The sequence below is a fragment of the Aliiroseovarius salicola genome, from assembly GCF_027891095.1.
Taxonomy (GTDB): Bacteria; Pseudomonadota; Alphaproteobacteria; order Rhodobacterales; family Rhodobacteraceae; genus Aliiroseovarius; species Aliiroseovarius salicola.
On record NZ_JAQIIO010000003.1, the window covers coordinates 227647 to 340498 of the forward strand.

Consider the following 112852-nt stretch of genomic DNA (forward strand, 5'->3'; position numbering starts at 1 on the left):
TTTGGCAACAGTCTCGAGCGCGTTGCGATAGTAGAGATCAAAATACTTGTTGGCGAATGGGCGATATAATGCGCCGATCGAAAACCCATTTTGCACCATGGCGAGGCGCATCACATCGTAATTTCCGAAATGTCCTGAAACGCCGATGATCGGGCGACCGGCCTCACGCGCCTCGATCAGCGCGTCCACCCCGGGACCCGTCAGCTCCAACTTGCCCAGATGGCGCACAAAATCGTCTGAAGAAAACAGCTCTGCCAGAACCCGGCCCGCGTTGTTGGGAACAGCACGCTCCAGTCGCTTGATTTCCGCGGGATCCATATCCGGAAAGATCAGGCGCAGATTGTTGCGTACACGCTTGCGATACCCCGCCAAAGGGGCAACCAGAGTGGAGGTCAGCCAGCCGATGGCTTTGATCCGGGCGCGATAAGGAAGAAGCTTTGGCAAACCAAGAACAGCGCGCAGGGCCAGATAGGCCAGATACGCCTTTGGTTCAAAATCCGATTTTGCCATGAGTTCCCTTTGGCTTGCCTGCAGATCCCGCACCTGCGGGCCATGGTCGTGGCTCAGGTATAAATCTGCGTGGGGTGATCCGCAAGCCGATCAGGGAGCGGGACAATCTCCGATTGTTGACTAGTCTTCGCCTTCGGCAATCAACAGGATTTCGCCAGCCCCCTCCATTTCCCGGATACGTGCAATAATCGAATTCATTGCGGCTTCTCCGTCCGAAGTCTTTACCTTGCCCAAGGTCTGCATTTCTTCACGGATCTGTTCCGCCATACGTTTGGAAATGGCGTTCAGGAAGAACTCGGCGACAGGCTCCAGCTCTCCTGTTGCGGCGGCCAGTGCGGTGATCAGGACAGCCTGATCGATGTCTTTGGTGACTTTTGGCACATCGTGCGGGTCCACCCGGTCTGGAATATTGGCAAAGGTGAAAATCGCCTTTCGTACCTCATACGCAAATGTCTCATCCTCTTCTGTCAATCCGCTCAAAACGTCATCGCGCGTGGCGGCAGGTGAAAAATTCAGGATGGCGCCAACGCGTTCCACTGGTCCTTCGTCAAACGCGCTGACCGGTTGAGCCTCAAATTGTTCTGCCAGAGAGCGCCCGATTTTATCGACCACATCCGGGTCGATATTTTCTGTCAACGACACCGCATAAGCGACCTTGCGGGCCCGTGGGCCGGGCATTTTCCCCAGCAGCTCTGCCGCCACGGATACTTTGAGTTTGGACAGCAAAACCGCCGCAACCTCAGCGCTTTCACGTTCGAGAACAGGCAATAGCCTCTGTGGATCCAACCCAGTGATGGTGTCCCAAGGATTACCTACGACCTTTACACCGGCATTTTTCCGCACCCGCGAGATCATGGCCGGATCAAGCGAGCCATCCAGCAATTGCAACGCCCCTTCCAGCCCGCCTGAAAAGGCCAGGCCAACATCCTGCAATTCGCTCAGAAATTCTTCGATGACCGATGTCACGGTGGTTTTGTCGACCAGCCGCAAATCCGTCATATGTTCGATTAGGTCGCTCTGCGTCTTTTCTGGCATGTCCGCCAACGGCAAATGCGCGCCTTCAGACAGCAAGAGCCGCACGATGATTGCGGCTTTCTTCTTTTTGGATAGATGGCGTGTTGGTGGGATTTGCGCTGGATGGTGCCCCCCCATGACGTGAGGGTCCGGTAATTCACCGGGCAACATCACGTCGCTATCCTTCGGCGTAAGCGCGTTGTTCAAGGCTGCACTCCAATTGCCCGTCTTTCAGGCAATGTGCCAGACCCGCGTTAACAGCAGCTTACTTTGTCTCGGAAACTCAATGTGATGAGATCGGTTTGATCACCCGGTTACTTCGGGCACACAGGTTTTCGCATCATCGCTCCAGACATATCCGGTCAGGCAGCTTTGCGCCTGCTTTTGATGCTGCTCACAGGCGTGTGCCGGGGTGAGGATTGAAGCGGCGACCAGTACGAGGCTGGCCAAAAGTGTACGAATGAACATGGGGCCCTCCATCTAGAAGAGCCCCATGGTAGCATAGATCTTGAAAATCCCAAAATCGGGCAGGTGTTTATTCGCCAAACACGCGTTTGAAGATCGTGTCGACATGTTTGGTGTGATACCCCATGTCGAATTTTTCGTTGATCGCCTCTTCACCAAGAGCTGCAACCACGGCTTCGTCCGCCAAAAGAAGCTCGCGGAAATCGAGGCGTTCTTCCCAGACCTTAAGGGCGTTGCGCTGCACCATGGAATAGGCGTCTTCGCGGCTGACACCAGCTTGGGTCAACGCCAGCAACACGCGCTGCGACATCACCAGACCGGGGAATTTGTTCATGTTGTCCAGCATGTTGTCGGGGAAGATCAGCATCTTGTCCACGACACCGGCCAGACGGTGCAGGGCAAAGTCCAGCGTCACGGTGGCATCGGGGCCAATCGCGCGCTCGACCGACGAGTGCGAGATGTCACGCTCGTGCCACAGCGCCACGTTTTCCATGGCCGGCACAACGGCCATACGTACCAGACGGGCCAGGCCGGTCAGGTTTTCGGTCAGAACCGGGTTCTTCTTGTGCGGCATCGCGGATGAACCTTTTTGGCCCATCGAGAAGAACTCGGCGCCTTCCAGAACCTCGGTGCGCTGCATGTGGCGGATTTCCACGGCGATATTTTCGATCGACGATGCAATCACACCCAGTGTGGCAAAGAACATGGCGTGGCGGTCGCGCGGGATAACCTGTGTGCTGATTGGCTCCGGACGCAGGCCCAGCTTCTCGCAGACATGTTCTTCAACGGCCGGGTCAATATTGGCAAAGGTGCCAACCGCGCCGGAAATTGCGCCGGTGGCAATCTCATAGCGGGCCTTTTCCAGACGGTTCTTGTTGCGGTCCATTTCCGCATAGAAACGCGCAAAGGTCAGACCCATGGTGGTGGGTTCAGCGTGGATGCCGTGGCTGCGGCCTACACGCACGGTGTCTTTATGCTCCAACGCGCGCTTCTTCAGGGCGGCAAGCACCTTGTCCATCCCTTCCAGCAGGATATCAGCGGCGCGCACAAGCTGCACGTTCAGGCAGGTGTCCAGAACGTCTGACGAGGTCATGCCCTGATGCACAAACCGCGCTTCATCCGAACCTACATGTTCGGCGAGATGGGTCAGGAAGGCGATGACGTCATGTTTTGTTACGGCTTCGATTTCATCGATGCGCGCCACGTCAAATTCCACATCCTTGGCTTTCCAGACGGCGTCTGCGTTTTCGCGCGGGATCACGCCAAGATCGGCCATGGCGTCGCAGGCGTGGGCCTCGATTTCATACCAGATTTTGAACTTGGATTCAGGCGACCAGATGGCGACCATTTCGGGGCGGGAATAGCGTGGGATCATGTCACGGCCTTTTCAGTTGTGGCTCCGGTTGGCGGTGTCATAGACTGCTGCGGTGCGGCAAATCAAGAGAAGGGCGCGCAGATGAGGCGGATTGCGATGCTGTTAGCGACATTCTTTCCAGGATTTGCCGAAATGGCACTGGCTGAAGGCACATTTCACCCTGTGAGTGGAAAAGAGATTCGCACTCTTTTGACCGATGCGCAGGTGGACTATATCGGAAAGGACGAAAGTGCTTGGCAGTTCTTTCACGCGGATGGGCGCACGCTTTATGGGGTCGGTAGCAGTGAAAGCTGGGGGCGCTGGAGTGTCCGCGAGGATCAATATTGTTCGACATGGCCGCCATCGTCACATGAAAGCTGTTACGAGATGACCCGGCAAGGAAACACCGTGCGGTTCATTGGCCCGCGGGGCGACGTCTATGAAGGAGAGGTGAAATGACCCGGCACTTTATCGATTTCGAAGGCCGATGGCTGATCTCCCGGCGGATTGAGGACGCCAAGGCAGGCAGCAGCGGTAGCTTTGATGGTGTGGCAAGTTTTTCCCCGGATGGGGAAGGGGGCTTTTGCTACGAGGAAGTGGGCGAATTGCGCCTTCCCGCCGGACCCAACGGACCGACCGCCATGCAGGCCACCCGCCGCTATCTCTGGAAAGCCGACCCAGACGGCGTGCGTGTGCTCTTTGAGGATGGTCGGGATTTCCATCGCATCAACCTTGCGCAAGACACGGCCACCGGGTTTCACCACTGCCCACCCGATGACTATGAGGTGAGCTACAATTTCTCTCGCTGGCCGAATTGGCGCGCCACTTGGCAGGTGCGCGGCCCGCGCAAAGATTACATGATGATCACCGATTACCGGCGTTGATCAGCCAGCATTGCCCATCTGTCAGAAACACTGCCTTTTTTCTTGCTTCAAATACCTCCGCCGGAGGCATCTGACCTTTGACCAGACGCGAACCTGGATATTAATCCGATCTGGCGGCAGTATTGAATGACCGAAAAGGAAAAGGCCCCCTCGTTGGGGGGCCTTGCTCGATAGGGGCCGACCGTGAGTGGTGTGCCCTCCGTATGGTCCTGCGGATCAGAACTCCTGATCCGCCCCCTGCTGCCATTGCTTGACCAAATTTCCGAAACGGGTAAAGCGCGCCTCGAAGCTGAGTTCGACGGTGCCGATCGGACCGTGGCGCTGCTTGCCAAGGATCACCTCGGCTTTCCCATGCAGACGTGACATTTCTTCCTGCCACGCTGCGATCTTGTCCAACTCGTGATCCCCCGGTTTTTCGCGTTCCTTGTAGTATTCCTCGCGATACACGAACATCACCACGTCGGCATCCTGCTCGATCGAGCCCGATTCACGCAGGTCCGAGAGCTGAGGCCGTTTGTCGTCGCGGTTTTCCACCTGACGCGAAAGCTGGGAAAGCGCAATCACCGGAATATTCAACTCTTTCGCAATCGCCTTCATCCCCATGGAAATCTCGGCAATCTCGTTCACGCGGTTCTCGGCGGTGCCCCTGCACAGTTGCAAATAATCGATGATCAGAACATCCAGACCATGTGTCCGCTTCAAACGACGCGCCCGCGCGGCCAACTGCGAAATGGGCAGGGCGGGGGTGTCATCGATATAAAGCGGACAGCTTTCCAGATCCTTGGCGGCCTGCACAAAACGGCGGAACTCGCTTTCATCCATGTCGCCCTGACGGATCTTGTGCGAGGAAATCTCGGACGCTTCCGCGAGGATCCGGCCGGCAAGCTGTTCGGCGGACATCTCAAGTGAGAAGAATCCAACCACGCCGCCATCCACGGCGCCTTCGCTACCGTCCGGCTTCAGCCCCTTCTTATAGGCTTTCGCGACGTTGAATGCGATGTTGGTGGCGAGCGAGGTTTTCCCCATCGAGGGGCGTCCGGCGAGGATGATAAGGTCAGACGGGTGAAGCCCGCCCATCTTGGTGTCCAGATCCATGAGACCGGTCGAGACACCCGCCATGCCACCTTCGCGTTGATAGGCAGCGTTGGCGACTTGCACCGCTTCAGTCACTGCCTTGAGGAAGGATTGAAACCCGCTGTCGGCCTGACCCGCTTCGCCCAGCTTATAAAGCTGCTGTTCCGCCTCGATGATCTGTTCTTTGGGTTCGGACGAGATGTCGACTTTCGCAGCCTTGGCGGAAATATCCTCTCCCAGACGGATCAGCTCGCGCCGGATCGCCAGATCATAGATCATCTGCGCGTAGTCCCGCGCGGCAAAGGATGAGATCGCAGCCCCGGCGAGACGGGCGAGGTAAGCCGGACCGCCCAGCTCTTTCAGCCCCTCGTCATCCTCCATGAAGGCCTTGAGCGTGACCGGCGAGGCCAGTGCGTTCTTGGCAATCCGGCTGGCGGCAATTTCATAGATGCGCTGATGGACCGGCTCATAAAAATGGCCCGAATTGATGATCGACGCGACCCGGTCGTAAACATCGTTGTTTGTCAGGATTGCACCCAGAAGCTGCTGTTCGGCTTCGATGTGGTGCGGCAGCACGCCCTGCATCTCTTCGGATGCATCAGGTGCGGCGGGCAGATTGCCCGGAATGGTGCTGATCTCGTTCATGCCAGTAGTTTGCCTCTGTCCCTTGGGGGCATGTTTTACCCTCAGATCCCGGTTCAACGCAAAATGTATGTTTCTGTGAACATCTTGTGGATAAATCGGAATGCAAGCGGGATCCTACCAGATTTGGTGGGATCCCGCAAAAGGGTGCCTAGTTGTGGTGGGTGAAGTCAGTCTTTCATCCGTGCGGCTTGCCAGGCACGTGGGTCTTTCAAGAACCGTTCGACCTCATCCAAAGTCTCGGTCGAAAACGCGCCTTGGGCCTTGGCTTCCGCCAAAACATCCCACCATGTGCAGAGGTGGATAAGCTGAACGCCATGATCCGACAGGGTTTTCTCCGTCTCCGGGAAAATGTCGTAATAGAACACAACCGCGGTGGCCCCGCAGGTCGCCCCGGTTTCGCGAATCGCATCCACAAAAGACAGTTTCGAACCGCCATCGGTGGTCAGATCCTCGACCAGCAGGACACGTTGCCCTTCCGACATCGCACCCTCGATCCGGGCATTCTTGCCGTAGCCTTTGGGCTTCTTGCGCACATAGGTCATCGGCAGGGCCAGACGTTCGGCAACCCAGGCCGAGAAAGGAATGCCAGCAGTTTCACCACCCGCGATATTGTCAAACGCTTCAAACCCTGCTTCACGCATGATGGTCGCTGCCATGAAATCCATCAGGGTGGAGCGGATACGCGGGTAGGAGATCAGCTTGCGGCAGTCGATATAGCTGGGGCTGGGCAGGCCCGAGGCCAGGGTGAAAGGCTCGTCTGTGTTGAAATTCACCGCGCCGATTTCCAACAGCATCCGGGCGGTGAGGCGGGCGATTTCTTCTTTGGCAGGAAAGGTCGAAGGGATCATGTGGCAGCGTCCTGTTCGTGTGTCTCAAACTCCCCCGATCTTTGCTCCCGACCCGAGGGTGGGGCGATTTCGCACCCGCCCTGGGGGGCGGGTCGGGTGCGAAGCGGATCAGAGACCCGCAGATTTATACTTCCACCGACCAATGCAGTGGGAAGCCGGGATCAAAGACGGTGATGGGGCCGTCCGTCGTGTCGATTTTGGCAGGATAGCTCACCGGATCACCTTTGGTCAGAGTGATGGTCGCCTCATTAGCTGGCAGGCCGTAGAAGGCCGGTCCGTTGAGCGAAGCAAAGCCTTCGAGCTTGTCGAGCGCATTCTCTTCTTCGAACACTTCCGCCAGGCAGGACATGGTGTTCGTCGCAGTGAAGCACCCCGCACAGCCACAGGCGCTTTCCTTGTTTGGATCGGTGTGCGGTGCGCTGTCAGTGCCAACGAAGAAGGTGGCATCGCCGGATGTGGCGGCCTCACGCAGCGCCAGACGATGCTCTTCGCGTTTGGCCACCGGCAGGCAGTAGTAATGCGGTTTTATTCCGCCCACGAGGATGTGGTTGCGGTTGATGATCAAATGGTGCGTGGTGATTGTGGCACCAAGGTTGTCGCCACCGGAGCGCGCGTAGTCCACACCGTTTTTGGTGGTGATATGTTCCATCACCACGCGCAGTTCAGGATGCGCGCGGCGGATCGGGTCCAGAACGCGGTCGATGAACACGGCTTCGCGGTCGAAGATGTCGACCTCATTGTCCGTCACTTCGCCATGTACGCAAAGCGGCAGGCCGATCTCGGCCATTTTTTCAAAGATGGCTGCGACTTTGGTGAAATCCTGTACACCTGAAGCCGAATTAGTGGTGGCGCCAGCAGGGTAAAGCTTTACCGCTTTCACGAGGCCAGATGCATGTGCGCGTGCGACATCTTCGGGTTCCGTGTCTTCGGTCAGATACAGCACCATCAGCGGATCAAATGACATGCCCTCGGGCAGGGCCTCCATGATCCGGCCATGATAGGCCTGCGCGTCCTCATGGGTCACGACAGGCGGCACAAGGTTGGGCATGATGATCCCGCGGCCAAAATGGCGTGCGGTTTCGGGCAGAACGGCTTTCAACACCTCGCCATCGCGCAGGTGCAGGTGCCAGTCATCCGGGCGGCGGATTGTCAGTGTCTGGGTCATCGAACCCGTGCTTAGACCAAGCCTGACAAACAGAAAAGGGCTTTATTGCTTCATGTCTCACGCAAGGCGGTAGAAAAAGGTTCCAAAAGCTCGATCTCGTCCGGATCCGGGCTGTGACAGATGCCCATTCCAGTAAACACCCCTTGCCTGCGGGCAGGGCGATCCAGTGGCAAAATGCAAACCCGTATCTGTTCCTGAGAGCGGAAAAACCGAGGGTCGGACTGGATCACAGACGGCAAAAGAGCCTTGTCAAACATTTTGCGCCTTGTGGTCTTAATCACCACACGGTGATCAGGACCATCCAGAGCGCTCGGGTCATTGCAGGTGATGAATGCTTCGCGCAATTCGGTCTCGCGTTTGCGCAGGCGCGCGATCTGACGACGAAGGTCGGCCAGCTCTTCAGCCGGATGCAGGGGCGGCAGCCGATCACACTGACTGATCGGCTGCCGCGTAATTTATGGCGAATCTGTTGCATGAGACAAGATTGCAGCAGATCTGGTTAATCCTTGGTGAATCTCCGCGCGAGCTTCATGCGTTTTCGAGTTCAATATCCCTTTCCGCCTGAGCCAGCGCCTTGCTGAATCGCGGTGCCTTTCCCGGTAGAGAGGCAACATGGCGTGACAAAGCGGCAACCAGACGCATCCGCCCTTCGGATTCCAACTGGTTCAGTAGCTGGCTCAGATAGGGCAGGTGCTCACGCCGTTTGCGCAGTTTCTGCAATGCTGAAAGTGGGGTCAGATCCCCGCTGGCGGCATCATGTATCAAATCGGGCAGAACCCCCATCGACCAGAGTTCTCCGGATAGCCAGCTGCCCATGTGGCGACAGCGCAGCGGATGGATGTTGTCTCCCTGAAACAGGCTTGCATGCATTGCGTCTTCGGTTGCGGCGGGATCAAACAGCAAAAAGACAGCTTCTGCCCCTTCGACCATGTCAGGGGCATACCCGTAGCGCGATGTAAAATCGGTGCGGCGGAGTTTCGGGAACCGGCGGTCCCAACCTGCGCGCGATGCGTCCAGCGTGGACTGCGGGGCAATCGCAATCACCGTAGCCCCGGGCGCCACCACCGAATAGGCGCAGGCGGCATAACCACAGGCGCCGGCGCCAAAAAACACAACCTGATCAAAATCTTCAAAAAATCCATCATCCACCAGTCGGTCGAAATACCCGTAGACGGAACTGTCCCGAAACCAGCTTTCCTCGTGGGCAAGGATGCAAAGGTTGGACCAGCCGGTGCCTTTGACCAGATCCCATCCTTTGGGGGTGTGATCTTCGCTTTGGCGCACTGTGTCCACGGTCTCAAATGTGACAACCAGGGTGGGGCCTTCGTCGGTTAGAATTGCAGAATGGCGTGCGCCAACCGGCTCGAAATAGCCGCGTTTTTCGCCCATTTCGTCAATTGCGTCCAACCACTCTGTGAAATCCGCCTCTGTCAGATCAAACGCATCTGTCCGGGTCGGTTCATCATCCAGCATATTAATACTTTCTACTATCGGACACCCCTCAAGGAGATCACTAGAATTCAATCCGGGCGCGATTGGGTGTGCATTGGGGCAAAATAGTGAAAACCCAAGCCCAATTTCATGACTGTCGCCTGGACATGATCAATCCTAGCTGCGATCAGGGCTTTGTGCATGTGCAAAAAGAGATTTTGCGAATTTCGGCGGGATTGCGCGGGCAGGTGGGCTCATCAGCAGGCGCCCCATCAGGGCGCGATTTGGCTCGTCTTTCATCAGCACATTAAACTGCTGTTTGCGCCAATCGACTGATTTTCGATGCAAATTCATCAGCGTATCATCCGCGTGAAAACGTGCCAGCTGCGAATTCCGAAGGGGATCGCAAGCCCGGATGGATTGATCTTCCACATTGGACCAATTCCTTTCGGTCCAGTAATCCAGCCCCAACAAGTCGCCTTCATGCACCGCTCGGCCCCGGGCGCGTTTCAGGATATAGCTTTCCATCGCGCCCAACGCGTAATGGTTGAGCTGCGCCAGCCCGTAATTGGGTCGCCCGAATGGGGAAAAGATCTGTTTTTTCTGAAACCGCTTCTCCATCTCACGGCCCTGACCGTCAAACCAGCGCGTGGTTTCGACCTTGCCGTCAACGGGTGCGCGGGGGCGGTGCACGCCAAGTTTTCGATAGGCGCCATTGTTGCGATAAAGCGTCTTGAACATAAAGGCGCGCCACGGCCAATACATCACCTCGGGTGCTGCACGGGTGAAGACCTCGGTTACCGGGTGATCCTGAAAGTTGACCTTCCCGGCATTTCCAAACAGCCGCCAAGTGATCGGGATGGCATCGGCATCTGGCAGGGCGTCCAGCAGCGCGCTGAGCGTGTGATCCCCCACATGAATGTTCACAAACTCGTCTATGTCCAGCGTCATCAACCAGTCAGCGTTCTGAACCAAAGGGTGTTTGTCGGCGCGCTTGTAGCCGGTCCACTGAATACCGCCCTTGTCATAGGGGCCGCCATTCCGAATATGGGTGACCTCGCCCATCTCGTCCAACCGGTCCAGCATCAGGTCGGTCCCGTCCGTGCAGTCATTCGACAGGATCAGGAAATCAGTGAAGCCAATACCCTTATGATGCGCCAGCCATTCCAGCAGAAACGCGCCTTCGTTTTTGACGCAGAGAATGGCGGTGGCGCGCATGCTCAGCTCTCCATATCCAGCGCGAGCGCGTAGGCCACGCGCTCCATCTCGGTCAGCTTGGTTTCCAGTGCCTGGTCATAGAGGTCGGAAAACTCGGGGTTCTGGCGCAGTTCCACCGCCTTGGCCCTGTGCCAGTCGACCCCTGACTGATGCAGGTCTGCCAGTTTCTTGTCTTGCATCAGCCAGCCCAGTTCCGCCACCGTGCGCGGGATGTTGCATTTGATGGTCACATCCTTATTGGCACTCCAATCCATCCGCACCCAATAGTTGATCCCAATCGAGCGATCCACATGCAGCGCGCGGCCCCGTTGTCGCTTGATCAGATAGCTCTCAGCCGAGCGCAGCGCATAGTGGTTGAGTTGCAAAAGGTCATAACCGATGGTCTTCAGATCCGAGCGCCAGCCCTTGTCCTTGTAATTCTCGCTCATCGGCAGGCCAGACCCGTTGACCCAGTTCACTTGATCCCGATGGCTCTCGCGCAGCTTGTTGGGCCGGTGGCACGACAGTTTCTCATAGGCGCCCACATTCTTGGTCATGGTCTTGAATCCCCAGACCGTGTGCGGCTTGGGTGCGTATTTCGGGGCGGCGGTGTCGAACTGGTCGATCACCAGATCGTCGGCAAATTCTGTTACCCCGTTGTGACCAAAAAGCCGCCAGGTCATCGCGACATTGGTGGCATCCGGCACGCGGTCGAGGAAATCCTGCAACGTGCCATTGCCGCAGCGCACATTGATGAACTCATCCACATCAATATGAATGACCCATTCGGCGTTCTTGATCACATGTTCCTTGAGTGACTGGTTCAGAGCATATTGCTGGGGCGAATTGCCTTTCCACTTGTCATTGTTGCGATGCTGAAGCACGCCCATCTCTTGCAGATGGTCAAGGATCTCTGAGGTGCCGTCGGAACAGTCATTGGTGTAGATGAGGAAATTGTCGATCCCCATGGCGCGGTGGTAGGCGACCCATTCCAGAATATAGGGTGCCTCGTTTTTCATGCAGCCGACAATCACATTGCCAGAGTTGCCATTTGCCTTCAGTGCCTTGGGCAAATCGCGCCGTTCAATCTCGGAATAATCTGCACCCAGTTGGGTCTCATCCACCCGTCCGATATTGTTATGCGGTTCAAAGCGCCCGCCGCGCAGATGTTCAAAATTCTCTTTGGCGCGTTGCGACATAAGCTTTTCCGCAACCGGAGTTAATCCGTTTTTATTGACCTGAATGGGTTCATGCCCGGATGTATCCATCGCTTTTTGGGCTGGAGCGGCAGTTTCGGCTTTTTGCTGCTCACGCAGGGCCGCGCGGGTGACCTGATTAATGCGCGGCAGGGCTGATGCCACATATTGGGTGGCGCGGTATCCCTTGGTGGGATCCGCTTCCTGCCAGCCTTTCGAGATGGCCCGGTCGCGTTTCAGCGAGGCGGGCGTCAGAGATTGCTGCGATTTTAAAAGTGATTTATTGCTTTTTTCAAATATCTTGGAAAATGCCACCAATTGCCCCGGTGCAATAGGGTCGCCGGGCACATGAACACTTTCCATGAGGCGCCGCCAAAGCGGCGGCGGGATCACCCGCCCTTTGCTCAAAAGAGCCACCAGAACCTCGTTCATCTGGCGGGCACGGGTAAGCCACGCCGCCGAAGGGGAAGGTTTCAATTCCTGTGGGCTGGCTTTGCCGATGCTTTTTTCGATGCCCAATATCTCGCGCAGCTCATCCGTCAGCTTTTCCGAGGCAAAAAGCTCAGGATCATACGGACGCAGCTCGGTGGCTCCTTTGCCAAACACGCCATCCCAGCGGGCAACAAGGGCGGTATAATCCAGCCAATGCGGCGGGGCCTGAAGGTCGCTGAACTGGTGATGCGCCGGTTGCGACTTGCCCCATTGGGCCAGCGCGGCGTCGGCCCAGCCGTTCTTTGCTTTCTCTGCCAATGCAATTTCACGAGACAGCGGTGCGGTGCGACCAGACAAAACCGTGTGTGCGTAGTGGCGCACAAGGACGCGGGCCTGTTCGTCGACATGGGCAATGATGCGGATGTCATCCGAGAGGGGCCGCAAAAGTGCGTGCACCCGCGCAACCTCTGCCTCATTGGTCAGGGTGCCGAGCTGACTGGCAGAGAGAAACAGCACATCCGGCTGGCGCTTGTTGATCTCGCTTTCCAGGGTTTCCTCGACCTGCCGCAGCAGGGTCGCCTGTTTCTCAGGATCCGCAAAGCCGCGGTGGAACCGCAGGATGTCAACACGCTCCGGATCTGTGGTCGCCATATAGAGACGTGTGTGGTTCTTGCCGCCCAGGCCGCGGGGAAACAGCACTCCCTTGTCAAGCAGTTGATCCCGTTTGCTGTCCAACAGCTCTTGCAACCGCTCGGCCCCGCAAGCGGGCAGGCCAATATGCAGATAGATACGCATCAGCTGTTTTCCTTGTTCGAAGAAGGGGCGGTATCGCTTTCGGCGCCTGGCCGGTTTTCATTGGCATTTGCCACGCCCCACCACGGCAGATCGACCCCCAGAAACTCCGAAAGCCGGTCCTGTGCCGTATGGTCTTCGATATCATATTCCAGAAAGTCATCCGAACCTGAAAAGACCTGACGACAGAAGGCAAAATGCCCTTCGATCCAGCGGATCCGCTCGGCATCGGTTTTCCCAAAACCTTTCGGCAGGCCGGGAATGGCGTTTTGCGGCAGCCGCTTGCTGCCAAGATTGGACCAGCGTACCATACTGTCCGAGAGTTTAGCCGGGTCGCGATAGGTCAGCAAAAATCGGGCCCCCGGATTATGCTTGCGAATTGCCGTCAGAAGACCCCAATCACATTGTGGCCAAAAGTTCAGACCGTCGCGCACAACGTCGATTTCCGTGAAGGCGTTGAACTCATCAATCAGAGAAAGAGGGTTGCCGTTTCGGAAATACCCGAGATACATCTGCTTGCCGACAAACGCGCGGGCAAGGCGGTTCTCGCGGCTCTGCCCACGGCGAATGCGCCAATCTGCGACTTTGAATCCAGCGTGTTTCAACGCCGCACCCAGTGATGTGGTGCCTGATTTGGGGAGGCCTAGGTTGATGACTTTCAAACCTTCAGGAATGCGAGGGGTGCTCATGTCTCGATCAACTCCCGCAATGCCAGCTCAGCAGGGCTGATCTTAGGGCAGCTGCGAAGGCCCTCGCGCAGCGCGCGGTAATCTTTTTCCTTCATCAAACGGTCCAGTGTGTCGCGGTGGGCGGCCACGGCTGCGTCATGCAACGCCCGGATCTCATCATCAGCCAACAGGCGATCCATTTCGGCCTTGAGGCGCGGAAGATAGCGGTGGATCGACAGATCTTCCCACGCGTCGTCATTGCGCTCGCGCCAGTAGGTGTCATCGAAACTCCGATGCTCGCGGTTCACATCCCCCCGGTCGTTTTTCACAAGATAGCTGTCCAGCGAGCGAAGCGCGTAGTGATTGAGCGTTGCAAACTCCCGCGCGCCACCGGCCGGAAACTTGCGAATGCGCCGCTTGTTGGCCGCAACCCGGTATTTCCACGGAACATCGCGCCCTGATCCGTCGGTCCACACCGGGCGGCTGGCTTTCGGAAGGTTTTCGCGCATGAAGGGGCGATGTGCACCGTAATATTTTACCGGAAAATCATGCCGGATCAGCGTCTTGACCTCTTGCGCGGTCTGATCGCACCAGATGTCCGGGTTGTGCGAGCGGGTGAACTGTTCGATCACCGGGCGGTCTTCATAGGTTTCGATGTCGCAATTGGCAAAGAATTGGAACGTCAGGGAAATCGCGTGTGGATCACCACAGGCCTCAACCAGCTCAGGGATTGTGCCTTTGCCCACATGAATGTTCAGGAACTCATCCACATCGGCAATCCAGACCCAATCGGAATTCAGCACAACCTCTTGCTTCTTGGCGTCTTTCAGCGCCTCCATTTGGTAATTGCGCCCTTTGGCGGGATTGGGCAGATGCGTGACGATACCACACGTTTCCAACGCATCGAGAAGCCTGTCTGTCGCGTCCGTACAGTCATTGGAGTAAAACAGGAAATCGGTGACCCCAATCACCCTGTTAAAAGCGATCCACTCGATCAGAAACGGACCTTCATTCTTTACACAAGTCACCGCGGTAATACGCATGGGGGCCTTTCTGCCTCGCACTGATATGAGACCATTTGGTCGTGCCTGTTCAGCATTCTGGGTCTATCGCCCGAACGTCTTAATATTGTTTCCAATATATCTGTCAGATGGCGGGAATCCCGTCAATGTCTGCGGGTGGCCTGCCAGTATGGGAAAGGGTTTTGTGTTCTTTGTGCCAGATGCACGAAAAGGCTACGACAGAGGCTCGACAGAGGCCACGCCGATCCCACTCGGGCAGGCCCAAACCAACCTTCACATACGATTGGACGCAATTGAGAAAATAATCGTTGCGCGGAAAGAAAGGCTGAAAAGGGAGTAGGGGATCTATTGAAGAAATGACAATTTATATCTATTTTGTCAAACTTCGGAGGCGCAGATGCAGACAATCCAATTCGACAAGATCCCTGAACAGGCGCTGAGCTGGCATCTCGCCGGTCGCAAGGTGGCCATTGCCACGGTGGTGGCCACATGGGGCAGCGCCCCCCGGCCAGTCGGCAGCCAGATGGTTGTGGCCTCTGATGGGGCCATCGAAGGGTCGGTCTCTGGCGGCTGCGTCGAAGGGGCGGTGGTGATTGCGGCGCAAGATGCGCTGACGGATGGCAAGCCGCGCCTGCTCACTTTTGGTGTATCCGGGGACGACGCATTTTCGGCAGGGCTGGCCTGTGGTGGTGAAATCCGTGTTCTGGTGGAACCTGTCGGGAATGAAATCGGTGCAGGGCAGGGGATTCCGGTTGTTCTGCTGGAAGAGATTGTTGCTGCCCGGGCAACCCGGCGGCCGATCCTCTATCTGATTGATACGGAAAGCTGGATCAGAGATCTGAAGCGTCCAGACAATACGGCGAAGACCGGGATCGAGGGCGTTGTCTTCACTCATCTGCACGAAGCGCCCCTGCGCCTGATTATTGCTGGTGCGGTGCATGTGGCGCAGGCATTGATCCCGATGGCACAGATTGTGGGCTATGATGTGGTGCTGATCGATCCGCGTGGGGCGTTTGCGACCGAGGACCGGTTTCCCGGTGTGACGCTGCACGAAGATTACCCCGACGACATTTTGCCTCAGATCGGACTGGATAGGCGCACCGCCATCGTGACCTTGGCCCATGATCCGAAGATTGATGATCCGGCGATTGAAGCGGGCCTTGGGTCAGACGTGTTCTATATAGGTTGCCTCGGGTCCTCTCGCACGCAGGACGAGCGCTGGGCGCGGCTTTTGGCGCGCGGATATGATGACGGTCAGCTGAAGCGAATCCACGGGCCGGTTGGGCTGGATATCGGGTCGGTGGGACCGGCAGAAATTGCCGTCTCTATCATGGCCGAGCTTGTTGCCAAACAGCGGGCGGGCACAGCACGTCCCCGGATGTCTACCCGGCTTTGTGACCGGTGATCTCTATTGCAAACATAGACCTTTCCGCTTTCACCGTGCAGACTGATCGCCGAAAGGGCCAGATATGTGTGGAAGATTAATCGCCGGAGACATGACCCAGGCGCAGATGCTCGCCATTATCGAAGGGTTTCTTTATCCGGGCCAGAGCGTGATCACTGAAACCGATGCACCACCGGCGGCCACCGGGTTCAACGTGAAACCGACCCAACAGGTGAATATCCTGTTTCCTCAAGGTGCGGGGATCACCGCGTCAACGGCGCGCTGGTGGCTGGTGCCCCCCTGGTTCAAAGGCGAAGCCGAAGAGTGGAAAGCCACCACCTTCAACGCCAAGATCGAAACCGCCTTTGAGAAACCCACCTTCCGCGATGCATGGAAGCATGGCCGCTGTCTGGTGCCCGCCATGGGGTATTACGAATGGTCGGGGCCAAAGGCCAACCGCATACCCAACTTTGTGCATTTGGAAACCAATCATCCGATCCACTTGTTTGCCGGGTTGCACAGTCAGATGCCTGACGGGAGGCGAACCTGCACGCTCCTGACCCGACCCGCGCTGCCAGAGATCACCGACCTGCACCCGCGTATGCCGGTGCTCTTGTCCCCGGATGAGGCACAGGGATGGCTGGATCACAGCGCCCCAGATGATGAGATCCGCGACGGGTTCGGCACCCATTGGGAGGGTCGATTTCGGGTGCAGCCTGTGGCCAAGTTCGGCATGAAAGACAACGGTCCGCAGTTGATTGAGCCACTTGAAGAGGACGAGGGTGCGACCACTACAACGACTCCTCCCAAGGATCAGGGCGGGCAAGCGGATCTGTTTGACCTCAATTAGATCGATGGGATCGCTAAGGGTGCTTATTCCCTCGCAGGTGGCGCGTAGCGCAAGACAGCAATGCGGGCGATCAGGATCAGGGCAAAACTTGCGACAGCGGCAACCGTATTGTCTGTGATCTGCAAGAGCAGTAAATATGCCCCTCCGCCCACCAATGAAAGCGTCGCATAAAGATCTTCTTTCAAAAGGCTTGGCGTCATGTTGCACAGAAGATCCCGGATCATCCCACCCGCCGTTCCGGTGATACAGCCGATCACGATGGCGAGGATCGGTGAGGTGCCCGCATCCATTGCCACCTGCACCCCGGTCAGGGTGAACAGCGCAAGGCCAATGGCATCCAGATGCATCAAGGCCTGAAAGCGCCGTCCATTGCCCGCCGACATGCGGGTGGCAATCACAAAACTGATCAGGGCGATTGGCACCGCCACGGCCAGAAACCGCACATCGCGGATCCAAAAGACCGGAGTGAGCCCCAGAAACAGATCACGCAGCGTGCCGCCTCCCATTGCGGTGGCAATGGCGAGAACGGTGGCGCCAAACGGGTCCATCTCAGCGCGATGCGCCTGAATGGCCGCAGAGGCCGCCATCACGGCGGTGGCCAGAAGGGACGGGGGGACAAAGAGAAAAGACAGGGTTTCCATGGCTCTACAGTTAGAGCGACTTGGCTATTGGGGGCAAGACTGTATCCCGCCGAAACGAAAAGCGCCGCGCAGGTTTCCCCACGCGGCGCTTGCTGCTCGAACTCAAAACCGAATTCAGAGCAATTTACATGCCAAGTGCTGCTTTCAGCTGATCAAGAGCGGCCTGTAGCAGGGCAGGGTTGCTGCGTGCCTGATCAATTGCGGTTTGCAGCAGAAGTTTCTGCGTGTCGTCCAGCGAGCTGTCCTTGATCATTTTCGACACAACGTCTTCTTTGTAACCATCTGCGGTCAGGGCGGCCTCTTTTGCAGCTGAGTCAGTGGCAGCAGCGTCGGTGGTGGCGTCAGCTGCGGCTGCCGTGTCAGCCGCGGCTTCAGCAGTCGCTTCGCTGGTTCCGGTGACCGTGTCCATGGCGGCATCAGCAGCGCCTTCGACGGCACCGGCCACCGCGTCTTTCGCAGCGTCGGTGGCGGCACCAATGGCGCTGGTCACGGCGTCGCTTTCACCAACCGCATCGGTCACGGCGTCGCCGACGGCTTCCATTGCACCTTCGACAGCGGTTGTGGCGGCTTCGGTTGCGGCCTCGGTGGCGGCGGTTGCTGCTTCGGTCACAGCATCTGCGGCTGCGGCAGCTTCTTCAGCGGCTTTTGCTGCGGCATCTTCTGCGGCCTTGGCGGCAGCGGCGGCCTCTTCCTCAGCGGCTTTCGCAGCAGCCTCTTCGGCCGCTTTGGCCTCAGCGGCGGCTTTTTCTTCGGCGGCGATGGCGGCTTCTTGTGCGGCCATCTCGGCCTGTTTGCCGGAATACCACTTGTATCCACCAAATGCGGCGACAGCGGCGATGATGACGGCAATCAAAGTCTTGTTCATCTGGAAGTCCTCAAATCCTGTTTTGGAACGATTCTGGGCCGGTTTGATCCGGCGACAGTCTGGAAATGGCGTCTAATTGAGGGGAAGCCAAGGGGAGTTTCGCAACAGAGACGTCAAAACGCGAAAACCCGCGCGCTTTCGGCTTGAAAGCGCGGAAGTCCGCCTTTACTTTCCGCACTTAGAAAGAATTGAAACTTCAGAAGGAATGGCACCATAGCCCGCAGACCTCATAACGCGCCCCCGCAGCGCGACACCGGACCCCGCGTCAATGAACGTATCCGCTCACCAGAAATCCGCCTGATTGGCGCCGAAGGCGAAAACGAGGGTGTTGTCACCCCGGCCCACGGTATGGAACTGGCTGAACGGGCAGGTCTGGACCTCGTGGAAATCTCGCCTAATGCAAACCCGCCCGTGTGTAAGATCATGGATTTCGGCAAGTTCAAGTATGAACAGCAGAAACGGGAAAGCGAAGCGCGCAAGAAGCAGACCACAATTCAGGTCAAAGAGGTGAAATTCCGCCCAAACACCGACACGCATGACTATGATGTGAAAATGCGCAACGTGGTGAAGTTCCTGGAAAAAGGCGACAAGGTGAAAGTCACCCTACGCTTCCGCGGCCGCGAAATGGCACACCAGAACCTTGGTCGTGAACTGCTGCAACGTGTGGCTGAAGACATCAAGGAATTGGGCAAGGTCGAAAGCATGCCGAAGATGGAAGGCCGCCAGATGGTCATGATGATCGGCCCACTTCCAAAGTGATTGTGCCAAAGTGATCAACCGGATCACTGACCCGCGATGAAATATGGAAAACGCCCTGCATCTGCAGGGCGTTTTTTGTTGGGATTGGCCCCGTCAATTGGACAGAGCCGTGGCACAGGTTATTTCTGGATGCTCTCAAGATAATAAACCAGCGAGAGAACGCGTCCGCGCACCTTGTAAATTGTGCTCAGATCTCCCTTCATGCCATTGCTTTTCTCCCGTTCGAACTGCTCGGCAAACTGGTCCCCCCAGACCGGCATCTCCGATCCATGCGCCATAACACCAGAACGCCCGTCCACCATGTGAACCACCTTCAGGAAGGGGAAGTTGCCGTCGTTCCTTTGGGTAATGGTGGTCAGGTCCGGGACTTTCATCGTCAGAACATCATTCATTGGACCATTCCCATCAGCTTGCGCGCCATGACATGAAGCGCAATAGGTCAGATACAACTCTTCCCCCGGTGAATCAGCCAATGCTGTGTGGGGCAGCACGCCCCCGGCAAGCGCCAATGCGGCTGTGATACGTAGAACAAAGGTCAACATGATCCGTCCTCCTCTACGTTCGCGCGGTGCTGTAGGTCAGCGATTTTCGGGTCGTTCGTCGACCCAAGGTTATTATTCCATTCATTGAATGGGTTTGCCTTGATACAGGGCAAGATCCTCGCTTTGAAAATGCTTGTTTTTCTGGTCTGAAACGAAAAGGGACGGCGCGGGGCCGTCCCTTTTTGTATTGCTGTTTGAAAACAGGGTCTTCAAACTTAATCCAAGAACGCTTTCTCAACCACGTAATGGGCGGGTTTTGAGTTGGCGCCTTCTTCCAGACCGTATTCCTCGAACATCTCTTTCAGTTCGAGGTTGAAGGCGAGGTTGCCGCAGATCATCGCGCGGTCGGTCTCTTTGTTCAGCGGTTCCACACCCAGATCCTTGAACGCTTCGCCCGAGCGCATCAGGTCGGTGATGCGGCCCATTTTCGGGCTCTCTTCGCGAGTCGTGGTCGGGTAGTATTTGATCTTCTTCCAGAAGCCTTCACCGATCACTTCATTGAGCAGCTCGTCGTGCTTCAGGCCTTCGATCAGGTCACGACCATAGGTCAGTTCACCCACTTCGCGGCAGGTGTGGGTGATGATCACCTCGTCGTAATCCTCGTAGGTCTGCGGCTCGCGCAGAAGCGACGCAAAGGGGGCAAAACCGGTGCCGGTGGCAAAGAACCACAGGCGTTTTCCAGGGATCAGCGCGTCATGCACCAGCGTGCCCACGGGTTTCGGACGCAAGATCACCTCGTCACCCGGTTTGATGTGCTGCAACTTGGATGTCAGCGGGCCGTCCTGCACCTTGATCGAGTAGAACTCCATCTCTTCGTCCCACGACGGCGAGGCAATGGAATAGGCGCGCAAAAGCGGCTTTTGCTTGCCGGTCTCGGGGTGCGGGTCGCCCATCAGGCCGATCATCACAAATTCACCCGAGCGGAAGCGCAGCGACGCGGGCCGTGTGCAGCGGAAGCTGAACAGGCGGTCGGTGTAATGCTTCACCTCTGTCACGGTCTGGGCATCCGGCAAGGTGGGCACGGCTTTTACTTTGGTTTGGGCATCCATTACGGCGGTCACTTCATTCATGAGCTTTACCGGGGCGATCTGCCCCGGCCTTTCATGTTGCTATATATGGTCTGTGGTGAGGGGGGTCTAGGCCTGAGCCGCGCCCATCAGGCGCGACCTATAGTCATAGGCCTTCCAGTCGGCGCGATAGACCCACTCTTCTTCAGGTTGGCGGGCAGCCAGTTCGTCCGAGATTTCCACCTCATCAAAACCCGAGCGGCGTGCCATGGCGTATTGGTCACTGATCACATGGCCTGCGGCGCGCAGTAGGCCTTGAAAGCCCAAGTTACGCAGCTGACGTGCCAGCGAAAACCCGCGCCCATCGGCAAAAGACGGGAAGTCGATGCGAATGGCGTCGACGCCCAGCATCAGCTTGCCCAGTTCCCCCGGATCAGTGTCCGACGGCAGGTCCAACCCGCGCGTGTCATTGGCCGCGCGCTCGTCCACAGAGGCGAAACCATGTTCCCAGGTTTCAGAGGCAAATCCCTCATCATGTACAATCACAGTCATTGTTCAGCTCCTACACGCACCATCTTGCCATCGACAAAATGGATGCCGCATTCCGTTTTTTCCGCACCGCGCCAGCGGCCCGCACGCGGGTCTTCGCCGGGTTTCACCGGCGAGGTGCACGGGGCACAGCCGATCGACGGAAAGCCGCGCCCGACCAGCGGGTGGCGGGGCAGGCGGTTGTTGATCATGTAATCCTGCACATCTTCCGGTGCCCAGTGGGCCAGCGGGTTCACCTTGATCCGGCCGTCTTCGATCTCGAAAAACTGCAGGTCTACGCGCTTGCCGCCCTGAAAGCGTTTGCGCCCAGTGATCCAACCGTCAAACGGTGCGATGGCATTGGCCAGCGGTTCGACCTTGCGCAGGTCGCAGCAGGCATCGGTATCCGCCAGATGCAGGATGTTGTCCGGGTCACGCTTGAACACCTGATCGGTATCCGGGTGGATAACCCGCACATCGGTCAGGCCCAGCTTTTCTGAGACCTCAACCTGATAATCGAGCGTTTCCTGAAACAACATCTGTGTGTCCAGAAAGATCACCGGGGTCGTGCGATCAGCTCGCGCAACCATGTGCAACAGCACAACGCTTTCGGCACCAAAGCTCGACACCATAGCCAGTGGCCCGATTTCGGGTGCAGCCAGTGCATCCCGGACCACCTGTGTGGCCGAATGGTGTTTGTAGCGTGCGTTCAGATCAGCAACGCGCTCTTCCAGCGGGGCAAGGGGGGCTTCAAGCGGCATTGCTTTTGTCCTCCGGATAAAGGGCAGCCTTGAACGGCGCTTCACCCAGACGGCGGAAGGCGTCGAGGAAGGTCTCGTCTGGTCCATCGCGCAGGTCGAGATAGGCCAGCAGGATGCGTTCAATCGCCGGCACGATCTGGTCATACGAAAAGCCCGGCCCGGCGCGTTTGCCGATCACCGTGTCCGCCCCACCGTCACCACCAAGGGTGATCTGGTAGTTTTCAACACCGGCGCGGTCCAGACCCAGAATGCCGATATGGCCCAGGTGGTGGTGTCCGCAGGCATTGATGCAGCCCGAGATCTTCAGCTTGATCGGCCCGATGTCATGCTCGAGCTTCAGCTCGTCAAAGCGTTCCGCGATATTTTGCGCCACCGGAATGGCGCGGGCCGTGGCCAATGCGCAGTAATCCATGCCCGGGCAAGCGATGATGTCCGAGATCAGACCGGCATTGGCCGTGGCCAGACCATACGCACGAAGGGTCGCGTAAACCGCGGGGAGATCACCCTTGTGCACATGGGGGAGAATCACGTTCTGCTCATGGCTGATGCGAATGTCGTCATAGCCATATCGCTCTGCCAGATCGGCCATCACCCGCATCTGCTCGGCGGTGGCGTCACCGGGGGTGTCGCCATGGGCTTTCAGCGAGATGGTCACAATGGCGTGCTCTGCATCGCGATGCGCTGACAGGTTGGTGTCGGCAAAGCTGCGGAACCCAGGGTCGGTGGCATAGGCGGCGTCATAAGCACCAGTGTCAGCCGATTTCAGCTCCGGGTTCGGGAAGCTTGCTTTGATACGGGCGAAATGCTCCTGATCTACGCCGCTGAATTGCGGGCGCAGCTGGGCGAATTTCTCATCGACCAAGTCGCGGATCTTCTCGATCCCGTTCTCCATCGTGGTGATCTTGATGCGCGCCTTGTACTTGTTGTCGCGGCGGCCCAGCGTGTTGTAGACGCTGACAATCGCTTCCAGATAGGGCAGCAGATCTTCGCGCGGCAGGAAGTCATTGAGCACCTGACCAATGATCGGTGTGCGGCCAAGACCACCGCCAACGATGATCTCATAGCCAACCTCACCATCACGCTCGACGATACGGATGCCCACGTCATGCGCCTTGGTCACGGCACGATCTTCCTTTGATCCAGTGACCGCCAGCTTGAACTTTCGCGGCAGGAACTGGAATTCAGGGTGATCGGTGGACCATTGGCGGATGAGCTCGGCCGTGGGACGCGGATCTTCGATCTCATCCGCCGCTGCGCCCGCGAAATGGTCCGCGGTCACGTTGCGAATGGTGTTGCCCGAGGTCTGGATGGCATGCATGCGCACGTCAGCCAGCGCATCCAGCATGTCCGGGATGTCGGTCAGGTGAGGCCAGTTGTACTGGATGTTCTGACGGGTGGTGAAATGGCCATACCCCTTGTCAAACTTCTCAGCCAGATAAGCCAGTTGGCGCATCTGGTTCGGATCGAGAGTGCCATAGGGGATCGCGACCCGCAGCATATAGGCATGCAGCTGCAGGTAAACGCCATTCATCAGGCGCAGCGGCTTGAATTCATCTTCGGTCAGCGCGCCTGACACCCGGCGTTCCACCTGCTTGCGGAACTGGGCGGTGCGATTGCGGACAAAGTGATTGTCGAAATCAGCATAATCATACATGAGCTTGCACCTCTTGCTGGCGTTCCTGTTTGCCGTGAAGGCGGTTCGACGGGCCTTTCGCCCGGAAGGCTTCGCGGAAATGGGTGGGTTCGGGGCCGTTGGCACCCGCTTTTGCGTCGGCCAAATAAGGGCCCACCGCGATATGCGGCTGGGTTTCGGCCTCGAAAAGACGGGCATTTGCCGCATCTTCTTCATCAAGGAGAGCGGCCATACACATTTCACCCACCCAGCTTCCATCTTGGGCGAGGTAAATCACATCGCCGGTGACAAGATCATTTGCGGTCACGATTTTGGGCGTAAACGGGCGCGGCATGGCCAGTCCTTTCCTGTTGCATTCGAGGTGTATATAGGACATTTTCCCTGCAAATGGCACTCGCCTGCGGTAGATAAGGAAAATTGTTCCTCTATAGGCGCCGCATGGAACGCCTGACCTGGAAAAGAGGAAAAACCGGAATGTCCGTTCGGCTCGATGAGATCGACAAGAAAATCCTGCGTGAGCTGCAAAGCGATGCAGGCCAATCCCTTGACGTAATTGCCCGAAAAGTGGGGTCTTCCAAGACGCCTGTGTGGAATCGCATTCGCAAGATGCGCGAGGCCGGGGTGATCGGTCAGAACACCATGGTGCTGGATGCGGACAGCCTTGGATTTGAGGCCTGTTTCTTTGTCCTGATCCGCACCGCCGAACACGAGGCGGATTGGCAGAACAAATTCCTCAAGGCCCTGCGTGAGCGGCCCGAAGTGATGGAAGCACACCGGCTCGCGGGCGAGATCGATTATATCCTCAAGGTCCGTGTGGAAAACGCCCGCGCCTATGATGTGTTCTATCAGGCGCTGATTTCCGAAGTGAAGATCTTCAACGTGACCGCGCTTTTGTCGATGGAAGAGATCAAGTTTTCCACCGAATTGCCAATCTGAGAGGGAAGGGGCGCTGCCCCTCGCCGCATGCGCGGCTCTCCCCGAGGTATTTCGAGCAAGAAAAAGGCGCAACGATGCGTTAATCAATGTCTGCCAGGATGTATGTGCGGAACAGGCGGAGGCGCCGATGGCCGCGCAAGGAAGAAGCGCAGGATAGCAATTCCGAGCTTTGAAAAGAGAGGGTGCCCCCCTCTCTTTTTTCTTGCCGAAAATACCTTCGCCGAAGGCAAGAAATCTGCCGAGCGAAGCGAGGCCACGCCATCCGACAAGGCGGGTGCGTCAGCACATGGCTGGCCCTACGGATGCCCGAAGCCTAAACCGGGTGGTCAATCCTGGTGCCTCTTTCTATGCTCCGCTCATGGTCAAGTCATTGCGATCCAAATGGGTTCTCGCCTTTATCATCCTGGTGGCCGCGTTCAGCGCCGGGGTTTGGGCGCTGTCGTGGCAATCGGCGCTCAAGGGACTTGAGGAGCGGGGCCGCACGGATTTGACACTGGCCTCAGACCGGCTCACCCGCCACCTGTTGCGATACCGCGAGCTGGCAGTGCTGCTGGCCGAGCATCCTGATCTTGTGGCGCTTTTGAAAGGACAGGGTGTGGCGCGAGAGGCAACGGCTTTACTGCGCTCGACGGCTGATAAGACCGGGGCGCAGTCAATTACACTGGTGGACCGGGACGGACGCATTCTTGCCGTCTCTGAAACATCCCCGGATCTGCGTAATCCGGAGCAAGAGCCCGTGTATCGCGCGCTGACCGGTGCGCTTGGGGCAACCAATACAACACGTGTCGCCGAGAACGGATTAACTCGACGTCTCTTTACGTTTGCTGCCCCGGTCTACACGGGGCGGGGGCGTGCTCAGGGGGCGGTTGTGGCCGAAGTGGATATCTGGCTGTTCGAACAGAATTGGCCCACCACTGCGACGGCCATCTATTTCGTGAATGATCGCGGGCAGGTCTTTGTAACCAACCGCTCTGAACTTGTGCTCACCGACCGGTTCGGGGACGAAGGCTTTCCCAGCCACAATCTCCAGCGTTGGTTCGGCCATGACGTTTGGACATTGGATGGTGGGCCTTATCTTCCCGGGCAGGCGCTGCACCTTGCGGTGGACTTGCCTGTAATCGGGTTGACCGGGGAAATCCTGCTCGATACGGCACCGGCAATCCGTGTTGCGACCATGCAGGCTGCGGTGGCGGCTGCGGTCTTTCTGGTGTTTGGGGCCGCACTTCTTGTGTTGGCGGAGCGGCGCCGGGCGCTGTCGGAACGTCTGGCAGTCGAGGCAGCCGCCAATGCCCGGCTTGAGGCGCGGGTGGCACAGCGCACCCAGGCCCTGAGCGAAGCCAATGACGAGCTGCGTCAGGCGCAGGCGGATCTGGTGCAGGCGGGCAAGCTCTCGGCGCTTGGGCAGATGTCGGCGGGGATCAGCCATGAACTCAACCAACCCCTGATGGCCATTCGCAGCTTTGCGGACAATGGCACTGAATTTTTGAAGCGCGGTAATGCTGAAAAGGCCGGGACCAATCTCGACCGGATCTCGGAATTGGCGGGGCGGATGGACCGGATCATCAAGAACCTGCGCGCCTTTGCCCGCAATGAAAGTGAACCTTTGGGCAAGGTGGATATCGTGCAAGTTATTGATGCTTCAGTTGAACTGTCCAATTCGCGCCTGCGTGCCGACGGTGTTTCACTGGATTGGACACCGCCACCGCACCCGGTCTTTGCCCGTGGCGGAGAGGTGCGTCTTGGACAGGTCTTTGTAAACCTGATCAACAATGCAGCGGATGCCATGGTGGGGCAGGACGAAAAACACATCGCGATCGACCTCGTCGAGGACGGGCGTATTGCGGTTTCGGTCCGGGACAGTGGACCGGGCATTGCCGATCCCGACAAGATTTTCGAACCCTTCTATTCCACCAAGCAGGTGGGCGATGAGGGGATGGGGCTTGGCCTCTCGATCTCTTATGGTCTGGTGCAGAGTTTCGGTGGAGATATTCGCGGACGCAACGCCAATGGGGGTGCGGTGTTCACGGTCGAGCTGGAATATTGGAGCGAGGAAGAGGGCAAATGACCCAACGCGTGCTTTTGGTGGATGATGACGCAATGGTGCGCGAGGCGCTGGGCCAGACGCTCGATCTGGCCGGCTATGACCCGATCCTTGCGAGAAGCTATATCGAAGCCAAAGACCATGTCTCCGAGACCTTTGAAGGGATTGTCGTTAGCGACATCCGTATGCCCGGCAAGGATGGGTTTCAGCTTCTGGACTGGGCGTTGGGGGTGGATGCCGACCTGCCGGTGATCCTCTTGACCGGCGAGGGGGATATCCCGATGGCGGTGCGGGGCATGAATGCGGGGGCCTTTGATTTCCTTGAAAAGCCCTGTGAAACAACGCAGTTTCTCTCGGTTGTCGAACGCGCATTGGCAACCCGTGCGCTGGTTCTGGAAAACCGTGCCCTGAAACAGTCCCTCGAAAAGGGCGATGCGGCTTCGCGACTTTTGTTTGGGGAAAGCGCGCAGGCCGAAGAGCTGCGATCGCGGGTGCGTGCTGTCGCAAGCATGCAGGCTGAGGTGCTGATTTGCGGCGAACCGGGGTCGGGCACGGCGAAAGTGGCCGAGGTCGTGCACCTGCTTTCAGGTGGGGCTATGCGCCCCTTGGTGAAACGCCCCGCCGCGGGGCTGACACCCGAGGCGCTGACCGAGGCGTATGAGCGCGCCGATGGAGGAACATTGTTCCTTGATGAGATTGCTGCGCTGGATCCCACAGCGCAGTTTGCACTTCTGGACTTGCTTGAACACGGAGGGGAGCACGATGGGAACGCCCGTGTTGTGGTCGGCACCTATCGCGATCTGGCCGAAGAAGTGGCCGAGGGGCGGTTCAACCCGGATCTCTTTTACAAGCTTGATGTGTTGCGCGTGCGTATCCCGGCCCTTCGTGAACGAAAGGATGATATCCCGGTGCTCTTTCGTCATTACGTGTCGATTGCCAGCGAACAGGCTGCACTGACGCCGCCGGAAATCACCCAAGAGGTGATCTCGCAACTGATGGCGCAGGACTGGCCGGGGAATGCGCGCGCGCTGATGAACACGGCGATGCGCTTTGCGATGGGCTTGGGGCTGGGGGATGTTGAGGATGGCGAGGGCGAACGTCCGGGCCTTGCGCAGCAGCTCGCCCAAGTCGAACGCACCCTTTTGATTGAAGCACTACGCCGCCACGGCGGCGGCGCCACGGCAGCGGCCCGCGACCTGAAACTCCCGCGTAAGACGTTCTACGACAAGCTGACCCGTCATGGGATCAGGGCAGAGGATTACCGGGGGTGAAGTGGCACACCTTAAGGGACGAAAGTTGTCCCGGGCATGCACCACATCAATCTATGACAGAGCCTTTTGAATGTGCGGCTGTCGTGGATGATTGTCCGAGATATCCTCGTCCATCCAAACATGTGCCCGGGCTAGCATTCCAATCGAAAAAGATCTTCTAATACGGTCCCGTAGTCCGGGCACAGAGCTTTCGCGGAGCCCTAGCAAGCCCCTCCACTGCGATCCAGGTCTATCCGGGTGCCACCATTGCAACCGAGGCTGCGCCAAGGGCTGACAACACTCTGGTCATTGGCATGAACGCCACCTTGGCCATTTTTTACCCCGATGATATCGGACCCCAATGTCACGCCATAGTCATCGGTACTTGCATAGTCATTGCCGTCAGGGGACGTTTCGATGGTCATCGCGCGATTGCGGTCGATGTTCTTTTCGAGGCCCTCTAGTGGCCCAGCAATGGCAATGCTACCGGGCATCAATGCGATGGAAGAAAAAACAATCCAAAACTTTCTCATAATTCTCCTCCTAGATTTAAAAAAACTCCAATTTGGTTGAGACTTTCCAGAATACACGAAAAAAGGCTTTCTGTCACATTTCTGCCATATTTGCTTTTTGCTCTTGGTACAGAAGCGTCACGGGGGCAGGGGCACGGCAGCAGCCAAAGTCCACCAGCTTTGAACCGGTGTTATGCCCGTGCCGGAAACGGAATACCTGCTTTGGACGGGGTGTGAAGTGACCAAACAAGCTTCTGATGTATAATAGGGAAAGCGGAGCGGTTTAAAACGCATGCCGTTCCCGTCGATTGTACGGAGGATAAAATGGAGTTTGCGAAAATCAGAGAATATGCGCGTGCTTTGTATGACGCCCACGGCGACAAAGCCGAGGCGGAAGCCGCTCAGAAAATGCGGGAATGCGAAGAGGCCGGACATACCGACCAAGCAGAGGATTGGAAAGCGATCCGCGAATCCATTCGCTCAATTCGTGGTCCAAACCAAGGGTGATTTGACCGGCGATGCCGAGCAATTGGGGTTGGGATGGTCCATTTTAGTGATCGAAGCGCTACGGCGTCATGGGGAGTACGGCGGCGGCAAAAGACCTGAAACTCCCCCGCGCAAGACTTTTACGACAAGCTGACCCGGTATGGGATCAGGGCGGAGGATTATCGGGGGTGAATGTCGGATTTGCGGGACGAAGTTGCCGTTGAGGGTTTGTCGCATCCTAACCATTTTCTGGATTCAACAATCGCATGTTACATCTAATAGATAGGTCTACTGGGAGGCAGACTATGAAACTAGGCGAGACGGATTTCATCGAAACCGGAAGTGGCGAAAAGGTAATTCTCGTTCACTCAAGTGTTGCAGGTGCCAAACAATGGCGAAGCCTGATGGAGACGCTTTCTAACGATTTTCACGTTATTGCGATCAACCTGTTTGGTTATGGCGACACCCGTTCATGGGAAGTTGATGGCACGCAACGATTGACAGACCAGGCTAGGTTAATCGAACCCTTTTTGCCGAAGGGAACTGGCAAGATTTCGATTGTTGGACACTCATTCGGTGGCTGCGTTGCGATGATGGCGGCTGCAATGTTCAACAACAAAGTTCGCCGCTTGGTCCTAATCGAACCTAACCCATTCTACCTTCTGCAGAAATTTGAACGCGCCGAGGCTTATCAAGAAGCGGTCATTTTGCGGGATGCGATCAAGTCCAACGGGAAATCTGGGACATGGGCAGCAGCCGCTGAAGTGTTTGCGAATTATTGGACCGGCGCTGGAAGCTGGGATGCTATGCCTGATGATCGAAAGGCCAAATTCGCACGAGCGTTAATTCCAAACTTCCATGAGTGGGATGCGGTGATGAATGAAGTAAAGTCATTTGCGGAATGGCAGAGGGATTTGCCCAACGATACGACTATTGTGTCAGCAAGAGATACAGTCCGGTCCATTCGTGAGATAGTCGAGCTGATGAAAGAGCACGTTCCTGAATGGCGCTTTAAGCAGATTGAGCGCGGTGGTCACATGGCGGCAATGACCAAACCGGATGTAATCAATCCCATTGTCCTAAGCGCCTTAACTTGACGTCATAATGGGCTCATTGCGGACACTGAGTATGCGCTGCCAATTCATCCACGATGACCGAGCTCTTTCCCGTATGTTGCAAAAGCCACTATGATTCGTCCTTTCTGGCTCGGTGTGTGAAAATCCGCACAGCCCGCATTTGCCCTGTGTGGAATTTCGCCCACTTGACCTGCTCGCGCAAATTCCAATCTGCCCAAAACTCAAGCAATATCATGAAATATAACGCAAAATGTCACCGTTAGCGCAACCACACCCTCTCCCCTTGGCAGGGCTTCCCACCCCATGCCCCAATGGCTGCAACATCCGTTTCGAGGATGTAGGAAGCAATTCTGTCTGGGAGGACACCTTATGAAATTCCTTACTCTGGCCGCTTCGGCCATCGCTCTCACCGTTTCCATGGGCACCGCGCAGGCGGCCTGTGATGATGGCGAGATCGTGATCAAGTTCAGCCACGTGACCAATGCCGACAAGCACCCGAAGGGGATCGCTGCCTCGCTTCTGGAGCAGCGTGTGAACGACGAGATGAACGGCAAAGCCTGTATGGAGGTGTTCCCGAATTCGACCCTCTATAACGACAACCAGGTGCTTGAGGCGATGCTGCAGGGTGACGTGCAGATGGCCGCGCCTTCGCTGTCGAAGTTCGAAGCCTTCACCAAGAAGTTCCGCATCTTTGACCTGCCCTTCATGTTCAAGAACATGGATGCTGTGGACGCATTCCAACAGTCGGAAACCGGTCAGGCGATGAAAGAAACGATGACCCGCCGCGGCCTTCTGGGGCTGGCCTTCTGGCACAATGGTCTGAAGCAATTCTCGGCCAACCAGCCGCTGGAACTGCCGACTGATGCCGCTGGTCTCAAATTCCGCGTACAGACCTCGGACGTGCTGGTCGCCCAGATGGAAGCAATCGGTGCAAGCCCGCAGCCGATGGCCTTCTCGGAAGTCTATGGCGCGCTGCAAACCGGCGTTGTGGATGGTCAGGAAAACACCTGGTCGAACATCTACGGTAAGAAGTTCTTTGAGGTGCAGGACGGTGTGACTGAAACCAACCACGGCATCATTGACTATCTGGTTGTGACCAATGTGGACTGGTGGGAAGGTCTGCCGGGCGACGTGCGTGATCAACTGGCCACCATCATGGACGAAGTTTCGAAAACCCGTAATGGCGAAGCCTTTGCCGTGAACGAAGCCGCCAAACAATCGATCATCGAGGCCGGTGGTGTGGTCCGTCAGCTGACCGGTGAGCAGCGCGAAGCATGGGTTGCCGCGATGAAACCGGTCTGGTCGCAGTTTGAAGGTGACGTAGGCGCCGAGAATATCGCCGCTGCCCAAGACATCAACGCGATGTACTAATCCGCTTACGTGTATTGACTACATGTGACGTTCCGGGGCCGTGACCCGATTACGGCCCCGGAATTTCCCAAAACTCCGTCAAAATTCCGAAGAAGAGTTTTGCGCGCCCGATCTTGAGAAGAGGGGCGAGAAGGGGACGATATGAGCCATTCATCCACACATAAACACAGGTTCGAAGAAACGGTGATTGCTGTTCTTCTGGGCCTGATGACTATGATCACCTTTATCAATGTCGTGCTACGCTACGTGTTCAACAGTTCGATCATCTGGGGACTTGAGGTCGTTCTGATCCTCTTTGCCTGGCTGGTGCTGTTCGGTGTGAGCTACGGGGTCAAGATCACCGCCCATCTCGGCGTTGACGCGCTGACCAACACGCTGCCCGAAGGCGCACGCAAGACGGTGGCGCTGATTGCGGCTGCGATCTGCATTGCATATGCCTTCCTGCTCTTGAAAGGAGCATGGGATTACTGGGCGCCTTATGCGGCGCTGGACCGGACCTCGGGCCGCTGGTTCCCGACCGGGTTTGAAAAGACCCGTGATCAGGCCTGGTACATCACCGATCAGGTGCCGATGCCGGATTTCCTCCGCTTTCTTGAGGGCATGATCAATCAGGGTGAAACCTATGACAAACTGCCCCGGGTGATCCCTTATTCGATCCTGCCTGTCGGTATGGCGCTGCTGCTTTACCGCTTTGTGCAAGCGACCATTCGCATTTGGAAAGGCCGTCAGGACAGCCTGATTGTCAGCCACGAGGTCGAGGATGAGATCGACCAGATCCAACATGATAATGACGGCGACGCCAATGGTGACGACGCTGCAAACCAGAAACCGGGGACCTGATCCATGGATGTCATCTTTCTTTTCCTGATGGTCATCGGCTTTTTGATGATCGGTGTACCGATTGCGGTTGCGCTGGGCATGAGCTCGATCATCTTCCTGCTGCTGTTCTCTGATACCTCACTGGCGTCTGTTGCACAGAGCTTTTATCAAGCGGAGGCAGGGCATTACACGCTCTTGGCCATTCCCTTCTTCATCCTTGCATCCTCCTTCATGTCAACCGGGGGCGTGGCGCAGCGGATCATCCGTTTCTCAATCGCCTGTGTGGGGCACATGCGGGGCGGTCTGGCGATTGCAGGTGTGTTTGCCTGTATGCTCTTCGCCGCTCTGTCCGGATCATCCCCTGCCACTGTTGTGGCCATCGGGACAATCGTGATCGCCGCGATGCGTCAGGTGGGCTACACCAAGGATTTTGCCGCAGGTGTGATCTGTAACGCCGGTACGTTGGGCATCCTCATTCCGCCTTCCATCGTGATGGTGGTTTATGCGTCGGCCGTTGAGGTCTCGGTCGGCCGGATGTTCCTCGCCGGTGTCATTCCAGGCATCATGGCCGGTGTCATGCTGATGATCGCGATCTATGTGATTGCCACGATCAAGGACATGCCGAAAGGCGAGTTTGCCGGCGTCAGAGAGGTTCTTGAAAGCTTTGGCGACGCGGTTTGGGGGCTCTTGCTGATCGTGATCATCATGGTTGGTATCTACGGCATTCCAGGCATCACCGGGGCGCTGTTTACACCGACCGAAGCTGCTGCCGTGGCCTCTGTCTACGCTTTCATTGTGGCCACCTTCGTCTATCGCGACATGGGTCCACTGGCCGACAAGGGCAATGGCAAAAAGACTGTGTTCCAACGTCCGCAGGCGCTGATCACCGCGTTTTTCCACGAAGATACCCGCAAGACGCTGTTTGATGCAGGCAAGCTGACCATCACGCTGATGTTCATCATTGCCAACGCGCTTATCTTGAAGCACGTTCTGACGGACGAGCAGATCCCGCAGCAGATTGCCAACGCAATGCTCTCGGCGGGCTTTGGTAAGATCATGTTCCTGATCATCGTGAACGTGATCCTGCTGATTGGTGGTCAGTTCATGGAACCCTCGGGCCTGATCGTGATCGTCGCACCGCTGGTGTTCCCGATTGCGATTGAGCTGGGCGTGGACCCGATCCACCTGGGCATCATCATGGTGGTGAACATGGAGATCGGGATGATCACACCGCCGGTGGGGCTGAACCTCTTCGTGACCTCCGGGGTGGCCGGGATGCCGATGATGAAAGTGGTGCGCGCCGCGGCCCCCTTCCTCGCCGTGCTCTTCGTCTTCCTGATCATGGTGACCTATATCCCGTTCCTTTCGACTTGGTTGCCGACCACGCTGATGGGGCCGGAGATCATAACAAAATAATCGCCAGCCATGCGATTGGATTGCCCGGCTTTGCGCCTCGGGCACTCCGCCAAGCCAAGAGCAAGAAAAGGGGGCCGCACTTTCGTGCCGGCCCCCATTACTTGTGACGCACTCTTGGAAAATAAGAGATCCGAATGGTCTTCGGGTATCTCCGTTCACTCATCAACCAAATGAGTCCTATAGTGAAATGGTTGCAAAAAGCTTTAGGTCACTGCTTCATTTTGCAGGTCTTGATGCCGAAGATCGCATAGGGTGGGCACCAGCCAATTGCGGCAGTGGCGAGCGGGACAATGCCAATCCAGGTCCAGACCGGCCCCCCGATCAGCGCCCAAAGGATCAAAGCCGCACCAAGAACAGCACGGATAATGCGGTCGATACCGCCGATATTTTTGGTCATGAGAAATCTCCTATCTCTGTCTGAGGACAGAAATAGGACAGGGGCGGTGCAAAGGCATGTGACCCTGTCACATTCGCAGGAGATTATTTCAAAGCGCCGGGCCGCGCCGGATCTCTTCCAACCGCGCCGCATCAAGAATGGTTACAACCCCACGCTCATGGGCGACCAGCCCCGCCTGATCCATCTTGTCGAGCCTGCGTGAAACAACCTCGCGGGCCGAGCCAATGGCGGTCGCTATTTCGGCCTGCGTCATCCTCAGGCACATGTCCGGCCCCGCGCGGTCCAGGATGAGCGCAGCCAGTCGCGCTTCGACAGTCAAGAAACTGACATTTTCAACAAGTTGCATCATCGCCTGCATCCGTTCCGCAAAGGCGGCAAAGACAAGGCGTCGAAAGCCGGGTGAACTGTCCAGTAGGGCGAAAAACACATCGCGTGGAATCAACACAAGGCGACAGGGCGTTCCTGCCAGCGCTTCGCCGGTATAGGCGTCGCCTCCCAACAGGCCCAAAGTGGATTGAATGCAGCTTTCACCGGGGGCCACTTGGTAAAGTAGGATGTCGCGTCCGTTGGGGCCAACAAGGTTCACATCCACCTGACCAGAGAGCATCATCACATAGCCCTTGACGGCTTCTCCGGGCGAAAAGAGCGTGGCACCTTTGGGAACTTCCAAAGGCGCCAATGTGTCTAGAAGCGCGCGGGCCGGGGCGTCCAATCCGGCCATCCCTGCGCAGTCTTGTGTCCAGCTCATTCGAACCTCCCACAGTTCGTATTTCCTTTTAACACGTTGCACCTACAACGACATGGCGCAGACTGTCACACCCAAACAAAAAAGGGCGCAGACCCTAAAGATCCGCACCCTTTTTTCTTGCCCGAAATACCTCGGGGGATCGAAGGGGGCAGAGCCCCCTCGCATTCGCGGCTTAATCCTCGCGACCGCGCTTCTCAAAACGCGGCAACATGGCCGAGAAATCCATACCCAGACCGTCTTCATTCTCGACAAACTGGGTGTAAAGTTCAGTCGCGCGCTGGCCCATCGGCGTGTCAGCATCGGCGGCTTCGGCCGCCTTCTGGCTGAGGCGCAGATCCTTCAGCATCAGCTCGGCGGCGAACCCGGGTTTGTAGTCGTTGTCAGCGGGCGATTGCGGGCCCACACCGGGGGCAGGGCAATAGGCGTTCATGGTCCAGCTATAGCCGGAAGACGTGCTGACCACGTCGAACATTTTCTGCCGGTCCAGCCCCAGCTTATCGGCCAGCGCAATGGCCTCGCAGGTGCCGACCATGGTGATGCCAAGGATCATGTTGTTGCAGATCTTCGCGGCCTGACCGGCCCCGCTCTCTCCACAATGCACAGCCTTTTGCCCCATGATGTCAAAGAGTGGATCGGCCTTGGCGAACGCCGCGTCCGACCCGCCAGCCATGAAGGTCAGCGTGCCGCCGGCCGCACCACTGATGCCACCGGACACAGGTGCATCCACGGCCAGAAGACCCGTATTCACAGCCTGATCCGCCACGGTACGGGCGCTTTCCACATCCACGGTCGAGCAATCCACAAAGGCCGCGCCCTTGTCCATTGCCGGGATGATCTCATTGGCCACAGCCCGCAAGATGGCCCCATTGGGCAGCATGGTCACCACCACCTCGGCACCTTGCGCCGCCTCAGCACCAGATGCCGCCATCGTGACGCCTTCGATCTCGACCGGGGCCATGTCAAAGCCGATGACTTCATGACCCGCCTTGGCGAGGTTTGCGGCCATCGGGCCACCCATGTTGCCCAGTCCGATAAATCCGATTTTCATGGCGATCTCCCTTAGAATGTCAGTTCATTGGCGCCCAGTGGCGCGAGCATGTTGTCGATGGCGTCAGACGGCAGATCGTCCAGCGCGTGTTTCCATTGCGGATTGCGGTCCTTGTCGATCACGGCGGCGCGGATTCCTTCCATCAGGTCCGATTCCGTGAGCGCCCGATAGACAAACCGGTACTCCAGTTCCAGCGCATGACGCAGCGTGTCGGCCTCCGCCAGCCGGTGAATCATCTCGACGGTACAGGCCATCGACAGGGGCGAGTTTCGTGACAGAAGTTCCAGCGCATTTTCTGCAAACTGGCTCTTCTCGGCACGCAGAGAGGCCACGATCCCCGCAAAGCTTTTCTTGCCGAAATGGGCGTCAATCATCGGCTGCATCGCCGAGAGGTTGCCGGGGATCGCAGGGATGGCGGCCTCGTCGATGTGGCTGGGATCGCCCGTGCGGGTCAGGTCGTCTTTCAACGCCGGCCATTCCGCCTGACGGATCACGTAATCGGCAAAGCCTGCATGGATCGCATCGCCGGGTGCCAGTCGCGCGCCGGTCATGCCGATATATTCCCCCAGATGGCCCGGGGCTTTGGCCAGTATCAGCGATCCGCCTACGTCCGGCACCAGCCCGATGCCGCATTCCGGCATCGCCATGCGGGAAGAGCGCGCCATGATCCGGTGTGATCCATGACAGCCTACGCCAACGCCGCCGCCCATGGTAAAGCCCTGCATGAAGCTGATGATCGGTTTTGGAAACTCAAACAGCCGCGCATTCATCCGGTATTCGTCGCGCCAGAAGTTCTGCGCGCGGGTCGGATCGCCCGATTTCCCGATCTCATAAATCTCACGAATGTCGCCACCGGCACAGAACGCGCGATCCCCCTCGGCGTCGATGATGATCAGTTTGACGTCATCATCAGCTGCCCAGTCAATCAGGGTAGCGTCAATCGCCAGGCACATGTCATAGGTCAGCGCATTCAACGCGTCAGGGCGGGCCAGAGTGATCCGACCCGCCTTGCCATCTTTGCGTATCAGAATATCCGTCATCAGCCCCGATCACGCTCTGCCAAAAGTTGTCGGGCCACGATCAGGCGCATGATTTCATTGGTGCCTTCAAGGATCTGGTGAACCCGCAGGTCGCGCACCAGTTTCTCGATCCCATAATCGGAAAGATAACCATAACCGCCATGCAGCTGCAGACAGCCATTGGCCACGTCAAACGCCACATCCGTCACCATCAGCTTGGCCATGGCGCAGAATTTCGACGCATCATGCGCCCCATTGTCAAGCTTCCACGCCGCCTGACGCAGGAAGGTTCGGGCCGCTTGCAGGCGGGTCTCATATTCCGCCAGACGGAATTGCAACGCCTGGAACTGGTCGATGGTTTTGCCGAACGCCTTACGCTCACCCATGTATTGAAGCGTCAGGTTGAGAGCACGCTGCGCGCCACCCAATGCACCTGCCGAAATGTTCAGCCGTCCACCGTCCAGACCGGCCATGGCGTAGGTAAAGCCTTTGCCTTCCTCGCCCAGAAGGTTTTCATGCGGGACAGTACAGTCATCAAACTGCACCTGAGAGGTCGGCTGCGCCTTCCAGCCCATCTTGCGCTCATTGGCGCCAAAGCTCAGACCCGGCGTGCCGTTTTCCACAACAACGGTCGAGATGCCCTTGGGGCCGTCTTCGCCGGTCCGGCACATGGTCACATAAACGTCGGAATAATTGCCGCCCGAGATGAAGGCCTTGTTGCCGTTCATCACATAGCCTTCGTTGGTCTTGTCCGCACGGGTCTTCAGCGCCGCCGCATCCGATCCCGATCCCGGTTCGGTCAGGCAGTAGGAAAACACCTTGTCCATGGTGCACAGATCCGGCAACCATTTCTGCTTGTCTTCTTCGGTGCCGAATTTGTCGATCATGCCCCCGCACATATTGTGGATCGACAGGAAGGATCCAACGGCAGGGCAGGACATGGCCAGTGCTTCAAATACCAGCGTCGCATCCAGGCGCGACAGGCCAGATCCGCCATATTCTTCCGACACATAAAGACCACCAAAGCCCAGTTCTGCCAGACCTTTCCATAGCTCCATCGGAATGCTGCCCTCAGCTTCCCATTCTTCGGCATAAGGCGCGATGTTTTCCTCGCCAAAGCCTTTCGCCATGTCGAAAATAAGAGTCTGTTCCTCGCTCAACGCAAAATCCATGCCGGTCTCCTCCCGTTCGCAAAATCCGTGTTGCGATCCTAGCTAATGCGCAATCCTTACAGGAGTTTTTCAAGCTGGGCCAAGGCAAAGCAAAAACCACGCAGCGTCTCGTCGACCTACGCACCAACCGCCCACATTTTCTGGTCAAAAATATCCTCGCCGAAGGCAAAAAAACCACCAAGCGAAGCGAGGCCACGCCCAAGCCTGACGACCGTAAGGTCATGAAGGCGCGGGAGTGCTCGGCTCACAGGTCAGCGTGATATTCGTCAATCAAGTGACGTACCACGTCTTTCAAGGCCTCATTCACCGGTTTTTCCGCTTCGACAGAATCCAGGAAAACTGCGCGTTGGCGATCTGCTGCTACCCCGCGGGTTAGGATTTCACGTGCGGCTTCAAGCTCTTGCGTTGAGCCAAGTGCCTCGGCATCTTCCTCCACCAGCTCAATCATGTCCTCAAGCAGTTGATCAAAGGGGGTGACCTCGCCACATCCGAAATCGATCAGCCCGCCGGAAATCCCATATCTCTGCGCCCGCCAACGGTTTTCGGCGAGCAGGAAATTGTCATAGAGACGCCAGCGCTGGTTTTTCTGCTTCAACCGCCACAACATCCGCGTCAGGGCCTGAATAAGGGCGGCCAGACAAAGCGTGTCTTCCAGCCTCGGCTGCACGTCGCAAATACGTGCTTCGATGGTGGGAAATCGCGATGATGGGCGCAGATCCCACCAGATCTTCGAGCTGTCTTCAATCACGCCAATATCCACAAGCGCGGCTACGGATCGTTCAAATTCTGACCAGCTTGACAGCTGCGGCGGCAGGCCGGTGCGGGGCAGGTTGTCAAACACTGTCAGACGATAGCTGGCCAGTCCGGTGTCCTCGCCCTGCCAGAAGGGTGAACTGGCCGACAGGGCCAGAAGATGCGGCAGGAAGTAACTCAGCTGGTTCATGATATCGATGCGGGTGTCCGGGTCGGGCAGGCCCACATGCACATGCATTCCGCAAATCAGCATTCGACGGACCACGCCCGCCAGATCGCGCCGAAGGTCGTTATAACGATCCTTGTCTACGTGATGCTGGTCTTGCCAGCGTGCAAACGGGTGGCAGGAGGCGGCAATCGGGGCAAGATCATACCGGGCCGCGTGCTTTGACACTCCAGCTCGTAACCGCTTCAGGTCCTCACGTGCCTCACCCACATTTGCGCAGACTTTGGTGCCGATCTCGATCTGGCATTGCAGATATTCCGGGCTGACCTGATCTTCCAACTCGGCCAGACAGTCTTCCATCATCTGTGCGGGGGCCTCAACCAGTTCAAAACTCGACTGGTCGACCAGAAGGTATTCTTCCTCGATCCCAATGGTGAAATCCGGTTCCTCGCGTGCCATTTACTTCCCCGATCTATGCTGCGCTGCGGATTGCGCTGGTTAGGTAAGCCTTGCAGGAAACCGGGGTGGGGGCAAGATGTTGTCCAGGCTCGATAAAAGTAAGGCAGAAATCGCTTTCTATTTTTTGCAGTGGCTGGTCGTGACGCCGCGCAAGGCAATATTGATCGGGAAGGGGATGGGGTCAGGCATTGGCCAGATTGCGCGCGCAGCCGAAGCCGTCATCACTCTCTGCCCGGGTCAGCGCATCTTGTAACTGGTCAATAGTCGTTTCTTCCCGCGCGAGATATAAGATCGCCTCAATTGGATCTCGCGTCACCAGCATCTCAGTCGGCAACCTGCCTTGTGCGAGTTGTTCGACCATCCGACAGGTGCCGAATGCGAGGTCTCCCGGGGCCAGAAATGCAATACGATGCGGCGCGACGTGAGTCTGATAAAGACTTTCCATTGTGCTGATCAGTGACGAAATTTTGGTGTAGTTGCTGTCGAGCTCTTTCACTTCAGACAAGTCAATCAGCGCGTCGAACCGACCAGTGGGGATCAACTCGGGGGCAAGGTCCGGCAAAAAACTGTGAAGTTGAGAGAGGCTGACATTTTCCCCGAGCCGCTTGAACACCAGCGCACTCGCGGCAAAAAACTCGCTTTCGGTCATCAAGAAATCCCATCAATACTACCCTGCGTTGCGTCACGTTAGTATTTTTATGTTGGATGTGTCGACTAAAAATCTGAATTACAATGATAATAAATTCCGAGATGCTGAAAGGAAAAATGAGTGGGGTGTCGACTTTCCGCATTAACACACCAATAGGTTGTTTGGTCGATTGGTCTCGGTGCAATTTTGTCCTCGCTATACCCTGAGAAACAAAAAACGCCCCGAAGCAAAGCTTCGGAGCGTCTGATGTGCGGTTGCCTTTCCGTGTCACGTTAAGGCAGGGGCAGGATCAATTGTGATCAATCCATGGCCTTGAAGTTGAACTCGCCGCCTTCCTTGATGCCCGAGGGCCAGCGCGAGGTCACGGTCTTGGTGCGGGTGTAGAATTTGAACGCATCCGGACCGTGCTGGTTCAGGTCACCAAAGCCCGATTTCTTCCAGCCACCAAAGGTGTGATAGGCCAGCGGCACCGGGATCGGAACGTTGATGCCGACCATGCCGATGTTGATGCGGCTGGCAAAGTCGCGCGCAGTGTCACCATCGCGAGTAAAGATCGCGGTGCCGTTTCCGTATTCGTGATCCATCGCATAGCCGATGGCCTCTTCATACGACTGGGCACGCACCATCGACAGAACCGGACCAAAGATCTCGGTCTTGTAGATGTCCATGTCCTTGGTCACGCGGTCAAAGAGATGCGGGCCAACAAAGAAACCGTCCTCATAGCCTTGCAGGTTGAAGTCACGGTTGTCGACCACCAGATCGGCACCCTGGTCCACACCGGTCTGGATCAGACGCAGGATGTTTTCCTTGGCGGCACCGGTCACAACAGGGCCGTAATCCACATCGTCGCCAGCAGTGTAGGGGGCCACTTTCAGCTTTTCGATGCGCGGCACCAGCGCGTCACGCAGTTTGTCAGCGGTTTCTTCGCCCACGGGAACGGCAACCGAGATTGCCATGCAGCGTTCGCCAGCGGCACCGAACCCGGCACCAACCAGCGCGTCAGCGGCCTGTTCCATATCGGCGTCCGGCATCACGATCATGTGGTTCTTGGCGCCACCAAAACACTGTGCACGTTTGCCGTTGGCAGTGGCGCGCGAGTAGATGTAATGGGCAATCGGGGTCGAGCCGACAAAGGCCACGGCCTGAACGGTTTCATTGTCGAGGATTGCGTCCACGGCGTCTTTGTCGCCGTTCACAACCTGCAACACACCGTCGGGCAGGCCAGCTTCTTTGCAGAGTTCGGCCAGCATCAAGGGAACCGAGGGGTCACGCTCGGACGGTTTCAGGATCATCGCGTTGCCGGCAGCAAGCGCCGGGCCCATGCCCCAGAGCGGGATCATGGCAGGGAAGTTGAACGGTGTGATCGAGGCCACAACACCCAGCGGCTGCTTCATCGAATACATGTCGATGCCGGGACCTGCTGAATCAGTGAACTCGCCCTTCAACATCTGGGCCGCACCGATGCAATATTCGATCACTTCCAGACCGCGCTGCACGTCGCCTTTGGCGTCGGGGATGGTCTTGCCGTGTTCAGCCGACAGGGCTTCGGCCAGCTTGTCCATGTCGCGGTTGATCAGTCCAACCAGCGCCATCATCACACGACCGCGTTTTTGCGGGTTGGTGTTGCCCCAGACTTTCTGCGCTTCAGCGGCTTTGGCCACAGCGTCATCCAGTTCGGCTTTGGTGGCCAAGTCGACCTGAGCCTGCACTTCGCCGGTGGCGGGGTTGTAAACGTCAGCGGCGCGGCCCGAGGTGCCGTCTACCAGTTGACCATTGATCCAGTGACCAAGTTTTTTCATGGTGGTTCTCCCAAAATTCTGCGGGCAGATTAGGCTTGCATTTATGCGGTGGAAAGAGGCTTTTTCCCAAAAGGGTTTTGCAAAAATGCAAAATGGGTGGTAGGAGGCATGGTAAGTGGCGTGGTAAGTGAGAAGGGCGCTTCAGCTCACGCCTCAGCGCGCTTCTGGTGGCCTCACTGCGTTCGGGCATCTTTATGATTGCGCCGCTGCGCGTCGCGGATGGGGCGCTGCCCCTCGGGCTTTGCCCTCACCCCGAGGTATTTCCGGCAAGAAAAAGAATGTAGCGGGAGCAGGTTATGGACTGGGATGATCTGAAAGTGTTTCTGGCGGTGGCGCGGGTTGAGAGCCTGTCACGTGCAGGGAAGGTGTTGAAACGGGACGCGGCAACGGTTGGGCGGCGCATCGCAAAGCTTGAGGCGGATCTGGGTCAGGTTCTCTTTACCAAGTCGCCGCAGGGCTATGCGCTGACTGAAGCGGGGTCGCGGCTTTTGACACATGCGGAGCGGGCAGAGCAGGCGGTGTTGTCGGGCGCAGATGAGGTGAAAGGGCAATCCGGGCAGCTGTCGGGGCAGGTGCGGATAGGGGCAACCGATGGCTGTGCCAGCTATATCCTGCCGCAGGTTTGTGCTCAGATCCAGCGCCAGCATCCGGAACTGGAATTGCAGATTGTGGCATTGCCACGGGTGATCAACCTATCGAAACGCGAGGCAGACATGGCGATCACGGTCAGCCCACCGCAGGCCGGTCGGGTGACGGTGCAGCGGGTGACGGATTATCACCTGCACATGGCGGCGAGCGAGGAATATTTGCGGGATGCGCCGCCGCTTGAACGTCTTGAGGATCTGAAAGGTCATCCGATTGTTGGCTATATTCAGGACATGATCTTTTACCCGGAGCTCGACTTTCTGACCAAACTAGGCATTGATCGCGTGCAACTGGCGTCAAATCTGGTGGCAGTCCAATTGGGGATGGTGCGTCAGGGCGGCGGCGTTGGAATTACCCATGATTTCATTTTGCCCTTTGCGCCCGAGCTTCGCCGGGTGCTTGTGGATCAGCTGTCGATCACCCGGTCTTTCTATCTGATACGCCATGAAGGGGATGCTCGGGTAGAACGCTTTGCGCGGGTGGCGCAGGAATTGGCGCAGGGAATTCGCAACGAAGTGGCGCGTCTTGAGGCACAGATTGGGCAGAGCGGATGGCCGGGGCGGTTTTCCGCGTAAGTTCCCGACAAAGTTGCGGAATGTGCTTGACATATTGTTGCGCGAGGGGTGACTCTGGAGACATAAAATTTATTCCGCTCAAGTCGCCAGGAGGGACCTCATGCTCGTCAGCCAAATTCTCAAAGACAAACCAATCCACGGTGTGGCCACTGTGAAACCGGGGGCCACAGTCAATGAGGCCGTGCAGGTTCTGTCGGAGAAAAAGATCGGCGCGGTTATTGTGTCGGAAGATGGCGTGCACCCGGCGGGGATCGTGTCAGAACGCGATATCGTGAGTGCTCTGGGCGCGTCCGGCACCGGTTGTCTGACGGAGAGTGTCGATACGATCATGACGTCGAAGCTGATCAGCTGTGCACCAGATGATCGCGCCATACAAGTGCTGCAAACCATGACCGAAAAGCGTTTTCGTCACATGCCCGTGATGCAAGGGGACGAGATGGTCGGTCTGGTCTCAATTGGCGATGTGGTCAAGGCGCGGCTGGATGAGCTTTCGAGCCAGGCTGAGGCGCTGACCAATATGATCATGGGCTACTGACACCCTCTGTCATTCTCATTTGTGCCGTTACGTAGAACTACGTAGCGGCACCAAAAGCCTTGATAATTCACGCGCAATATTGTTGCGTGCGTCCCGCGACAAGGAGGCTCTGATATGCGCGTTGGTCTTTATCCCGGAACATTTGACCCAATCACCCTTGGGCATACGGATATCATCCGCCGTGCCTGTGCGTTGGTGGATCGGCTGGTGATTGGTGTGGCGATCAACACCGGCAAAGGGCCGATGTTCACGCTGGAGGAACGTGTGGCGATGGTGGAAGAAGAATGCGCCAAGCTTTCCGCCGAAACCGGAACCGAGATTGTCGCCCATCCGTTTGAAAACCTGCTGATTGACTGCGCCCATGATGTCGGCGCCCAGATCATCGTACGCGGCCTGCGGGCTGTGACTGATTTTGAGTATGAATATCAGATGGTTGGCATGAACCGCGCGATGGATTCATCGGTGGAAACCGTGTTCCTGATGGCCGAGGCAAAATATCAGGCGATCGCTTCGAAACTGGTGAAAGAGATTGCCAAGCTGGATGGCGACGTGTCGAAATTTGTGACGCCTGAGGTGAAAGAGAAGCTGCTTAAGAAGATTGGGTGAAGGGGAAAATCGATAGCCCCATGATTCTGTTTTATTCCGCAAATTCACCCTATGCCCGTATTGCCCGGATCACGCTGCGCGAGGCCGGATTGACCGGAAATGTACAAGAAAGGCTGGCCGAGAGCCGAAGCCCAAATAACCCAGTTTTAGACCACAGCCCCGTGGGGCGTGTGCCTACATTGGTCACGGATACTCTGGTGATCACGGAAACCAACCGTGTCTATGATTTTCTGAAGAGTAAATCCGTTTCGGCAGAGCTTTCTGCATTGGCTGAACCCACATTGAAAGTAATTGAACAAGAAGGGCAGATCCTTGGCTTCATTGATGGAATAACCTGTTGGGTGCGTGAAAACCGACGGGATGTGGTGGGCCGGTCAGTGTTTTTGATATCTGTTGAAACGGATCGTTCAGCCCGGTGCCTTTCATACTTGGAACGTGCAGCGCAAGCGGGAGGCCTGCCTGAGTTCTTAACATTCCGGGGTATGGCCTTGGCGGTTGGGCTCGACTTGATGGATTTCAATAAGTTGGTGCCAGAATGGAAAAGCGCTTATCCGCATCTCTCAGATTGGCTGATGCAGGTAAAAGCGCGTGAAACCATGATCGAAACAGCACCTATCTAGTAAGGCGGGAAGGCATACATCCAAAAAGAAAAAGCCGAGGCGCACCCCGGCTTTTTGATAAATATATTAGTGTCTTACAGGTATTTCCCCATCTCAACCGCCGTATCCAGCATGCGGTTCGAGAAGCCCCATTCATTGTCGTACCAGCTCAGCACGCGGACCATGTTGCCGTCCAGAACCTTGGTCTGATCGGTTGCAAAGGTCGAGCTGTGCGGGTCGTGGTTGAAATCGGTTGAGACCAGCGGCTTGTCCGTCACACCAAGAATACCCTTGAGCGGACCATTTGCGGCGTCGCGGATCACGGCGTTGATCTCATCGACATCCGTGGTGCGGGCCGCCTCAAAGGTCAGGTCTACACATGAGACATTCGGTGTCGGCACGCGGATCGCCACCCCGTCAAGCTTGCCAGCAAGCTCTGGCAGCACCAGCCCCACAGCGCGGGCAGCGCCAGTGGTGGTGGGGATCATGCTCATCGCAGCAGCGCGGGCGCGATAGGGGTCTTTGTGCATCCGGTCGAGCGTTGGCTGGTCCCCGGTATAGGAGTGGATTGTGGTCATGAACCCCTTATTGATGCCAATCGCATCCTGCAGAACCTTGGCAACCGGTGACAGGCAGTTGGTGGTGCAGGAGGCATTCGAGACATGCAGATCCTCGGCGGTCAGCGTGTCGTGGTTCACCCCGTAGACGATGGTTTTATCCGCTCCTGATGACGGGGCAGATACCAACACGCGGCTGGCCCCGTTTTCAAGATGGACCTTGGCCTTGTCCCCGGTGAAGATCCCCGTACATTCCAGCACGATGTCCACGTCGCCCCAAGGCAGGTCAGCGGGGTTGAATTCGGAGGTTACGGCAATTTTGCCCTTTCCTGCGTCAATCCAGTCGTCACCGTAGGTGACGTCACTCGGCAACCGTCCATGCACGCTGTCAAATTCCAGCAGGTGGGCGTTCATTTCTACCGGACCCAGATCGTTGATCGCCACAACCTCGATGTCATCGCGCCCTTGTTCGATTGCGGCACGCAGCACCAACCGACCGATGCGCCCAAATCCGTTGATGGCCACTTTCACTGTCATTTCGAATTTCCTTCCGGCGAATGCGGGTGAATGTTGGCGCTAACATGAACATTTTCGCACAAAGGTCAAGGGAAACCGAAAGTCAATCGAAAGCAGGTGATGAATTGGAGTGACCGCGGATCAGCGCCAGAAAGCGATCCACTCGGAAAACTCGGCGAATTTTTTGGCAAGGAAAAGCAACTCTGCACCGTCAAACACAAGATAGTCGAACCCGATCAAGGCCACGATCACAATGCCGAGATATAGGGCGATCTTGTCGGTCACGGGCTGCTCCTTATTGTTTTACGCCAGTGTTGCAGGATGGGAGAGTAAGAACAAGAGGAACCCTTTGATATGACTGGAGATGTGTCCACGCCAAATGGCCCTGCGGCTGTTTGGTTCACAAAGGAGAGGTGTGATATCATTCAGATGCCCGGAAAGGGGAGGGGGATGATGAAATTTCATACCGATGATTTCAAGTTGGACAGCGGGCAGATTATTGAAAATCTGGAAATTTCCTATGAATGCTATGGCCAGCTGAATCACAACAAAGACAATGTGATCCTTGTGGCACACGGTATCACAAGCAGCCACCATGCGGTGGGGGCACCTACACCTGACCGCCGTCGAGGTTGGTACAATGAGATCATTGGCTCCAAAAAGCTATTGGATACAGACAGATACTGCATCATCTCGTCGAATTGCCTCGGGTCCAGCTATGGTTCAACCGGACCAGCTTCGAGAAATCCGTCAACGGGCGAACCTTATGGGAGAGATTTTCCCGAGATAACCTATCGCGATGTGGTTCGCGCTCAGTACCTGCTGTTGCAAGCAATTGGAGTTCACCATCTGGTGGCGATTGTTGCCAGTTCGGTTGGTGGGTTTCAAGCCTTCCAATGGGCGGTGACCTATCCAGACTTCATGTCGGCAATAATTGCGTTGGATACGGCACCAAAAGACACGTTTGATACGGCGTCCTCGCTAAACGGACTGTTGGAGAGGTTTTCTAGCGACCCCAACTGGAATGACGGGGATTATTATTCAAAAGGAAGCATGGCCGAAAGCCTGACCCGCCTGCGGGTTGAGACATTGAGAAGTTTCGGTTTTGAGGACAAGCTGGCCGAAGATCTTGATGCTGCGGAGCGCGAGAGAATTTTGTGGGAAACAGCTCGTGAGTGGGCGATGGAGTTTGATGCCCATAGCCTGCTCACCCTGATGAGGGCGTGGTCGACCTTCAACGTAGAGGGCGAGTTCAACAGGATTGCCGCTCCCATGCTCTATGTTCTCTGCGATACGGATGAATGGTTTCCCGCGCGAATTGGAAGGGACGTCCTGGAAAAACTTCATTCGGCGGGAGTGAAAGCAGATTATTGCGAAGTGAACAGTCCGCTTGGTCACTACGCAACAACAGAAGAACCCGAGAAATGGGTTCCGACCGCAAGGGAATTCCTGAACCGAGTGGTTGTCTCAAAAGGCAGCTAAGCGGGTGCTTTGTTCAGATCTCAATGAAAAAACCCCGACGATTGTGCCATCGGGGTTTTCTTTGTCTGCTTCGTCAATGAGGATCGGTTCAGATCGAGCCCATTTTCACGGCGAGATCCGCCATGCGGGTCGAGAAGCCCCATTCATTGTCGTACCAGCCCAGGATGCGCACCAGACGGGTGCCAGTCACTTTGGTCTGGTCGGCTGCAAAGATCGCGCTGTCTTCGGTGTGGTTGAAATCGGTCGAGACCAGTTTCTCTTCCGTATAACCCAGCACACCTTTCATGGCGCCCTCAGCGGCCTCTTTCATCACCGCGTTCACCTGATCCACGGTCACGTCTTGTTCGGCCACAAAGGTCAGATCCACAGCAGACACATTCGGGGTCGGCACGCGTACGGCCGAACCATCCAGCTTGCCTTTCAGCGCGGGCAGCACTTCACCCAGCGCTTTGGCAGCACCGGTCGAGGTCGGGATCATCGACATGGCGGCGGCGCGGGCGCGGTACAGGTCACTGTGGCGACGGTCCAGTGTCGGCTGGTCGCCGGTATAGGCGTGAATGGTGGTCATGATACCGCTGTCGATGCCAAAGGCGTCGTGCAGCACCTTGGCCATCGGCGCGAGGCAGTTGGTGGTGCAGGAGCCGTTCGAGATCATCACGTCACCTGCTTCCAGCTGATCGTCATTCACACCGTAAACGATGGTTTTCTGCACGTTCTTGGCCGGAGCCGAGATCAGGACTTTCTTTGCGCCCTGTTCAATGTGCTTGTTGGCTTTCTCACCGTCGTTGAAGTTGCCGGTGCATTCCAGAACAACGTCAACACCGGACCAGTCCAACTCGTCCATGTTGTAGGTCGACATCATCTGCATTGGGCCCTGGCCCACATCCATGGTGCCTTCCCCCAGAACCACGTCGTTCGGGAAACGGCCATGCACGCTGTCATATTTGATCAGGTGGGCGGCGGTTTCCAGCGGCCCGGTGGCGTTCACCTTCACAACCTGAATGTCCTGGCGCCCCGATGCAGCGATCTGGGCGAGGGTGCAACGGCCGATGCGGCCAAATCCGTTGATACCGACTTTAACGGTCATGAGTTACCTCTTGGTCTGACATGTTGGTCTATCTGTCCGCTCCCCGCGGCCAGACGATCATTTGCGCCGGGTATAGACGGGCAGAGGAAAAGGGCCAATGCGGAATTCGGCTTTGATGCCAGCTTGTTAGCGAAAACATGAGACGTTAGCGCAAACCTTTGCGCTCTGCTTGAAAAACACCCGTAACTGGTGCCGCAAACATTCAATGCCGCAGGGGCATTGCCGCACTTGCCCCCCGCCGCACATCCCCATAGGATTCGCCACAAAGACGCGCAAAAATATTGGGACAGGTTGAATGAGTGGTTTGATTGCATTGCTGGATGATGTGGCCGGGATCGCAAAGGTCGCCGCCGCGTCGGTGGATGATATCGCCAGTCAGGCGGCCAAGGCCGGGGTCAAGGCGGCAGGGGCAGTGATTGACGATGCCGCCGTCACGCCGAAATATGTGCAGGGCTTTGCCCCGGCGCGCGAGTTGCCGATCATTGGCCGCATCGCCTGGGGTTCAATCAAGAACAAGCTGCTGATCCTGCTGCCCGCCGCGCTGCTGCTCTCAACCTTTGCCCCTTGGCTGGTCGCGCCACTCTTGATGCTGGGCGGGGCCTATCTCTGTTTCGAAGGGGCCGAGAAGGTCTGGCATGTGCTCTTTCCGCACGAACACACCTGGGACCATGCCGAACATGACGAAGGCGACCCGACGCATCTGGAAGAAAGCAAAATCGCCGGCGCGATCAAAACCGATTTCATCCTGTCAGCGGAAATCATGACCATCATCCTCGCCGCCCTTCCCGACGGGTCGATCTATGCCAAGGCTGGAGGTCTCGCCATCGCCGGGATCGGTATCACCATTGCGGTCTATGGATCGGTTGCGCTGATTGTGAAAATGGATGATGTGGGGCTGTTTCTTGCGCGCAAGGGCCGTCTTGGCCTCACCCGCCGCTTTGGTCTTGGCCTTGTGAAATTCATGCCCATCTTCATGAAGCTGCTTACCATCATCGGCACCGCTGCGATGATCTGGGTCGGTGGATCAATCGTGATCCACGGCGCGCATGAGCTGGGCCTGCATGAACCTTACAACACCATCCACCACATCGCCGAAGCCGCCGCCCATGCGGTGCCACAGGCAGAAGGCTTCGTGAAATGGGCGGTGACAGCCGCACTGGATGGGGTGGTTGGCCTTATTCTCGGCGTCCTCATCATCCCGCTGGCCACTTGGGTCATTGCGCCCATCTGGCAGACTGTGTTCAAAGGCCGCGCCTGATCGCAATCACGTGGTCTCTTTTTCTTCTGACCGAAAATATCCCGGGGTGAGCGGCAAAGCCGCGAGGGGCAGCGCCCCTTAGCCCCTGATCGCATGGCGTTTCTTTTGCAAGAGGAACACCCCGCTCGCCACAATCACCGCGCTGCCCAGAAGCGTCATTCCATCCGGGCGTTCTCCAAACACAACAACGCCCAAAATAAGTGCAAACAGCAGGCGCGAATAGCGAAACGGTGTGACCACCGAGACCTCACCCGTGCGCATGGCGCGGGTCAGGGCACCGTAGGCCAGCACTCCAATCACTGTTGCCATCGCCACATAGCCAAGGCTTGCGGGCGTGGGAATGACCACTCCGCCAAATCCGACCAACACCAATCCAGCCACAGTCAAAACGGCAAACCCCGCCACGCCCAGTTGCGCGGACGACATCGACACCGGGCTGGCTCGCGTTGCCAGATCCCTCCCAGCGAACCCCAGCATGCCAAGCACGGCAAAGATTGAAAGCGGGTCAAAGCTATCCAAGCCGGGGCGCAGGATCATGAGGACGCCGATGAAGCCCGTGAAGATTGCCATCCACCGTCGCCATCCAACGCGTTCGCCAAACACCACAACGGCCCCCAGCGCCACCACAAGCGGCGTTGCCTGCAATATGGCAGAGGCGCTGGACAGAGGCGTCAGGGCAATCGCCAATGCATAAAACAGGCGCCCGGCGATTTCGGACAGGGATCGCCAGACCAACACAGGCGATGTCAGAGAAGGGTGAAAAATCCGTTCGCCCTGCGCCCGCGCCATTGCCGCAAAAACAACCCATCCCGCGACACCGAACATCGCCACCGCCTGTCCGATCGGGATATCGCGGGCGGCGGCTTTCAGGGCCATATCCTCCAGCGCAAAGGCGGCCATGGCAAAGACCATGAACAGCGCGCCGCGAAGATTGTCAGAATAGGTGCTCCACATGGGGGCCTCGTTGAACACAAACAGCGATCAGACTGGCCGAGATTTGCTGGCAGGGGAAGGGGAAATGCGCCGTGTCTGGGGATCTAAAAAGTTTAAACTTTTGGTTTTCAGACCTATTAAACTTTAAACTTTGATGCGGGCGACCTTTAAAGACTTTAAAGAAAGCGCCCCCGCCAATCTCTTGGCAGGGGCGTGAATATTTTCCGCTATGTGGGCGAAATCAGCCCAAAAGCGCCTTGGCTTTTTCCACCACGTTTTCGGTGGTGATGCCGAACTTTTCATAGAGCACATTTGCCGGGGCCGAGGCACCAAAGCCTTCCATGCCGACAAAGGCTTGCTTGGCTTCACGGCCACGCTCACCCAGAAGCCAGCGATCCCAGCCACCGTCACGGACGGCCGCTTCGATGCCAACGCGTACAGGACCTGCGGGCAGGACCTTGCGGCGATAGGCTTCGTCCTGCTCGGCAAATAGCTCCATGCAGGGCATGGACACAACGCGGGTCCCGATGCCTTGGGCTTCCAGCGCGGCGCGGGCTTCCATCGCCAGCGACACTTCGGAACCGGTGGCGATCAAGATCACCTGACGCTTGCCTGCTTCGGCATCTGCCAGTACGTAAGCCCCTTGTGCAGCGAGGTTTTTCTGCTTGTACTCGGTGCGCAGGGTCGGCAGGTTCTGACGGGTCAGCACCATGGTCGACGGGGTCGATTTCTCGGTCAGCGCAATCTCCCACGCCTCTGCCGTTTCGGCGGTGTCTGCCGGGCGGAAGGTGTAGCTGTTGGGGGTGGCGCGACAGATCGACAGGTGCTCGACCGGCTGGTGGGTCGGGCCATCTTCGCCAACACCAATTGAATCGTGGGTCATCACAAAGACGGTCGGGATACCCATGAGGGACGCCAGACGCATCGCCGGACGCGCATAATCGGTGAAGCAGAAGAACGTGCCGCCATAGGGGCGCACGCCACCATGCAGCGCCATCCCGTTCATCGCAGCGGCCATACCGTGCTCACGGATGCCCCAATAGACATAACGGCCCTTGCGGTTGTCGGTGTCAAACACGCCCAGATCACCGGTTTTGGTGTTGTTCGAACCAGTCAAATCGGCTGAACCACCAACGGTTTCAGGCATCACCGGGTTGATCACGGCCAGCGCCATTTCCGAGGATTTGCGGGTTGCGACTTTGGGCTGTTCTTCGGCAACCTGCTTTTTCAACTGGCGCACAACAGAGGACAATTTTTTAGGCGCTTCAAGGGCATAGGCGCGAACAAACTCGCCCTGTTTGCGCTCGGAGATCGAGGCAAAACGGGCGTCCCACTCTGCACGATCAGCAGCACCTCGGGTGCCGATGGCTTCCCAGGCGGCTTTCACGTCAGCGGGGATTTCGAACGCACCTTGCGGGCAGCCGTAAACCTCTTTTGCGGCAGCAAGCTGCTCGGCATCAGTCAGGGCGCCGTGGCCTTTCGAAGTATCCTGTGCCGCGTGACCCAGAGCGATATGGGTTTTGCAGGCGATCATCGACGGCTTTTTGGTGGTCTTCGCTTTTGCAATCGCGGCGTCAATCTGCTCGGGATCGTGACCATCGATTTCGATCACATGCCAGCCCGAGGCCTTGAAACGCTGCACTTGGTTGGTGCGGTCCGACAGGGACACCTTGCCATCGATGGTGATGTCGTTGTTGTCCCAGAAGACAATCAGCTTGCCCAACTCATGACGACCAGCCAAACCAATTGCTTCCTGGCTCACGCCTTCCATCAGGCAGCCATCGCCAGCAATCACATAGGTGTAGTGATCAACGATCTTCTTGCCGAAACGGGCGCGTTGGATCTCTTCGGCCATGGCAAAACCCACGCCGTTCGAGATGCCCTGACCCAGTGGGCCGGTGGTGGTTTCCACACCCGAAACGTGACCGAACTCCGGGTGGCCAGCAGTGATCGCGCCCCACTGACGGAAGTTCTTGATCTGCTCCATGGTCACGTCTTCGTAACCGGTCAGGTGCAACAGCGAATAGATCAGCATCGAGCCGTGGCCCGCCGACAGGATGAACCGGTCACGGTCAGCCCAACGCGGAGCTTTCGGGTCGAATTTCAGGTGTTTTTCGAACAGAACAGTGGCGACATCCGCCATGCCCATCGGCATGCCGGAGTGACCGGAGTTCGCTGCGGCAACAGCATCCAGCGTGAGCGAGCGGATGGCTGCGGCCTTGTTCCAGTGGTCGGCGTGGTTCTTGCGCAGGGTTTCGATGTCCAAGGCCCAGATCCTTTGAATAAGTGAAGTCGCGACGGGTTTAACAGCCATTTTGTGCGGGTCAAGCAAAGGAAAGGAAATGCCTCTCGGGAATTAAAGGCGGCAGTGGCAGGGCAACAGAAATGCTCAAAACTCCCTAATACATTGTGCTGGGCGGCATTTTTCCCGCAAGCTAGAGCGATAAAAGGGAAAAATCAGGGCGATTGATTGCCCGAACAGACATTTTACAATTCAACCGCTTCGGGTAAAACGGATTTACACCTTAGTATGGTGAGTATTCTGGGGTCGGATCGATTCGCGCTCATGTAAATGGCGGGTCGGGCGACAGGACCGGACAACGTGATTTGAACAGGGCAGAGCATGAGCGATATTTCCGAACTCGAAACCCGCATCACCACTGCGCTTGAACGTATCAGCGCAGGCGTTGATGCGCTTGCACCGACAAAGGCTGAACAAAGCGGTGAAGTGGCACAATTGACCGCTGCGCTGGAGGATGAGCGGACCGCAAATGCGCAGCTCGAAGAGCGGGTGAAAGCGATCAAAGAGAAGCAGGACAGTACGGTGCAAACCCTGTCTGAAGAGGTTGAACGTCTGACCAAGCTGTTGGCAGATGAAGAACGCGCTTTGGCCAAGCTTCGACAGGTGAATGCAAATCTGAGGACAAATAACGATGCCCTGCGAGAGGCTGTCAGCCAGGGTGCTGCCGAACCACATCTTATCAACAAGTCGATGATGGCAGAACTTGAAGGGCTACGCGCCACGCAAAGCGCTGACCGCAATGAGTTGGATGCAGTTTTGGGCGAGTTGAACAGCCTGATTGCCCAGGCTCAGTCGAATACAGTTCAGTCCAAGGAGAATGTGGATGCCTGATGTTGTGATCAAGATTGGGGGGCGGGATTTTGATGTGGCGTGCCAGGAAGGTGAGGAGCATTTCTTGAAATCCGCGGCCGCCATGCTGGATGCCGAAGCGTCGGTGCTGGTGAGCCAGCTGAGCAACCTCACGGAAAGTCGGATGCTCTTGATGTCGGGTCTGATGCTGGCGGACAAGACCGCAGGGATGGATGACAAGCTGAAGGCTGCCGAAAAGAAACTGGCGGATCTGCAAGCCGAAATCGACGCGTTGAAAAATGCCGAGCCGCAAAAAATTGAGGTGCCTGTGGTGCCATCAAGCGTGACCGATACGCTGGCTGAAATTGCGGCGCGGGCTGAGGCTATGGCCACTGCGGTCGAGGAAAAAGCCGCCGCTGAGTGACCTCGGCAAGCCTTTGACAGAAAAGAAAAAGGGCGCTCATGACGAGCGCCCTTTTCTGTATACGGGATGATCTGATCAGGCGTTGGCTTCGCGGATCTTATCTGCTGCTTCCTTGGAGTAGCCCACGCCATTGTCATCAAACAGCGTGTCCAGCTCGCCGGACAGGGTCATTTCGGTGATGATGTCACAGCCGCCCACGAACTCGCCTTTGACGTAAAGCTGCGGGATGGTGGGCCAGTCGGAATATTCCTTGATGCCATTGCGGATTTCTTCGTCAGCCAGCACGTTCACGTCGGTGTAGTCCACACCCATGAAATTCAGAACACCGGCCACGCGCGAGGAAAACCCGCATTGTGGCATTTCCTTGGTGCCTTTCATGTAAAGTACCACGTCGGTGGCTTTGACGAGAGTGTCGATTTGGGTTTTTGCGTCGCTCATTGGACGGTCCTTTTCTTATTGCGCCATCAGGGCGCGAAGTCGGGTTATTCAGGGGCTTTGGTGGTCAGAGCCAGCGCGTGCAGTTCCCCGCTGTCGATCTGCGCCTTCACAGTGGCATTCACCGCGCGCTGCTGTTGCACCCGGTTCATGTCGCGGAAGCTTTCATCCACCACTTCCGCCGCCCAGTGGTTGCCGTCGCCAGCAAGGTCGGTGATGGTGATTGTTGCATCAGGAAAACCTGCGCGGATCAGGTCTTTGATTTGTTGCGCTTCCATGGCCATGTGGCGGGATCCTTGTTCAAGCTTGTTTCGTGTAAATCTATGTCCGAGAGGCGGGGGCTTCAAGCCAGAAGCGTGGCAAGCCGTTGCGTCTCTGGTGTGGATGCGCTTTTTTCTCACTAGAAAACTAGAAAACTAGAAAACTAGAAAACTAGAAAACTAGGATTCTGGTTTTGTCGTCTGCCCTACCTCCGGGCATAGGCAGAACGGAACGTGGTCAGCACCTCTTGCAGACTTGCAAAAAGACCATCTGCTTCGGACTGTTTCAGTGTTGCCTCACTCCATCCATCTTCAGGTGTCAACGAAGATAGGGCGGCCTGCCGGGCGGTCTCTTGATCCTCGTCAAGCGGGAGCGCTTCTGCGAGGGTGAAAATTTCCAGCATGTCATGGACCCGGCGCAAGCGACGATAGCTCTCAGCCATTGCGGCCTTCAGCTCCGGATTGTCACGCCAGCTTTTGCCCGGATAGACGACCTGGGTCAAATATTGACCCGCCCCCTTGCAATCAAACTTCGCGCAGGCCGAAAACCCGTGCCAATCCAGATTGCGATATATCTTGCAACGATCCTTGTCGTTCAGGTGAGGGCAGGGGGTGAGCGCGGGTTTGGTCAGGGCAAACTCCGCGCTCTTTTCAAAACTGGGGGCCACACAGCAAATGCCCATACAGGCATTGCAGTCGGCGGTCAGTGCCGGGGTGGCCCCTGTTTTCATTAGCGGTGGGCCTTGTCGAAGCCGGTGCGGTAGATCCCGGTCAGTTCCTCAAGCGATGCTTCAGAACTGCCCAGTTTGACCGTGTCACCAGTGAAACGACCAACCGATGTCAGCGTCACACCAGCCTGACCCGCAGCGATCATCAGCCCTTCAGCCTGATCAAAGTTCAGGGCGACCAGATAGCGACCCTGATCCTCACCAAAAAGGGTCGGGGTGTCGCTTGCATCCAGTTGCACGCCAACGCCTCCGGCTTCGGCCATCTCAAACGCGGCCATCGCCAGACCACCGTCCGAGATATCGGTGCAAGCCTTGATCAGGTCACGATTGTTGCGGATGAATTCGCCGTTCTTCTTTTCGGCAACGAGGTCCACATGCGGGGCGTCACCGTCTTCACGGTTGAACACTTCGGCGAGCAGGGCGGATTGGCCCAGATGGCCGACCATATCCCCCACCATCATTGCCACATGACCCTCACGGGCGTCGCCGCCGATCAGATTGTCCAAATCATCAATCAGGCCAACTGCGCCAATGGTCGGCGTCGGCAGGATCGCCTGACCGTCGGTTTCGTTGTAAAGCGAGACGTTGCCAGAAACGATCGGCACGTCCAGTGCGGCCACAGCTTCGCCGATGCCTTTGATGGCGCCGACGAATTGCCCCATAATTTCGGGTTTTTCCGGGTTGCCGAAGTTCAGGTTATCGGTGGTGGCGAGCGGCTTGGCGCCCACTGCGGTCAGGTTGCGATAGGCTTCGGCCACGGCTTGGCGGCCACCTTCCAGCGGGTTGGCGCGCACATAGCGCGGTGTCACATCCGAGGTGAAGGCCAGCGCCTTGTTGGTTCCGTGCACGCGCACGATACCTGCGCCCAGACCCGGTGCACGCACCGTGTCCGCCATCACCATGTGGTCATATTGTTCATAGACCCAGTTCTTGGCGGCGTAGTTGGGCGAGCTCAAGAGCGCCTTCAGCCCATCAACCCCGTCGATCTCCGGCACATCTGCCAAGTCGTCTGGCTTTGGAGTTTCCACCCATGGGCGGTCATATTCTGGGGCGCGGCCTGACAGGGGCGACAGCGGTAGGTCGGCCTTCACTTCGCCATTGTGCACGATCAGGAAGCGGTCTTCGGGCAGGGTTTCACCGACGATGGCAAAGTCCAGATCCCATTTTTCAAACACGGCGCGCGCTGCGTCTTCCAGCTCCGGATTTAGAACCATCAGCATACGCTCCTGGCTTTCCGAGAGCATCATCTCATACGCGGTCATGTTCTCTTCGCGCTGCGGCACGTCTTCGAGGTTGAGCTTCACGCCCAGACCACCTTTGTCGCCCATTTCAACGGCAGAACAGGTCAGGCCAGCGGCTCCCATGTCCTGGATCGAGATCACAGCGCCGGTTTTCATCAGCTCCAGCGTGGCTTCCATCAGGCGTTTTTCGGTGAAGGGGTCACCGACCTGAACCGTGGGGCGTTTCTCTTCGATCGTGTCGTCAAATTCAGCGGATGCCATGGTCGCCCCGCCCACACCGTCACGGCCGGTTTTTGCACCGAGATACACAACCGGCATCCCAATGCCTGATGCTGCCGAGTAGAAGATCTTATCTGCATCCGCGAGACCCGCCGCGAAAGCGTTCACAAGGCAGTTGCCATTATAAGCCGGGTGGAAGCGCACCTCGCCGCCCACATTCGGGACGCCAAAACAGTTGCCATAGCCGCCGATGCCTTCGACCACACCGTTGACCAGCGTCTTGGTCTTGGGGTGATCGATTTCGCCAAACGACAATGCGTTCATGGCGGCAATCGGGCGGGCACCCATGGTAAAGACGTCGCGCAGGATGCCACCCACGCCAGTGGCCGCGCCCTGATAGGGCTCGATGTAGGACGGGTGGTTGTGGCTTTCCATCTTGAACACCACGGCCTGTCCGTCGCCAATGTCAACGATGCCAGCGTTCTCACCGGGGCCACAGATGACCTGCGGTCCTTCGGTCGGCAGGGTGCGCAGCCATTTCTTCGAGGATTTATACGAGCAGTGCTCGTTCCACATCGCCGAGAAAATACCCAATTCGGTGAAGGTCGGTTCGCGGCCGATGATCTCCAGAATGAGCTCATATTCATCCGGTTTGAGCCCGTGGGCTTCGATGAGATCGGTGGTGATCGCTGGCTCTTGCATCTGGCGCATGTCCCCTTTTTGCGCGTCCCGCAAAGGTTCGGCTGCGGGCGCAATGGCAGTTGCGGCCTCTCTTATGGGAAAAGACGCCGAGTGGGAAGCCTGCAGTCGCGGTTCTTGTAAAGAAGAGGAAAAAGGGGTGCCCGGATGTGACTGGGCAAAAAAAAGGCCGGGCATAGCCCGGCCAAGTCCAACAGGGAGGTAAAAGCCAAAGGGCGTCGCCCGTGCTTGGCTTTGAACCTGATTTAGGGGGTGTTAACGGCGCATACAAGCGCAAATGCTGCATTGCGGCTATGCGTCACATGCATAGCTTTCAGCAAAGATGGTCAGGATTCTGCTTAAGTTGCCGTAACGTCAAGATTTTTCACGTTTCCGCTGTGCAATGATCTCTTCCGTCACAAAGTCACGGAATGCGGCAATGCGCTGCGATTGGCGCAATTCTTCCGGATAGGCGAGGTATACCGGGATATCTTTGCTTTCTGCTTCCGGCAATACGCGTTGCAGTTCCGGGAAGTCCTCGATGATGTAGTCAGGAAGAACACCGATGCCCAATCCATTTAGGGCTGCTTGCAACACACCAAAATAGTTGTTCACGGTCAGGCTGGACTGGACGCCATAAGACAGCAGTTCGCGCACGAGTGCCGCCCCCGCCGATACTTGATGTGCCGAGGTGCTCTGGCAGATGATCTTGTGCTGCCTCAGATCTTCATAGCTTTCAGGCGTGCCGTGGCTGTCAAGATAAGCTGGAGAGGCGTAAAGCCGCATATGCACATCCATCAATCGCTTACGGATCAGGTCGGCCTGGCTGGGTTCTTTCATTCGGATTGCCACGTCGGCTTCGCGCATGGGCAGGTCAAGCACACGTTCCTCGAGCATAAGGTCGATGGTCAGGTCCGGGTATTTTTCATAGAATTTTGGCAGGCGCGGCGCGAGCCAGAGCGACCCGAAGGCGGTGGTGGTCGTCACCCGCAGCTCGCCATAGACCTCTTCCTTGCTGTCACGAATCCGCGCCACGGCGGCTTCGAGCCGGTGCGTCATGGAATTCGTGGCCTCAAACAAAAGCTCACCCTGTTCGGTGAGAATCAGTCCACGCGCATGGCGGTGAAAAAGCGTGGCGTTCAGACTTTCTTCGAGCGCACGGATCTGGCGAGAGACTGCGGATTGCGACAAATGCAACGCATCACCGGCATGGGTCAACGACCCGGCATCGGCCACGGCGTGAAATATTCTGAGCTTGTCCCAATCCATCAGGTAAGGATCCATAAGTTGTTGGCGAGTTTTTGGTTGCATTTGTTATCGCGGGTCTCGCCCAGAAAACCAATGTTTAATCCGATCATTCCTCTGGGAAAAGTGGCGACGTGACGGAAATAAAACAATTGAAAGGTCAGGAATTATGACCTAATATAAAGGCAACACTACCATTACGTCAGGGGAGGACGCCATGGGCAAGCCCGAGATCACACTGAACGACAAGTTCGACCTGTCCAAAGAGCATGTGCTTCTGAATGGCACACAAGCTCTTGTGCGTTTGATGCTGATGCAAAAGGAACGTGATCGGCAGTCGGGGTTGGATACGGCAGGGCTTGTATCCGGCTATCGTGGATCCCCGGTCGGGGGCGTCGATCTGTGGATGTCGAGATCTGAGAAACTCCTTAAGGAAAATGACGTTCTGTTTCAGCCAGGTCTCAATGAAGACCTTGCTGCCACGGCGCTTTGGGGAAGCCAGCAGGCGGAACTGAGGGGCGAGGGTGCCCATGATGGTGTCTTTGGTCTGTGGTATGGCAAAGGGCCGGGGGTCGATCGTACCGGTGATGTGATGCGCCATGCCAATATGGCTGGCAGCTCTCCTCATGGTGGCGTGCTGATGGCGATGGGGGATGACCATACCGGTGAAAGTTCCACTGTGCTCCATCAATCCGACTGGGCGATGGTGGATGCCTATATTCCGGTCCTGTCACCTGCTGGTGTTCAGGAAATCCTTGATTTTGGCATTTACGGATATGGCCTTAGCCGATTTGCCGGCGTTTGGGCCGGTCTCAAAGTGATGAAAGACACGGTCGAAGCAACGTCTGTCGTGGATGGCCGCCCGGACAGGATGCAACTGGTCACGCCCGAATTCGAAATGCCCGAAGGTGGGCTGAATATTCGCCTGGGCGATGCGCCCGTCGTGCAGGAAGCACGAATGATCGATTACAAACGTTTCGCCGCCGAAGCCTATGCTCGTGCCAACAAAATCGACAAACGCATTTGGGGCAAGCCGGGTGCCAAGATTGGATTTGTTGCGGCCGGTAAGAACTGGCTGGATCTTGTTCATTCGCTCAACCTTCTGGGTATTGACGGGGACGAGGCCGAACGCCTTGGTATCACCACCTATAAGGTCGGCCAGACATTCCCGCTGGATATGCAAAGCTTTGAAGAATGGGCCGAGGGGCTCGAACTCATTGTTGTGGTTGAGGAAAAACGCAAGCTGATCGAGGTGCAAATCAAAGAGGCGATCTTCGACGACCGTCGTGGTCGCCGGGTTTATGGCTGGCACAAGGGCGAAATGACGGAGGGAGGAAAGCCGATTGAGTTGTTCCCGACCCGCTATGCGCTTGATCCGATCATGATCGCGGAAAAGCTTGGGCAGATCCTCATTGAAGAAGGGCGCGGGACGGATTCGGTCAAGGCCGGACTGGCCGAGCTTGATCAGGCGAGACAGGCCGACAATGCGCCGCAACTGGCGGCGCGACTTCCCTACTTCTGCTCTGGCTGCCCGCACAATACGTCGACCCGCGTGCCGGAGGGGTCACGCGCCTATGCCGGGATTGGCTGTCACTATATGGTGCAATGGATGGACCGTTCCACCGTTGGCTTTACGCAGATGGGCGGCGAAGGGGCAAACTGGATTGGCGAGGCGCCGTTTTCCAAAACGGGGCATGTGTTCCAGAACCTTGGGGATGGCACCTATAACCACTCGGGTATTCTGGCGATCCGGGCTGCTTTGGCGGCGAATACCACCATCACCTACAAGATCCTGTTCAATGATGCGGTTGCGATGACGGGTGGCCAGACCAATGAAGGCGGTCTGGATGCCATGCGCATCGCGCGTGAGGTGCAGGCCATGGGCGTGAAACACATCTTTGTCGTCTATGATGACAAAGAAGACGTGGACGCAGGCCAATTCCCAAATGGCTTGTCGTTTCACTCGCGCGAAGAGTTCCTTGCGATTGAAAAGAAATGCCGTGAAATCAGCGGCGTATCAGTCATCCTCTATATCCAGACCTGTGCCGCCGAAAAACGTCGTCGCCGGAAGCGTGGCCTTTTCCCGGATCCCGACAAGCGTGTCTTTATCAACACCGATATTTGTGAAGGCTGTGGTGATTGCGGCGTGCAATCGAACTGCGTGTCGATTGTCCCGGTTGAAACTGAATTGGGCCGCAAGCGTGCGATTGATCAGTCGTCCTGCAACAAGGATTATTCCTGTGTGAATGGGTTCTGTCCCAGTTTTGTGACCGTCCAAGGTGCGAAGATCAAAAAGGCGGCAACGGCGGCGCTGGATCTACCGGATATGCCTGCCCCCAAACTGCCTGCAATCAATGGCACCTTCAACACAGTGATCACCGGCGTGGGGGGCACTGGGGTTGTGACCATCGGGGCGATCCTGGCACAGGCCGCACATATCGACGGCAAAGGCGCGGGAATGATGGAAATGGCAGGGCTGGCCCAAAAGGGCGGTGCGGTCACGGTGCATCTTCGCCTTGCGGAAAAACCCGACGACATCGCCGCGATCCGGGTCGCCACCGGTGAGCTGGATGCGCTGATTGGCTGTGAACTGGTCGTCTCGGCGGCCTCGACCACATTGGGCCTGACAAAGACGGGACGTACCGGAGCAATTGTCGATAGCCATGAAACCGTGACTGGCGAATTCACGCGCGACAAGGATTTCACCATCCCCGGCGACCAGTTGCGCCTGTCGCTTCAGGCGCGCCTGCGTGAGCGGGTCAGCCTCTTTGACGCCACCGAATTGGCGCGGATTTTGATGGGCGACAGCATCTTCTCCAACATGATGGTGCTGGGGGCAAGTTGGCAGGCGGGAATTGTGCCACTCAGTTCCGAAGCTTTGATGCGGGCAATTGAACTGAACGGTCAGGCAATTGAGCGCAACAAGCGGGCGTTCGATATCGGGCGTTGGGCGTATCTTCATCCGGAAGCGGCAGCCAGCTATGTAAACAAAGACGTGGTTGAACTGCCCAAATCTCTTGAGGAAAAGATCAATTTCCGGATCGATCACCTTACTCAATATCAGGATGCTGCCTATGCGGCGCGTTACCGTGCCTTTGTCGATCGTGCGCCCGAAGAGCTGCGCGAGGCGGTTGCGCTCGGGTACCATAAGTTGCTGGCCTATAAGGATGAATATGAGGTGGCCCGCCTTCTTTGCGACACGCGCGCAAAAGCGGAAGCCGAGTTTGATGGGGATCTAAAGCTCACCTATCACATGGCCCCGCCACTCATCGGAGGCAAATATTCCAATGGTCGTCCATTGAAGCGGGCTTTCGGGGCATGGTTCGAAAAGTTAGCCCCGATGCTGGCGCGGATGAAGGGTCTGCGCGGCACTGCTTGGGATGTGTTTTCATGGTCAGAAGAACGCCAGATGGAGCGTGCGCTGATTGCTCAGTACGAAGAAGATATGAGCCAGGTTTTTGCCAATGTGAACAAAGACAACCTGCCTCTGGCAAAGGCTTTGGCCGAATTGCCGCTTGAGATCAGGGGCTTTGGTCCGGTGAAAGCGGAGAACGCCGAAAAAGCACGCAAGAAACGCGACAATCTGATGATGCGGATATTGGGGGCAAATGGCGTGAGCCAGGCAGCTGAATAACGCGATCATGACAGGGCAGGGTTCCCTTTGTACATATTGCCGCTCAGGGCAAATCGGTGATGGATTTCCTGCGCGAACGGACCTATGCCTTGTCTAACCCCCAAGTGCCCGAATGGGTCTTGGGAATGAGATTGAGGACAAGCACAAGGATAAGTCAGATGGCAGTGGGCATTTTCGATTCGGGTCTGGGCGGATTGACGGTTCTGGATGCGGTGACCAAGCGCCTTCCGGATGTCGACTTTGTCTATTACGGCGACAATGCCCATGCGCCCTACGGTGTGCGCGATGCCGATGATGTTTATAACCTGACCACCAAAGCCGTTGAGCGGCTGTGGGAAGAAGGCTGCGATTTGATCATCCTCGCCTGCAACACCGCCTCAGCCGCCGCCCTGCGCCGGATGCAGGAAAGCTGGATCCCGCCGAACAAGCGCGTGCTTGGGGTATTTGTTCCGCTAATCGAAGCGCTGACTGAGCGGGCCTGGGGTGACAACACCCCACCGCGTGAAGTGGCGACCAAACACGTGGCACTCTTTGCCACTCCCGCAACCGTGGCAAGCCGTGCCTTTCAGCGCGAACTTGCCTTCCGCGCCATCGGAGTGGATGTCGAGGCGCAAAGCTGCGGCGGGGTTGTGGATGCCATTGAAGAGGGTGACATGATCCTCGCAGAAGCCTTGGTGAATTCTCATGTCGATGCATTGAAGCGGAAAATGCCGAAACCCGAGGCTGCCATTCTCGGCTGTACCCACTATCCCTTGATGGAGGCGGAATTTCAGGCGGCACTTGGCCCCGATGTGAAAGTGTTCAGCCAAGCGGGATTGGTGGCGGAAAGCCTTGCCGATTATCTCGGTCGTCATCCAGACATGAAGGGCGAAGGCGCCGAGAGCAAATTCCTTACAACTGGAAATCCGGCACAGGTTTCCTCGCGCGCAACCCAGTTTTTGCGACGAAAGATCACGTTTGAAGCGGCCTGATTGAAGCTCAGCCCAAAAACGATTAGATCATTCGCAACTCGCATGGAGGTCATAATGACCCATAAAATCGCTATACTTGGCGCGTCCGGCTATACCGGCGCCGAATTGGTCCGGCTGATTGCCACCCATCCAACGATGGAGATCGTTGCCCTGTCTGCTGATCGCAAGGCTGGGATGGAGATGGAAGACGTTTACCCGCATCTGCGCCATCTGGACTTGCCGAAGCTGGTGAAAATGAACGAGATCGATTTTTCGCAAGTGGATCTGGCTTTCGCCGCTTTGCCGCATGGACTCTCTCAAGCGCTGGTGCGTGACCTTCCAGAAAACGTGAAGGTGGTAGACCTTGGTGCCGATTTCCGGCTGCGCGACCCTGCGGAGTATGAGAAATGGTACGGTGCGCCCCATGTGGCGACTGAGCTGCAAAAGACCGCCGTTTATGGGCTGACCGAGTTCTATCGTGATGAGATCAAGAACGCGCGGCTGGTGGCCGGGACCGGCTGTAATGCCGCGACCGTGCAGTTTGCACTGCGCCCCCTGATTTCCAAAGGGTTGGTGGATCTCGATACCATCATCTGTGATCTGAAAAATGGGATCTCGGGGGCAGGGCGGTCGCTCAAGGAAAACATGCTGTTTGCCGAGCGGTCCACGGATGTGATGGGCTATGCGCAGGGTGGCAAACACCGCCATCTGGGCGAGTTCGATCAGGAGTTTTCCCTGCTCGCAGGCCGCGATGTACGGATCATGTTCACCCCGCATCTGGTGCCGGTAAACCGGGGTATTCTGGCGGATTGCTATGTGCAGGGGAACCCGGAAGAAATACACGCAGCGCTTGTTGAGCAATATCAAGACGAACCGTTTGTGACCGTGCTACCCCTCGGCCAATTGCCCGGCATGGGGCAGGTGATGGGGTCGAATCAATGCCATCTTGGCGTTGTGGGTGATCGTGTCCCCGGCCGCACGCTGGTGGTTTCGGCACTGGATAACCTGTGCAAGGGATCGTCGGGTCAGGCGCTGCAAAATGCGAACCTGATGCTGGGCGAAGAAGAAACAACGGGGCTGATGTTGGTGCCGGTCTTCCCGTAAGACCTCCCACCAAACTGACAGGCCCCAAGCGCGAACAGAAAGAGGAGTCCCGCCATGGCTGGGATGAAGAACCTGAAGAAAACCCGCCGAATCCAGATTATCGTTCTGGCATTTGTGGCCCTGGCGATTGCCACCGGGCTGATTGGTTATGCCCTGCAGGATGGCATCAACTATTATCGATCGCCAACCGAAGTGATTGCTGAACCGCCCGCATCAAATGAAGTTTTCCGTATGGGTGGATTGGTGACAGAAGGATCCATCGTGCGAGGGCAGGGTGAAACGGTAAGTTTTTCCGTGACCGATGGCGCCGAGGTTGTGCCAGTGAACTACACTGGTATCCTGCCGGACCTGTTCGCCGAAAACCAAGGCATGATCGGCACCGGAACCTATGTCGATGGCGTGTTTGAGGCCTCTGAAATTCTTGCCAAACACGATGAGAATTACATGCCGAAAGAGGTCATGGACAGCCTCAAGGAAACCGGCGTCTACGTGGAGCCGAACTCCTGATTTGAACAAAATTAACGTGATTTAACGAGTCTTGTCCCCGTTTTACCAAGCGGGGGCGAGGCCCGATGAAAAGCGTTCAAGAGATTGCAAATGAGATCATTGCCCGCGAAGGCGGCTATGTGAATGACCCCGATGATCCCGGCGGGGCGACCAAATATGGGGTCACGATCAAGACCATGCGCAAGTTGGGGCTCGACCTCACTGGTGATGGCAGGATTACCCTGCACGATGTAAAGGCTCTGACGCGCGATCAGGCGCGCGAGATCTTCGTGCGTCACTATTTCCGCCTTCCGCGCATTGCCGAGCTGCCGCTGCCGCTGCAGCCAAGCGTCTTTGACATGTATGTAAATGCTGGCGGTAATGCCGTACGGATCTTGCAGCGTCTTCTGGGTAAGGTGGGGTATCCGGTATCCGTTGACGGCGTGCTTGGTCCGCAGTCGTTGCGAGCCACGCGTTTGGCGATGGCAGCTGCACCGGATCATCTGGCGGACGCCTATGGGATCGAGCGGCGCAACTATTACTACCGTCTCGCGGATCAACGACCGAAATCACGAAAATATGCGCGTCGCAAGGATGGCGGCAAGGGGGGGTGGATCACACGGGCTGAGGAATTCATCTCGCCAAAATATCACTTTTCAAACACTCAACACCGGGAAAGGGTCGCGAAATGGGGCTGATCAGTGGAGTTTTCAATATTCTGTTCGGCAGCGGCAAGAACGTGATCCGCGAGACTGCGGAAGTGTTTGTCGAAAACCACGAAGCAGGGGCTGCACGGGATGCGGATCTGCATCGCGCCACTTTGGAAGCTTATGCAGCGGAATTTACCCATCTGCGCAAAGGTGGGTTTGACCGGTTCATGGATGGGCTCAACCGCCTGCCGCGCCCGGCTTTGGCGCTGGGCACATTGGCGCTGTTTTCCGCGGCCATGATTGATCCGATCTGGTTTTCTGCGCGTATGCGCGGGGTTGCGTTGGTGCCGGAACCGCTTTGGTGGCTTCTGGGGGCAATTGTGAGTTTCTATTTCGGCGCACGTCATCAGGCCAAAGGACAGGCGTTCCAACAGGAGATTGCCGCCACATTGGCCCGCACGCAACACGTGGGGGCAAATATCGGCACCCTTGAGAACGGTGCGTTACCGAAGGCGTTCATCCCATCTGAAACTGAAAATATACAAAAGCTGCACCCCGACCAAGAAAAGGTAGATGTCTCTGGTAATGCCGCGCTCGAGGACTGGGCGGCACAACATGGGCGGTGATTTGATTCTCAAACTGGTCTCTGAACATGGTCCGTGGGTGCTTTTGGTTTTTTACCTTCTTTACCGGGATCTTCAGAAAGACCAGGCGACGCGGGCGGTGCTGGACAAGAACTCGTCGATCCTGATCGAAATCACCACAATTATCCGCGAACGCCTGCCAGCCGGGGGAGGACGCGAAAGATGAGGCGTTTGATCTCCCTTTTGAAAGAGCTGATTTTTGGCGCGAAATTGCGCCATTCCATTGAAAAAAACAAACATGCCGCTGCGGAGTTGGATGTGGTGGTGCGAGAGGTTTTGCAGAAATGAAACAGGCCTTTTCGTTGATGATGCTGATCGCTCTGGTGCTGCAACTGGGCTACCGTTGGGCGGGATATGAGGCGATCTATCAGATCGGATATGGGGCAATCACGCTGATGGGATTGATGATTTCGCTCACTTTCCTCTGGCTTTATGTGGTGCGCGCGACTCCCCTGGCCTTGGGCATGGCTTACAGCTGGTCGGGGGCGAGCCTTGTTCTGGGTTGGTGGTGGATCTTTTCAGTGCTTGGTGAACCGGCTTGGGCAAGTGAAAGCCCGGCGCATTTTGTGTTTCTCGCGCTCTATCTTGTTGGTGCACTGCTACACTTTTCCGTGATCAACCGATCCTTCGGCCTGCATGGAGCCATGTTTTTATGGCCCGTCTTCGGTGCAGTTTGTTTGTCGGGCTTGATATACATCATAACCTGAACACTTTTCTTGGGTTCTAACGGCGCGGACACCGGGTATACGACGTGACCAGCTGCCACAGGGCAATATCCTTAACAGGGGCTGGTCGACCCCCGCGAGAAGGACTAGAATTCGCCCCATGATTACAGAGCTTGGACATTTCGCGCTGATCTTGGCGCTTTGCGTGGCCGCCATCCAGATGGTCGTGCCACTGATTGGGGCACATAAGGGCTGGCGCAGCTGGATGGAGATGGCGGTTCCGGCTGCCACCCTTCAAATCGCGTTGGTCGGGGCTGCCTTTGCTGCACTGACCTACGCCTTCGTGACATCGGATTTCTCGGTGCAGCTGGTCTACTTCAATTCGCACACCGCCAAACCGATGATCTACAAGATCTCGGGCGTTTGGGGGAACCACGAAGGGTCAATGCTGCTTTGGGTGATGAGCGTGTCGCTGTTTGGTGCAATGGCCGCCTGGTTCGGGGGTAACTTGCCACTGCGGCTTAAAGCACGGGTGCTGGCCATTCAAAGCTCGATTGCCTTTGCTTTCCTTCTTTTCATCCTGCTGACCTCGAACCCGTTCCTGCGGTTTGAAAGCCCGCCCTTTGATGGGCGCGACCTGAACCCGCTGTTGCAGGATATCGGTCTCGCCTTACATCCGCCCTTCCTCTATCTAGGCTATGTAGGGCTTTCGATGACCTTTTCATTTGCGGTGGCCGCTTTGATCGAAGGCCGGATCGACGCCGCTTGGGGCCGCTGGGTACGCCCTTGGACGCTGGCCGCTTGGGTCTTCCTGACCATCGGCATCGCGCTTGGGTCCTGGTGGGCCTATTATGAGCTTGGCTGGGGTGGTTTTTGGTTCTGGGACCCGGTGGAAAACGCGTCCTTTATGCCTTGGCTCTTTGCTGCTGCTCTGTTGCACTCTGCCATTGTGGTGGAAAAGCGCGAAAGCCTGAAAAGCTGGACGATCCTTCTGGCGATCCTTGCCTTTGGGTTCTCGCTTATTGGCACCTTCCTTGTGCGCTCGGGCGTGATCACTTCGGTGCACGCCTTTGCGTCGGACCCAGAGCGTGGTGTGTTCATCCTGCTCATTCTGGCGATCTTCACCGGTGGGGCGCTTATGCTTTACGCCGCGCGGGCCAGTGCGATGGAGGCCAAAGGGGTCTTTTCAATTGTCAGCCGCGAAAGTGCGCTGGTGTTCAACAATGTGCTCCTCGCCGTAGGATCCATCGTCGTCTTTATCGGTACAATCTGGCCGCTGATTGGCGAGATCTTTGACCGTAAGGTTTCGGTAGGGGCGCCTTTCTTCAACGCTGCTTTCACCCCCTTCATGGTGGTGCTGGCATTGATCCTTCCGATTGGCGCCATGCTGCCGTGGAAACGGGCCAAACTGGGGCGTACGGTCAAACAACTGATCCCGGCCATGGCGTTTTCAATCGCTGTGCTCGCGCTCGTTTGGGCCATGCAAACCGGTCGCTCTGCACTGGGTCCGATTGGCATGTTTCTGGGCGCTTGGCTTGTGTCTGGAACGTTGGTGGACCTTGCAGGCCGCACTGGTCGTGGCGCGATTGCAGGTCGCCTGTCACGTCTTACCCGTCTGCCGAGGGCCGATTGGGGTAAGTTCTTCGCCCATGTGGGGCTTGGTGTGACATTCATGGGGATTTCCGGGCTGGAGGCCTGGCAACATGAAGATATCCGCACCACGATGATTGGCGATCCGTTCGAAGTGGCTGGCTACACCGTTACGCTGGAAAGTGTGAACCAGCAGCCGGGACCGAACTATATCTCGACCTTTGCCACGATGCGTGTGGAGCAAGGGGGCGAAACCGTGGCCATGCTGCACCCTGAAAAGCGCGTCTATCCGGTGCAGGCGATGCCGACGACCGAAGCCGCGATTTCCAACGGGTTCTGGCGCGACATTTACGTTGTGATTGGGGATCCGCAGGATAATGGTGGCTGGGCTGTGCGCACATTCATCAAACCCTTCGTGAACTGGATCTGGATCGGTTGTACCCTGATGTCGTTGGGTGGTCTCGTCAGCCTGTCGGATCGTCGCTTCCGCGTCGCTGCAGGTGCCGCCAAGACCCGTGCACAAGGAGTGCCTGCCGAATGAAACGCCTGATTGCCTCGCTGGCCGTTCTGGTCTGCCTTGCCACCCCCGGCTTCGCCGTTAATCCGGACGAAGTGCTGGCCGATCCGGTGTTGGAAGAACGCGCCCGTGTAATCTCTTCCGATCTGCGCTGTGTGGTGTGCCGTGGTGAAAACATCGATGAAAGCAACGCCGAGATTGCCAAGGACCTGCGCCTGCTGGTGCGAGAACGGCTGGTGGAAGGGGATAGCAATCAGCAAGTCATTGATTTCATCGTCGAACGTTATGGTGAATATGTGCTGATGAAACCGACCGCCACGGGTGCAAATATCGTGCTCTGGCTGGCAGGCCCGGTGTTGTTCCTGATTGCCGCAATCACAGGTGTGATTTATCTGCGCAGACGCTCACAGTCGTTCGAAAAATCCGATGGTTTGTCATCGGGCGAAGAAAAGCGTCTAAAGGAGCTTTTGAAAGACTAGCCTCCACTTGGTTCCGTAACGGGAGGGTTGCATGGTCACTCAGGCCATGCGACCGCTTGGCGTGTGGGTGCAAAGAGAATGCCGCTGTGACGGCACGTTTTTCTTTTTCCCGTCCGCATGGTCGGTTATAAGGGCCGGGATAGCGCAGGATATTTGAGAGGATCAGATGATTTACGAAACCATCACCTATGAGATCACCGACGGTTTGGCCGTTCTGACCTTGAACCGTCCGGACAAGATGAATGCGCTAAATACTCAGATGCGTGCCGAGATTGCCCATGCAGTGACCACCGCAGGGAACACGGCGCGGGCTTTGGTGATCGTCGGAGAAGGGCGGGCGTTCTGCTCTGGTCAGGATCTTGGAGATCGAGCCAATGCCGATGAAGTGGATCTGGAACGCACCCTAAAAGATGAGTACGAACCGCTTCTGCGGGCGATCTATGACGCACCGATCCCAGTGATTTGCGCGGTGAACGGCGCCGCTGCCGGGGCAGGGGCCAATATCGCACTGGCGGCAGACGTGGTGATCGCGAAAGAAAGCGCCTATTTCATGCAGGCCTTCTCGCGTATCGGTCTGATCCCGGACGCGGGCGGCACCTACTGGATGCCGCGCACCATGGGGTTTGCCAAGGCGATGGGGGCGGCGCTCTTCGCCGAGAAACTTCCTGCAAAAGAGGCGGCCGAATTGGGGCTGATCTGGGAATGCGTGGCGAACGATGAATTTGAGGCGGCCTGGAAGGCGCGCGGCGAGTACCTCGCCAAAGGCCCGACCATGAGTTTTGCCAACATCAAGAAAGCGATGCGAGCGTCTCTGACGAACTCTCTTGAAGAACAGCTGGCGCTTGAGGCGCATCTGCAGGGCGAATGTGGCCGGTCTCGTGATTTCAAAGAAGGTGTGTTGGCGTTTCTTGAAAAGCGCAAACCACAATACGAGGGGCGCTGAGAGGTCATCAAATGGCTAGGCTGAAGCACGTTTAAGCGTAGCGGTGGCCACACCCATTGCCACAAGTGCACCACCACCCAGCTGCGTAAGCCATCTCATCACCTTTGGATTGCCAATTTTGCTGCGCAGCGTGTCTCCCAGTAGGGCATATGCCAGCGCATTCAGGGCAGCCAAGCCAACAAAGGTGGTGATCAACACCAAAAACTGCGGCAGAAGCGGAGCTTCCGGGCGAACAAATTGTGGTACAAAGGCGATAAAGAATACAATCGATTTTGGATTTAGCGCCGTCACGGCAGCGGCGTGTGTGAATACGCGAGAGGCGCTGGTGTTGACCACTTCTTCCAAGGTTCCCAGTCGAGCATCCGGAGCTGCCTTTATCAGCTTTACACCCAGATAGATCAGATAAGCGGCCCCAACCCATTTCAGGACGGAGAAAAGTGAGGCTGAGGCAAGAACCAGCGCGCCGAGACCTGCCAAAGAGGCGCTCATGGCAATCAGGTCGCCTAGGGCGACACCGGCGGCAGTGGACAGGGCCACACGACGCCCTTGGCTCATGGAATAGCTTAACACCAACAAAACCGTAGGGCCCGGAATCATTAAAAGAGCGAAGGATGCGGCGACAAAGGCCAACCAGAGTTCAAATGACATATTCACCTATCTTATTCCTATAATAGAGCCAGCCTCACAGGAACGATTCTGTCAATTGGGTGAGTAAGACGAACAAAAAAAACCGCCCGGATGCCTCCGAGCGGTTTCCTGTGTCGATCAAGTGCCGCTTAGCGGCTTTCAACATCCGTGTAATCGCGGGCGGTGTCGCCAAGATACAGCTGACGCGGACGGCCGATTTTTTGACCCGGATCGCCCAGCATTTCTTTCCACTGCGAAATCCAGCCGACGGTGCGCGACAGCGCAAAGATCGGGGTGAACATCGAGGTCGGGAAGCCCATCGCCTCGAGGATGATGCCCGAATAGAAATCAACGTTCGGATAGAGTTTCTTCTCGACGAAATACGGATCTTCCAGCGCGATGCGCTCAAGCTCCTTGGCCACTTTCAGGGTCTCGTTGTTTTCGATCCCCAAAAGGCCTAGCACCTCGTCGGCGCTTTCCTTCATCACCTTCGCACGCGGGTCGAAGTTCTTGTAAACGCGGTGACCAAAGCCCATCAGGCGGAAGGGATCGTCCTTGTCTTTGGCGCGGGCCACGTATTCTGGAATGTTCTCAACCGAACCGATTTCTCGCAGCATTTCGAGGCAAGCCTGGTTGGCGCCACCATGTGCCGGCCCCCAGAGACAGGCAATACCAGCCGCAATACAGGCGAACGGGTTGGCACCCGAAGAACCCGCCAGACGCACGGTCGAGGTTGACGCGTTCTGTTCGTGATCGGCGTGCAGTGTAAAGATCCGGTCCATCGCGCGGCTCAGGATCGGGTTCACCACATAGTCTTCGGCAGGCACGGCAAAGCACATGCGCAGGAAGTTCGATGCATAGTCCAGATCGTTCTTCGGATACACGAAAGGCTGGCCGATCGAGTATTTATAGGCCATGGCCGAGATGGTCGGGACCTTTGCAATCATACGGATCGCGGCCACTTCACGCTGCCAGGGGTCATTCACATCGGTCGAGTCGTGATAGAAGGCCGACATTGCGCCCATGACACCGGTGATGATCGCCATCGGGTGCGCGTCACGACGGAAGCCCGAGAAGAATTTCGACATCTGCTCGTGAACCATCGTGTGGTTGGTCACGCGGCTTTCGAAATCTTCCAACTCGGCAGCCGACGGCAGTTCACCGTAAAGCAGCAGATAGCAAACTTCGAGGAAATGCGATTTCTCGGCCAGTTGATCAATCGGATAGCCGCGATACAGAAGCTCGCCTTTGTCGCCATCGATAAAGGTGATGGTCGAATCGCAACTCGCCGTCGAGGTGAAACCGGGGTCATAGGTAAACACGTCACCCTGAGCGTAAAGCTTGCGGATGTCGATCACATCCGGGCCTGCCGTTGGGGAGTACATCGGCAATTCCAGTTCCTTGTCCCCAAATGTGAGTTTTGCGGTTCCGGTTTGTTCAGCCATTCTTGTTCCCTTCGTGCATGACCCGTCCCTATTGGCGGGTGGTGTCGTATTGGTGCTCAGAGGCTGGCCTCTTCCAATCGGGCAATCGTCTCCTCTCGCCCGAGGACCAGCATCATGTCGAAAACGCTTGGGGTGACGGCACGGCCCGCTAGGGCTGCGCGCAGGGGTGCGGCCAGTTTGCCGAACTTCAATCCATGGGCCTCTGCAAGACCGTTTAGGACCCCCTCAAGCGTGTTGCGATCCCAGCTACCATTTTGCAGCTGCGGCGTCAATTCTTTCAGTATACTACGGGATACATCATCAAGGGCTTTGTCCGCTTTCTCATCCCGCTCTAAGGGGCGGGAAGCCAAAACAAAGTGAGCTTTTTCAGTAAGTTGTGGGAAAGTTTTTGCGCTGGATTTCAGCACGTATAATGCGCGCGACAAAAGATCGCGTTGCTGCGGTTGCAGCACGTTTTCACCCGTGACGCTACGGAATTCTTCATAGGCGGTCAAAACAGCTTTGTCTTCCATCGCTGCCATGTGCTGCCCAGAGAGGTTATCGAGTTTTTTGAAGTCGAACCGGGCAGGGGATTTACCGATTCCCTTCAGGTCGAACCATTCCAATGCCTGCGCGTCAGAAAAGAATTCATCATCACCATGGCTCCATCCCAGACGGGCCAGGTAATTTCGCATCGCCTGTGCTGGATAGCCCATGGCCTGATACTCTTCGACGCCAAGTGCACCATGGCGTTTCGACAGTTTTTTGCCGTCTGGACCGTGGATCAGCGGGATATGCGCCCAGACCGGTACGACCCACCCCATCGCTTGATAAACAAGCGTCTGGCGTGCCGCATTGTTCAGGTGGTCATCCCCCCGAATGGCATGGGTCACGCCCATATCATGATCATCCACCACAACCGCAAGCATGTAAGTGGGGGTGCCATCAGAACGTAAACAAATCATGTCGTCCAACTGATCATTGCGAATCTTTACGGTTCCCTGAACGGCATCCTCGATCACCGTGATCCCTTCGCGCGGGGCTTTCAGGCGCACAACGTAGGGCGCATCCGGGTGGGACGACGGATCGGCATCTCGCCACGGAGATTGGTACAGCGTCGATTTGCCTTCGGCTTTGGCTTGCTCGCGGAAAGCTTGGATCTCATCCTGAGTGGCATAGCACTTATACGCGTGACCGTTAGCCAGCATTTCATGCGCCACTTCCGCGTGGCGGTCGGCACGTTCAAACTGCGAGATTACCTCGCCGTCATGATCCAGCCCGAGCCAGTCCATGCCTTTCAGGATCGCTTCGGTCGCCTCAGGGGTTGAACGGGCGCGGTCGGTGTCTTCGATGCGCAGAAGAAACTTGCCGCCACGACCGCGGGCGTAAAGCCAGTTGAACAGCGCGGTGCGTGCGCCGCCGATATGCAGATACCCTGTGGGAGAGGGGGCGAAACGTGTGACGACCTGATCAGAGTTCATGAGATGTTAACCTTTTGGAAACCATGCGAGGCGTATGCCTGAAGATGCGTTGAGTGCGTGTTAAAGCAAAAGGGAGGCCAAGAACAAGCGTGCTGGCCCGGATCTGTCCCTTAAGTGTTGTTCAGGGCTGCCTTACCCGGATTGAACGGGAACGGGGCCGGTTTCTGCATTGGGTGCCGGTCTTTCTGGCAATCGGAATCGGTGTCTATTTCCAATTGCCTGTCGAACTGGGGCGCTATGCATATGCAGGGCTGGGCCTGCTTGTTGCGCTTCTTGGACTGGTTTCAGTCCGTTGGCCCTGGGGTGTTGGTCCACTGGTCTGGGGGGTGGTTCTTGTGGCTGCTGGTTTACTCCTCGCAGCTGCGCGGGCGCATTACGTGGCGGCTCCTGTGCTGGATTTCCGTTACTACGGACCGGTGGAAGGGCGGATCATCGCTGTTGATCGGTCACAAAAAGACGCGATGCGGCTTACGCTGGATCAGGTGCGATTGACAGATACAGCGCTGGATCGCGTTCCGAAAAAGGTCCGAATTTCACTTTATGGAAAAGAACCCTATGCGCCTGCTATAGGGCAGAGGGTTGCCATCACTGCGCATCTATCCGGCCCCAATGGGCCTGTTGAACCCGGGGGATTTGATTTTCAACGCATGGCCTGGTTTCGGGGAATCGGGGCCGTGGGGTATAGCCGCAATCCGGTGGTGCTCATGGCAAGACCCGATGGGCATGGGGTGGGGGTGCAAATCACCCGCCTGCGCATGGCTCTTTCTGCTTGGGTGCGCGAGATCCTGCCCGGGGAAACCGGAGCGTTTGCAGCCGCTATCACCACCGGAGACAGATCATCCATGAGCCGTGCTACGCTGGATGCATTGCGGGGATCGAACCTTGCCCATCTTCTGGCGATATCCGGTCTGCATATGGGTCTTCTTACCGGGTTTGTCTATCAAGCGGCCCGGTATCTCATGGCGCTCAGTCCTTCGGTTGCGCTGCATCGTCCTACCAAAAAAATTGCCGCTGTTTTGGCAATGCTTGCCGGAGCATTCTACCTGCTTTTGTCTGGGGGCAATGTCGCCACTGAACGGGCCTACATCATGGTTGCGACCATGTTGATAGGCGTCCTTTTTGACAGGCGTGCGCTGAGCTTGAGGGCGGTGGCAATGGCGGCGGTCATTGTATTGGTTTTGCACCCGGAAGCACTGACCGAACCCGGGTTTCAAATGTCATTCGCAGCGACAACGGCGCTGGTCTCAGTATTCGGCTGGATAGGACAGTTCCGCGGAAGGTTTGGACCGCGTTGGGTTCAACCAATCATGGCTGTTGTCCTGTCATCGGCCGTTGCCGCAGCGGCCACGGCCCCGGTTGCTGCCGCGCATTTCAATCAGGTCAGCCATTTTGGTCTTATTGCCAATCTGCTGTCTGTTCCGCTGATGGGGATGCTGATCATGCCTGCTGCGGTTCTTGCCGCTCTGCTCGGCCCGTTTGGGCTGGGATGGCTGGCCATAAAGCTGATGGCCTTGCCGATCGATTGGATTATCGGTGTCGCTTACCATGTGTCTTCTATGGAAGGCGCAATTGGATACGTGGCGCAGCCACCACCAACGGCGTTACCCGCTGTTGCCGTAGGCGGCGCGTTGATTGTGCTATTGAGCGGGCGAGAGAAGATCGTCGGGGCGGCACTTGTTGTGATTGGCGGAGTTCTATGGACAAACGTCGATCGCCCCCCCGTGCTGATCAGTCAAACCGGCGGGTTGGTGGGCGTGTTGAAAGAGAATGGGCGTGCTTTGTCGAAGCTAAAGGGGGATGGGTTTGCCGCTTCGGTTTGGTTGGAGAATGACGGAGCACCTCTTCCGCAGTCAGAGGCATATGCACTTGGTGCGTTCAGGGGGGACAATGGGGTTTCCAGATCTCAAATCGGAGCTGCATCACTGGTGCATCTGAGCGGAAAACTTGGTTCAACTCAACTGAATGAAGTCTGCGGAATGGCTAGTTTGGTGGTTATGAACCGATACGCGGATCAGAGCACGGGTGAATGTTGGGTTATAGACGCGGAATATTTGCGACACACCGGCGCCATTGCGCTTTGGCCGGAGCTAAACGGCTGGCGCATCGAGACGGCCCGCGCACGGCAAGGTGATCGTTTGTGGACCCGCTGGCAGAAGGACCAACAGCCCTGGCGTTGAATAAGGGCCATTGCGCCATTTCTACAAAGTGCCTAACCAGCCATCAGATCCAGTGGAGATGGCCGACAACCCACGAGCCCCTGTCTCTCTTTGTTGAGGATCCAGTGCTGCGATCCGCATCTTTTTTGAAACATGCGTTGTGTGTGTTGGAAAACTGAACAACAGGGTGTTGACCACGCCGCTCTGAACGACAGTTTCACTAGAAAACTAGAAAACTAGAAAACTAGAAAACTAGAAAACTAGAAAACTAGAAAACTAGAAAACTAGAAAAAGAGCCCCGAAAGTGGTGCTTCTTGGGGCTCTTTTTTCGGATTTCAAAGTGCATCTAAGCGGATGCGGCATCAAACATTCAGCAATAGATGCTCACGCTCCCAAGGGCTGATCACTTGCAGAAACTCATCATATTCCGCGCGTTTCACGATGGAATAAACACGGGCGAATTCCGCGCCCAGTACTTCCTGCATGTCTTTGGCCTCGTCGAAAAGATCTAAAGCATCACCCAATCCGCGTGGGATATCTCCGTCCCCTTCATAGGCGTCACCCTTGTATTGCGGGCGTGGACGCTCCTGCTGAACCAGCCCCAGATAACCGGCTGCCAGAGAGGCCGCGATGCCCAGATAGGGATTGCAATCCATGCCGCCAATCCGGTTTTCCACCCGGCGCGCCTTGGGGGAGGCGATGGGAACGCGGATGCCAGTGGTGCGGTTGTCACGCCCCCATTCAAGATTGATCGGTGCAGCATTGTCCTTCACATAACGCCGATAAGAATTCACGTAAGGTGCAAAAACCGCGATGGCGCTGGGTAGGTGGTTCTGAAGCCCGGCAATAAAGTGGAAAAACGCGTCGGTTTCACCACCCTGAGGGCCGGTAAAGATGTTTTCCCCGGTTTCGATGTCCAGTACCGAATGGTGAATATGCATGGCGGATCCTGGTTCTTCGGCAATCGGTTTTGCCATGAAGGTCGCAAAACAATCGTGACGCAGGGCGGCTTCGCGGATCAGACGTTTGAAATAGAACACTTCATCCGCCAGTTTGATCGGATCGCCGTGGATCAGGTTGATCTCAAGCTGGCCAGCACCGCCTTCTTGCGTGATGCCGTCAATCTCGACGCCCTGCGCTTCGGCAAAGTCATAGATGTCATCAATCACCGGACCAAATTCATCTACCGCGGTCATGGAGTAGGCTTGCCGTGCAGCCGCCGGGCGACCGGACCGGCCCATCATCGGTTTGATCTTCTCTGCCGGATCAAGATTGCGGGCCACGAGATAGAATTCCATCTCCGGGGCGACAACAGGTTCCCATCCTTTTGCGCGATAAAGATCGACGACACGTTTCAGGACGTTGCGTGGAGAATAGGGGACCGGTTTGTCATTGCGATCGAATGCGTCGTGAATAACCTGCAATGTCCAGTCACCGGTCCAAGGCGCGGCGGTGGCCGTGGCCATGTCTGGTTTCAGAATCATGTCGCGTTCGATGAAACCTTCATCGCCTGCTGCCTCCCCCCAATCGCCGGTGATGGTCTGGTAAAAGATACTGTCGGGAAGGTGGAAATGTTCCTGACGGCCAAACTTGGCAGCAGGGACGGCCTTGCCGCGCGCAATGCCGGGCAAATCCGAGATGACGCATTCCACCTCATCCAGTCTTTTACCCTCCAAATACTCTTGCGCAGCATCCGGGAGGTTTTTCATCCACGCTGTAGTGGTTTTATCCGGGGCGCCCATCATTTTGCTCCTGTTTTCAGTGTTTCAGCCATGCGGGCTGCAAATTTAATATTGTCGTTCGGGGAAGAGAGCGTTTCAGAGGCACGATCCAGCTGGGTATCGGGGACATTGCCACGCCCCCGATGTTCAATCAGGCCAGAAATGAATTCCGAGGTGAACTCTGGGTGCGGCTGAATGGTCAGGATCTTTTCGCCAATAACAAATGCTGCGTTTTCACAGAAATCGGTTGAGGCAATCACCTCAGCTCCGGTTGGGAGAGATGTCACCTGATCCTGATGCCATGCATTTAGCGCAAGGGTTTCCGTTCCGAAGTCATATTCGGTGTTGCCCACGGACCAGCCTCCAGAGAATTTCTCTACTTTTCCGCCAAGCGCCTGTGCGATGATCTGGTGGCCAAAGCAGACGCCGACCAAAGGCAGATCTGCAGTACGAATGTCGCGGATCAGATCTTCAAGGGGGGGGATCCAGTCATGGTCTTCATAGGCGCCAAACTTGGACCCCGTGATCAACCAGCCGTCAGCGACGTCAATGCCCGAGGGAAACTCTCCATCCACCACCGAAAAGATTTTGAACTCGAACCCGTGCCCATCCAAGAGCTTCGTAAACAATTCTCCGTAATCGCCAACGCCATCTCGCATTTCATCAGGCGAGTGGCCAGCTTGCAGGATACCGATCTTCATGCTTCACCAAATTTGATCAAATTTCTCATCGCCACCCTAGACGAGCCAGTTCAAACCGACAAGTCTCTTTGCGGCTGAAATTGCTTCACGCCGTTCTGGTGACGCTAAGGCGCTGAAAGGTAGGGATAATAAAAGCAATGACTCAGGCAGGTTTTATCCTGCCGCGAGGTGTTCGAGTGAGGGAAATTGATACTCGACCTGTCCCGGTCCCCTGAAATCGGCAACTAAAAGACCGCTTTTGCGGTCAATTTGACCATGTACATAGGCTTAACGAAACAGGTTAATCCTGATCCTTGCAGGCTTGCGTTTTTCCTGTGGGAGATGGCGGTTCAAATGCCGGTTGGCAATGCCATACACAGTGATCACGGCAAGCGTCAGAATGATGAAATAGCCCGCCAATATCGGATAGGGGACAAATGGATTGAAGGTCTTATCCGCAAAATAGTTTGCGTAGTAGAGCGCATCCCCTTTCTGGCCACGTACGGGGAAGCTGGAAAAGGAAACCAGTGCCGTGGCGTGGAACAGAAAGATGGCTTCATTCGTGTAGGACGGCCAGGCGAGGCGTAACATGGTGGGGAAGGTGATCCGCTTGAACCGGTTCAACCCCATGATCCCATAGGCATCTGCCGCCTCTAGATCGCCCTTGGGGATCGACCGCAAAGCGCCGAAAAAGATCTCGGCGGAATAGGCGGACGTGTTCAGGAGCAAAACTACAGTTGCCCCCATCCAGGCAGCGGTTAGCGGCTGGAAGATCGGATAGACCTGCTTGAGCGACAAAAACACCGCGTAGGCAAAGAAGAACTGAATGAACAGTGGTGATCCCCGAAACACATAGATGAAGAATTCGGCAGGTTTGCGCAAATAGGCGTGATGGCTGTTTTTTCCCATCGCGAGGGTGACAGCAAAAAAGAACCCGAAAAAGATCGCAACCAGGCCGTAATAGATGTTCCAGATCATGCCTGACCCGATCAGGGTGAACTGTTCACACAGGGTGAAATCCGAGCGAGGCAATAGCCGCTCGCCATAGCCGATCGAGCGGAAGGCGTAGTCCTGAATGGTTTGAAGACAGCTCATGCCGCGGCCTTTCTTTGTGCTTCACCGGCAGCGGTGGCTTGTCCGTGCGACAGGCGGGCCGAGATCCGTTTGAAGACGCGTTCCGAGAGGCTGGTGAAGGCCAGATAGAAGACCAACAGCCCGAAATAATACTGCATGTGCCAATTGGTGTGCGGGTAGTCCGAGAATTTTGCGGTTTTGGTCGCACCCAGTTCCTTGGCCCAATAAACGGCATCTTCGACCCCAAGCAGGAACAGAAGCGGCGTGGCCTTGATCAGGATCATCCAGAGGTTCGACAGGCCGGGCAGGGCATAGACCCACATCTGCGGGACCATAATACGCCAGAATGACTGGCGCTGGGACATGCCGTAGGCCTCAGCCGTTTCCATCTGTGCCCGTGGTACGGCGCGCATCGCCCCGTAAAGAACATTGGCGGCAAAGGCGCCAAAGACGATGGCAAATGTCAGCACTGCAACAAAGAACCCATAGGTTTCGTGCACCCATTGCGGACTGGTCGACAGCGGCAGTTTGGCGGCATCACACACCACAAAATCATTGCCCTGCCGGATCGGATCGGTCCAATCCGGGCATTTCACTTTGTGGCGCATCCATTCAAATGCCTGATCGAGTGCGATCACGAAGAACAGGAAAAAGGCGATATCCGGCACGCCGCGAACAATGGCGGTATAGCTTTTGCCAATCCAGCGAAAAGGCGCAAAGCGCGCACGCGCTGCCATGGCTCCGAGAAAGCCAAAGCCTAGCGCCGTAGGGGCGGTGATTGCCAACAGCACCAATACCGTCCCGAAGGACAGATAGAAGGACATGTGCTTGCCTGTGGTCAGGTAGCAGGACAGCCATTTAAGGCCTTCAAGCGTCTGTGGGTCGGTGCAGTAGGAAAACATCGCGAAATCCGATTAGGGCGGGGGCAGATATCAGGAGCATAAGGGGGAATGCCAAAGCCGCGCTGAAACTGGCTGAGTGTAAATTGGGGCCCGCCTCAACAGCAGGCCCCGAAAAAGACTGGGGTCAGATCACCACTGCGATGAGACTTCCCATTTTGCGATCAGCGTGTTCAGCGTGCCATCGTCTTTCATCGACTGAATGGCTGTGTCGAACTTGGCGCGCAGTTCGCCATCGGATTCGCGAATGCCCATACCAACACCGCCACCGATGGCTTCCATACGCTCAAGCATCACCAGACCGTCTTGGCCTACCATGGTGTCGAGGAAGGATTTATCGGCAAGAACAGCATCAGCTTCGCCGTTTTTCACTGCAGCAACGGTTTCTTCCGGTGATGCAAACTCGATCAAGGTCCAGCCATTGTTGGCAACGAACGCGGCCTGAATGGTTGCAGCCTGAGCAGCAACAACAGCGGTCTCGGGATTTACGTCCGCTGACATGGCAACATAGCTCGAGGGATCTGGCGGGGTGTAGGCTTGGGTGAAGTCAATCACTTCATCGCGTTCTGCGGTGATCGACATGCCCGCGATGATGGCATCGTAGTTGCCTGACACGAGGTTAGGAATGATTGAATCCCAGTCGTTCTTGACCCAGGTGCAATCAAGGCTGGCGCGTTTGCACAGCTCGTCGCCCAGCTCGCGTTCAAACCCGTCGATTTCGCCTGCGTCATTGACAAAGTTCCACGGAGCATAAGCACCTTCGGTGCCCAAGCGCACAGTGTCCGCCATCGCGAACCCTGCGGTAACAGCCAGGGCGGCTGTAGTCAGGATTAGTTTTTTCATTTGTCTCTCCCTTGGTAATCTTTTGTTATTCTTTGTCAGGCTGATTGAGTAGCCGACAGGAATTGCTTGAGGCGCTCGCTTTTTGGATTTCCAAAAAGTTCGCTGGGCGGGCCTTCTTCTTCGATCAAGCCTTGATGCAGGAACACGACGTGATCGGAAATGTCGGCGGCCATGCGCATGTCATGGGTCACGATGAGCATGGTGCGGCCCTCAGCGGCCAGATCCTTGATCACCTTGATCACCTCTTGTTCGAGTTCCGGATCCAGTGCCGATGTCGGCTCATCAAACAGCAGTGCGCGCGGTTCCATGCACAGGCCCCGCGCAATGGCGGCGCGTTGCTGCTGGCCGCCGGAAAGCTGCGATGGCCACATGTCACATTTGTCACCAATGCCCACCTTGTCGAGATAGTACCGTGCTTTTTCTTCGACTTCGGCCTTGTCGCGCCCCATCACAGTGACCGGCGCTTCCATCACATTTTGCAGGATGGTCATATGGGACCAAAGATTGAATTGCTGGAACACCATCGACAGATTGGTGCGAATGCGCGTGACCTGATGGCGATCCGAGGGGTGGCGGTCCAGCCCGTGGCCGCGCCATGTGATCGGTTCGCCTTCAAACAGAATCTCGCCCTGTTGGCTTTCCTCTAGCAGGTTGGCACAGCGCAGAAGCGTGGATTTGCCTGAACCGGAAGATCCGATCAGAGATACAACGTGACCCCGTTCTGCCACCAGATCCACACCTTTCAGAACTTCCAGCGCCCCATAACTTTTATGCAGGTCGCGGATTTCGATCACGGGTGTTTCGTTGGAAGATGAGTCTGAGTTTGTCTCGGTTGTCACAGAGGGGATCCGGATTTCTGTTGTTCATTGGCCAGTGAGTAGGGCGCAATTCTTACTCAAATGCAACGGCGAAAACACCAAGTCGTAAGGTAAGCTTGGGCAATCTGTCGAGAAAACCGACGAATGGTCGAAGGTTTCCGCCCTGTTTCTTGGGGCCACGCGCAGAACGTGTGTTCTCATGGTTCCATTCAGATCGACTGAGCCCGCAACCGCGCCATGTTCGAATCGCGATCATTGACCCCCAGTAGGCTGGCCACCATACGCATCAGTGCATCCTCTTCATGAGCCCGCTCGCCATCTGCCAGCACAACCGACCATGCTGCTTCGATCACCTGAAGCCGATCTTCAAGCGGTACGGCATCCTTGATGGCGCGGGTAAAACGCACCGTATCGGGGGCTTGGGCTTCGAAGGTTTCAGCCTTCTGACGCAGGCTCGCAGCGTCGTCTGATGACAGGTCATAACGCACCGCCAGAGCGTGATCGATGGCGGTGATTTCAGCAGCAGCATAATCCCCGTCAGAACGCGCAAGACGTACCAGAAGGGCCGACAGGGCCAGACGGGCGTCATCGGAGTTGAGCGGGGCGGGGGCGGGGGCAAACAGCCTGTCAAAAAGTGATGCGATCATGAAAGGAGATATAGGGTGTTCTGATGCGGGCGAAAAGGCGGCAAGGTACAGCGGCAGCTCTGGGCGAGTGAAATTTGCCGGTTCACCCGCTTTGGAGCTGCCCCTCAGCTTGCGAATTTGTCCAGTGGATAAAGGATGTCATCAATCGCAATCCCGCCGGGATCTCTGTTGGTGATGGTCAAGGCTGTCGCCGGAAGGCTAAGACGAAACCCGTATTCGTTCACCCCGTGGTGCGGAATAACCGTCACGCCACCAATCTGGGCTCCGGTGTTGTCGAAGAAACCCAAAGTGACGGGGCCGGGTGCCGGACGGCTGCCCAATGGGTCATCATAATCGGCATGCAGTTTCAAAGCGAAACGCGTGATAGCCTGTTCAAAGACCAGCGCAAGGGAACCCTCGCCGCGACCCGAGCGCGCATCAAACCCGTCGGGGCCAAGGGGGAAGGCAGCATTTGACCCAAAGCCAGCATGATAAGCAATGGCCACGGTTTCCCTGTCTTCCCCTGTGACCACATCTATTGGCACGCGGGGCGATCCGGTCAGAGTGTCGTGACCGTTGACTGCGTGCACGCGCTGTCCAGTCAAACGTTCACCCATCCGAACCCCGGGGGCCAACAGGATTTTGTCGAAGGACGCGCCGGGTTCGGGCAAGACCTGAAGCGTTTCAAAGTCGATCTGCCCAGCAAGCTCCGTTTCCAACTGGGTATAGGGCAGCGGCGTCACGACACCCGTTTCACTATCAGCCCATCCGGTTGTGGCAGCGATAGAACATGCGACAAACAGGCCGCAGAGGGTTGGCAGCACACGGCGTATCCAACACAGTGTCTTGCTATCGGCGTTTGACATCATCCGGTGACAGTCCAAGTTCCTGCGTAACATGCTTGATGAAACTGGTTTCCTCATCGCGCACCACCCCATCGGCACGGGATACGCCCCAGAGAGCGGACAGCATCTCGATCCGTTTTTGGGTGTCCACGCCTTCACGTACAAGCTCGGTGAGGATCGACGTTTCTGGGGCCTCTCGTTCAAGCTTTTCGCAGGTGGCGCGGGCTTTTGCGGCTTCGACAGGGTTAAAGCCACCGTGGCGCGCAAACAGCCTGTCGATCATGGCAATTTCTTCGACCGCATAGTCCCTGTCGGCTTTGGCAAGGCGAATCAATAGCACGCCCATCGCAATTCTACCATCTAGCTCGGGCAGCGGCGGGGCCTCATGCGGGGCCTTTTTGAACTTCTGAAAGAACTCTGACAGCATTGGACATCTCCCGTTCTCGAGAGCCTATCCATGGGCAGAGGACGCGGCAAGGGGACAAAAGAAAAGGCGCGCCGCAGCAGATGCGACGCGCCTTTCAATTTCTGCGTTGCGGGATCAGACCAGCCGTTCCACCTCTTTTGCGGCACGCACGAAATCGGCAAAAAGCGGCGCCGGATCAAAGGGTTTTGATTTCAGTTCCGGGTGGAACTGAACGCCGATGAACCACGGGTGATCTTCCCACTCGACGATCTCTGGCAGGCGACCATCCGGTGACATGCCCGAGAACTTCAACCCGCAGGCTTCAAGCTGTTCGCGGTATTTGGCGTCGACCTCATAGCGGTGACGATGGCGTTCTTCCAGTTCCGTACCACCATAAATCCGTGCCACATTCGAGCCTTCGGACAATGTGGCCGAGTATGCACCGAGGCGCATGGTGCCGCCTTTGTCGTCCCCGACCTTGCGCTTGACCTTGTAGTTGCCCTGCACCCATTCCTTGAGGTGATAGATAACAGGGGTAAAGCGGGTTTCTCCGGCTTCATGGTCAAATTCCTCAGACCCTGCATCCTTGATGCCCGCCACGTTGCGGGCTGCTTCGACCACGGCCATTTGCATACCAAGGCAAATGCCCAGATAGGGGATCTTTCGTTCACGGGCGAATTGGGCTGCTTTGATCTTGCCTTCAGTCCCACGCTCGCCAAAACCGCCGGGGACCAGGATTGCATGGAAGCCTTCCAGATACGGAGCAGGATCACTTTTGTCAAAAAGCTCCGCATCAACCCATTCCAGTTTGACTTTGGTCCGGTTCGCCATCCCACCATGGGCCAATGCTTCTTTGATCGACTTATAGGCGTCTTCGAGCTGGGTGTATTTGCCAACCACAGCGACTTTGACTTCGCCTTCCGCATTGTGAATACGGTCTTCGACATCTTGCCAACGGCGCAGGTCGGGTTTCGGGGCGGGGGCAATCTGGAACGCGTCCAGAGCCGCCTGATCCAACCCGACCTTGTGGTAAGCCATGGGGGCTTCGTAGATGGATTTCAGGTCGTAGGCCGGGATAACGGCTTCTTGGCGCACGTTACAAAACAGGCCGATTTTGGCGCGTTCCTTATCCGGAATCGGATGCTCTGAGCGGCAGACCAGAACATCGGGTGCGATACCGATTGAGCGGAGTTCTTTCACGCTATGCTGGGTCGGTTTGGTCTTCAGCTCACCGGAGGCCGCCAGATAGGGCAGCAGGGTCAGGTGCATGAAAATACACTGGCCGCGCGGGCGTTCCTGGCTGAACTGGCGAATGGCTTCAAAGAAAGGCAGGGCCTCGATGTCACCCACCGTGCCGCCGATTTCGCAGAGCATGAAATCAACCTCATCATCGCCAATGGAAATGAAGTCTTTGATTTCATTGGTCACATGCGGGATCACCTGAATGGTTTTCCCCAGATAGTCACCGCGGCGTTCTTTCTCGAGGACATTGGTGTAGATCCGCCCCGACGACACAGAATCGGTATTGCGCGCCGCCACTCCGGTGAAACGTTCATAGTGGCCCAGATCCAGATCGGTCTCCGCGCCATCATCCGTCACGAACACTTCGCCATGTTCAAAGGGGCTCATCGTGCCAGGGTCAACGTTCAAATAAGGATCAAGTTTGCGCAGGCGTACCGAATAGCCACGCGCTTGCAAAAGCGCGCCCAAAGCAGCCGAAGTCAGCCCCTTACCAAGAGAGGATACCACACCGCCGGTGATGAAAATGTAACGTGCCATTAAGTTGGCTGCCCCCGTGAGATCTGGGCTTTCGAAGTGGCTCGAAAACACCCGGTCAAGTCCTTATGGAATCGCAAAACCCTATCAATGACGGGCCCCAGCGAATCCGCGCTCCACGGGATTTAAGACTTACACGATTCCGGGCTCCCGCGCAACCGAACCGCAAGATGAGGGGCAAAAAAAACGCCCTCTTACAATGTGTAGTGGTTTAGTCCGCGCGGGGCGGGGTCAGGCTTTCGTCTGTAGAGACCGGCGGAAGCAAGTTCTCAACATCCGGAAGCGCTGGTGTGGCCGGTGCTGCTTCTTCGGCGCTTGGCAGGCCAAGTGCGTCCGTTACCGAGCTGTCAGAGGCATTTTTTGCAGCAATCACGGTGAGCGAAATCGACGTCACCAGAAAGGCGATTGCCAAACCCCAGGTGATTTTGGAAAGCGCAGTCGCTGCACCGCGTGACGACATGACGCCCCCGCCGCCACCGCCGCCAATACCAAGCCCACCACCTTCGGAGCGCTGAAGAAGCACAACACCGATCAGCGACAAAGCCAGGATCAGGTGGATGACAAGGACAACATTTTCCATACGCGGGGTCCAGTATTCGGTTTCAGTGTTCGATTACAACGATCTTGCGGGTATGTAGGGGAAAGGGCGCAGCGGCGCAAGTCGCCTTTGCGGCGCTAAGGCGGATCTGTGCAGAATTTGGTTGGAATGCATCCTGTCAGTCGCGTTTTTTAGTTGTCAGCTCGAAATGGCTGCGCCTTCTTCGAAGAAAACTAGAAAACTAGAAAACTAGAAAACTAGGATTCTGGTTTTGTCTTCTGCCAAACATGCACGCCTTTTTGCATCTGCGGCGAATTAGCTGTTCCCCAAGCGGCAGAGTCCCGCTATGACGGGCCGGGTTTTCTTTGAGATAGGAACAGACCATGGCAAATGTTGTCGTCGTAGGCGCCCAATGGGGTGACGAAGGTAAAGGCAAGATCGTTGACTGGCTCAGCGAACGCGCAGATGTGATCTGCCGGTTTCAGGGCGGGCATAACGCTGGCCATACGCTCGTCATCGACGGCAAAGTATATAAACTGCACGCGCTGCCCTCGGGTGTAGTGCGTGGCGGAAAATTGTCGGTGATCGGCAATGGTGTGGTTCTGGATCCTTGGAACCTGCTTAAGGAAATCGAAACTGTGACGGCACAGGGCGTTGATATCTCGCCCGAGACCCTGATGATCGCAGAAAATACTCCGCTGATCCTGCCGTTCCACGGTGAACTGGATCGCGCGCGTGAAGAGGCCGCGTCGAAAGGGACCAAGATCGGCACCACCGGTCGTGGCATTGGTCCGTGCTATGAAGACAAGGTTGGTCGCCGTGCGATCCGCGTCGCTGACCTGGCTGACGATGCAACGCTCGAAGCCCGCGTTGACCGCGCTCTGCAACACCATGATCCGCTGCGCAAAGGTCTGGGCATCGAGGCGATTGACCGCGATGCATTGATCGTGCAACTCAAGGAAATGGCTCCGAAAATCCTGCGCTTTGCTGCACCTGTCTGGAAGGTGCTGAACGAAAAGCGCAAAGCTGGCAAGCGGATCTTGTTCGAAGGGGCACAAGGTGCGTTGCTCGACATTGATTTCGGCACATATCCCTTTGTGACCTCGTCCAATGTGATTGCCGGGCAAGCGGCCACAGGTGTGGGCATCGGACCGGGGTCTATCGACTATGTGCTTGGTATTGTGAAAGCCTACACCACCCGCGTGGGCGAAGGCCCGTTCCCGACCGAGCTGTTCGACGAAGATGGTCAGCGCTTGGGTGAACGCGGTCATGAATTTGGCACCACCACCGGTCGTCAACGCCGTTGTGGCTGGTTCGACGCCGCTCTCGTGCGTCAAACTTGCGCCACCTCGGGCGTGTCGGGCATTTCACTGACCAAACTGGATGTTTTGGATGGATTTGAAACGCTGAAAATCTGCGTGGCATACGATCTGGACGGACAACGTCTGGATTACCTGCCCACCGCCGCCGACCAGCAGGCCCGCTGCACGCCGATCTACGAAGAGATGCCGGGTTGGAGCGAATCGACCGAAGGCGCGCGCAGCTGGAACGATCTTCCAGCCAATGCGATCAAATACGTCAAACGGGTCGAAGAGCTGATCGAATGCCCGGTGGCTCTTTTGTCCACAAGCCCGGAGCGTGACGACACCATTCTGGTAACCGACCCGTTTGCGGATTGATCCGGTGCGCATGTGACTGAAGATCAAGCTGGGCCCGCATCTGCCGAGGCCCGGCTTTTTTGTTAAGGAGGCCCCAATGGCCCTGAGCTACAAGTCCCGCAAGCGGCTTTCACTTCTCGTTCTTCTGGTGGGATTGCCGGTCTACATCGTCTTGGCGATCTGGATTGTATCGCTGTTTGATCGCCCACCGATCTGGTTGGAATTTCTGGTCTATGTTGTGCTTGGTTTTTTGTGGATGTTGCCCTTCAAGAAGGTATTCCTTGGGGTGGGGAAAGCGGATCCGGATGAGGATCCGGCCAACTATCCGCATGACCCCGCCGGGAAATATGCTTTGAAGGACGATGATATTCAGGACAAATGATCCAGTACCACCCAAAGAAAAAGGCCCCTGATTTCAGGGGCCTTTTTTTTCTGATCTTATGCAGACTGGCGATCATCTGACCCGCGTTCGGAGCGGTCACCCGGGCGGAACCGGGTGGTATCTGTCAAGGTAAATTGCCCACGTTTCAGCCGTTTGATCCGACCTTCGCGCAGCAACTTGCCAAAGGCGCGCAATCCCTCTTCGCGTGAGAAATTGTCTTCGCCTACATAGCGGCGTACCATGCCCATTACTGTGGGTCGCGTAAAGCTCTCGCGATTGGCCACCAGAACGGTGTGACAGGCCGCCGCTTCCAGAAGTTCACCCAGTTCATGAGCACCAGTTTGCTCCACATAATCAATGAAACCGGCATCAACTTCACCCATGGCAGTGGATTGGATTTCAGCTTCTTCCACTTCCTGGGCTTCTCCTGCACTGCGCAAAACACGCCGTGGGCGGACAATATCCCCACTTGGAGTAGGGGTGGAATCAGTCACCTCTTCCGAGCTGTCAATCCGTTGTTCCGACACCAGAACCAGCGGTGGCATGCGTCGAGAAACACTATCCGATTTATCAGGGCGACGGGGGCGGACAACACGGGCCAAATCGTCACGATAGGCACCCACACTGTCCTCATCCCGAGTTGGCTCCAGTTCTTCTTTTTCGTTCCGATCTGCCCGGGTCGCCTGAACGGCCGCTTTGAGATGTGCAATGGCTGACCGACGGCGTGTTACCTCGGTGCTTTCCATCTTGTTGTTGGTTTCCGCAAGGATACGATCTACCGATTCATCGCTTTCGCCCATGCCGCTGTCGTCAAATGCCGACAGCTTGGGTTCCGTCGTCGCATCTTGGTCGGTCGGTTGTACATCGTCTGCCGAGGCCGCTTCATCCAATGCCGCCATTTCCGCCAGATCATCATCGATCACTACAGATTGAGGATCGGCCTCGGTCCGAGCTTCAGCTTCGGCCTCGGCCAGCTCAGCGATTAACTCAGCTTCTTCCTCTGGGGTAAGCATCGAGTTTTCATTATCCTGCGAGGCAGGTTCATTGCTGGGGGCTGCCTGCGGATCAGATCCAGCCTTGACGTGACGCACACGAACGACGCGGGGTTTGCGTGGCGTGGTGTCGGTGTCGTCGGCTTCTTTGGAATCTGAAGAAACGACCGAATCTGTTTTCTCCTGATCGGCTTCGGCTTGTGATGCAGCCTGCGCAACCTGATCCTTGTCTTCGGGGGCGCTGTCTTGGGCGTCGAACTCGTCGATCTGAACTTCTTCCGCTTCTTTTACGGACAGATCAGAAACAACTTCATTCGTGCGTTCTTCAAGCACTGCAGACAGGCGCGACAGGACGCCAGAGATGGTGTCTTCGCCAGCTCCGTCGGTCAGTGCATCTTCGGCGCCATTGACGTTGTTAACCCCGCTTTGCAAGGCGGTTTCAGGCTCGGGAAGTTCCTCGTCTTCGAAGATCTCACTGTCGTCATTGGTCTGATCGATAACTGCCAGAACCGAAGACATGGCTTCGCTGGGAGATGTGTTTTTGGCGGTCTTTTCTTCTGCTTCTTCTGCGTCGGTTTTGTGGTCTTGTTCAGTCTGTGTGTTTTCGTCGGCGTGCTCCGCAACCAGCTCAGGTTCCTGAGGTTCTTTGTCGGCATCCTGCTCATTCAAGCTTTGCTGCTGGGTACGACGAGCGCGGCGGCGTTGACGGCGAAGTTCGCGAAGCTTTTTAGGAGAAAGCGGGCCCTCGGCTTCGGTCTCTTCGGTTGCGTCTGCGTCATCATTTTCAGGAGAAACTGTCGGGAGATCTGTGTCTTTCTCGGGCTCCTGGTCAGCGTCAGCTTCAGCTTCCTCAGCTTCGATTACATCTTCGGCCCGATCTTCGATTTGTGCTTCGACCTGTGCTTCGGGTGCCTCTTCGGCATCAACCACTTGCGGCTCTGCCGCGTCAGTCGCATCTTCGGCCTGTGCCTCGGGTGCAACTTCAACCTCATCCACCAAGGTGTCCACTGCGTCGGCCTCAATGATCAGGTCGGTGAATTCAGTGTCAGCCAGATCAACAGGTGTGACGAGTTCAGGTGCAAGATCCTGATCTTCTGCATATTGGTCTGCGGCCACAAAAGCTGTTTCGCCTTCGCCACGTTTTCCATCCACCACTGCGCGAATGCGTTGCAGTTTCTCGGCAATGCTTCCAGTAACCGGTTCTGAAGCGAATGTTTCTGTTGGCTCGGCCTGATCGTTGCTTGGGGTCAGATCTTGTTCGGTGTCTGTAGCGTCTTCGGCGTCGCGTGGTTCTGCAACCGCGTCCACCGGTGCCACCGCTTCCACGACGGTTGCAACAGCGGGTTCGCTCTTCTCGTTAACAGGAGCTTTCTCTTCAACAGAAGCGTCTTCGGTGATCTCTTCAGCCACATCCTGATTCTCCAGGAGGTGATCCGCAGCAACCTGAGTCGCGCCTACAGCGGTCTGGGTGGTCTGCTCTGCATCTGCCTGACGCAGCACAACCCCATCCTCTTCCACACGAGCTTCGACGCGTTTCTGTATTTCGCGCTCGGCGATACGATGCAGCATCTCCGCATCCGGTGTCGGAGGTTCCGCACCGAAATAGCGATCATCTGCCGCCAAATCGCGAAAATACTCCGCGATTGACTTCATCGTATTGAAAGGTTCGTCAAAACCCTCCAACGTGCACGAGAACGTACCATAAGATACAGTGAGAATCTTGCTATTGCTCACCATAAATAACTCGCTTTCTCCCCCGATCCAGCAGAAACCTGTTTACCACGCATTGGATCGGAAAAATGAACAAAACCGGGAAATTCGCGGTATTTTTTCGAGGCAGGAATGTGTTTTGTTTCCATTTCGAGGACAATAACGGCATGAATGGGCGAGATTTGCAACAATCAGACGCAATAACACTGGTTGGAGGGGGCACATTAAGCAACTCGATTCTGAGTGACTGCTTGCGATTTGCCCCACGTTTGGCGGTCGCAGACGGGGCGGCGGATGTGGCGCTGGACTACGGCGTGATGCCGGAATGGGTGCTTGGTGATCTCGATAGCCTGTCGGATGACGCCCGCGGACGGATTGATCCAGACCGTATCATTGAAACGCCGGATCAGAACAAAACGGATTTTCACAAGGCGCTGGAGTGGCTCAATGTTCCATTGGTGCTTGGCGTGGGGTTCATGGGAGGACGACTGGACCATGAACTAGCCTGCTACAATGCGCTGGTGCGCACGCCGCGGCGATGCGTGTTGGTGGGCGAAGTTGACATCTGCTTCCATGTCCCCCGCGCTCTTTCCCTGTCCCTGCCGGTTGGCACGCGGTTTTCCCTGTTCCCGATGGCAGAAGTGAAGGGGCATTGTTCTGGGTTAAAATGGCCGGTTGAAGGTCTGACCATGGCACCGTGGGATTGTATCGGTACGTCCAACGAAGTGGTTTGTAAGGATATTCACTTGTCGTTTGATCGCCCAGGCATGTTGGTCATTCTGCCCCGCATGTATCTGGGGCCGGTGATCGCGGCCGTGATGGAGCAAGGGTAAACCTGTCAGGCGTTTTCATGGGCCTGACGGTGCTCTCTCGCAATCACATAGAGACCAGCACCCACAGTAATCACGATCCCCAGTGCCGCCAGCCCGTTGGGCAGGTCTTTGAAAAACAACCATCCCATCAGCGTGGCAAAGGGAATTTCGAGATACTGCATCGGGGCCAGTGTGGCAGAGGGCGCGAAGCGCAGGCTGGCGGTCATCAGGACGGCTGAAACCGTGCCCACAACTCCAAACAGGATGAGCTCAGGCAGCAAGCTGGCGGAAGGGAGGATGTCACTCCCGACAAAGAAACAAGTCGGGACCAGCAGCATTGCACCCAGATACCCGTTGATGACCTGGACCGCGAGCGGGTCGATCTGATGTGAGATACGCCGGGTGATCAGGGCAAAGATTGCAAACCCCAAAGCCACCCCCAATGGCATCAGGGCCGTGGCCCCGACCGCAATGAAATTCGGCTGGACCACCAGAAGGGTGCCAACAAATCCAACCGCCGCCGCACCAAATCGGTGGGGTCCAACATGTTCGCCCAGAAAGACATGCCCCAACCCCAACATGAGGAACGGCGCAACAAAGGCGATTGCCACTGCATCTGCCAGCGGTAGGAAACGCAAGGACTGATACATCAGGGCCATGGCGATGATCAGAACCAATGCGCGGACCAACACCCAGAGAAATAGTCCTTCAGGAATGGCGCAGGACACGCCACGCCATTTCAGCCAAGGATAAAGCAGCAGCGGGAACAGAAACCGCAGGGTGATCAGAAAGAGCAAAGCAACCTCTACCCCCAGCATCTTGGCCTGCGCGTCCGACAGCGGCACCAACATGCAAAAGCCCAGCATCAACATGATGCCAAAGAGCGGGCGATCATATGGAGAGGGTGGATTGGTCATGAGGCGACCCTAGGCCGCCCCAAAATGAAGTCAATTGTTGATCTGCTGTTCTGTCAGCAGTTCGGTACGTTCACGGCCAAACCGCCAAGAGAAGTCTCTTTATACTTCTCCATCATATCCTGTCCGGTTTCGAACATGGTCTTCACGCAGGCATCCAGGGGCACGAAATGCGTGCCATCCCCCCGCAGTGCAAGCGATGCCGCAGATACCGCCTTGATCGCACCAAGACCGTTGCGTTCGATGCAGGGCACTTGCACCAGGCCTTTGACCGGGTCGCAGGTCAGGCCCAAATGGTGTTCCAGCGCAATTTCAGCAGCGTTCTCCACCTGCATCGACGTGCCGCCCATCACGGCACAAAGACCGGCGGCGGCCATCGCGCTTGCTGATCCGACTTCGGCCTGACACCCCGCTTCAGCCCCGGAAATTGACGCGTTGTGTTTGACGATCCCGCCAATGGCAGAGGCTGTCAGAAGAAACTCGTCAATCTTGCCGCGACTGGCGCCTGGAACATGGTGCAGCCAATACATGATGACTGCAGGAAGAACCCCAGCAGCACCATTGGTCGGCGCGGTTACAACCTGTCCCCCGGCGGCATTTTCCTCGTTCACCGCCATGGCATAGACGCTCATCCAGTCATTGATGGTGTGGGGCGCGGTCAGGTTCAGACCCGCTTCTGCCTTTAGCGCTTCATGGATGTTGCGCGCGCGGCGCTTGACCGACAGGCCGCCGGGCAGGATACCGTCGCGCTCAAGCCCACGAGTAATGCAATCCTCCATCACCTGCCACAAACGCTCGATCCCGCTGTTCAGGCTGGCAGGCCCCATGTGTTCCAACTCATTGGCGCGCTTCATCTCTGCAATCGATTTGCCGGATTTAGCGGCCATCTCAAGCATTTGAGCAGCAGTTTCAAACGGGTAGGGATGAGTTTTTGCGTCTGCCTTGTCCCGGATCGGTTCTTCCGACTGTTCGGCTTCGGTCACCACAAACCCGCCTCCGATCGAGTAATAGGTTTCGCGCACAACCACGTCACCCTGCGCATCGGTGGCCATCAGTACCATGCCATTGGCATGGCCGGGCAGGGGGTGATCATAGTCAAATATCAGATCCGATTTCGGATCGAAATTCAGTGTTCCCAGCCCCTCAGGGCTGACCGATTTGGTGGCTTCGATCTGAGCCAGGCACTCTTCTGCCGCAGCATGTTCGTAGCTGTCGGGCAGAAATCCGGCGAGGCCTAATATGGTCGCCCGATCTGTGGCATGCCCGACACCGGTAAAGGCCAGAGAACCGTGCAGCGACGCCCGCAATCCTGCCACTTGAAACGGCTGCTCTCGCAGAAGATCAAGGAAGCGGCCACCGGCCACCATTGGTCCCATCGTGTGGGACGAACTGGGGCCAACCCCAACTTTGAACATGTCGAAGACAGACAGAAACATGAGACCCTCGCGCGTTTTAGTCCACCAAGCATGGAGACATTTTCAATCCGAAGAGGGGCAGAAAGCGACATTTTCCTGCTTAGTCAGGACGTGTCAGGATGAAAGCAGCCCCAGCAGAGATCAAAACCCCTTGCAAAACGAGCACCCAAAGCGGCAATCCCTTCCAGATCGAAAAGGCAATGACCAGTGCCATCATGCTTGTGGCCAGCACCTTCGCGCGCCGTGAAATCGCGCCCCGTTCTTCCCAGTCGCGGATGGGCGGTCCAAAATGAGCGTGTTCAATCAACCAGTTGCGCGCCCTGGGGCTTGACTTGCCAAAGGCGAATGCAGCCACAAGCAGAAATGGCGTAGTCGGGAGCACCGGCAATACGATCCCCAGAACCCCCAAACCCACCGCGCCCCAGCCAAGGGCTATGTAGAAAAATCTGCTCATGCCGTTTGTCGCGCTCCAAAACGACTGTATCTTGCGTCATGCTGGTCCAACAGGCATGGATTGTCCAGATGCGCCGGGTAAATATATAACCCCTTATTTTCCTTCTGAAAATACCTCGGGGTGAGTGCGAATGCACGAGGGGCAGAGCCCCTTCTCGACTTCCCCCTCGCCAGAAGGTCTGTTCTCTTTTATAAACACTTCCAAAATCGCACCAAAGGAAGACGCTGCCATGTCCGGGGAATTGTCACCAATCGACACCGCCAAATTTGTAGCTGCAAAGCGGGCGGTGGAGTTTGTTGAAGATGGGATGCGCGTAGGGTTGGGAACCGGGTCGACGGCGGCCTGGATGGTGCGCTGCCTCGGGGAGCTGGTGCGCGAAGCGGGGTTGACGGTCACAGGAGTACCCACCTCGTCGCGCACGGCCGATCTGGCGCGGCAACAAGGCATCAAGGTGGTCAGTCTGGACGAGGCCAAATGGCTGGATCTCACCATTGATGGCACGGATGAATTTGATGCGGATCTTTGTCTGATCAAAGGCGGCGGTGGGGTGCATCTCCTTGAAAAGATTGTCGCAACAGCGTCTGACCGGATGGTGGTGATTGCCGACCCCTCGAAGTCCGTGGATCAACTGGGCGCCTTTCCATTGCCCATCGAAGTGATCCCGTTTGGCTGGCAGACCTCAAAAAGTCTGGTCGAGGAATTACTCACCTCAATGGATGTTCTGGGACAAACCACAACGCTGCGGATGAACGGCGATCGCCCGTTCATTTCGGACGAGGGGAACTATATCATCGACCTGCACCTGAAGCGCATCGGTGATCCTCGCCGCCTGTCGATGGTGCTCAACCAGATCCCCGGTGTGGTGGAAAACGGGTTGTTCATCGACATCTGCGATGTGGTGGTGGTTGGTCATGGTGACGGGCGCGTCGAGGTGTCCGACATCAATGAAGGCACGTTCGAAGAAGACCGGATCGAGTTCGTGGATACCGATAATATCTTTAAAGATGTGTAGGGTTGCGAAGGCAAAACTTTAAAGTCTTTAAAGAGGCAAACGGGCAAAGTTTAAACTCTTTAAAGCGGATCATGCGGGCACTTGGTGGCAGAGCAATTATGCGTTTTGCTTCCGGCGGGGATATTTCATGGACCAAAGATGGACCAATGTGCTCATTCACACTCAAGGCACGCCTTTGTGATTGATAGGGCGGAATTTTGGGGGATGTGGGCTGGAAACTGCTGTGCAGAATCCCTAGTTTCTCGGAAATGAAAATCTGGCCAGAAAAATGAAGGCCTGTGAAGTTGGGGAACGGCAAACCATGAGCGATTTCGACTATGACCTCTTTGTGATCGGCGGTGGTTCGGGCGGCGTGCGCGCGGGCCGGGTGGCGGCTGAAGGTGGGGCCAAGGTGGGGCTGGCGGAAGAGTTCCGCATGGGTGGCACCTGTGTGATCCGCGGCTGTGTGCCGAAAAAACTGATGGTCTTTGCATCCCACTATGGCCCGGCTGCTGAAGAGGCCGCAAAATACGGCTGGAAGGGCAATGACGCGGGTGCTTTTGACTGGGGTCTGTTCCAGCCAATGTTGCATGCAGAGCTGGACCGACTGGAAGGGATCTATCAGCGTAATCTGGGCAATTCTGGTGCCGATATCTTCAATGCCCGTGCCGTGGTGAAAGACGCACATACGGTTGAGCTGTCCACCGGCGAGCGCTTTAGCGCCAAGCACATTCTTGTCGCCACCGGCGGGCGGCCCTTCCTGCCGAACACTCCGGGAGCGCAGGAACTGGGGATTACCTCGAACGAGGTTTTCAACCTCGACAGTTTCCCCGAACGCATCCTGATTGTCGGCGGCGGCTATATCGCCTGTGAATTCGCCTGTATTTTCAATGGCCTTGGTGCAAATGTAGCGCAATGGTATCGCGGGGCGCAGATCCTGCGCGGTTTCGACGGCGAGGTGCGCGGATTTCTGGCCGAACATATTCGCGAACGTGGTGTCGACCTGCATGTGGGGCTTGAAGTCGAGCGGATGGAACGCCGCGATGGCCGCATCTGGGTCAAGGGCACCGACGGGCGTGAAGAGATCTATGATCAGGTGCTTTTTGCCACCGGTCGTGTGCCCAACACCGACGGGCTTGGGCTGGAAGAGATCGGTGTCAAACTTGGGCGTTCGGGCGAGGTTGTGGTGGATGACTATTCGCAATCCGCAGTGCCTTCAATTTTTGCGGTGGGGGATGTGACCAACCGGATCAACCTGACCCCTGTGGCGATCCGCGAGGCAGTGGCTTTTGTGGAAACGGTGTTTAAAGGAAATCCGACCAAGCTTGACCATGAAAATGTTGCCTCGGCCGTGTTCACCCAACCGGAATATGGCACTGTGGGCATGGGTGAGGAAGAGGCGCGGGAGCTTGAGAAAATCGATGTCTACACCGCGGCTTTCCGCCCGATGCAATCTAGCTTTATCAGCTCGGATGAGCGGGTGTTGTTCAAGCTGGTGGTGAGCCAGGCAAGCCAGAAAGTGCTGGGAGTACATATCGTTGGCCCCGGTGCAGGTGAAATGATTCAGCTTACCGCTGTTGCGGTGAAGATGGGCGCCACCAAGGAAGATTTTGATCGCGCGGTGGCGGTGCATCCGACCATGTCGGAAGAGATTGTATTGATGAAATCGCCGACGCGAAGCGATTGAGGTACCGTTCTGATCGGTGTTGATAAATGGTTTGGAAGCGCGCGCCGGTCGGTGCGCGTTTTTATTTAGGGCTTGCGACCGGGTGTTGAGTTTTCATTTTACTAGAAAACTAGAAAACTAGTTTTCTGGTTTTTTGCCAAAATCGAATTTTCACAGCTGGAAATGTTCCGCAACGCCGGGCTTTGACTTGAAAAACTGCGCACGAAAGTCCAGTTATTGTGCCGAAGCTTTGACCAAACAAGGATAACAACCATATGGCCAGCGATAATGGCGGCCCCTGGGGCGGCGGTGGCAACCGCGGCGGCTCGGGAGGCAATAAAGGCGGCAACGACGACGGTGGGCGCCCACCGCATCGTCCGGGAGACCAACCGCCGATCCCCGAAATCGACGAATTGATGAAAAAAGGGCAGGAGCAACTGCGCGTTCTGATGGGCGGTCGCTCCGATGGTCGTCGCGGCGGTTCCGGACGCGGTACGGGTGGAGGTGGCATTGGCCGTGGCACCCTGCTTTTGGGGGCTTTGGCCGCCGCAGGCCTCTGGGTATTTGCCAGTTTTTATCGGGTCGACACGTCTGAACAATCCGTTGAACAGCTCTTTGGTGCCCGCTACGGCGTTGGGCAAGAGGGTTTGAACTTTGCTCCCTGGCCGGTTGTGACCAAGGAAATCTATCCGGTCACCCGCGAAAACATCATCAACATTGGTGAAGGCAACTCTGGCCTGATGCTGACCGGGGATGAAAATATCGTTGATATCGACTTCCAGGTGGTCTGGAACATCTCGAATATCGAAGAGTTCATCTATAACCTCGCGGCCCCCGAAAACACCATTCGCGCCGTGTCGGAATCAGTCATGCGCGAGATTATCGCGCGTTCGCTGTTGGGGCCGATCCTGACCTCGGATCGGGGCGTTATTCAGCAGGAGCTGCAAGACCTGATCCAGCAGACGCTCGACGGCTATGAAGCTGGCGTGAACATCGTGCGTGTGAACTTTGACCGTGCCGACCCGCCGCGTGAAGTGATCGACAGTTTCCGTGAGGTGCAAGCCGCTGAGCAAACCCGAGACACGTTGCAGAAACAGGCCGACGCCTATGCAAACCGTGTGGTTGCTGCCGCGCGTGGTGAAGCTGCTCAGCTTCTGGAAGAAGCGGAAGGGTATCGCGCCAAGGTCGTGAATGAGGCCGAAGGTGAAGCCGCACGCTTCCTGGCCGTTTACGAAGAATACCTGAAGGCCGAAGACATCACCCGCAAACGCCTTTACCTCGAGACCCTCGAAAAGGTCATGGGGTCGGTGAACAAGGTGATCATTGACGGGGCTGTAGGTGGAGAAGGGGGCGTGGTGCCTTACCTGCCGCTCAATGAACTGAACAAGCAAAGCAGCGGAGGGTCGAACTGATGCGTAAGACGCAATTGACTATCGGTGCACTTGTTGTGGCCACGGCGGCCGTCTTTCAGGCCATCTACATCGTGGATGAACGCGAAACTGCGTTGGAACTGCGCTTTGGTGAGGTGAAGGAAGAAGTTCGTAATCCGGGGCTTTACTTCAAAGTGCCGCTGATCGATGAGGTCGTGAAATATGATGACCGGATCCTGCCGCTGGACACCCGCAAGCTTGAAGTGACGCCGGCAGATGGACGCCGTCTGGAAGTTGATGCCTTTGCTCGCTGGCGCATTATTGACGCCAAGGAGTTCCGCCGTTCGGTGGGGGCGGGTGGCATTGACGGTGCAGCCTCGCGCTTGGAACGCATCCTGAACGCAGAACTGCGTGCGGTTCTGGGTAAGGTCAATTCTGGGGTTGTTCTTTCAGCTGACCGGATCCTTCTCATGAACCAGATCCGTGATCGGGCCCGCAGCCAATCGGTTGACCTCGGGATCGAAGTGGTCGACGTGCGGATCAAAAGCGCCGACCTGCCGCAGCAAAACCTCGAAGCCACCTTCGAGCGGATGCGGGCTGAACGTCAGCGTCTGGCCGCAGATGAGATCGCCCGTGGTAATGAGGCGGCCCAACGTCTTCGCGCCACGGCGGACCGGACCGTGGTCGAAACCACATCCGAGGCCCGCAAGAACGCCCAGATCATCCGTGGTGAAGCAGATGCTCGCCGCAATGGGATCCTGGCAGAGGCGCTGGGCCGTGATGCGGAGTTCTATACCTTCCTGCGTTCGCTTCAGGCCTATGAAACCTCGCTCGGCGGAGATAACTCTTCGCTGGTCATCTCACCGGATAGCGAGTTTTTTGACTATCTGAAGTCTGAGGGCGGCCGTCCGTGAGCCTTGTCTTACTAGGCATCGGGCTTGTGCTCGTGATTGAGGGGCTGGTGTTCGCACTGGCCCCTTCGCGTTTGGATGATCTGGTCGCCGCCATCAACGAACTTTCGCGCGATCAAAGACGCCTGATCGGGCTGGGTGCCGTGGCGCTGGGTGCGCTGCTGGTCTGGCTGTCACAAGGGTGACACGCATGGCATAGATGTCACGCTCCCTGTTTTTGGTCGTAAAATGGTCTAATTCTTAACTTAACTAGGTTATGAATATCGCGAAATTTGGTGCGAAGACGACAGTGTATTAGTGTGGAGATCTTACGATGACGACTTTTTGGGCGCGAACAGACAGCAACAGCGCGAACAATCCCGCATTGAATCTCACCACTGACCCGGCTCTTGAGATCACCTTTGTTGCATCTGGTACTGACGGGGATTGGTTGCTCGAACAGCCCGTGGATGGCGGAATTGATCCTGACACGCAGGTGGAAATCGACGGTGTCAGTTATGACTTCACGTTTGAGCTCAGCGCAACGCTACCTACTCTGAAAAAAGATGGTGCCCAGCAGATACCTGATCAGTACGAAGGGGCAATTGTCTATACAATCACCGTGCATGATTATCCCTCCGCTGGTGAAACCACGCGCCTGACCTTCATGCCGGATGAAGATGCGACACAGGCCGAGATGGATTCCTTCGGCTCCGGGGGCGCAGATCTTCAGAACCTGGATGTCATGCCCGATCCGGGAACCATCTGCTTTGCACAGGGGACGCATATTCTGACCCCGGATGGGGAGGTGAAAGTTGAGGATCTGAATGAGGGGGATCAGGTGATGACCCTTGATCATGGTCCTCAGAAAATACTTTGGATCTCGACCACAGAACTTAACTGGCCGGGTGACTGCGAAAAATCCCTTCCCATCAAGATTGCCGCCGGGGCGATAGGTCCAAACCTGCCAAAGCGCGATCTAGTCGTGTCGCCGCAGCACAAGCTTCTATTGTCGGTCTCTCATCTAATCGGATTGGAACAGGGTGAGGTTCTTGCACCCGCCAAGGGACTTTTGAGCCTTCCCGGCATCCGCAGGATGCAGGGTAAGAAATCCGTGATTTATTATCATATCATGTTGGAAAATCACGAAATTCTGTTTTCGGAAGGACTTGCGACAGAAAGCTTTTTCCCAGGTGAAATGGCGCTGAAGATGCTGACGCCCTCTCAGCGTCGGGACGTATTGCAGCGGATGCGAGGGCTGAACTGTGGGGATGCTGTGATGGATCAGCCGACCGCACGGCCTTGTTTGACCTGCTCACAGACACGTCTTGTGGTGGAAGATGCCAGGCAAAAAGCGGTGTCATTGGCACCGAACTCGATTTTCTTTGATGAGTTGATTGCGGCCTGATTTCCCAACAAACATGGTCAAGAGCTTGTGGAAAGATACAACCGTGCGGTTGCTGGATCTCGTGTCGGCTGATTACCGCCCAAATTCTGTTTGACGTCACTTCACAACCCGGTGATCGCCGCCGGACAAGTTTGCGTTGCACATTTTTGTTCCTATCTAGAGACTGTCCCCAACGGGCCGTTCCAGATACCGTGTTTTCGTGATGTCTGGCACAGATGCCCCACAGCTATTGATTAAGAGGAGAGATGTTTTGAAAGCGCAGGCGATTCCCCTTTCGAAAGGGTCTGCAAATACTTCCCGCCAGGGCCTGATGCTGGTCATGGCAATGATCATGAGCGCGGCCATGGTTCTGGTGTCCGGAGTTCGGGCGGACGCGCGAGGCACCCCAGAAAGCTTTGCGGATCTGGCAGAGACAGTCAGCCCCGCAGTTGTGAATATCACCACCACCACGATCGTCGAAAGCCGTTCCGGGCCGCAGCCGATGGTGCCGGAAGGCAGCCCGTTCGAAGAGTTTTTCCGGGATTTCCTGGATCGAGATCGGCAAGGGCAGGGCAACGGTCCGGGCAATCGTCCCCGCCGCAGCCAGGCGCTTGGCTCGGGTTTCGTGATTTCGGAAGACGGGTTTATCGTGACCAACAACCACGTGATTGAGGGCGCAGATGAAATCTTGATCGAGTTCTTTGGTGGCGAGAAGGAACTGCCTGCCAAGGTGATCGGCACTGATCCCAATACCGACATCGCGCTGTTGAAAGTCGAGAGCGAAGAACCGCTGGATTACGTGAAATTCGGTGACAGCGATGTGATGCGTGTTGGCGATTGGGTGATGGCCGTTGGTAACCCGCTGGGTCAGGGTTTTTCGGTCTCTGCCGGGATCATCTCGGCCCGCAATCGGGGTCTTGGTGGGGTCTATGACGACTACATCCAGACCGATGCGGCGATCAACCGGGGCAACTCGGGGGGGCCTCTGTTCAGCATGGATGGGGAAGTGATTGGCGTGAACACCGCGATCCTCAGCCCTAATGGCGGATCGATCGGCATTGGCTTTTCGATGTCGTCCAATGTGGTCGACAAGGTTGTTGGTCAGCTGAAAGAGTTTGGCGAAACCCGCCGCGGTTGGCTGGGTGTGCGCATTCAGGACATCACCGAGGACATGTTGGAAGGTCTGAACCTGAGCTCGACCGAAGGTGTACTGGTCAATGACGTGCCGGAAGGCCCGTCGAAAGAGGCCGGCATTATGGCAGGCGACGTGATCCTGTCCTTTGATGGGGTGGATGTGGCCAATACGCGCGAACTGGTCAAAATCGTCGGTGACGCTCCGGTAGGTAAAGCCGTGCGGGTTGTGGTGATGCGGGACGGCAAGACCGAAACGCTCAAGGTGACCCTTGGCCGTCGAGAAGAGGCTGTCGCCTCCAACACCGGTGATGCGCCGATGGATGGTGGCACCCCGTCAGAGAAATCTGTTCTGGGCATGACCCTGAGCGAACTGGATGATCAGCGCCGTGAAGAACTGGGGCTCAATCCTGGCGCCAGTGGCCTTGTGGTTCTGGATCTTGATGAGAACAGCGAAGCCTTTGAAAAAGGGATGCGGGCCGGTGATGTGATTGCTGAAGCTGGTCAGCAGGAGGTCGTTGACCTGTCTGCGTTCGAAGAGAAGATCGAGGAAGCCCGCGACGCGGGACGCAAGTCGATCCTGCTTCTGGTGCGCCGCAACGGCGAGCCGCGCTTCCTCGCCCTGTCTCTTGAAGGCTGATCTGAACGTCCATTGGCTGCTCTGGTCAGAGCTGCCAATGGATAGAACAATAAGCACAAAAAAAACCCGCGCTGATGCGCGGGTTTTTTTGAGTGGTGGGGCGTGTCAGGGAGAGAGGACACGCCGCCAGTAGATCCATTTAGATCATTTCGATGTCAGCCCGTGTCAGACCGATATCCGCCAGTTCGCGGTCAGTAAGACTAGACAGCGCTTTACGGGTCGAGCGCGCGTCATTCCAGGCAGTCAGCGATGCAACAGCACGCTGGACAGCGATGGACAGACGGCCCCCGAAGGATGAACCAGCGTGGTTCAGCAGGGTGGGTTCGAAGACAGCCATTGTTCATGTCCTTAGATCAAGAAAACAAGTCAGAGCACCATTGCTCTTAATCGCCAATTAGGCCCGAACATCCGGCCGGACAAGCGTTCAAATTGCATGTCACCTATGCGTTTTTTGCAACTGGTCGTTTTCAGATTTTGGCGTGTCGAAAATGGTCGGATTCTGACAATTTTTCACCTCTACGCACCCAATATTAATGAATAAAAACTTTTCTGGATCTGTTTGGTTGACCTGAATTGGGGGCGGATGTGGGTGGAAAACGACTCACTTCCTCTGCAATGCCATCCCATCGAGGCCGCGCAATCCCTGACCCTGTAGGGCCGAGACCAGTCTGGAATGAGGCATATCTTGCACGGTTGTGCCCGCAATAAGGGCCAGCGCCGCCGCCGTCCCGCAGGCTTGCCCCATGGCGATACATTGCGGCATCCCCCGGACCGAGGCGAAGGCCTCGGGATCGGCCGAGATGATCCGCCCGGCAAACATCAGGTTCTCAATTTCACGCGGGACCATGGACCGAAACGGGATGGTGTAATAGTCGCCAGCCCCCACAATGGCGTCATGGGTCATGCTCTCGTCGGCCCGCATCACGTCGTCAATCGGGTTGTCGCAGGCCACGATCCCATCGGGGAATTTGGTGCCCGCGGCCAGATCCGCCCCGGTCACGCGGTACTGACCTTCCAGCTTGCGGGTTTCGCGCACACCCACGGTTGGCCCGAGGTACATCATCTTGGCCTGTTCAAATCCGGGAATGTCCGAGCGCAGGAACTCCGCCATTTGCATACACCGCCTGCGCCCCTCTTGTGTGGCCCGGGTTACATCTGCCGGGTTGGTGCCATCCACCCCCCGGATCACCACAGAATTGCAAAAGACCGTATCGGGGTGAAACCCGCGCATGAGATAAAGCTTGCCCAGATCCTCGTGCAGCCGGCCTTCGGCAATGCCAATGCCGGCCTGCGCGGTAAAATACGGGTCGGGCTCGGCAAAGATCCGGTCCAGATCCGCCCCCACCATCATGAAAGTCAGCGTGACCCCCATCATGTTGCCGCTTGTGTCCCCCAACTCATACGGCACGCCTGCTTTGGCCGAGGTGTCACCATCGCCGGAGCAGTCGATCACCATGCCGGCGGCAACGGTCTGCGCGCCGTGCCGGTCGAAAAACTCGACTGATTCAATGCGGTTCCCCTCCATTTCTGGCCCTGTCGCCGTGGCCCCAAGGCGCAGATCGACACCGGCTTCCTCCAGCATTTCAAACATCGTTGTGGTGGCGATGTCGTGGTCATACTGAATTTCCGCCCCGAAGTTTTCCAGCGCGCAGGGGCGTTTTTCGGCAGCTGGAGGATCCATGGCAAAGAGGCGTTCTGCCAGCTCTTCCATGATCCCGCCGATACTCACGTCACAGGGATATGCTGCGCCCCAAGGCATGCCGGGGCAAAAGGACATCACGCCACCGATCTTCTGGCTGGCCTCGATAAGCATGGTGCGCTGTCCCTGCCGGGCCGCTGCAAGCGCCGCGCCGAACCCGGCCGTGCCGCCGCCGATCACCAGTACATCAACATCTGTTTTCATGATCTCGCCCCTTAGTCCTATTCGCTTCCGTTTCGTGATAGGGCGGCAGTGTTGTACAAGTGTATAGCTAAATTGCGCCACCGGTGTCGTTTTCAGCACAAGTGCGGGGAAACCTGTGGTCAGATGCGAAAAAACTGGTGCATGTTCTCGTTTCGTGCTAGTTCGCGGATAACAATAAAAACGGCAACCATACAGAGCAGGGCGGCAGATGCGCGTCATTGGAATTGACCCGGGGCTACGCAACCTCGGCTGGGGTGTGATCGATACAGATGGAGCAAAGATGCGCCATGTGGCCAACGGGATCTGTCATTCGACTGGCACGGAATTGGGCGTGCGACTGTTATCTCTCTTTGAACAACTTACTGACGTTTTCACCACCCATGCGCCCGACACGGCAGCGGTGGAGCATACTTTTGTAAACAAGGACGCGGTGGGCACGCTGAAACTCGGTCAGGCGCGCGGCATCGCCATGCTGGTCCCGGCACGTGCCGGGCTGGAGGTTGGTGAATATGCGCCCAACGCCGTGAAAAAGGCCGTGGTGGGTGTGGGGCATGCCGACAAGAAACAGGTGGAACATATGGTCAAGATGCAGCTGCCCGGTGTGAAACTGGCCGGTCCAGATGCCTCCGACGCATTGGCCATTGCAATCTGTCACGCCTTTCACGCGCAAAGCGCGGGGCGGTTGGCGGATGTGGTCCGGAGGGCAGGCGCATGATCGGCAAGATCTCCGGTATTCTCGACTATCGCGCCGAAGACCATGTGCTGATTGATGTGCGTGGGGTGGGCTATCTGGTTTATGTCTCAGACCGCACCATGACCACGTTGCCCGGCGCAGGTGAAGCGGTGGCGCTTTACACCGAACTTCTGGTGCGTGAGGACAATCTTCAGCTTTTTGGCTTTACCTCTCTCATCGAAAAGGAATGGCACCGTCTGCTCATTTCCGTGCAGGGGATTGGCCCCAAGGCCTCTATGGCAATCCTCTCAGCGCTTGGCCCTGACGGGGTCAGCCGGGCGATTGCGCTGGGTGACTGGTCTGCGGTGAAAGTGGCCAAAGGGGTTGGGCCTAAAACGGCGCAACGCGTGGTGAATGAGCTTAAGGACAAGGCGGCCAGCGTCATGGCGATGGCCGGGCAGGGCGGATCTCTGGGCGAGGCGATGGCAGCGGTGGATGATGAGGTGATTGAAGCGCCTCGCGCAAAATCTAAACCTGCGCCAAAAGCGCCCGCCACCAATGCGGCGGCGCAATCCGAAGCGCTCTCTGCGCTGGGCAATCTGGGCTATGGTCCGGGCGAGGCGGCCTCAGCCGTGGCGCAGGCGATGGGGGAAAACCCAGAGGCGGATACCGCCACTCTGATCCGATCCGCGTTGAAACTGCTGGCGCCCAAGGGCTGAAAGGGTAAAACGGATCCATGAGTGAACCAGACCCCACATTGCGCCCTGACCCGCGTCCCGAAGACAAGGCTATGGATCAGGACCGCGCCCTGCGCCCCGAACGGCTGACGGATTTTATCGGCCAGGCTGAGGCCCGCGCCAACCTGCGCATCTTCATCGAGAGTGCGCGCAGGCGTGGCGAGGCGATGGATCATGTGCTGTTTCATGGCCCTCCTGGTCTGGGCAAAACCACACTCGCGCAGATCATGGCGCGGGAACTTGGCGTGAATTTCCGCATGACCTCCGGACCAGTTCTGGCGAAAGCGGGGGATCTCGCGGCGATCCTGACCAATCTCGAACGCAATGACGTGCTGTTCATTGACGAAATTCACCGGCTAAATCCCGTCGTCGAAGAGGTGCTTTACCCGGCGATGGAGGATTTTGAGCTCGATCTGGTGATCGGCGAAGGTCCTGCCGCACGTACTGTGAGGATCGAATTGCAACCCTTTACGCTGGTGGGCGCGACCACCCGTCTGGGCCTGTTGACGACCCCCCTGCGCGACCGGTTTGGCATCCCGACCCGGCTGCAATTTTATACCGTGGACGAACTACATGAGATCGTGACCCGAAATGCGATCAAACTCGGAACGCCCGCCGATAATGATGGCGCGCGAGAGATTGCCAAACGTGCCCGTGGCACGCCTCGGATTGCAGGCCGGCTGTTGCGCCGTGTGGTGGATTTCGCCGTGGTCGAAGGTGATGGGCGGATCACGCGAGAAATCGCAGACAATGCTCTGACACGGCTTGGTGTTGATCACCTTGGGCTGGATGGGGCGGACCGCAGGTATCTCGGCCTGATGGCAGAGCATTACGGTGGCGGGCCGGTCGGGATCGAAACCATGGCCGCCGCCCTGTCCGAAAGCCGCGACGCGCTGGAAGAGGTGATTGAACCCTTTCTTCTGCAACAGGGCCTCATCCAACGCACCCCGCGCGGACGGATGCTGGGCAAGAAGGCCTGGCGGCATCTGGGGCTGGATGCACCAGAGGTGGGAGAGAAGGCGCAGACGGATTTGTTTGGCAAGTAAGCTTGCGCTTTGGCGATTTGCTTTTTATGCCTCCGGCGGGGATATTTATGGCAAGAGGAAAAGCCCGATGACACCGGAAGAGATCCAGACCTTTTTCACCGGCAAGGATGGTTCCTATGCGTTCGCCCGTTGGGGGCGGCCGATTGTGCCTGTTGTGTTCGGGGTTGAAGAAGAAACCCTTGAGGTCGTGAAAGGCGCGGTTGAGGCGGTGGTGGCGCTGGCTGGTCACAAGATGGCCGAGACCGACCCGGAGCTGGGCGCAAATCTGATGGTGTTTTTCTTTCAGGGCTGGGACGAGCTTTTGGGGGTGCCGAACCTTGAAAAGATGGTGCCTGATCTAGAGCCTCTGGTTGGTCGTCTTAAAGGGGTAGGGGCGAGCCAGTATCGCGCGTTCCGTTTTGATGAAGACGGAGCCATTCAGGCCTGTTTCGTCTTTGTCTGCATGTCGGGTGAAATGGCCCAGCAACCTGCCGAAACCATCGCTCTTACCCAAGCCGTGCAGGCGGTTTTGCTTTGGGGCGAGGGGGCATTTTCCACCAAAAGCCCGCTGGCTGTGTTGCCGGAAACCGGTCAGGTGATCCTGCGCCCGGATGTAGCGGGAATTATTGCGGCGTCTTATGATCCGGTGATGCCAGCTGCGGCAGAGGATGCAAGTCATGCGCTGCGTCTGTTTGCGCGGATGCAGGTAAACCCGGTGGTAAATACCCTTTCAGAGGATGAGACCAAACACTGAATGCGCGCCTTTATCGCTTGTCCCTTACCTGATCACGTCACGTCCGCACTGGCGGATTTGGCGGCACGGGTAAAGGTTGGGCGGGCGGTGCCCGAGGAGAACCTGCATCTGACGCTGGCGTTTCTGGAAGAACAGCCGGTGGAGGTGTTGGAGGCGTTGCATGAAGAGTTGGAGGTGATCTCTTCTCCACTCTTCGAGGTGTGTTTCAGAGGATTGGAACCGATGGGCGGCAAGACGCCCTCAGTGCTGGCGATCCGGGCCGAAGGGGCAGAGGCGTTGCAAAAACAGGTGAGTGGTGCTGCGCGGCTGGCAGGAATCTCGCTGCCTCATCGAAGGTTTCGCGGCCACGTCACCATTGCCCGACTGCCGCGACACCCGGCAGAGGCCGATCAGGTCGCATTAGGGCATGCGCTTGAGGTGTTTGGAGCAGTGGAGTTACCACCTGTCACGGTGGATCAATTTGCGCTCTTCCGGTCCGAGTTACACCCGGATGGGGCGCGTCATGAGGTGCTGGCGGAATATGATCTGTCGACATCTGGCTGACCCACAATTTAATCCGAATACGGTTCCCACTTTTCGGATTGCGCTCTAAGCTCTGGAAAAACAAACCTGATTGAGGCCCCGATGCACCAGTTTCCGATCCGCGTTTATTATGAAGACACCGATATGGCGGGCATTGTCTATTACGCCAATTACCTGCGTTATATCGAACGCGCCCGGTCCGATTGGGTGCGCGACATTGGCGTGGATCAGAACGAAATGCGCGAAGCGGGGCAGGTTTTTGCGGTGCGCCGGCTTGAAGCGGACTATCTGGGATCGGCACGGTTTGATGACGAGTTGATCGTCGAGACATCCATCAACACGGTCAGCGGGGCGCGGTTGGTGCTGGATCAGGTGGTGAAGCGTGGGGAAGAAACCCTTTTCGAGGCGCAGGTCACCATCGTTTGTCTCGCTGACGGGCAGCCCACCCGGCTACCGGCGGGTTTTCGCCGCCGAGTGAATTGAAAGAGCAAAAACCTGTCACATGACGTGGTTTTGATAGCTTTCCCCGTGCCTTTAAGTTAATTTACCTGCAAAACAGCCCCCAAAGAGGGGTATCCTTGGCAGTTTGGGGCATCCCGGTCGTCCGGGGCTAGCAGAGGCAGAGACAGAGTTATGGAAACCGAAACGCTTGCAGCGGCCACGGAGATTGATTTCTCCTTTCTGGCCCTTTTCCTTCGCGCAACCCTGACCGTGAAACTGGTGATGATCCTGTTGATCATCGCGTCTTTCTGGTCTTGGGCCATCATCGTCACAAAGCTGATTGCGTACCGCAAAGAACGCGCTGAGGCGGTGGTGTTTGATCGCAAGTTCTGGTCGGGTGAACCGCTCGACAAGCTGTTTGACGAGGTCGGAGCCGCCCCGGAAGGGTCCGCCGAAAAGGTGTTTTCGGCAGGTATGATCGAATGGCGCCGCTCTCACCGTGCGGATGGTGGGCTGATTGCGGGGGCGCAATCGCGCATCGACCGGTCAATGGATGTGGCAATTGCCAAAGAGGGGGAAAAGCTCAATCAGGGGCTTTCGTTCCTTGCGACCACGGCCTCTACCGCCCCGTTCGTTGGGCTGTTCGGCACGGTCTGGGGCATCATGAACGCCTTTATCGAGATTGCGCAGCAGCAAAACACCAATCTTGCCGTGGTGGCTCCGGGGATTGCCGAGGCGCTTCTGGCCACCGGGCTTGGACTGCTTGCCGCCATCCCGGCTGCGGTTTTCTACAACAAGCTTTCAGTGGATAGCGACAATATCCTGGCTGGCTACGAAGCCTTTGCGGACGAGTTTGCCACCATCCTCAGCCGACAGTTGGACAGCTGAGATGGGGGCCGCTACGCAACAGGGCGGCGCTGATCGCCGCGCCCGCCGGGGCCGTCGCCGGGGCAAACACCGCCGCATGATGGCCGAAATCAACATCACGCCGTTTGTGGATGTGATGTTGGTGCTTCTGATCATCTTCATGGTGGCCGCACCCCTGATGGTGGTGGGGGTTCCGGTTGAACTGCCCAAAACAGCTGCGACTGCCTTGCCTTCGACAGAAGAAGAGCCGCTCACTGTGACCATCGACGCCGAAGGGCGTGTGATGCTGCAAAAAACCGAGATTGCGCAGGACGAGTTGATTGGAAAGTTGCGTGCCATTGCCGCTGAACGCACGGATGACAAAGTGTTCCTGCGCGCAGACGGTGCCGTGGCCTGGGCCGAGATCGCCACTGTTATGGGCGCGCTGAACGCCGCCGGTTTCACCAATATCGGAATGGTCACCGACGGCGGTGGTCCCACCCTGGACGGGCAAGGGGGATAGCCACCCATGCGCACGGGGCTTTATATCTCGGGGGCAGGGCATGCGCTCCTGATCCTGTGGCTCCTGTTCGGCTCGCTGATTGGTTGGCGGGACGATGAGGTGAAGCTGCGCGTATCGGATGTCTCGTTCATTTCCGAAGAGGATTTTGCGGCCCTGACCGCCCCACGGGGCGAGGCCGCTGTACCGGAAAATCCTCCGGCGCCGGAACCCGCTGCGCCGGAGGAGGCCTCTGCGCCCCCCACACGGCCTGAGCCGGACCCCACACCTGAACCTGCGCCGGAACCAGAACCCGAACCGATCCCGGAACCGCCTGCGCCGGACCCCGTTGTTCTGGACATCCCACGTGTTGCACCGCAACCTGCTCCGGAACCGGAACCTCAGATCGAGGTCGCCCCGGAAACGGTTGAGGCCCCTGCACCGGCGCCGGAACCCGAGGCCACACCGCTTCCAGAAGTGACGCCGACGGCCCCAGAGGCGGCAACAACCGAGATCGTGACCGAGGCGAAGGAATCGGAGGAAGAGATTGCGGCTGCTCCCACCCGCTCGCCGCGTCCGCCTACACGCCCCGAAAGACCGGAAACGCCCGCAGTGACAGAACCGGAAGAAACGCCGGAACCTGCCGATACGGCTGCAAACGCAGTGGCCAATGCGGTAAGCGACGCCATTGCAGGCGGTCAGCAGGACACGCCCGCGCAAGACATACCCGAAGGTCCACCCCTAACCCGCGGTGAGAAAGAGGGACTAAAGCTGGCGATCAAGCAATGCTGGAACCTTGGCTCCACGTCGTCTGATGCATTACGCACCACCGTGATGGTTCTGGTAGATATGGATCGCAACGGAAAACCAGGCACCATGCGCATGGTGGGGTGGGATGGACCCGGACAAGGGTCCGCTGATATCGCATATCAAGCCGCCCGTCGGGCAATTCTGATCTGCGGCAAGAACGGCTATGACCTGCCCGCCGAGAAATACGGCCAATGGCGCCAAATCGAGATAACTTTCAACCCGGATGAGATGAGGCAAAGATGAGTTTGACCAAGCTGATGGGACTGACCAGACTAACCGGCGCGGCCGTGCTGGCTGGAGTGACTGCACTAATAGCGCCAGTGGGCGTGACTGCGGCTTGGGCTGAACCGCTCAGGATCGAGATCACCGACGGGGTGATTGAACCTTTGCCATTTGCCGCCCCCGCGTTTCAGGCAGAAACCAGCGGGGCCGGGCAATATGCAGCTGAGATTGCGCGCCTTGTGGCGGCGGATCTGGCCGGCACAGGGCTGTTTCGGGAAATTCCCCCTTCGGCTTTCATTTCCAATGTGACGAGCTTTGCAAGCCCCGTCGCCTATGAGGATTGGCGCGCGATCAATGCGCAGGCGCTGATCACGGGTGCCGTAAGTGAAAACGGTGGAAATATCTCGGTTAAATTCCGGGTGTTCGACGTGTTTTCCGGCCAGCAATTGGGCGATGGGCTGCAATTTGGCGGATCTGCCACCGCATGGCGTCGTATGGCGCATAAGGTGGCCGATGTGGTCTATTCTCGCATCACCGGGGAAAGCGGCTATTTCGACAGCCGCGTGGTGTTTGTCTCAGAAAGTGGCCCCAAGAACGCCCGCCGCAAGCGTTTGGCGGTGATGGATTATGACGGGGCAAACGTTCAGTTTCTGACCGACAGCTCGTCGCTTGTGCTGGCCCCGCGGTTTTCTCCTGCGGGAGACAAGGTGCTTTATACGAGCTATGAGACCGGCTTTCCGCAGGTCAATGTGCTTGACGTGAACTCCGTCACCAAACGCATCCTGTCGTCAAAAGAGGGGACGATGACCTTTGCGCCGCGCTTTTCGCCGGATGGGTCGCGTGTGGTCTATTCGCTGTCGGCAGGTGGAAATACCGACATCTACACGATGAATGTCAATGGTGGTGGTGAACAACGCCTGACCTCTTCGCCGTCGATCGAAACGGCGCCCTCCTATTCGCCGGATGGGCAATATATCGTCTTTGAAAGCGACCGCTCGGGGACACAACAGTTGTATATCATGTCTGCAGGAGGGGGAGAGGCGCGTCGGATTTCATTTGGACCCGGACGTTATGGCACACCGGTCTGGTCGCCGCGTGGCGATCTGATTGCCTTTACCAAACAGAACTCAGGCCGGTTCCATATCGGCGTGATGCGCACAGATGGCAGCGAAGAACGGCTTTTGACGGCGTCGTTTCTGGATGAGGGGCCAACATGGTCTCCCAATGGCCGGGTGATTATGTTCACCCGCGAAAGCCAGGGTGCAAGTGGTGCGCCGGCGTTGTATTCCGTCGATATCTCCGGTCGAAATCTTCGCCGTGTCGTGACCGATGGCCCAGCCTCCGACCCGGCGTGGTCGCCTTTGTTGAAATGACACAAAGTGAAAGCCAAGCAATCTCTGGCCGGTGACGCGTGGGGAGATTTCCCTTGTTCACACAGATCTGCTAGGCTTTCAAAAAACGAGCAAGATATTATTGGAACATTGTCGCATCTGGCGGAAAACCAAGACGCGGCTTCTGACAGGATACAGGATCA

Annotated in this window: 114 protein-coding genes (1 of these 114 cut by a window edge); 54 read left to right on the forward strand and 60 right to left on the reverse strand. The window is 56.8% G+C overall.

Features of this window, described 5'->3' with window-relative positions; all coding sequences use genetic code 11:
- The 4 genes from O2N63_RS07280 to purB all read right to left on the reverse strand — a co-directional run.
- A protein-coding gene (locus O2N63_RS07280; protein WP_271053589.1) for a lysophospholipid acyltransferase family protein crosses the window boundary here: on the reverse strand, nucleotides 1-510 show its 5' portion. The gene continues 384 nt to the left of window position 1, outside the view; the window shows 510 of its 894 coding nt (coding positions 1-510); its start codon is at nucleotides 508-510; its stop codon lies off the left edge, out of view.
- Nucleotides 511-630: 120 nt separating this feature from the next.
- Nucleotides 631-1731 carry a flagellar motor switch protein FliG gene (locus O2N63_RS07285; RefSeq protein WP_271053590.1) on the reverse strand — a complete coding sequence of 367 codons (1101 nt, stop codon included), beginning with the start codon at nucleotides 1729-1731 and terminating at the stop codon, nucleotides 631-633.
- Nucleotides 1732-1830: 99 nt separating this feature from the next.
- Nucleotides 1831-1992, reverse strand: coding sequence for a hypothetical protein (locus tag O2N63_RS07290; protein WP_271053591.1), 162 nt, complete (start codon nucleotides 1990-1992; stop codon nucleotides 1831-1833).
- Nucleotides 1993-2059: 67 nt separating this feature from the next.
- Nucleotides 2060-3364 carry an adenylosuccinate lyase gene (purB, locus tag O2N63_RS07295; RefSeq protein WP_271053592.1) on the reverse strand — a complete coding sequence of 435 codons (1305 nt, stop codon included), beginning with the start codon at nucleotides 3362-3364 and terminating at the stop codon, nucleotides 2060-2062.
- 96 nt (nucleotides 3365-3460) lie between these two features.
- On the opposite strand from purB, the gene O2N63_RS07300 reads away from it, so the two are divergent.
- Nucleotides 3461-3802, forward strand: coding sequence for a hypothetical protein (locus tag O2N63_RS07300; protein WP_271053593.1), 342 nt, complete (start codon nucleotides 3461-3463; stop codon nucleotides 3800-3802).
- Nucleotides 3799-4227: a DUF6314 family protein gene (locus O2N63_RS07305; protein ID WP_271053594.1), complete on the forward strand. Its 429-nt coding sequence runs from the start codon at nucleotides 3799-3801 to the stop codon at nucleotides 4225-4227. Before O2N63_RS07300 ends, O2N63_RS07305 begins: the two co-directional genes overlap by 4 nt.
- Before the next feature lie 216 nt (nucleotides 4228-4443).
- Here O2N63_RS07305 and O2N63_RS07310 read toward each other — a convergent pair whose 3' ends face one another.
- From O2N63_RS07310 to O2N63_RS07350, 9 genes are all read right to left on the reverse strand, one after another.
- The gene (locus O2N63_RS07310; protein WP_271053595.1) at nucleotides 4444-5946 is read right to left on the reverse strand and encodes a replicative DNA helicase; all 1503 of its coding nucleotides are present in this window, start codon (nucleotides 5944-5946) and stop codon (nucleotides 4444-4446) included.
- Nucleotides 5947-6113: 167 nt separating this feature from the next.
- Nucleotides 6114-6794 (reverse strand): orotate phosphoribosyltransferase, encoded by a 681-nt coding sequence (locus O2N63_RS07315; RefSeq protein WP_271053596.1) that lies wholly within the window; start codon nucleotides 6792-6794, stop codon nucleotides 6114-6116.
- 124 nt (nucleotides 6795-6918) lie between these two features.
- The gene (gene pyrC / locus O2N63_RS07320; protein WP_271053597.1) at nucleotides 6919-7959 is read right to left on the reverse strand and encodes a dihydroorotase; all 1041 of its coding nucleotides are present in this window, start codon (nucleotides 7957-7959) and stop codon (nucleotides 6919-6921) included.
- Nucleotides 7960-8009: 50 nt separating this feature from the next.
- Nucleotides 8010-8303 (reverse strand): hypothetical protein, encoded by a 294-nt coding sequence (locus O2N63_RS07325; protein WP_271053598.1) that lies wholly within the window; start codon nucleotides 8301-8303, stop codon nucleotides 8010-8012.
- Nucleotides 8304-8487: 184 nt separating this feature from the next.
- Entirely contained in the window at nucleotides 8488-9432 is a 945-nt protein-coding gene (locus O2N63_RS07330; protein WP_271053599.1) for a phosphoadenosine phosphosulfate reductase, read from the reverse strand.
- Nucleotides 9433-9567: 135 nt separating this feature from the next.
- The gene (locus O2N63_RS07335) at nucleotides 9568-10608 is read right to left on the reverse strand and encodes a glycosyltransferase family 2 protein (protein WP_271053600.1); all 1041 of its coding nucleotides are present in this window, start codon (nucleotides 10606-10608) and stop codon (nucleotides 9568-9570) included.
- Between the two features lie 2 nt (nucleotides 10609-10610).
- Nucleotides 10611-13010, reverse strand: coding sequence for a glycosyltransferase family 2 protein (locus O2N63_RS07340; RefSeq protein WP_271053601.1), 2400 nt, complete (start codon nucleotides 13008-13010; stop codon nucleotides 10611-10613).
- Nucleotides 13010-13696, reverse strand: a complete 687-nt coding sequence (locus O2N63_RS07345) for a sulfotransferase (protein WP_271053602.1) — start codon at nucleotides 13694-13696, stop codon at nucleotides 13010-13012. The genes O2N63_RS07340 and O2N63_RS07345 overlap by 1 nt, the downstream gene beginning before the upstream one ends.
- Nucleotides 13693-14718 carry a glycosyltransferase family 2 protein gene (locus O2N63_RS07350; protein WP_271053603.1) on the reverse strand — a complete coding sequence of 342 codons (1026 nt, stop codon included), beginning with the start codon at nucleotides 14716-14718 and terminating at the stop codon, nucleotides 13693-13695. Before O2N63_RS07350 ends, O2N63_RS07345 begins: the two co-directional genes overlap by 4 nt.
- Nucleotides 14719-15094: 376 nt before the next feature.
- Here O2N63_RS07350 and O2N63_RS07355 point away from each other — a divergent pair, with 376 nt between their 5' ends.
- Together O2N63_RS07355 and O2N63_RS07360 are read left to right on the forward strand one after the other, a co-directional pair.
- Entirely contained in the window at nucleotides 15095-16102 is a 1008-nt protein-coding gene (locus O2N63_RS07355) for an XdhC family protein (protein ID WP_271053604.1), read from the forward strand.
- A 64-nt stretch (nucleotides 16103-16166) separates the two neighbouring features.
- Nucleotides 16167-16931: an SOS response-associated peptidase gene (locus O2N63_RS07360; protein WP_271053605.1), complete on the forward strand. Its 765-nt coding sequence runs from the start codon at nucleotides 16167-16169 to the stop codon at nucleotides 16929-16931.
- A gap of 23 nt (nucleotides 16932-16954) precedes the next feature.
- Here the strand turns inward: O2N63_RS07360 and O2N63_RS07365 are convergent, their stop codons facing one another.
- Together O2N63_RS07365 and O2N63_RS07370 are read right to left on the reverse strand one after the other, a co-directional pair.
- On the reverse strand, nucleotides 16955-17572 hold the full coding sequence (locus O2N63_RS07365) for a trimeric intracellular cation channel family protein (protein ID WP_271053606.1): 618 nt from the start codon (nucleotides 17570-17572) through the stop codon (nucleotides 16955-16957).
- Nucleotides 17573-17696: 124 nt separating this feature from the next.
- Nucleotides 17697-18437 carry a translation initiation factor 3 gene (locus O2N63_RS07370; protein ID WP_271053607.1) on the reverse strand — a complete coding sequence of 247 codons (741 nt, stop codon included), beginning with the start codon at nucleotides 18435-18437 and terminating at the stop codon, nucleotides 17697-17699.
- 213 nt (nucleotides 18438-18650) lie between these two features.
- On the opposite strand from O2N63_RS07370, the gene infC reads away from it, so the two are divergent.
- Nucleotides 18651-19196, forward strand: coding sequence for a translation initiation factor IF-3 (gene infC / locus O2N63_RS07375; RefSeq protein ID WP_271053827.1), 546 nt, complete (start codon nucleotides 18651-18653; stop codon nucleotides 19194-19196).
- 119 nt (nucleotides 19197-19315) lie between these two features.
- Here infC and O2N63_RS07380 read toward each other — a convergent pair whose 3' ends face one another.
- From O2N63_RS07380 to O2N63_RS07405, 6 genes are all read right to left on the reverse strand, one after another.
- Nucleotides 19316-19738, reverse strand: a complete 423-nt coding sequence (locus O2N63_RS07380) for a c-type cytochrome (protein ID WP_271053608.1) — start codon at nucleotides 19736-19738, stop codon at nucleotides 19316-19318.
- Nucleotides 19739-19953: 215 nt separating this feature from the next.
- Nucleotides 19954-20808, reverse strand: a complete 855-nt coding sequence (locus tag O2N63_RS07385) for a ferredoxin--NADP reductase (RefSeq protein ID WP_271053609.1) — start codon at nucleotides 20806-20808, stop codon at nucleotides 19954-19956.
- 66 nt (nucleotides 20809-20874) lie between these two features.
- A complete protein-coding gene (locus tag O2N63_RS07390) occupies nucleotides 20875-21297 on the reverse strand; it encodes a DUF934 domain-containing protein (protein WP_271053610.1) in 423 nt (140 codons plus the stop codon).
- Nucleotides 21294-22034 (reverse strand): phosphoadenylyl-sulfate reductase, encoded by a 741-nt coding sequence (locus tag O2N63_RS07395; protein ID WP_271053611.1) that lies wholly within the window; start codon nucleotides 22032-22034, stop codon nucleotides 21294-21296. The genes O2N63_RS07390 and O2N63_RS07395 overlap by 4 nt, the downstream gene beginning before the upstream one ends.
- Complete coding sequence (locus tag O2N63_RS07400; RefSeq protein ID WP_271053612.1) at nucleotides 22024-23688, reverse strand: nitrite/sulfite reductase; 1665 nt, start codon at nucleotides 23686-23688, stop codon at nucleotides 22024-22026. Before O2N63_RS07400 ends, O2N63_RS07395 begins: the two co-directional genes overlap by 11 nt.
- The gene (locus tag O2N63_RS07405) at nucleotides 23681-24001 is read right to left on the reverse strand and encodes a DUF2849 domain-containing protein (RefSeq protein ID WP_271053613.1); all 321 of its coding nucleotides are present in this window, start codon (nucleotides 23999-24001) and stop codon (nucleotides 23681-23683) included. The genes O2N63_RS07400 and O2N63_RS07405 overlap by 8 nt, the downstream gene beginning before the upstream one ends.
- A gap of 140 nt (nucleotides 24002-24141) precedes the next feature.
- On the opposite strand from O2N63_RS07405, the gene O2N63_RS07410 reads away from it, so the two are divergent.
- The 3 genes from O2N63_RS07410 (at nucleotide 24142) to O2N63_RS07420 (ending at nucleotide 27915) form a co-directional block, all read left to right on the forward strand.
- Nucleotides 24142-24603 carry an Lrp/AsnC family transcriptional regulator gene (locus tag O2N63_RS07410; RefSeq protein WP_271053828.1) on the forward strand — a complete coding sequence of 154 codons (462 nt, stop codon included), beginning with the start codon at nucleotides 24142-24144 and terminating at the stop codon, nucleotides 24601-24603.
- 286 nt (nucleotides 24604-24889) lie between these two features.
- Nucleotides 24890-26668 (forward strand): sensor histidine kinase, encoded by a 1779-nt coding sequence (locus O2N63_RS07415; protein ID WP_271053614.1) that lies wholly within the window; start codon nucleotides 24890-24892, stop codon nucleotides 26666-26668.
- Nucleotides 26665-27915 (forward strand): sigma-54-dependent transcriptional regulator, encoded by a 1251-nt coding sequence (locus O2N63_RS07420; RefSeq protein ID WP_271053615.1) that lies wholly within the window; start codon nucleotides 26665-26667, stop codon nucleotides 27913-27915. Before O2N63_RS07415 ends, O2N63_RS07420 begins: the two co-directional genes overlap by 4 nt.
- A 200-nt stretch (nucleotides 27916-28115) precedes the next feature.
- Here the strand turns inward: O2N63_RS07420 and O2N63_RS07425 are convergent, their stop codons facing one another.
- Nucleotides 28116-28427, reverse strand: a complete 312-nt coding sequence (locus O2N63_RS07425; protein WP_271053616.1) for a hypothetical protein — start codon at nucleotides 28425-28427, stop codon at nucleotides 28116-28118.
- Between the two features lie 303 nt (nucleotides 28428-28730).
- On the opposite strand from O2N63_RS07425, the gene O2N63_RS07430 reads away from it, so the two are divergent.
- The 5 genes from O2N63_RS07430 (at nucleotide 28731) to O2N63_RS07450 (ending at nucleotide 33574) form a co-directional block, all read left to right on the forward strand.
- On the forward strand, nucleotides 28731-28913 hold the full coding sequence (locus O2N63_RS07430) for a hypothetical protein (protein ID WP_271053617.1): 183 nt from the start codon (nucleotides 28731-28733) through the stop codon (nucleotides 28911-28913).
- Nucleotides 28914-29197: 284 nt separating this feature from the next.
- Entirely contained in the window at nucleotides 29198-29989 is a 792-nt protein-coding gene (locus O2N63_RS07435; RefSeq protein WP_271053618.1) for an alpha/beta fold hydrolase, read from the forward strand.
- Between the two features lie 348 nt (nucleotides 29990-30337).
- The gene (locus O2N63_RS07440; RefSeq protein WP_271053619.1) at nucleotides 30338-31339 is read left to right on the forward strand and encodes a DctP family TRAP transporter solute-binding subunit; all 1002 of its coding nucleotides are present in this window, start codon (nucleotides 30338-30340) and stop codon (nucleotides 31337-31339) included.
- 141 nt (nucleotides 31340-31480) lie between these two features.
- Nucleotides 31481-32179: a TRAP transporter small permease gene (locus O2N63_RS07445; RefSeq protein WP_271053620.1), complete on the forward strand. Its 699-nt coding sequence runs from the start codon at nucleotides 31481-31483 to the stop codon at nucleotides 32177-32179.
- Between the two features lie 3 nt (nucleotides 32180-32182).
- Complete coding sequence (locus O2N63_RS07450) at nucleotides 32183-33574, forward strand: TRAP transporter large permease (RefSeq protein ID WP_271053621.1); 1392 nt, start codon at nucleotides 32183-32185, stop codon at nucleotides 33572-33574.
- Between the two features lie 208 nt (nucleotides 33575-33782).
- Here the strand turns inward: O2N63_RS07450 and O2N63_RS07455 are convergent, their stop codons facing one another.
- The 8 genes from O2N63_RS07455 to O2N63_RS07490 form a co-directional block, all read right to left on the reverse strand.
- Entirely contained in the window at nucleotides 33783-33971 is a 189-nt protein-coding gene (locus O2N63_RS07455; RefSeq protein WP_271053622.1) for a YgaP family membrane protein, read from the reverse strand.
- Between the two features lie 88 nt (nucleotides 33972-34059).
- Entirely contained in the window at nucleotides 34060-34719 is a 660-nt protein-coding gene (locus O2N63_RS07460) for a Crp/Fnr family transcriptional regulator (RefSeq protein ID WP_271053623.1), read from the reverse strand.
- A 172-nt stretch (nucleotides 34720-34891) separates the two neighbouring features.
- Nucleotides 34892-35767 (reverse strand): 3-hydroxyisobutyrate dehydrogenase, encoded by an 876-nt coding sequence (gene mmsB, locus O2N63_RS07465; protein ID WP_271053624.1) that lies wholly within the window; start codon nucleotides 35765-35767, stop codon nucleotides 34892-34894.
- A gap of 11 nt (nucleotides 35768-35778) precedes the next feature.
- On the reverse strand, nucleotides 35779-36807 hold the full coding sequence (locus O2N63_RS07470; RefSeq protein ID WP_271053625.1) for an enoyl-CoA hydratase/isomerase family protein: 1029 nt from the start codon (nucleotides 36805-36807) through the stop codon (nucleotides 35779-35781).
- Nucleotides 36807-37958, reverse strand: a complete 1152-nt coding sequence (locus tag O2N63_RS07475; protein ID WP_271053626.1) for an acyl-CoA dehydrogenase family protein — start codon at nucleotides 37956-37958, stop codon at nucleotides 36807-36809. Before O2N63_RS07475 ends, O2N63_RS07470 begins: the two co-directional genes overlap by 1 nt.
- Nucleotides 37959-38202: 244 nt before the next feature.
- Nucleotides 38203-39336 carry a carboxylate-amine ligase gene (locus O2N63_RS07480; protein ID WP_271053627.1) on the reverse strand — a complete coding sequence of 378 codons (1134 nt, stop codon included), beginning with the start codon at nucleotides 39334-39336 and terminating at the stop codon, nucleotides 38203-38205.
- A 181-nt stretch (nucleotides 39337-39517) separates the two neighbouring features.
- Complete coding sequence (locus O2N63_RS07485; RefSeq protein WP_271053628.1) at nucleotides 39518-39985, reverse strand: hypothetical protein; 468 nt, start codon at nucleotides 39983-39985, stop codon at nucleotides 39518-39520.
- A 299-nt stretch (nucleotides 39986-40284) separates the two neighbouring features.
- The gene (locus tag O2N63_RS07490) at nucleotides 40285-41784 is read right to left on the reverse strand and encodes a CoA-acylating methylmalonate-semialdehyde dehydrogenase (RefSeq protein ID WP_271053629.1); all 1500 of its coding nucleotides are present in this window, start codon (nucleotides 41782-41784) and stop codon (nucleotides 40285-40287) included.
- A gap of 296 nt (nucleotides 41785-42080) precedes the next feature.
- On the opposite strand from O2N63_RS07490, the gene O2N63_RS07495 reads away from it, so the two are divergent.
- The 4 genes from O2N63_RS07495 (at nucleotide 42081) to O2N63_RS07510 (ending at nucleotide 44765) form a co-directional block, all read left to right on the forward strand.
- Nucleotides 42081-43004, forward strand: a complete 924-nt coding sequence (locus O2N63_RS07495) for a LysR family transcriptional regulator (protein WP_271053630.1) — start codon at nucleotides 42081-42083, stop codon at nucleotides 43002-43004.
- A gap of 100 nt (nucleotides 43005-43104) precedes the next feature.
- Complete coding sequence (locus O2N63_RS07500; protein WP_271053631.1) at nucleotides 43105-43539, forward strand: CBS domain-containing protein; 435 nt, start codon at nucleotides 43105-43107, stop codon at nucleotides 43537-43539.
- Nucleotides 43540-43653: 114 nt separating this feature from the next.
- Complete coding sequence (gene coaD / locus O2N63_RS07505; RefSeq protein ID WP_271053632.1) at nucleotides 43654-44145, forward strand: pantetheine-phosphate adenylyltransferase; 492 nt, start codon at nucleotides 43654-43656, stop codon at nucleotides 44143-44145.
- Between the two features lie 20 nt (nucleotides 44146-44165).
- The gene (locus tag O2N63_RS07510; RefSeq protein ID WP_271053633.1) at nucleotides 44166-44765 is read left to right on the forward strand and encodes a glutathione S-transferase family protein; all 600 of its coding nucleotides are present in this window, start codon (nucleotides 44166-44168) and stop codon (nucleotides 44763-44765) included.
- A 74-nt stretch (nucleotides 44766-44839) separates the two neighbouring features.
- Here the strand turns inward: O2N63_RS07510 and gap (O2N63_RS07515) are convergent, their stop codons facing one another.
- Both gap (O2N63_RS07515) and O2N63_RS07520 read right to left on the reverse strand, forming a co-directional pair.
- Nucleotides 44840-45838 carry a type I glyceraldehyde-3-phosphate dehydrogenase gene (gene gap / locus O2N63_RS07515; protein ID WP_271053634.1) on the reverse strand — a complete coding sequence of 333 codons (999 nt, stop codon included), beginning with the start codon at nucleotides 45836-45838 and terminating at the stop codon, nucleotides 44840-44842.
- A gap of 120 nt (nucleotides 45839-45958) precedes the next feature.
- Entirely contained in the window at nucleotides 45959-46102 is a 144-nt protein-coding gene (locus tag O2N63_RS07520; RefSeq protein WP_271053635.1) for a hypothetical protein, read from the reverse strand.
- Nucleotides 46103-46267: 165 nt separating this feature from the next.
- Between O2N63_RS07520 and O2N63_RS07525 the strand changes: the two genes are divergently transcribed.
- The gene (locus O2N63_RS07525) at nucleotides 46268-47299 is read left to right on the forward strand and encodes an alpha/beta fold hydrolase (RefSeq protein WP_271053636.1); all 1032 of its coding nucleotides are present in this window, start codon (nucleotides 46268-46270) and stop codon (nucleotides 47297-47299) included.
- Between the two features lie 88 nt (nucleotides 47300-47387).
- Here O2N63_RS07525 and gap (O2N63_RS07530) read toward each other — a convergent pair whose 3' ends face one another.
- The gene (gene gap, locus O2N63_RS07530; protein WP_271053637.1) at nucleotides 47388-48386 is read right to left on the reverse strand and encodes a type I glyceraldehyde-3-phosphate dehydrogenase; all 999 of its coding nucleotides are present in this window, start codon (nucleotides 48384-48386) and stop codon (nucleotides 47388-47390) included.
- Nucleotides 48387-48681: 295 nt separating this feature from the next.
- On the opposite strand from gap (O2N63_RS07530), the gene O2N63_RS07535 reads away from it, so the two are divergent.
- A complete protein-coding gene (locus tag O2N63_RS07535; protein ID WP_271053638.1) occupies nucleotides 48682-49644 on the forward strand; it encodes a DUF808 domain-containing protein in 963 nt (320 codons plus the stop codon).
- Nucleotides 49645-49722: 78 nt separating this feature from the next.
- Here O2N63_RS07535 and O2N63_RS07540 read toward each other — a convergent pair whose 3' ends face one another.
- Nucleotides 49723-50598, reverse strand: a complete 876-nt coding sequence (locus tag O2N63_RS07540) for a DMT family transporter (protein ID WP_271053639.1) — start codon at nucleotides 50596-50598, stop codon at nucleotides 49723-49725.
- Between the two features lie 220 nt (nucleotides 50599-50818).
- A complete protein-coding gene (gene tkt, locus O2N63_RS07545; protein WP_271053640.1) occupies nucleotides 50819-52843 on the reverse strand; it encodes a transketolase in 2025 nt (674 codons plus the stop codon).
- 357 nt (nucleotides 52844-53200) lie between these two features.
- Between tkt and O2N63_RS07550 the strand changes: the two genes are divergently transcribed.
- Together O2N63_RS07550 and O2N63_RS07555 are read left to right on the forward strand one after the other, a co-directional pair.
- Nucleotides 53201-53710: a hypothetical protein gene (locus tag O2N63_RS07550; protein ID WP_271053641.1), complete on the forward strand. Its 510-nt coding sequence runs from the start codon at nucleotides 53201-53203 to the stop codon at nucleotides 53708-53710.
- Nucleotides 53703-54092 carry a cell division protein ZapA gene (locus O2N63_RS07555; RefSeq protein ID WP_271053642.1) on the forward strand — a complete coding sequence of 130 codons (390 nt, stop codon included), beginning with the start codon at nucleotides 53703-53705 and terminating at the stop codon, nucleotides 54090-54092. The genes O2N63_RS07550 and O2N63_RS07555 overlap by 8 nt, the downstream gene beginning before the upstream one ends.
- 75 nt (nucleotides 54093-54167) lie before the next feature.
- Here the strand turns inward: O2N63_RS07555 and grxD are convergent, their stop codons facing one another.
- The 5 genes from grxD to O2N63_RS07580 form a co-directional block, all read right to left on the reverse strand.
- Nucleotides 54168-54530, reverse strand: a complete 363-nt coding sequence (gene grxD / locus O2N63_RS07560) for a Grx4 family monothiol glutaredoxin (RefSeq protein WP_271053643.1) — start codon at nucleotides 54528-54530, stop codon at nucleotides 54168-54170.
- Between the two features lie 44 nt (nucleotides 54531-54574).
- Entirely contained in the window at nucleotides 54575-54811 is a 237-nt protein-coding gene (locus O2N63_RS07565; RefSeq protein WP_271053644.1) for a BolA family protein, read from the reverse strand.
- A 182-nt stretch (nucleotides 54812-54993) separates the two neighbouring features.
- Entirely contained in the window at nucleotides 54994-55518 is a 525-nt protein-coding gene (locus tag O2N63_RS07570) for a hypothetical protein (protein ID WP_271053645.1), read from the reverse strand.
- Entirely contained in the window at nucleotides 55518-57677 is a 2160-nt protein-coding gene (gene purL / locus O2N63_RS07575) for a phosphoribosylformylglycinamidine synthase subunit PurL (RefSeq protein ID WP_271053829.1), read from the reverse strand. The genes O2N63_RS07570 and purL overlap by 1 nt, the downstream gene beginning before the upstream one ends.
- A gap of 351 nt (nucleotides 57678-58028) precedes the next feature.
- Complete coding sequence (locus O2N63_RS07580; RefSeq protein WP_271053830.1) at nucleotides 58029-58922, reverse strand: LysR family transcriptional regulator; 894 nt, start codon at nucleotides 58920-58922, stop codon at nucleotides 58029-58031.
- 193 nt (nucleotides 58923-59115) lie between these two features.
- Between O2N63_RS07580 and O2N63_RS07585 the strand changes: the two genes are divergently transcribed.
- From O2N63_RS07585 to O2N63_RS07640, 12 genes are all read left to right on the forward strand, one after another.
- Nucleotides 59116-62532, forward strand: a complete 3417-nt coding sequence (locus tag O2N63_RS07585; protein WP_271053646.1) for an indolepyruvate ferredoxin oxidoreductase family protein — start codon at nucleotides 59116-59118, stop codon at nucleotides 62530-62532.
- 158 nt (nucleotides 62533-62690) lie between these two features.
- Nucleotides 62691-63503: a glutamate racemase gene (gene murI / locus O2N63_RS07590; protein WP_271053647.1), complete on the forward strand. Its 813-nt coding sequence runs from the start codon at nucleotides 62691-62693 to the stop codon at nucleotides 63501-63503.
- Nucleotides 63504-63557: 54 nt separating this feature from the next.
- A complete protein-coding gene (gene argC, locus O2N63_RS07595) occupies nucleotides 63558-64586 on the forward strand; it encodes an N-acetyl-gamma-glutamyl-phosphate reductase (protein WP_271053648.1) in 1029 nt (342 codons plus the stop codon).
- 63 nt (nucleotides 64587-64649) lie between these two features.
- Nucleotides 64650-65093, forward strand: coding sequence for a cytochrome c maturation protein CcmE (gene ccmE / locus O2N63_RS07600; RefSeq protein ID WP_271053831.1), 444 nt, complete (start codon nucleotides 64650-64652; stop codon nucleotides 65091-65093).
- Nucleotides 65094-65158: 65 nt separating this feature from the next.
- Nucleotides 65159-65770, forward strand: coding sequence for a holin-associated N-acetylmuramidase (locus O2N63_RS07605; protein ID WP_271053649.1), 612 nt, complete (start codon nucleotides 65159-65161; stop codon nucleotides 65768-65770).
- Complete coding sequence (locus O2N63_RS07610; protein ID WP_271053650.1) at nucleotides 65761-66348, forward strand: holin family protein; 588 nt, start codon at nucleotides 65761-65763, stop codon at nucleotides 66346-66348. The genes O2N63_RS07605 and O2N63_RS07610 overlap by 10 nt, the downstream gene beginning before the upstream one ends.
- The gene (locus tag O2N63_RS07615) at nucleotides 66338-66532 is read left to right on the forward strand and encodes a hypothetical protein (protein ID WP_271053651.1); all 195 of its coding nucleotides are present in this window, start codon (nucleotides 66338-66340) and stop codon (nucleotides 66530-66532) included. The genes O2N63_RS07610 and O2N63_RS07615 overlap by 11 nt, the downstream gene beginning before the upstream one ends.
- Nucleotides 66529-66654, forward strand: a complete 126-nt coding sequence (locus O2N63_RS07620; protein WP_271053652.1) for a hypothetical protein — start codon at nucleotides 66529-66531, stop codon at nucleotides 66652-66654. The genes O2N63_RS07615 and O2N63_RS07620 overlap by 4 nt, the downstream gene beginning before the upstream one ends.
- Nucleotides 66651-67073 (forward strand): hypothetical protein, encoded by a 423-nt coding sequence (locus tag O2N63_RS07625; protein WP_271053653.1) that lies wholly within the window; start codon nucleotides 66651-66653, stop codon nucleotides 67071-67073. The genes O2N63_RS07620 and O2N63_RS07625 overlap by 4 nt, the downstream gene beginning before the upstream one ends.
- 118 nt (nucleotides 67074-67191) lie before the next feature.
- Nucleotides 67192-69162, forward strand: a complete 1971-nt coding sequence (locus O2N63_RS07630; protein ID WP_271053654.1) for a heme lyase CcmF/NrfE family subunit — start codon at nucleotides 67192-67194, stop codon at nucleotides 69160-69162.
- Nucleotides 69159-69617, forward strand: coding sequence for a cytochrome c-type biogenesis protein (locus O2N63_RS07635; protein ID WP_271053655.1), 459 nt, complete (start codon nucleotides 69159-69161; stop codon nucleotides 69615-69617). Before O2N63_RS07630 ends, O2N63_RS07635 begins: the two co-directional genes overlap by 4 nt.
- Before the next feature lie 166 nt (nucleotides 69618-69783).
- Nucleotides 69784-70560 carry an enoyl-CoA hydratase-related protein gene (locus tag O2N63_RS07640; protein WP_271053656.1) on the forward strand — a complete coding sequence of 259 codons (777 nt, stop codon included), beginning with the start codon at nucleotides 69784-69786 and terminating at the stop codon, nucleotides 70558-70560.
- 15 nt (nucleotides 70561-70575) lie between these two features.
- On the opposite strand, the gene O2N63_RS07645 is transcribed toward O2N63_RS07640, so the two are convergent.
- From O2N63_RS07645 to gltX, 3 genes are all read right to left on the reverse strand, one after another.
- Nucleotides 70576-71208 (reverse strand): LysE family translocator, encoded by a 633-nt coding sequence (locus O2N63_RS07645; protein ID WP_271053657.1) that lies wholly within the window; start codon nucleotides 71206-71208, stop codon nucleotides 70576-70578.
- A gap of 128 nt (nucleotides 71209-71336) precedes the next feature.
- The gene (gene gltA, locus O2N63_RS07650) at nucleotides 71337-72632 is read right to left on the reverse strand and encodes a citrate synthase (protein ID WP_271053658.1); all 1296 of its coding nucleotides are present in this window, start codon (nucleotides 72630-72632) and stop codon (nucleotides 71337-71339) included.
- A gap of 56 nt (nucleotides 72633-72688) precedes the next feature.
- Nucleotides 72689-74092, reverse strand: coding sequence for a glutamate--tRNA ligase (gene gltX, locus O2N63_RS07655; protein WP_271053659.1), 1404 nt, complete (start codon nucleotides 74090-74092; stop codon nucleotides 72689-72691).
- Between the two features lie 89 nt (nucleotides 74093-74181).
- Here gltX and O2N63_RS07660 point away from each other — a divergent pair, with 89 nt between their 5' ends.
- Nucleotides 74182-76269 carry a ComEC/Rec2 family competence protein gene (locus tag O2N63_RS07660; RefSeq protein WP_271053660.1) on the forward strand — a complete coding sequence of 696 codons (2088 nt, stop codon included), beginning with the start codon at nucleotides 74182-74184 and terminating at the stop codon, nucleotides 76267-76269.
- A 341-nt stretch (nucleotides 76270-76610) separates the two neighbouring features.
- On the opposite strand, the gene O2N63_RS07665 is transcribed toward O2N63_RS07660, so the two are convergent.
- The 11 genes from O2N63_RS07665 to secG form a co-directional block, all read right to left on the reverse strand.
- Nucleotides 76611-77990, reverse strand: a complete 1380-nt coding sequence (locus tag O2N63_RS07665) for a glutamine synthetase family protein (protein ID WP_271053661.1) — start codon at nucleotides 77988-77990, stop codon at nucleotides 76611-76613.
- A complete protein-coding gene (locus O2N63_RS07670; RefSeq protein ID WP_271053662.1) occupies nucleotides 77990-78670 on the reverse strand; it encodes a type 1 glutamine amidotransferase in 681 nt (226 codons plus the stop codon). The genes O2N63_RS07665 and O2N63_RS07670 overlap by 1 nt, the downstream gene beginning before the upstream one ends.
- Before the next feature lie 267 nt (nucleotides 78671-78937).
- On the reverse strand, nucleotides 78938-79744 hold the full coding sequence (locus O2N63_RS07675; protein ID WP_271053663.1) for an ABC transporter permease: 807 nt from the start codon (nucleotides 79742-79744) through the stop codon (nucleotides 78938-78940).
- Nucleotides 79741-80625 (reverse strand): ABC transporter permease, encoded by an 885-nt coding sequence (locus O2N63_RS07680; protein ID WP_271053664.1) that lies wholly within the window; start codon nucleotides 80623-80625, stop codon nucleotides 79741-79743. The genes O2N63_RS07675 and O2N63_RS07680 overlap by 4 nt, the downstream gene beginning before the upstream one ends.
- Before the next feature lie 129 nt (nucleotides 80626-80754).
- Nucleotides 80755-81465 carry a transporter substrate-binding domain-containing protein gene (locus O2N63_RS07685; protein ID WP_271053665.1) on the reverse strand — a complete coding sequence of 237 codons (711 nt, stop codon included), beginning with the start codon at nucleotides 81463-81465 and terminating at the stop codon, nucleotides 80755-80757.
- Between the two features lie 35 nt (nucleotides 81466-81500).
- Nucleotides 81501-82259, reverse strand: coding sequence for an ABC transporter ATP-binding protein (locus O2N63_RS07690; RefSeq protein WP_271053666.1), 759 nt, complete (start codon nucleotides 82257-82259; stop codon nucleotides 81501-81503).
- Between the two features lie 233 nt (nucleotides 82260-82492).
- A complete protein-coding gene (locus O2N63_RS07695) occupies nucleotides 82493-82930 on the reverse strand; it encodes a tellurite resistance TerB family protein (RefSeq protein WP_271053667.1) in 438 nt (145 codons plus the stop codon).
- Between the two features lie 104 nt (nucleotides 82931-83034).
- Nucleotides 83035-83778 (reverse strand): hypothetical protein, encoded by a 744-nt coding sequence (locus tag O2N63_RS07700; protein ID WP_271053668.1) that lies wholly within the window; start codon nucleotides 83776-83778, stop codon nucleotides 83035-83037.
- Nucleotides 83759-84181, reverse strand: a complete 423-nt coding sequence (locus O2N63_RS07705) for a tellurite resistance TerB family protein (protein WP_271053669.1) — start codon at nucleotides 84179-84181, stop codon at nucleotides 83759-83761. The genes O2N63_RS07700 and O2N63_RS07705 overlap by 20 nt, the downstream gene beginning before the upstream one ends.
- Before the next feature lie 114 nt (nucleotides 84182-84295).
- Complete coding sequence (locus O2N63_RS07710) at nucleotides 84296-85939, reverse strand: CTP synthase (RefSeq protein ID WP_271053670.1); 1644 nt, start codon at nucleotides 85937-85939, stop codon at nucleotides 84296-84298.
- 208 nt (nucleotides 85940-86147) lie between these two features.
- On the reverse strand, nucleotides 86148-86516 hold the full coding sequence (gene secG, locus O2N63_RS07715; RefSeq protein ID WP_271053671.1) for a preprotein translocase subunit SecG: 369 nt from the start codon (nucleotides 86514-86516) through the stop codon (nucleotides 86148-86150).
- 341 nt (nucleotides 86517-86857) lie between these two features.
- Here secG and O2N63_RS07720 point away from each other — a divergent pair, with 341 nt between their 5' ends.
- Nucleotides 86858-88153, forward strand: coding sequence for an adenylosuccinate synthase (locus tag O2N63_RS07720; RefSeq protein WP_271053672.1), 1296 nt, complete (start codon nucleotides 86858-86860; stop codon nucleotides 88151-88153).
- A 76-nt stretch (nucleotides 88154-88229) separates the two neighbouring features.
- Nucleotides 88230-88514: a DUF2842 domain-containing protein gene (locus O2N63_RS07725; RefSeq protein WP_271053673.1), complete on the forward strand. Its 285-nt coding sequence runs from the start codon at nucleotides 88230-88232 to the stop codon at nucleotides 88512-88514.
- A gap of 56 nt (nucleotides 88515-88570) precedes the next feature.
- Here the strand turns inward: O2N63_RS07725 and O2N63_RS07730 are convergent, their stop codons facing one another.
- Nucleotides 88571-91159 (reverse strand): midas domain-containing protein, encoded by a 2589-nt coding sequence (locus O2N63_RS07730; protein ID WP_271053674.1) that lies wholly within the window; start codon nucleotides 91157-91159, stop codon nucleotides 88571-88573.
- A 224-nt stretch (nucleotides 91160-91383) separates the two neighbouring features.
- On the opposite strand from O2N63_RS07730, the gene O2N63_RS07735 reads away from it, so the two are divergent.
- Nucleotides 91384-92049 carry a thiamine diphosphokinase gene (locus tag O2N63_RS07735; protein ID WP_271053675.1) on the forward strand — a complete coding sequence of 222 codons (666 nt, stop codon included), beginning with the start codon at nucleotides 91384-91386 and terminating at the stop codon, nucleotides 92047-92049.
- A gap of 5 nt (nucleotides 92050-92054) precedes the next feature.
- On the opposite strand, the gene O2N63_RS07740 is transcribed toward O2N63_RS07735, so the two are convergent.
- From O2N63_RS07740 to O2N63_RS07750, 3 genes are all read right to left on the reverse strand, one after another.
- Nucleotides 92055-92945, reverse strand: a complete 891-nt coding sequence (locus tag O2N63_RS07740) for a DMT family transporter (RefSeq protein ID WP_271053676.1) — start codon at nucleotides 92943-92945, stop codon at nucleotides 92055-92057.
- A gap of 53 nt (nucleotides 92946-92998) precedes the next feature.
- Entirely contained in the window at nucleotides 92999-94378 is a 1380-nt protein-coding gene (locus tag O2N63_RS07745; RefSeq protein WP_271053677.1) for an L-serine ammonia-lyase, read from the reverse strand.
- Between the two features lie 79 nt (nucleotides 94379-94457).
- Entirely contained in the window at nucleotides 94458-94811 is a 354-nt protein-coding gene (locus O2N63_RS07750) for a YbaN family protein (RefSeq protein WP_271053678.1), read from the reverse strand.
- Nucleotides 94812-95040: 229 nt separating this feature from the next.
- On the opposite strand from O2N63_RS07750, the gene rpiA reads away from it, so the two are divergent.
- The 7 genes from rpiA (at nucleotide 95041) to O2N63_RS07785 (ending at nucleotide 102886) form a co-directional block, all read left to right on the forward strand.
- Nucleotides 95041-95823 carry a ribose-5-phosphate isomerase RpiA gene (gene rpiA / locus O2N63_RS07755; RefSeq protein ID WP_271053679.1) on the forward strand — a complete coding sequence of 261 codons (783 nt, stop codon included), beginning with the start codon at nucleotides 95041-95043 and terminating at the stop codon, nucleotides 95821-95823.
- Between the two features lie 301 nt (nucleotides 95824-96124).
- Nucleotides 96125-97489 carry a glutathione-disulfide reductase gene (gene gor, locus O2N63_RS07760; RefSeq protein ID WP_271053680.1) on the forward strand — a complete coding sequence of 455 codons (1365 nt, stop codon included), beginning with the start codon at nucleotides 96125-96127 and terminating at the stop codon, nucleotides 97487-97489.
- A 254-nt stretch (nucleotides 97490-97743) separates the two neighbouring features.
- Nucleotides 97744-98880: an FtsH protease activity modulator HflK gene (hflK, locus tag O2N63_RS07765; RefSeq protein ID WP_271053681.1), complete on the forward strand. Its 1137-nt coding sequence runs from the start codon at nucleotides 97744-97746 to the stop codon at nucleotides 98878-98880.
- Nucleotides 98880-99752, forward strand: a complete 873-nt coding sequence (gene hflC / locus O2N63_RS07770) for a protease modulator HflC (RefSeq protein ID WP_271053682.1) — start codon at nucleotides 98880-98882, stop codon at nucleotides 99750-99752. Before hflK ends, hflC begins: the two co-directional genes overlap by 1 nt.
- Nucleotides 99749-99934, forward strand: coding sequence for a DUF2065 domain-containing protein (locus O2N63_RS07775; protein ID WP_271053683.1), 186 nt, complete (start codon nucleotides 99749-99751; stop codon nucleotides 99932-99934). The genes hflC and O2N63_RS07775 overlap by 4 nt, the downstream gene beginning before the upstream one ends.
- A 128-nt stretch (nucleotides 99935-100062) precedes the next feature.
- Entirely contained in the window at nucleotides 100063-101136 is a 1074-nt protein-coding gene (locus O2N63_RS07780) for a Hint domain-containing protein (protein ID WP_271053684.1), read from the forward strand.
- Nucleotides 101137-101446: 310 nt separating this feature from the next.
- Complete coding sequence (locus O2N63_RS07785; protein ID WP_271053685.1) at nucleotides 101447-102886, forward strand: Do family serine endopeptidase; 1440 nt, start codon at nucleotides 101447-101449, stop codon at nucleotides 102884-102886.
- A 139-nt stretch (nucleotides 102887-103025) separates the two neighbouring features.
- On the opposite strand, the gene O2N63_RS07790 is transcribed toward O2N63_RS07785, so the two are convergent.
- Complete coding sequence (locus O2N63_RS07790; RefSeq protein ID WP_271053686.1) at nucleotides 103026-103223, reverse strand: DUF1127 domain-containing protein; 198 nt, start codon at nucleotides 103221-103223, stop codon at nucleotides 103026-103028.
- Between the two features lie 264 nt (nucleotides 103224-103487).
- Nucleotides 103488-104789, reverse strand: coding sequence for an FAD-dependent oxidoreductase (locus O2N63_RS07795; RefSeq protein ID WP_271053687.1), 1302 nt, complete (start codon nucleotides 104787-104789; stop codon nucleotides 103488-103490).
- A 208-nt stretch (nucleotides 104790-104997) separates the two neighbouring features.
- Between O2N63_RS07795 and ruvC the strand changes: the two genes are divergently transcribed.
- From ruvC to tolB, 10 genes are all read left to right on the forward strand, one after another.
- A complete protein-coding gene (gene ruvC / locus O2N63_RS07800) occupies nucleotides 104998-105504 on the forward strand; it encodes a crossover junction endodeoxyribonuclease RuvC (RefSeq protein WP_271053688.1) in 507 nt (168 codons plus the stop codon).
- Nucleotides 105501-106181, forward strand: coding sequence for a Holliday junction branch migration protein RuvA (gene ruvA, locus O2N63_RS07805; protein ID WP_271053689.1), 681 nt, complete (start codon nucleotides 105501-105503; stop codon nucleotides 106179-106181). The genes ruvC and ruvA overlap by 4 nt, the downstream gene beginning before the upstream one ends.
- A 17-nt stretch (nucleotides 106182-106198) precedes the next feature.
- Nucleotides 106199-107245, forward strand: a complete 1047-nt coding sequence (gene ruvB / locus O2N63_RS07810) for a Holliday junction branch migration DNA helicase RuvB (RefSeq protein WP_271053690.1) — start codon at nucleotides 106199-106201, stop codon at nucleotides 107243-107245.
- A 67-nt stretch (nucleotides 107246-107312) separates the two neighbouring features.
- Nucleotides 107313-107978 (forward strand): hypothetical protein, encoded by a 666-nt coding sequence (locus O2N63_RS07815; protein ID WP_271053691.1) that lies wholly within the window; start codon nucleotides 107313-107315, stop codon nucleotides 107976-107978.
- Nucleotides 107979-108521, forward strand: a complete 543-nt coding sequence (gene thpR / locus O2N63_RS07820; protein WP_271053692.1) for an RNA 2',3'-cyclic phosphodiesterase — start codon at nucleotides 107979-107981, stop codon at nucleotides 108519-108521.
- A gap of 81 nt (nucleotides 108522-108602) precedes the next feature.
- A complete protein-coding gene (gene ybgC / locus O2N63_RS07825) occupies nucleotides 108603-108983 on the forward strand; it encodes a tol-pal system-associated acyl-CoA thioesterase (RefSeq protein ID WP_271053693.1) in 381 nt (126 codons plus the stop codon).
- A gap of 150 nt (nucleotides 108984-109133) precedes the next feature.
- Nucleotides 109134-109829 (forward strand): protein TolQ, encoded by a 696-nt coding sequence (gene tolQ / locus O2N63_RS07830; protein ID WP_271053694.1) that lies wholly within the window; start codon nucleotides 109134-109136, stop codon nucleotides 109827-109829.
- Between the two features lies 1 nt (nucleotide 109830).
- Complete coding sequence (gene tolR / locus O2N63_RS07835; protein ID WP_271053695.1) at nucleotides 109831-110310, forward strand: protein TolR; 480 nt, start codon at nucleotides 109831-109833, stop codon at nucleotides 110308-110310.
- 6 nt (nucleotides 110311-110316) lie between these two features.
- Nucleotides 110317-111339 (forward strand): energy transducer TonB, encoded by a 1023-nt coding sequence (locus tag O2N63_RS07840; RefSeq protein ID WP_271053696.1) that lies wholly within the window; start codon nucleotides 110317-110319, stop codon nucleotides 111337-111339.
- Between the two features lie 14 nt (nucleotides 111340-111353).
- Entirely contained in the window at nucleotides 111354-112691 is a 1338-nt protein-coding gene (gene tolB, locus O2N63_RS07845; RefSeq protein ID WP_271053832.1) for a Tol-Pal system beta propeller repeat protein TolB, read from the forward strand.
- Nucleotides 112692-112852: the final 161 nt, after the last annotated feature.

Excerpts from the sequence above, each read along its gene's own strand:
- gap (WP_271053637.1), bottom strand. The coding sequence starts at position 48,386 with ATGACCGTTAAAGTCGGTATCAACGGATTTGGCCGCATCGGCCGTTGC.
- O2N63_RS07385 (WP_271053609.1), bottom strand. The coding sequence starts at position 20,808 with ATGAATGAAGTGACCGCCGTAATGGATGCCCAAACCAAAGTAAAAGCC.
- O2N63_RS07410 (WP_271053828.1), top strand. The coding sequence starts at position 24,142 with ATGTCCGTTCGGCTCGATGAGATCGACAAGAAAATCCTGCGTGAGCTG.
- O2N63_RS07725 (WP_271053673.1), top strand. The coding sequence starts at position 88,230 with ATGGCCCTGAGCTACAAGTCCCGCAAGCGGCTTTCACTTCTCGTTCTT.
- O2N63_RS07605 (WP_271053649.1), top strand. The coding sequence starts at position 65,159 with ATGAAAAGCGTTCAAGAGATTGCAAATGAGATCATTGCCCGCGAAGGC.
- O2N63_RS07365 (WP_271053606.1), bottom strand. The coding sequence starts at position 17,572 with ATGGAAACCCTGTCTTTTCTCTTTGTCCCCCCGTCCCTTCTGGCCACC.
- O2N63_RS07730 (WP_271053674.1), bottom strand. The coding sequence starts at position 91,159 with ATGAAGTCAATCGCGGAGTATTTTCGCGATTTGGCGGCAGATGATCGC.
- O2N63_RS07470 (WP_271053625.1), bottom strand. The coding sequence starts at position 36,807 with ATGACGGATATTCTGATACGCAAAGATGGCAAGGCGGGTCGGATCACT.
- hflK (WP_271053681.1), top strand. The coding sequence starts at position 97,744 with ATGGCCAGCGATAATGGCGGCCCCTGGGGCGGCGGTGGCAACCGCGGC.
- O2N63_RS07645 (WP_271053657.1), bottom strand. The coding sequence starts at position 71,208 with ATGTCATTTGAACTCTGGTTGGCCTTTGTCGCCGCATCCTTCGCTCTT.
- O2N63_RS07525 (WP_271053636.1), top strand. The coding sequence starts at position 46,268 with ATGATGAAATTTCATACCGATGATTTCAAGTTGGACAGCGGGCAGATT.
- O2N63_RS07720 (WP_271053672.1), top strand. The coding sequence starts at position 86,858 with ATGGCAAATGTTGTCGTCGTAGGCGCCCAATGGGGTGACGAAGGTAAA.
- coaD (WP_271053632.1), top strand. The coding sequence starts at position 43,654 with ATGCGCGTTGGTCTTTATCCCGGAACATTTGACCCAATCACCCTTGGG.
- O2N63_RS07565 (WP_271053644.1), bottom strand. The coding sequence starts at position 54,811 with ATGGCCATGGAAGCGCAACAAATCAAAGACCTGATCCGCGCAGGTTTT.
- thpR (WP_271053692.1), top strand. The coding sequence starts at position 107,979 with ATGCGCGCCTTTATCGCTTGTCCCTTACCTGATCACGTCACGTCCGCA.
- tolQ (WP_271053694.1), top strand. The coding sequence starts at position 109,134 with ATGGAAACCGAAACGCTTGCAGCGGCCACGGAGATTGATTTCTCCTTT.
- O2N63_RS07400 (WP_271053612.1), bottom strand. The coding sequence starts at position 23,688 with ATGTATGATTATGCTGATTTCGACAATCACTTTGTCCGCAATCGCACC.
- O2N63_RS07370 (WP_271053607.1), bottom strand. The coding sequence starts at position 18,437 with ATGAACAAGACTTTGATTGCCGTCATCATCGCCGCTGTCGCCGCATTT.
- gltA (WP_271053658.1), bottom strand. The coding sequence starts at position 72,632 with ATGGCTGAACAAACCGGAACCGCAAAACTCACATTTGGGGACAAGGAA.
- O2N63_RS07315 (WP_271053596.1), bottom strand. The coding sequence starts at position 6,794 with ATGATCCCTTCGACCTTTCCTGCCAAAGAAGAAATCGCCCGCCTCACC.
- O2N63_RS07345 (WP_271053602.1), bottom strand. The coding sequence starts at position 13,696 with ATGAGCACCCCTCGCATTCCTGAAGGTTTGAAAGTCATCAACCTAGGC.
- O2N63_RS07405 (WP_271053613.1), bottom strand. The coding sequence starts at position 24,001 with ATGCCGCGCCCGTTTACGCCCAAAATCGTGACCGCAAATGATCTTGTC.
- O2N63_RS07310 (WP_271053595.1), bottom strand. The coding sequence starts at position 5,946 with ATGAACGAGATCAGCACCATTCCGGGCAATCTGCCCGCCGCACCTGAT.
- O2N63_RS07495 (WP_271053630.1), top strand. The coding sequence starts at position 42,081 with ATGGACTGGGATGATCTGAAAGTGTTTCTGGCGGTGGCGCGGGTTGAG.
- O2N63_RS07695 (WP_271053667.1), bottom strand. The coding sequence starts at position 82,930 with ATGATCGCATCACTTTTTGACAGGCTGTTTGCCCCCGCCCCCGCCCCG.
- grxD (WP_271053643.1), bottom strand. The coding sequence starts at position 54,530 with ATGAGCGACGCAAAAACCCAAATCGACACTCTCGTCAAAGCCACCGAC.
- ruvB (WP_271053690.1), top strand. The coding sequence starts at position 106,199 with ATGAGTGAACCAGACCCCACATTGCGCCCTGACCCGCGTCCCGAAGAC.
- O2N63_RS07570 (WP_271053645.1), bottom strand. The coding sequence starts at position 55,518 with ATGAAAACAGGGGCCACCCCGGCACTGACCGCCGACTGCAATGCCTGT.
- gltX (WP_271053659.1), bottom strand. The coding sequence starts at position 74,092 with ATGAACTCTGATCAGGTCGTCACACGTTTCGCCCCCTCTCCCACAGGG.
- O2N63_RS07535 (WP_271053638.1), top strand. The coding sequence starts at position 48,682 with ATGAGTGGTTTGATTGCATTGCTGGATGATGTGGCCGGGATCGCAAAG.
- O2N63_RS07420 (WP_271053615.1), top strand. The coding sequence starts at position 26,665 with ATGACCCAACGCGTGCTTTTGGTGGATGATGACGCAATGGTGCGCGAG.
- O2N63_RS07580 (WP_271053830.1), bottom strand. The coding sequence starts at position 58,922 with ATGGATTGGGACAAGCTCAGAATATTTCACGCCGTGGCCGATGCCGGG.
- ruvC (WP_271053688.1), top strand. The coding sequence starts at position 104,998 with ATGCGCGTCATTGGAATTGACCCGGGGCTACGCAACCTCGGCTGGGGT.
- O2N63_RS07840 (WP_271053696.1), top strand. The coding sequence starts at position 110,317 with ATGCGCACGGGGCTTTATATCTCGGGGGCAGGGCATGCGCTCCTGATC.
- O2N63_RS07795 (WP_271053687.1), bottom strand. The coding sequence starts at position 104,789 with ATGAAAACAGATGTTGATGTACTGGTGATCGGCGGCGGCACGGCCGGG.
- O2N63_RS07675 (WP_271053663.1), bottom strand. The coding sequence starts at position 79,744 with ATGAGCTGTCTTCAAACCATTCAGGACTACGCCTTCCGCTCGATCGGC.
- O2N63_RS07290 (WP_271053591.1), bottom strand. The coding sequence starts at position 1,992 with ATGTTCATTCGTACACTTTTGGCCAGCCTCGTACTGGTCGCCGCTTCA.
- O2N63_RS07480 (WP_271053627.1), bottom strand. The coding sequence starts at position 39,336 with ATGGCACGCGAGGAACCGGATTTCACCATTGGGATCGAGGAAGAATAC.
- murI (WP_271053647.1), top strand. The coding sequence starts at position 62,691 with ATGGCAGTGGGCATTTTCGATTCGGGTCTGGGCGGATTGACGGTTCTG.
- ybgC (WP_271053693.1), top strand. The coding sequence starts at position 108,603 with ATGCACCAGTTTCCGATCCGCGTTTATTATGAAGACACCGATATGGCG.
- O2N63_RS07355 (WP_271053604.1), top strand. The coding sequence starts at position 15,095 with ATGCAGACAATCCAATTCGACAAGATCCCTGAACAGGCGCTGAGCTGG.
- O2N63_RS07330 (WP_271053599.1), bottom strand. The coding sequence starts at position 9,432 with ATGCTGGATGATGAACCGACCCGGACAGATGCGTTTGATCTGACAGAG.
- O2N63_RS07500 (WP_271053631.1), top strand. The coding sequence starts at position 43,105 with ATGCTCGTCAGCCAAATTCTCAAAGACAAACCAATCCACGGTGTGGCC.
- gap (WP_271053634.1), bottom strand. The coding sequence starts at position 45,838 with ATGACAGTGAAAGTGGCCATCAACGGATTTGGGCGCATCGGTCGGTTG.
- O2N63_RS07460 (WP_271053623.1), bottom strand. The coding sequence starts at position 34,719 with ATGAGCTGGACACAAGACTGCGCAGGGATGGCCGGATTGGACGCCCCG.
- O2N63_RS07685 (WP_271053665.1), bottom strand. The coding sequence starts at position 81,465 with ATGAAAAAACTAATCCTGACTACAGCCGCCCTGGCTGTTACCGCAGGG.
- O2N63_RS07585 (WP_271053646.1), top strand. The coding sequence starts at position 59,116 with ATGGGCAAGCCCGAGATCACACTGAACGACAAGTTCGACCTGTCCAAA.
- O2N63_RS07390 (WP_271053610.1), bottom strand. The coding sequence starts at position 21,297 with ATGACTGTGATTGTACATGATGAGGGATTTGCCTCTGAAACCTGGGAA.
- O2N63_RS07540 (WP_271053639.1), bottom strand. The coding sequence starts at position 50,598 with ATGTGGAGCACCTATTCTGACAATCTTCGCGGCGCGCTGTTCATGGTC.
- O2N63_RS07475 (WP_271053626.1), bottom strand. The coding sequence starts at position 37,958 with ATGGATTTTGCGTTGAGCGAGGAACAGACTCTTATTTTCGACATGGCG.
- O2N63_RS07550 (WP_271053641.1), top strand. The coding sequence starts at position 53,201 with ATGAGCGATATTTCCGAACTCGAAACCCGCATCACCACTGCGCTTGAA.
- O2N63_RS07395 (WP_271053611.1), bottom strand. The coding sequence starts at position 22,034 with ATGCCGCTTGAAGCCCCCCTTGCCCCGCTGGAAGAGCGCGTTGCTGAT.
- O2N63_RS07490 (WP_271053629.1), bottom strand. The coding sequence starts at position 41,784 with ATGAAAAAACTTGGTCACTGGATCAATGGTCAACTGGTAGACGGCACC.
- O2N63_RS07740 (WP_271053676.1), bottom strand. The coding sequence starts at position 92,945 with ATGACCAATCCACCCTCTCCATATGATCGCCCGCTCTTTGGCATCATG.
- O2N63_RS07785 (WP_271053685.1), top strand. The coding sequence starts at position 101,447 with ATGCTGGTCATGGCAATGATCATGAGCGCGGCCATGGTTCTGGTGTCC.
- purL (WP_271053829.1), bottom strand. The coding sequence starts at position 57,677 with ATGCAAGAGCCAGCGATCACCACCGATCTCATCGAAGCCCACGGGCTC.
- O2N63_RS07485 (WP_271053628.1), bottom strand. The coding sequence starts at position 39,985 with ATGACCGAAAGCGAGTTTTTTGCCGCGAGTGCGCTGGTGTTCAAGCGG.
- O2N63_RS07635 (WP_271053655.1), top strand. The coding sequence starts at position 69,159 with ATGAAACGCCTGATTGCCTCGCTGGCCGTTCTGGTCTGCCTTGCCACC.
- O2N63_RS07360 (WP_271053605.1), top strand. The coding sequence starts at position 16,167 with ATGTGTGGAAGATTAATCGCCGGAGACATGACCCAGGCGCAGATGCTC.
- O2N63_RS07300 (WP_271053593.1), top strand. The coding sequence starts at position 3,461 with ATGCTGTTAGCGACATTCTTTCCAGGATTTGCCGAAATGGCACTGGCT.
- O2N63_RS07780 (WP_271053684.1), top strand. The coding sequence starts at position 100,063 with ATGACGACTTTTTGGGCGCGAACAGACAGCAACAGCGCGAACAATCCC.
- O2N63_RS07750 (WP_271053678.1), bottom strand. The coding sequence starts at position 94,811 with ATGAGCAGATTTTTCTACATAGCCCTTGGCTGGGGCGCGGTGGGTTTG.
- O2N63_RS07670 (WP_271053662.1), bottom strand. The coding sequence starts at position 78,670 with ATGAAGATCGGTATCCTGCAAGCTGGCCACTCGCCTGATGAAATGCGA.
- O2N63_RS07610 (WP_271053650.1), top strand. The coding sequence starts at position 65,761 with ATGGGGCTGATCAGTGGAGTTTTCAATATTCTGTTCGGCAGCGGCAAG.
- argC (WP_271053648.1), top strand. The coding sequence starts at position 63,558 with ATGACCCATAAAATCGCTATACTTGGCGCGTCCGGCTATACCGGCGCC.
- O2N63_RS07350 (WP_271053603.1), bottom strand. The coding sequence starts at position 14,718 with ATGCGTATTACCGCGGTGACTTGTGTAAAGAATGAAGGTCCGTTTCTG.
- hflC (WP_271053682.1), top strand. The coding sequence starts at position 98,880 with ATGCGTAAGACGCAATTGACTATCGGTGCACTTGTTGTGGCCACGGCG.
- O2N63_RS07735 (WP_271053675.1), top strand. The coding sequence starts at position 91,384 with ATGAATGGGCGAGATTTGCAACAATCAGACGCAATAACACTGGTTGGA.
- O2N63_RS07430 (WP_271053617.1), top strand. The coding sequence starts at position 28,731 with ATGGAGTTTGCGAAAATCAGAGAATATGCGCGTGCTTTGTATGACGCC.
- O2N63_RS07815 (WP_271053691.1), top strand. The coding sequence starts at position 107,313 with ATGACACCGGAAGAGATCCAGACCTTTTTCACCGGCAAGGATGGTTCC.
- O2N63_RS07680 (WP_271053664.1), bottom strand. The coding sequence starts at position 80,625 with ATGTTTTCCTACTGCACCGACCCACAGACGCTTGAAGGCCTTAAATGG.
- O2N63_RS07630 (WP_271053654.1), top strand. The coding sequence starts at position 67,192 with ATGATTACAGAGCTTGGACATTTCGCGCTGATCTTGGCGCTTTGCGTG.
- O2N63_RS07745 (WP_271053677.1), bottom strand. The coding sequence starts at position 94,378 with ATGTTTCTGTCTGTCTTCGACATGTTCAAAGTTGGGGTTGGCCCCAGT.
- O2N63_RS07415 (WP_271053614.1), top strand. The coding sequence starts at position 24,890 with ATGGCTGGCCCTACGGATGCCCGAAGCCTAAACCGGGTGGTCAATCCT.
- gor (WP_271053680.1), top strand. The coding sequence starts at position 96,125 with ATGAGCGATTTCGACTATGACCTCTTTGTGATCGGCGGTGGTTCGGGC.
- O2N63_RS07640 (WP_271053656.1), top strand. The coding sequence starts at position 69,784 with ATGATTTACGAAACCATCACCTATGAGATCACCGACGGTTTGGCCGTT.
- ccmE (WP_271053831.1), top strand. The coding sequence starts at position 64,650 with ATGAAGAACCTGAAGAAAACCCGCCGAATCCAGATTATCGTTCTGGCA.
- O2N63_RS07455 (WP_271053622.1), bottom strand. The coding sequence starts at position 33,971 with ATGACCAAAAATATCGGCGGTATCGACCGCATTATCCGTGCTGTTCTT.
- O2N63_RS07510 (WP_271053633.1), top strand. The coding sequence starts at position 44,166 with ATGATTCTGTTTTATTCCGCAAATTCACCCTATGCCCGTATTGCCCGG.
- O2N63_RS07440 (WP_271053619.1), top strand. The coding sequence starts at position 30,338 with ATGAAATTCCTTACTCTGGCCGCTTCGGCCATCGCTCTCACCGTTTCC.
- O2N63_RS07705 (WP_271053669.1), bottom strand. The coding sequence starts at position 84,181 with ATGCTGTCAGAGTTCTTTCAGAAGTTCAAAAAGGCCCCGCATGAGGCC.
- pyrC (WP_271053597.1), bottom strand. The coding sequence starts at position 7,959 with ATGACCCAGACACTGACAATCCGCCGCCCGGATGACTGGCACCTGCAC.
- O2N63_RS07615 (WP_271053651.1), top strand. The coding sequence starts at position 66,338 with ATGGGCGGTGATTTGATTCTCAAACTGGTCTCTGAACATGGTCCGTGG.
- O2N63_RS07555 (WP_271053642.1), top strand. The coding sequence starts at position 53,703 with ATGCCTGATGTTGTGATCAAGATTGGGGGGCGGGATTTTGATGTGGCG.
- O2N63_RS07305 (WP_271053594.1), top strand. The coding sequence starts at position 3,799 with ATGACCCGGCACTTTATCGATTTCGAAGGCCGATGGCTGATCTCCCGG.
- O2N63_RS07425 (WP_271053616.1), bottom strand. The coding sequence starts at position 28,427 with ATGAGAAAGTTTTGGATTGTTTTTTCTTCCATCGCATTGATGCCCGGT.
- O2N63_RS07380 (WP_271053608.1), bottom strand. The coding sequence starts at position 19,738 with ATGTTGACCTTTGTTCTACGTATCACAGCCGCATTGGCGCTTGCCGGG.
- O2N63_RS07665 (WP_271053661.1), bottom strand. The coding sequence starts at position 77,990 with ATGGGCGCCCCGGATAAAACCACTACAGCGTGGATGAAAAACCTCCCG.
- tolB (WP_271053832.1), top strand. The coding sequence starts at position 111,354 with ATGGGACTGACCAGACTAACCGGCGCGGCCGTGCTGGCTGGAGTGACT.
- O2N63_RS07450 (WP_271053621.1), top strand. The coding sequence starts at position 32,183 with ATGGATGTCATCTTTCTTTTCCTGATGGTCATCGGCTTTTTGATGATC.
- O2N63_RS07625 (WP_271053653.1), top strand. The coding sequence starts at position 66,651 with ATGAAACAGGCCTTTTCGTTGATGATGCTGATCGCTCTGGTGCTGCAA.
- secG (WP_271053671.1), bottom strand. The coding sequence starts at position 86,516 with ATGGAAAATGTTGTCCTTGTCATCCACCTGATCCTGGCTTTGTCGCTG.
- purB (WP_271053592.1), bottom strand. The coding sequence starts at position 3,364 with ATGATCCCACGCTATTCCCGCCCCGAAATGGTCGCCATCTGGTCGCCT.
- O2N63_RS07340 (WP_271053601.1), bottom strand. The coding sequence starts at position 13,010 with ATGCGTATCTATCTGCATATTGGCCTGCCCGCTTGCGGGGCCGAGCGG.
- O2N63_RS07620 (WP_271053652.1), top strand. The coding sequence starts at position 66,529 with ATGAGGCGTTTGATCTCCCTTTTGAAAGAGCTGATTTTTGGCGCGAAA.
- rpiA (WP_271053679.1), top strand. The coding sequence starts at position 95,041 with ATGTCCGGGGAATTGTCACCAATCGACACCGCCAAATTTGTAGCTGCA.
- O2N63_RS07790 (WP_271053686.1), bottom strand. The coding sequence starts at position 103,223 with ATGGCTGTCTTCGAACCCACCCTGCTGAACCACGCTGGTTCATCCTTC.
- O2N63_RS07335 (WP_271053600.1), bottom strand. The coding sequence starts at position 10,608 with ATGCGCGCCACCGCCATTCTCTGCGTCAAAAACGAAGGCGCGTTTCTG.
- O2N63_RS07445 (WP_271053620.1), top strand. The coding sequence starts at position 31,481 with ATGAGCCATTCATCCACACATAAACACAGGTTCGAAGAAACGGTGATT.
- mmsB (WP_271053624.1), bottom strand. The coding sequence starts at position 35,767 with ATGAAAATCGGATTTATCGGACTGGGCAACATGGGTGGCCCGATGGCC.
- ruvA (WP_271053689.1), top strand. The coding sequence starts at position 105,501 with ATGATCGGCAAGATCTCCGGTATTCTCGACTATCGCGCCGAAGACCAT.
- tolR (WP_271053695.1), top strand. The coding sequence starts at position 109,831 with ATGGGGGCCGCTACGCAACAGGGCGGCGCTGATCGCCGCGCCCGCCGG.
- O2N63_RS07435 (WP_271053618.1), top strand. The coding sequence starts at position 29,198 with ATGAAACTAGGCGAGACGGATTTCATCGAAACCGGAAGTGGCGAAAAG.
- O2N63_RS07710 (WP_271053670.1), bottom strand. The coding sequence starts at position 85,939 with ATGGCACGTTACATTTTCATCACCGGCGGTGTGGTATCCTCTCTTGGT.
- O2N63_RS07700 (WP_271053668.1), bottom strand. The coding sequence starts at position 83,778 with ATGATGTCAAACGCCGATAGCAAGACACTGTGTTGGATACGCCGTGTG.